Consider the following 115343-nt stretch of genomic DNA (forward strand, 5'->3'; position numbering starts at 1 on the left):
CAACCGGCCCGGCTGTTTGTGTGAAGTGATTCACATCTGCCGTGTCGATGGAGGCGCATTATAGGGAGTTCTCTTCAGGCCGCAACCCTTAAATGACAGAAAAATGACTGACTGCTGCATTCCCCAGCAAAACCCCGCCTTATACGCATTTGCCCACAGAGTTATCCACAAACATACTCAGATTCCCTGCGACATACACGCTAAGACGGGGCCAGAATCACTCTGCGACTTGCTCTTTCCTCACCAGAATGGTGGTTAAGGTAAAGGAAAGCACCAAAGAGATCGCCACCCCTGCCAGAGCAAAGACAAAATACGGGCCTATATAAGCAGGCAAACTGAAGATGCTCGACAGAATGTAGCCATAGAGACGCACACCGAAGAAGGCAATAAAGGCTGAAGCCAGGGAGCTGGCCACCGTCGCGGCGATGAACGCTTTCTTGTAACGCGTCAGAACACCAAAGAGTGCCGGCTCGGTAATGCCCAGCAGCGCAGAGATGCCTGCCGATAGCGTAACGGTTCTTTCCTGACGGTCCCGGCTCAGACGCCAGATAGCAAATGTCGCCCCCGCAATCGCCATATTGGCCATAAACATCATCGGCATCAGCATGTCGTAGCCGCGGTCGCTAAAGTTTTGCAGAGCAATCGGCGTCATCGCATGGTGCATCCCGGTCAGGATCGCCACCGGGCGGATGGCACCAACGATAAGCCCGGCAAAGCTGGCCGACACGCTAAACAGCCCCTCTATAAAGAAGGCGAGTCCTTTACCGAGCCAAATTCCAATCGGGCCGATTACCACCAGCGCCGCCAGCGCACCTATAAAGAGGGTAAGCGTGGGCGTGAACACCGTTTTCAGAACATCCGGCATGATGCTGTCTACCCAGCGATGGATATAGCTCAATGCCAGCACTGAGAAGATCACCGGTATGACGCTCGAGGCATAGTTAAAGACGGAGACCGGGATCGCATTCATTAACCAGAGGGCACTAACCGCCCCCTCCTGATGGGTCGCCAGGGCTTTCGCTGCTTCTATTAAAGAAGGGTACATCAGACAGGCGGCCACTGCCGCGGCGAGATACTCGTTGGTCTTAAAGATCTTCGCCGCCGACACAGCAAGAAAGAACGGCAGGAAATAGAAGACGCCGCTGGCAATCAGGTCGATAACCATGACGGTGTCGCTTTTCGCCGAAACCACCTTCAGCGCGATCAGCCCGGCCAGCAATCCTTTGATCATCCCGGCACCGGCAATGGCCGGAACAATCGGGCCAAACACCCCCGAGACGGTATCCATAAAGAGGGACACCAGGCTTTTACGCCCCTTTGTCGCCGTCGGCGCTTTCTCATTCCCCTGCCCGAGCACATTAAGCATTTGCTCGTACCAGCTGTTTACCTTTGGCCCAATAATCACCTGAAACTGATCGCTCTGGAGCTGCGCGCCGAGTACGCCAGGCAGATTTTTGATTGCGGTCTGGTCAACCTTATTATCGTCGATTAAATCAAACCGTAGCCGCGTCATACAGTGCCAGACTTTATTAATATTCCCCTGGCCGCCTACCAGACGAATAATATTATTGATGGCTTCTTGCGTCCCCATAAAGACTCCTGCCGGTATGGTTGTTGTTTTAGTGATGCCACGAGAATAGATAAACCATCCAGACAAAACAAACCAATAAAAGTTGATGTCGCTCACATTTAACCACTACCAGAGCCATAAAACCGCTATCAATCCAAAATTGGTATGGTTTTTAATTAAAATACATTCAAATAACTGACCAAAATAAATATTAAAAAAAACGGTTTACCTGTAAACATTTTTAGGGCGATGATATTCCTGTTCCGTATTTCCACAGCGCAGCAAAGGAGTTTTTCGTGACGCCTGTGATTATCAATAATATCGAGTGTTTTATTACCCGGCCGGACCGACATAACCTGGTGACTGTCCGGGTAACTACCGGGCAAGGGCTGGTAGGACACGGTTGTGCCACCTTTCAGCAGCGCCCGCTGGCGGTTAAAACGCTCGTGGATGAATACCTCAAACCGCTGCTGGTAGGCCGGGATGCCAGTAACATCGAAGATCTGTGGCAAATGATGAACGTTAACGCCTACTGGCGTAACGGCCCGGCGATGAATAATGCCATCTCCGGCGTGGATATGGCCCTGTGGGATATTAAAGGGCAGCTGGCTGGCATGCCGCTGTATCAGTTGCTGGGCGGTAAATCCCGCGATGCGATCCCGGCTTACAGCCACGCTAGCGGCGAAACGCTGGAGGAGCTTTTTACCTCCGTCGATCAACTGGTGGCGCAAGGCTATCGCCACATCCGCTGCCAGCTTGGTTTTTACGGCGGCACGCCATCGGCATTGCATGCCCCCGAGAACCCGACCCCGGGTGCGTGGTTCGATCAGCATGAATATATGCGTAATACCGTGGAAATGTTCCACGCCCTGCGCGAAAAATATGGCTGGAAGCTCCATTTCTTACATGACGTCCACGAACGTTTATTCCCGCAGCAGGCCGTACAGCTGGCAAAACAGCTCGAGCCTTATCAGCCCTACTTTATCGAAGATATTTTGCCGCCACAGCAGAGCGCCTGGCTGGAACAGGTTCGCCAGCAGAGCTGCGTGCCGCTGGCAATGGGTGAGTTATTCAATAACCCAGCTGAATGGCACGATCTTATCGTGAATCGCCGCATCGACTTTATTCGCTGCCACATCTCGCAGATCGGCGGTATCACACCCGCGCTGAAGCTGGCGCATCTGTGTCAGGCCTTCGGCGTACGTCTCGCCTGGCATGGCCCCGGTGATATGACCCCCATCGGCGTGGCGGTGAATACGCATCTGAACATTCACCTGCATAATGCGGCTATTCAGGAATTTATCCCGCGCTCCGCCACTACCGACAGCGTGTTCCCTGGCGCGCCAGAGGTGAAGGACGGGTTTATCTATCCCCCAACAGCGCCCGGCATCGGCACAGGCTTTAATGAAGAGCTGGCTCTCGCGCACCCGGTGGTGTATCGCCCACACGAGTGGACGCAAAGCCGCCTGCCGGACGGCACCCTTCATACGCCCTGATTTTGTCGCCAGGCTAAATTATCGCGGTTATACGGGCTGACCCAGGTGCAGGTGTAGTTGATATCAATAATATCGCTCACTTCGAAGACCCGGCCTCCCTCCAGTATCCCGCGATTATTAATATGCATTGCCGGGCTGCCTTTTTTGCAGCCCAGAATGACTGCCTGTTCACGACTGACGCTGACCGCCCGGTAGGTCGTCAGCATATGTGAAATGATCAACCCTTTGCTAAGTACGTACTGCTGGATGGAACGCTCAATCGCCTGCTGATTAAGGTCCGGGAAATCTGCAACCGGCATGCTGGACACTTCCAGCTGTACAGGCTGGTCATCGACGTAGCGCAACCGGCAAAAGTGCCAGATAAAACTCTCTTCATCGATGCCGAAGATCTGCTGCGCCACGCGATCGGGCCTCTTCTTATGCAGGCTAATCATCCGGTAGCGCATCTGATCGAATCGTTTTTCCGTGATCGAGTTGTAAATCAGCGGATTATTACGCGCATGCTCGTTGATCCAGATCCCCGATCCCTGCACGATCCGCACCACGCCAATACTGACCAATTTTTCCAGCGCCTGGCGGATAGTAAAACGCGAGACACCATACTCTTCAGCCAGCTGTCTTTCAGGGGGAAGCTTACGTGGCCCCGCCGTGGTGTCCTGGTAGATTTTGCTCAGCAGATCCTGGGTGACAAACTCTTTCTTTTTCATTATTTGGTCCTGACGTCATTCACGTTGCTTACACCTCAGCACTCCGGCACCCCCTGTGCCAGTAATTCCGGCCAGACTGCCCCCCAATCCGAACCATGCTCCATTCCGCTGACCACTTCCGTTTGCACGCACTTCCCCCCCACAGCCTGTTGAAAACGTCGGGCGACAGCAGGCGGCACGGTGGTGTCGGCCCCGCCACTGTAATGGATCTGCGGCAGGGCGCGAAGCGCGGGAGCACGATCGATTGCATTCTCAGCCGTGGGCATCGGCGTGACATGGTGAATGGCATTCACATACGCCACATCGAGATTGCCCGCCACCGTGCGCAGAGAACGCACATCGCTCCGGCGTTCCGCCAGCAGCGCAGCAATATTGCCGCCCCCGGAGTAACCCACCAAATCGAGCTGTACCCCAGGATAGCGCAGCACTATCTGGTTGAGCGCCTCGCTCATTGCATCAATCACCACGGGGGAGAAGCGGTCCTGCGTCCAGATATTTACGCGGCAGTTAGCCGGTAAGGGCGGCCCGATGAACTGGCAGGGCCGGGAAAGATAAAACACATTTGCCTGCTTATCTGCCGCAGCCAGTTTCAGGCCCGTGGGATTACGCGGCGTCGGATTATCGGACGGGATTGTGCGGCTCTTCCAGGCAAAGCCATCTCCTTCGATGTAAACCCGCAGGGAGTGAACCGGCGGCGTGATTCGATGCCATGCCACAACCGGGAAAAGCTCTGTGTCAAATCTCTCACTGGTAAGACCACTATCGCTGGCTATTTTTTGCGCAGAGATGTACGGATCGACGGAAATACACCCTGCCAACAATAAAGATAAATTAATCAATACCGTTCCCTGCAAAAAGTGAGGATATATCCTCATACCGCCACCAGCCTTAACGCAAATTACTCACATGACAATTTATTGAGAATAAATTCAAGCGGAAATAATTAAGTACTGCTTATTGTTTTCGGCAATGAATTGTATATTCTGCGCCCGAAGATATCGGATTAATCCGAAGAAATCACCGCTGCATTTTGCAAAAACATCGCAACTTTAATGATGGTACACCATGGAAAAGAAACGTCTTAGCCAGCTTATCTCTCTGCTGGTGGCATCAACGACCGCGCACGCCTACGCGACATCTCCAGAATTAATTATCAGTGCCCCAACCAGCAATGTGCAGATCGCTGACGCCAAAGAGTTAGTGCATATCACTCAGGCGGGAAGTGTCACCGGTGCCCCGGGTTCAGCATTAGCCGTTAATTCGGGCGTGAGTGTCACCACGCTGACCAATGATGGTTCCATCACCGACGTGATTAATACCCCCCTGTTCTTAAGCAGCCATGTGGTGCAGATTGATGGGACAGTAGGTGAGCTTAACAATAACGGAACCATTGCCAGCCTTAATCAGTACCAGAATGGCAGAGTGGTTGCGGTAGGTGAATCAGGTGTAATTAACACCTTCACCAACAGCGGCACCATTAAGGGTGTTCAGAACGTCTATAACTACTACGACTCAAATTCCAATAATAACGGCACGATAGACAATGCCGGGACCATTACTACTTTACTGAATACCACCGAAGGTAAAATCTTTGGTACTCGCGCCATCAGTAACCAGGGAACCATTGATAACCTGACCAATGCCGGTCTGATCGCTTTTACCCCATCCGAAAATAATATTTACTCGGGTCAAAACAGCGCCATTTTCAATAATGGGACGATCGGCACGTTGCACAACACCGGTACGATTGACGGTGGGACTTCTGATGATTACGACCGTTCCGGAATATATAATAAGGGCACCATTAATACCCTCATCAACGATAATAAGATTAATGGCAGCTTCACCGGTATCTATAGTAACGGCGGCATTAGCGAGATCGTTAATAACGGTGAGATATCAGGCAAGTCGAATGGTATGTATCTCTGGAATTATTACAACCAGAGCGCAGCGGTGCACATTGTCAACAATGGCCAGTTAACCGGCAGCAAGTTTGCGCTGCTTGTGGGGAGTAATAACAGCGATGGCGCGACCCTGACCAACACTGGCGATATTGCCGGTAATATTTTCGCCTTAAATGGGACACCATTAATCATTAACGGTGGCACCACTACCACGGGCACGCTGGCCGGTATCGACGGCGCGACAGGCACCCTTATCGGCTCCGATATCGTCTTCGGCTCCGGCTCCCTGCTCCTGAACGATAATATCGTGACCAGCATGCCTGAATACGGCCTGATGTCACTGCAGATGAGCGATGAAAGTCCTGCATCAAACGGCACCGTGGAGAACGAAGCGGCTTCCCTGCAGGTGAACAACAGCATCAATATCGCCGGTGATTACCATCAAAAAGCAGCCGCAACGCTGATTTCCGGTGTCTCCGATCTGACAGATGCCCGCGGCGATCTGCTTGCCGATACTGGCTATGGCCGTCTCAACGTTAGCGGCAATGCCATTGTCGATGCAGGTTCCAGCATTAAACTGCTGCGCACCGGCAGCACTTACCAGTTTGCTGAAGGCCAGCGTTATGTGGTGATCAATGCCATCGGCGCAGAAACCGACTACCACGCCGATCGGCTGAATTATAAAGCCCTCGGCTACCGGGGTACGGTCAATGGATCTGTTTATGACGCTACTGATAGCAAGGCCCTGGTATTAACCCTGGGCGCAGAGCCGGTCGTTATCGCGCCGGTAGAACCTCAGCCTGAGCCAACGCCAGAGGTTACGCCGCCGGTAGTGACAGAACCCGACGTCACCACCCCGATCGTTACGGTGCCAACACCGCCGACGCCGCCAGCGGAACCGACTCCGGCTCAACCGACTAAACGTGGCTATGCCACTATCCCGAGCGCCACGGCAGCACTCGGCGGGCTGGCGCGCTACTCCGGTATCGCCTCCCCGCAGCTGTTAGATCTCTACAACGCCTCTCTGGCGATTGAAGGTAAACAGGAAGCAAACCGCGCAGGCGAGCGTCTGTCCACCAGCCAGAATCTCAACACCAGTTCCGCAGCCACCGTGGCGACGTCTACCGCTCAGGCAGTGGTGGGTGCTCACATTGATGCCGTGCGTAACCCGCAAGCCTCCGGCGTCAGCGGTGTGGCGACCGGTGATGACTACGCCAACAACTGGATCGTCTGGGGTCAGCCGTTCGGTGGTTATGCCCGCCAGGACAGCACCGACAACGTCAGCGGCTACACCGCGAAATTTGGCGGCCTGATCATCGGTGCCGATCGCGCGCTGGGTGATGACTGGCGTCTGGGCGCAGCCCTGAACTACAGCAACACCTCCGTACACGGGAAAGACAACCTGAGCGGCAACAACTCCACCGCCGATAACTACGGGGTGATTGGTTACGCGGGTTACACCGGCAATCCGTGGTACCTGAACCTCTCTGCGGGTCTCAACCGTCAGAACTACAGCTCCGTGCGTCGCGCTGATTTCACCGGCTTCTCCGGCGCCGCCCACGGCAAGTTCAACGGCCAGTCCATCACCCTGCAAAGCGAGCTTGGCTATCCAATCACTCTGCCGACTGACGTGGTGCTGACCCCGCTGGCAGGCCTGACCTATGGCTATCAGCATGTGGATGGTTACAGCGAAACCGGCGGCAACGGCATGGCGCTGGATGTTAGCAGCACCCACTCGCAGTCTGTGATGAGCGACATCGGCGCCCGCATCGAGAAGACCTTCGCCACCGGCATGGGTAACCTGACGCCGTTCGCCCAGGTCTCCTGGATCCACCAGTACGATAACCGTCAGGTCAGCAGCCATGCGACCTACGCCGCCGATGCCATCGGTGAAACCAGCTTTATCACCAAAGGCGCTTCTCCAGTGGAAGATATGGCAGGCGTGGCCGTAGGCACGACCCTGTATAACGCCAACGATCTGAGCCTCGACGCACGTTATGACCTGCAGGCCGGCGACCGCTACCAGGCGCACACCTTCAGTCTGCGTTTACGCAAGTCGTTCTGATTGTTATCAATAATAACGGGGCCGTGAGTGGCCCCGTTTTTTTATGCTTCTTCGCCAAACATTGTGTTTTTCGCCGCGTCGGTCAATAGTGTCTGTTTTTACTCAACAGTTAACGCTCATGACGCAAACTGCACTCTCCTCTGGATTAAAGGTCGGCGCGCTGCTTCTGCTGCTGATCCTGATTTACACCGGTCTGTATACCTCGGACCGCATCACCTGGCTGATGGAGGTGACGCCGGTCATCATCATCGTGCCGCTGCTGCTCGCCACCCAACGGCGCTACCCGCTGACTCCCCTGCTCTACACGCTGATCTTCTGGCACGCCATTATTCTGATGGTGGGCGGAATGTACACCTACGCCAAAGTGCCCATCGGTTTTGATGTTCAGGAGATGTTCCACCTGAGCCGTAACCCGTATGACAAGCTGGGGCACTTTTTCCAGGGGCTGGTGCCTGCGCTGGCAGCCCGGGAGATCCTGGTGCGCGGCGGCTACGTCACTGGCCGCAAGATGACGGCTTTTCTGGTGTGCTGTATTGCGCTGGCGATCAGCGCCACTTACGAGCTGATCGAGTGGTGGGCGGCGCTGGCGATGGGCCAGGGCGCGGATGATTTCCTTGGGACGCAGGGCGATCCCTGGGATACGCAGTCCGATATGTTCTGCGCCCTGCTCGGTGCACTCACCACGGTGCTGGTGCTCGGACGCTGGCATCAGCGCCAGTTAACACACCTCAGAGCAGCCGATAAAAGGGGTACTGGCGATTATTGATGATAATGAACGCGGTATGTCTGCGTCATGCCTGGTGATTCAGGCATGACGTTTACCAATGCAGGTGGCTAGCGTTCTTTCAAATTGGCGATCGGGTCTCCGCTTTTTTTGCCGAACGCATCGAGAGCTGGATAAAAGGTTTCTCGATATATTTGTAAGTTGCTGCGGAGAGCAACAATATCGTGATAAACCCAACTGATGAGAAAATCATATAGATTTTAACATCCACACTCAGGCCAGAACTTTTCAGGGCATAATTCATGCAGTACCAGCCAATACCATGCAGAAGATAGATGCTATAACTGATCTCTCCAAGCCTGACAATAGCCCGGTGAGTTAATAAGCCAAACAAATCCGCGCCATTAACAATAAAAATAAACAATAACGTCAGAGCCGGGAGTGAATAAAGGCTATACGGCGTGTTGTAGAATAAGAAAGCCAACACGACACACACTACTGCGCTGAGATCGTAATGTAATTTCGTCATTGTGAACGAAGGAACGAACGCCCGCGCTAAAAATCCGCATGAAAAACAAGCCAGGAAGACACCGTATCCGGGATTTATTCCATGCACAACATATGCGGAAAGGAATAAACAGATTAACGCGCCGGTTAAGGGCATAGCTTTCTGTCTCAACAGGATCACTAATGGCAAACTGAAATACAATGCCCACTCCCAGAACAATGTCCAGGTCACGCCCGCATTAATCAGCGTCGCATCAGCCATTCCCAGCACGGCAGGCTTCACACCCGTTACGCCGCCATCAAACCAGAACAGGATAGTGTATCTAAAATCAGTAAAATCCAGGTTATGTCGTCTCGTATAAGCTGCGATTGCAACGCAGCATAACGATGAAACAACGAAGATCGGCACAATGCGCAGAACTCTTTTAAAATAAAAGAGATCCCAGCGTTCGGGCTTCATACCATAAAATAAATATCCAGAGAGAATAAAGAACATCATCACGGCTGCAGAGCCTATCCGAAGATTGAGAGGATAATCATTCAGATTTTCCAGAACCCAACCCTTACCCTCGAAATAAAAATAACTGAGGCCGTAATGGTGAAAAACCACAAATACGGAGAGAAAAAAGCGCAGGCCATCAAGGTTCTTTCTGCGGCTATCATTGTTAGCATCAATAAAGCGAAAAAATTTACTACTGAAAATACAGCAAGATACAACAAGAATAGAAATCATCCACAGCAATAACGCACCTTGTTCAGGCATTTATTTTAACCCTCATTAATACTTACCGGAGAAGCATTCTTTTTTGCATCAGGAGCAATCAAGCATTGATGCAGGCTATCATTCAGGCGAGAGCTTACCACATCTGATTCGTTTCGATAGGCGTCGTGAATGCCGCTACCCCACGCAGCATCTGGTATTCAAAGGGTGTCAATATCCGCGCAATTGCCCATCGGATTGTCTCTTAATCCGTAAGTAGAGTCCGGTGCTGACTTATTCCATTATCATTTCGCTGGCAGCATCGAGTGACCGTAATTTTTTGCCATTAAACAGACGTCAGAAGTGCCCTTGCGCATATTCAGTGCCTGTAGGTGCGCCATCTGCTGCTCTTAATGCCCTCACACCTTAAACAACCAGCAGGCCGTGAAATGGCCTGGGGCGATCTCCTGCATCGCGGGCGCTTCGCGTCGGCATACCGGCATGACGTGCGGACAGCGGCTGCAAAACTTACAGCCTGGCAGCACGGAGGTCGGGCCGGGGATCTCCCCGCGCAGGGTAGCCTGCTCCAGATTGCGGATCCGTGGATCGGGCTGCGGCACCGAGGCTAACAAAGCCCGGGTATAGGGGTGCGCCGGATGCTGATACAGGGCGTTGGCAGGCGCTACTTCCACCAGCTTGCCGAGGTACATCACCCCGATACGAGTCGAGATATGGCGCACCATCGACAGATCGTGGGCGATAAACAGATAAGTCAGCCCCAGCTCCTGCTGCAGATCCTGAAGAATATTCACCACCTGCGCCTGCACCGAGACATCCAGCGCCGACAGCGGCTCGTCGCACAGCACAAACTCCGGGCGCACCGACAGCGCGCGGGCAATGCTGATGCGCTGGCGCTGGCCGCCACTGAACTCATGCGGAAAACGCTGAAGATGTTCCTGTTTAAGCCCGACTTTATAGAGCAGGGTTTCAGTACGCTCTCGCTGCTCCTCGCGGCTGTAACCGTGGATCTGCATCGGCTCGGCCACCAGCTGCTGCACGGTCATCCCCGGATTCAGCGAGGAGTAAGGATCCTGGAAAATGGCCTGCATCCGCTTGCGCAGCGGCTTGAGCTGTTTTTCGCTGGCCTGGGCGATTGCCTGTCCGGCGAAATCGATCTCGCCGGAAGTGATATCAAACAGGCGTAAAATGGCGCGCCCGAGGGTCGATTTCCCGCAGCCGGATTCCCCTACCAGGCCAAAGGTCTCCCCCTGCTGAATCTCAAAGCTAACGCCATCCACCGCTTTGACCGCCACTCCTTTGCGCAGCAGACCGCCGTTAAGGGTGAAGTGTTTATGCAGGTCCCGCACGCTTACCAGCGGGGTATGTTGTTCGCTCATGCCTGCACCTCCTTATCGGCCAGAAGCCAGCAAGCTGCACGATGCCCGGGGTCCGTGATGTAAAACGCGGGCTGGCGCTCGCACTGCGGCATTCGGTGTGGGCAGCGTTCAGCAAACGGGCAGCCCGGGGGTGGGTTCAGCAGCCCCGGCGGCGAGCCTTCGATAGGCGACAGGCGATGGCTGGTCTGTTCCGGGTGCGGCAGGGATGCCAGCAGCCCTTGGGTATAGGGGTGCGCCGGGCGATAAAAGATATCCTCCACGCTCCCCTCTTCCATCACCAGCCCGCCGTACATCACCACCACCCGGCTGCACACCTGGGCCACCACGCCCAGATCGTGGGTGATCAGCAGGATGGCGGTATGGGTTTTCAGTTGCAGGCTTTTTAACAGCCGCAGGATCTGCGCCTGGATGGTGACGTCCAGCGCAGTGGTAGGTTCATCGGCGATCAGCAGTTTGGGATCGCAGGAGAGCGCGATAGCAATCATCACCCGCTGGCGCATACCGCCGCTGAACTCGTGCGGATACTGATCGTAACGGCGCTCCGCTTCGGCAATGCCCACCTTCTCCAGCATGGCGATGCTCGTCGCCCGGGCGGCTTTTTTGTTTAAGCCTTTATTGCGCATCAGGATCTCAGACATCTGTCTGCCGATAGTCACCACCGGATTGAGCGCGGTCATCGGATCCTGAAAAATCATCGCGATCTGGTTCCCGCGAATGGCGCGCATCTGCTTCGGGGTTTTCTGCGCCAGATCGTCATTGTCGAAACGGATCTGTCCCCCGGTGATACGCCCGTTGCTCCCCAGCAACTGGATAATTGACTTGCAGGTGACACTCTTCCCGCAGCCGGATTCGCCGACAATGCCAACCAGCTCTCCCGGCTGCACGTGAAAGCTCACCCCGCGCACCGCGTGGACATCGCCATCGCGGGTGCGGAAGGTGGTTTGCAGGTTGTCGAGTTCAAGTAAGTTATTCATCGCGGTTCGCTCCCGGCTCAAAGGCGGTGCGGAACACGTCGCCTAACACGTTAAAACTGAACACCGTCAGCAAAATCAAGATGCCGGGGAACATCGCCAGCCAGGAGGCTTCGCCGATATACGATTGGGCGTTATTAAGCATGCTGCCCCAGGACGCGGCGGGAGCCTGCACCCCGAGTCCAAGGAAACTGAGGGTCGACTCCATCAGAATGGCCGAAGCAATATTCAGCGTGGCGGCGACAATAATGGTCGGCAGTACGCCAGGGATGATATGGCGCAAGATAATCCGCAGCGGATGTTCCCCCGAGGCGCGGGCATAGAGCACATACTCGCGCTCTTTGACGGACAGCGTTTCGGCACGCACCAGTCGGGACATATTCATCCACGTCAGCAGGCTGATGATCATGATGATGTTATCCACGCCGGGCTTCAGGTAAGCATTAAGCACCAGCAGCAGGAAGAAGGCCGGGATCGCCATCAGGATATCCACCGCGCGCATCATCAGGTTATCCAGCCAGCCGCCGAAGTAGCCGCTCAACGTGCCGACCAGGGTGCCGATCAGCGTCGAAAAGAGCATCGCCAGACTGCCGACCATGAGCGAGATCTGGCCGCCGTAAAGCGCGCGGGTAAAGTAGTCGCGTCCGTATTCGTCGGTGCCGAACCAGTGGGCACCATCGGGCGGCAGCGTGCGCGCCCCCAGCGACATCTGATCCGGATCGTAAGGACTCAGCCCCGCGCACAGGGCGGCAACGACAAAAATAAAAAGTACAAACAGAGAGAACTGCGCCGGACGATTGCGGCGCAACTGGTGACGAACCTGTTGCCAGCGTCTGCTCATCCGGGGTTACCTCAGGGTACGTATGCGGGGATCGGCGAAGCGATAGAGCAGATCGGCGATCAGGTTACCGACGATCAGCATCAGCGACGAGAGCATGATGATCGCCATAATCAGCGGGTAGTCGAGGGAGGTGATCGACTGGATCCCCAGTAATCCCATGCCCGGCCACGAGAAGACGCTCTCGGTGACATAGGCCCCTACCACCAGCTCGCCAAACGACAGGCCAAACAGCGTGAACACTGGCAGCAGCACGTTTTTCAGTACATGCCGGAACAGGATACTGGAACGCGTGGCCCCGTAAGCCAGCTGGGTCTGCACGTAGTCCGCAGAAAGCTGCGAGAGGGTATTGGATCGGATGTAGCGCATGTAGCTGGAGAGGTTATAGAAGGTCAGCGCAATGCAGGGCAGCACGCCGTGGCGCACCACATCCAGCCAGTTGTCCTCCATGCCAATGGTGCGCATCCCCATGCTGGGGAACCAGTTGAGCTGCACGGCAAAGACGGTGATCAGCAGAATGCCAAACCAGAAGATCGGCACCGAGATGCCAATATAAGCGAACAGGTTCAGAACATGATCCAGCCAGCGGTGCTTAAACGCGCCGGCCAGCAGCCCCAGCGGGATAGCGAGGATAATCGCCATCAGCAGCGAAGCCCCCATCAGGCCTAACGTGGCGGGAATACGCTCACCAATCATTACTAACACCGGGCGGTGATAGATCAGCGAATACCCCAGATCGCCCTGCACTATGTTTTTCAGCCACAGAAAATATTGCGTCACCAGCGGCTTATCCAGCCCCAGACTCTGGCGGATACGCTCAATATCCTCGGGTGCCATGCGCGGGGTGATGTAGGCCGCCACCGGATCGCCAGGGGCGAGTTTGACCAGCAAAAACGCCACCAGCGAGATAAAGAACAGCATCGGCACCAGTTGCAGCAGGCGACGCATCAGTAATGTGTTCACGACATGCCCTTACGACTTACCCCACACAAAGCCCCGATCGGTTGACCGGGGCGACAGCTTATTTTTGATAGATTTTTGACAGATCCTGGAACAGATAGACCGGCTTCGGTTCCGCCTCTTTGGTGCCGCCAAAGCGTTTATCTACCGCAACGGTGGCATTGGTATAGGCAATCGGGTAGTACGTCATGTCGTTGGCCACGGTTTGCTGAATTTGCTTGTAGATATCAGCGCGTTTTCCGGTGTCGGTTTCTACCGCACCTTTATCCCACAGGGCATCGAACTGCGGGTTCTTATAGTGGGCATAGTTGTAGGCTTCGTTGCTCATGAACAGCGATTTGTAGCCATCCGGCTCGGCACCCATGATGTAGCCGCCGAGGTTCAGCTCCCAGGCGGTGTTATTCATGTCGAGGCTGCGCTGGGACATGGCGTTAGAGTCGAGCGGCATCAGCTCCACGTTCACCCCAATCCCCTTCAGCGCCTGCTGAATGTAGAGCGCCTGGCTCTCCTGGGTTTTGTTGGTGTTGACGTAGGCCAGACGTAACTTGAGGTTTGCCGGTGCGCCGGAGGCCTTCAGCAGGTCTTTGGCTTTTTGCTGATCGAATGCGTACTGCTCGACGTCATTGGTCTGATAGAGCGTATCCGGTGTCAGGAATGAGGCGGCCGGTTTGGCGTAATCCAGGGAGGTGAATGCGGTCTGGGTCAGCTCGTCTTTATTAATGGCGTAGGCAATGGCCTGGCGCAGTTCCTTACTTTTCATCACCGGCACATTCTGGTTGAAGGTCATGTAGGCCAGACGCCCTTCCGGGTAGACCACAAAGTCAAACTTGCCGGTGTTCTTCAGGCGCGACACATCCTGCGGATCGACCATTTTCAGGTTGATCTCGCCGTTTTGCAGCGCAAGGTTGGCGGAGTTGCTGTCTTTGGCGAAACGGTAGGTTACGGCGTCGAGCTTCGCTTTACCGTTCCAGTAGTCGTCAAAGCGGGTCAGAGCATAATACTGCCCGGCGCGGTACTCTTTAAATTTGAACGGCCCGGAACCGACCGGAGCATCGTTTTTGGTGCTCTTTTCCAGATCGGCTTCATTCGCGAAGACGTGCTGCGGGATCGGGTAGATCTGCACCAGGGTACCGGTGAAGGCGGCGCTCACCTGCGGCAGCGTGAACTTCACGGTGCGATCGTCCACCTTGCTCACCGCCACCGGCTTGCCGCCGTAGGTAAACATACTGCGGAAGAAACTGTGCTGTTTCTCCTCCAGCAGTTTATTGAAGGTGAAGACGACGTCGTCGGCGGTCAGCGGCTGGCCGTCCTGCCATTTCAGATTGGGTTTTAGGGTCAGGGTGTAGCTGAGGTTATCGGCAGAAGGCGTCAGGCTTTCGGCCAGACCCCATTCGATTTTGCCATCGTTAAAGCTGTAGAGCGGAGCATACAGCGCCTGCATGATCGTCAGGGTGGTTCGGTCGCTGGCATACAGCGGGTTAACCGCTAACGGATCGCCGGAGGTGATGCCGATAATCAGTGAGCCGCCCTCTTTTGGCGTATCGCTTTTGGCTGCCGGGGCCGACGCAGCGTCGTTATTTTTGGCATCATCACAGCCCGCGGCGACCAGGGCCAGCGCGACCAGAACAGCAGAAACGAATGGCTTACGCATATCTCACTAACTCCTTGCCTTGAAAGTTTTTTTAACTGCTCATTTTTATTTTTTACCGATATCTGTTTGCGCATCATATTCAGCTTTAGGCGCTTTCGCATTAACAATGAAAATGCGATTTTTGATTAAGCTTATAACGAATTTGATATATATAAGCGCAATGCGGAATAGCGCATAACCTTATGCGCTCAGTTCGTTAAACCGTTCACGGATCTCCTGCTAAACTGCCTCAACACATCCCAAAAAGGCAGATCAACATGTCCGACAACAACTACCAGCCAGCGAAAGTCTGGGAATGGAAGCAGAACCCTAACGGTGGCGCATTCGCCAGCATCAACCGTCCGATCTCGGGCGCTACCCATGACAAAGTGCTGCCAGTCGGTTCGCACCCGCTGCAGCTGTATTCTCTGGGCACGCCAAACGGCCAGAAGGTGACGATTCTGCTGGAAGAGTTACTGGCGCTGGGCGTGACCGGTGCGGAATATGACGCATGGCTGATCCGTATTGGTGAGGGGGATCAGTTCTCCAGCGGGTTTGTTGAGGTCAACCCGAACTCCAAAATTCCGGCCCTGCGCGACCACTCCACCACACCGCCAACCCGCGTGTTTGAATCCGGCAATATCCTGCTTTATCTGGCGGAGAAATTCGGTCACTTCCTGCCAAAAGATCCGGCGGGCCGGGTAGAAACCCTGAACTGGCTGTTCTGGCTGCAAGGCGCCGCCCCGTTCCTCGGCGGCGGTTTTGGTCACTTCTATCACTATGCGCCGGTGAAAATTGAGTACGCGATTGACCGCTTCACGATGGAAGCCAAACGCCTGTTCGACGTGCTGGATAAACAGCTGGCGCGCGGTCGCTACGTGGCGGGGGAAGAGTACAGCATCGCGGATATCGCCATCTGGCCATGGTTTGGCAGCGTGGCGCTGGGCCAGGTCTATGGCGCGGCGGAGTTCCTGGATGCCGAAAGCTACAAGAACGTCCAGCGCTGGGCGAAGGATGTCGCCAGCCGTCCGGCGGTGAAGCGTGGGCGTATCGTCAACCGCACCAACGGCGAGTTGAACGAGCAGCTGCATGAGCGTCATGCGGCAAGCGATTTTGATACCAACACCGAAGACAAACGCCAGGGTTAATCTGTAAGGCCTGATGCCCTCTCCCACCGGGAGAGGGTGCAAACACCTCTAACGGCAACCCTGTTGCCGTTTTGCATTTCTCCTGTCGTGCCTGCCGGCAAAAAAACCGCCTGATGCAGGATCGCTTGTGCCGTATTTGACTGTAAAAACGCCATCAGCCGTTGCCCCTGCAGCGTCATTACCGCACAGGCATACTCCGCACGCGGATTAAAGTGCGCCGGGATGTCGATGACCGTCAACCCTGCTATCGCCCGCAATGCTGGCGCGTAGCTGGCGTATCCGATAAACACCTCCGCCTGTCCACCCTGGATAAGCCACTCTGCTGCCAGCCTGCCCGCCGGAACCGGCGCAGATCCCCGGCCTCCCACCAGGGCCATTGCCCGCTTCCTCACGGCCTCGCCAGCGTTACCCATACGGGTAAACAGCGTCTGGGTGTAATCCCCGGACGGATCGGCTCCCGCCGTCGAGGTGGCAATGCGCAAGTCATCCCGGGTAAGTACAGAGAGCCAGTCGTCACTGTCGCGCAGCACATCGCTGCGCACGGTCAGACAGAGTGTATTGCTCGCGAAAGACGCCACGGATTGCGCCCGCCCCATAACGTGCAGCGCCTGCGGGTGGGCAAGATTGGCCGAGGCGAAGAGATCGCAGGCCTCGCCCGATGCAATACGTTCCCGCAGCAGCCCTGCCGGGCCAAACTGCGTCTCAACCGCTTCCGGGAAGTGGGCCATTAATTGCGGCCACACCCGCCGCAGGCTCCCTGCCGCCAGCACGCGCATCAGTCGTTCCCCTGCCAGGTGGTGCGATAGAAACGCTGATACCAGTCGTTGGCCACTTTGCGCATATCTATGTCTTTAAATTTCTCCGGATAGAGCTTTTTTGCCATCCACAGTTCACCGATCCCCATCGCCTCCGGCATCGGGTAACCCCAGGCTTTGGCGTAGTCTGGCATCAGGTAGACACGATGATTTTTCACCGCGTCAATGGTCTGCCACTGCGCGCCGGTTTTGATCTCGTTGACCACGGAAGGGTAGCGATCCTGCACGAAAATCACCTGCGGGTTCCAGGCGATCACCTGCTCCATCGCCACGGTTTTGAAACCCTGAATGGTCGCCGCCGCCACGTTAACCGCCCCCGCATGGGCCATCATCAGCCCGGTATATTTACCGGAGCCGTAGGTAGTGAGTTCCGGGTTAGCCATGTAGGCGCGAACACGTTTTTCCGCCGGGAGAGTATTCAGGCGGTCGCTGACCCTCCTGCGGCCTTGATCGACGGCGTTAATCAGCGCCTTCGCTTCCGGCTGCTTGTTAACAATCTCACCAATTAGCGCGATCCCTTCGCGCAGCCCGCGATCGTAAGCCTGCTCTTCATCGTTCATCGTAGGGTTCATTTTCGCTTTCTCACCCGCGGCATCGTGGCGCAGGGAGATAGCGACTACCGGAATACCCAGGCTACTGATCTTGTCGATCATCTCCTGCGGCGCGTAGTTGGTGACAAACACCACCTGCGGTTTCAGGGCCACCAGCTTTTCCGGGTCAACGTGGGTGAGATCGCCCAGCATCGCTTTGTGGTTCAGTTCGGGAGCCAGACGCGCGTAGCCGTCGCCCAGCTGCTGTTTCCAGTTTGCCATCACCCCCACGATCTTATCGGTGGCGTTCATTTGCACCAGTAAGTTCAGCGTCTGATGCTGGAGTACCACCACGCGGTCAACCTCATCGGGGAGAGTGACCTGACGGCCAATCTGGTCGGTGATCAGGCGGGAGGCCTGAGAAGAGAGGGGCAGTAAAGCCACTACGCCTAAGGTTAAGGCTTGCCAAAATTGCTGTTTCATCATGTCCTCGCATTCGTTATATATTTTATTATACAGCGATGCGGTTATGCCGTCGTGCCTCCTTTAGAGGTAAAAAGCCCTAATGCAAATCCCTCTCTTTTTTCAACGGCATATTTACAACCATCCGGTAAACTGGCATGAATAATTTCTTTCTTCAGATTATTCGCATGTCAGAAAAGGCGCTGAAACAACAGATTCAGAATCTTAAAAAGCATAATGCCCGGCTTGCCAGGCTGGCGCGTGACGCCCGTAGCAAGCTCAGTGCGGCGCTCGACGGGACCGGTCTGTGTTTATGGCAACTCGACGTTCCGACCGGGAAGCTGATTATTTATAACCGCCGCTGGGGTTCCATGCTGGGCTATCAGCCTAAGGAGCTGAACGCGCAGTTTGAGATCTGGCGCGAGCATCTGCACCCTGATGACAAGCAGAACGTGCTCGACGCGTTCTACGATCATCTGCACGGCAAAACCCCCTTCTACGAGGCGCTGCACCGGATGCAGCACAAAAACGGCACCGTCACCTGGGTGCTGGATCGTGGCCGCGTCACCGAATGGGATGAGCAAGGTAATCCCCTGAAGGTGACCGGTACGCACATCGATATGACCAAAGAGAAGCAGTACGAGGAGCAGCTTGCCCAGCTGGCCAATCACGATCCGCTCACCGGCCTTGCCAACCGCCATGCGCTGCTTACCCACTTCGCGCAGCTAAAAGCCCAGGGGCCACTGTGCATTGCCTTTATCGATCTGGATGATTTTAAAACGGTGAACGACACCTTTGGCCACCGCAGCGGCGACGAGTTACTCATCCAGCTCAGCCAGCGTCTGCGCGACGCCTGCCCGCCTGGGGCCGTTGTCGGGCGTCTGGGCGGGGACGAGTTTGTGCTGCTACTGCCCTTCCCGCTCGCCAGCCTGCTGGTGAACAGCACCGCGCACCACTGCCTGAACGCAGCCCTGACGCCGTTCGAATTGGATAATGGCCAGGCGAAGGTCGGAGCCTCGGTGGGGATTGATGAGGTGCAGGAGGAGGATGATTTCGTCAATGCGCTGCGCCGCGCCGATCGGTCGATGTACCAGATTAAACACACCGGCAAGAATGGCGTGGCGATTGGCCAGACGCTGCTCTCGGTCTCCCGCACCGGAACCTACCCATGAAAAGCACCCGTCACCAGGAACTGATCCGCCTGCTGGCCGCGTCGGACTGGCTGACGACGGACGCTCTTGCCGCTGAGCTTCGCGTCAGCAAAGAGACCATTCGCCGCGATCTGAAACAGCTTCAACAGCAGGGAAGGATCGTGCGCCATCACGGGCGGGCGCGGGCGATCCACCCGGATCATCGCGACGGCGGCGAGCCATTTGGCGCGCGGCTGAAAAGCCATTACGCCGATAAAGCCGACATTGCCCGCCACGCCCTCGACTGGGTCAGCGAAGGGATGACCCTGGCCCTTGATGCCAGCTCAACCTGCTTTCACCTGGCGCGTCAGCTACCGGATATCGCCCTGACGGTGTTTACCAACAGCCTGCCCATCTGCCATGAAATGGCGAAGCGCGAACGCATCACCCTGATCTGCTCGGGCGGGACGCTGGAGCGCAAATATCGCTGCTATGTGAACCCGGCCCTGGTGACGCAGCTGAAAGCGCTGGAGATTGACCTGTTTATTTTTTCCTGTGAAGGGGTGGATGAGCAGGGTGTGATGTGGGATCCCACCCCGCACAGTGCCGGCTTTAAGTCGCAGCTGCTGAGTCGTGCCAGCCAGTCCCTGCTGCTGATCGACAAAAGCAAATTCCAGCGTTCCAGCGAAGTGAAAATAGGTCACCTTTCACAGGTGACCCAATTGATCAGCGACGTGCAACTCGGCCGCCGCTAGCTCGCCAGGCGGAACTTCTGCACCGAGCGTTGCAGTTCTTCGGTCTGGCGCTCCAGGGCAGAGGCCGCAGCTGATACCTGCTCTACCAGCGAAGCGTTCTGCTGGGTCACGCCGTCCATCTGGGTGATCGCCACCCCCACCTGCGAAATGCCTTTGCTCTGCTCTTCCGAGGCGGCGGCAATCTGCTTCATGATGGTGGTTACGCCGGTGATGTCGCGCAGCACGGCGTTCATGGTGGTGCCGGTATCGTTCACCAGTCTGGCCCCCTCCTCCACGCGGGACACGGAGTCGGTAATAAGTCCTTCGATCTCTTTTGCCGCACTGGCGCTGCGGCTGGCGAGATTACGTACCTCCCCCGCCACCACCGCAAAGCCGCGCCCCTGCTCACCCGCGCGCGCCGCTTCGACTGCCGCGTTAAGGGCCAGAATATTGGTCTGGAAGGCGATGCTATTAATGACGCTGGTGATCTCCGCGATTTTCTTCGAGCTGACGGAAATGCCGGTCATGGTATTGACCACGTTCTCCACTAATGCCCCGCCGCGGCTGGCGGTAAGAGACGCCACATCCGCCAGCTCGCTTGCCTGCCGGGCATTGTCTGCATTCAGCTTCACCGTGGCGGTGAGTTGCTCCATGCTGGCGGCAGTCTCTTCCAGCGCCGCTGCCTGCTCTTCGGTACGCGACGAGAGATCGTTATTGCCGCTGGAAATTTCCGTAGCGCCACGCCAGATATTCTCGCTCCCGGCGCGAATGGTACTGACCGCTTCACGCAGGCTGTCCTGCATCGCCGTCAGCAGCGGCACCAGTTGGCCCACGCAGTTACGGCCAAAGGGAGCAATCGGCTGGCTGAGATCGCCCTGGGCAATCTGACGAAAGTGTTGGCGGATCTGATCCAGAGGCTTCACCAGCATCGCAACCAGGTAGCGATCGGCGAAGAGCAAGATCAGCAGGCCAATCAGGGTCGCGGTGATGATCACCGTGCGGGTGAAGCCGGTAAGGCCGTCCACCGTCACGCGGGTGCTGTCGAGAATACTGTCGGCAGCTTTATTGAACTGCCCGGCACTCTCACCAAAGGCGCGACTTAACGGCGGGGTGACGTTATTCGCCTGCTGGCGATAGCCGTCGAGATTACCCTGCTGCGCGAACTGCATCTGGGGCTTTACGCCGTTCTCCAGTAGCGCCTGCCAGTTGGCGATCACCTTAGCGGAGATCTGCGCATCCATCGGCCCCGGCGACATGGCTTTCATCTCATCGAGCTTGTTGCTCATCGTCTCCAGCGCCTGCTGTACGGAGGCCAGATCTGCCGTACCGCCTGCCGCCTGCGCATCCATCGCCCGGCTCAGACGGGTGACGAAGCGGAAGTACTGATCGTTACCCTGGCTGAGCACCGTCATCTGTTTGACCAGTTGCCGATCGACGTCATTGCCATCCGCCACGCGCGAGAGCGCCCAGGAGCTGTACAGCCCGACCGCCGCCCACATTAAACAGAAAATGCCCAGAATCGTCAGCATGACGAACCGGATCGTGAAATTACGAAACACTTGCATATTTATTTCCTTGCCATGAGGGAGATATCGCCCGAAGGCGAGTCTTATCCTCGTTATCGGCAATAAAATGCGAAGCAATACCTTTTATCGGGTAATTTTATAAAACTTTTCATTTCTGTTTACCGGGTCGGGAAATGATAATCATGCTAAGGAAAATACCCCTCCAAATAACGTGTTATTAGATTTCATACAATTTACAAATGTAAATCACACTCTCCATTCATTACCCTCATAATCCCAAAGGATTATCATTACCTTTCTTCTTAATGAAGAATTTTCCTGTTCCTCCCGGAAAAGTCTCACTTTTAGTACGTTAATAAAACTGCAACATTCATAGAATGGATGGATTTAAAAAAGTCATTCATTTTACTTTATTAAAATGGTCGCTTAATCGCTTGATATCCCTTCAAATTTCATTACATCCTTTTCGCTTAAGAAAGTTCTTGATTACGCATAACTGGTTTAAAAAGAGCGCACGTTGATCCGGTTATAAGAGATGAAAAATGCGTATTTCAATGAAAAGAACCTTATTATCGCAGTGTGTATTACTGGCACTTGCGTCCTTTGCTGCTCAGGCAGGCGAAACCCCAGCTACGGCTTGCCAGAACGGTGACACTACCCAGACCTGCGGCCTGGCAGAATATAAAGACGGCAGTTTCTATCAGGATCCAGGCACCACTGATGCCGTGATGGCGAATGAAACGGCAACCAATATCTATATGGATGGTCACCGCGAAGCAGGCGATACGCAGACCTTAACCGTTACAGGCACTGACATGTCCGGTCATTATATTCAGGGAAGCAATGGCGGCACCGTGAATATTAACGTCACCGACAATGCTAAAGTGGATATGATCGAAGTCGGTTCTGCATTCAAAACCACCAATACCACGATCAACGTCAATGACGCCACCCTGAACGGCCAGAACAGCGACGGAACCTATCAGCGCAATAAAGATTATATGATGGGCGCCGCCATCTACCTCGATCCGCTGGATGAGGGATACCACAATGTGGATATCAGCAACGGCAGCGCACTGCATGGCAGTATCATCAGCGCCGGCCAGGGCACCCAAACCATCGCCATGAGCGATAGCCTCATGGATAATGGCGGTATCTACGTCGGTAGCGACAAATCAGATACCTCCCTTACCCTGACCAACGCTACCGTGGATGCGACCAACAGCCAGGTGGCGCAAAATCTCGATACCCTTGTAGAAAATCTGAGCCAGTACAAACCTTTCCAGAATATCAACGTCGATGCCTTTAGCGACCTGGCCGTGGCCATGTACGGCACCACTCAGGATACGCTGGCGCTGAATAACAGCACCGTGACCGGCGATATCGGCATCATGAACGAAAAAGGCCAGACCAACCTGTCATTCACCAATAACAGCGTTGTGAACGGCAATGTGACGCTGAGCGGTAACTCCACCAATACCTTTCTGGTGGATAACAGCACCATTAATGGCGATCTGAATGCCAGCCAGAACAGCGGCGATACCACCATCACTTTGCAAAACGGTGCCAACGTTGACGGCAATATTACGACCGGCGCAGGCAATGACACCGTGGTGCTGGTGAATGATTCCCACGTCACCGGCAATGTCACCGGCGGGGACGGCGACGATACCCTGTCGATGGATGCGGGCAGCTCTATTTCCGGGCAAATTAATCAGTTTGAAACCGTGAATACCACCAGCGACAACAGCATCACCCTCGACACCATTAACGATTCAACCACCTGGAGTCTGCAAAACGGCTCCACCCTGACCGCCGCCACTACCGGTAGCAATGCCGAAGTGAGCATGAGCACCGACAGCCGGGTCAACTTCGGCACGATCACGGGCTCCCGTAATGCCGTGGTGGTCAATAACATCACCTCTTCGGCGATCAATCAGCAAAATATCGTGCTGGGGTCCTTTACTACGGCTACGGCAACCACCACACCACAAACGGCCGCCAATGCGACCTTCAGCAACGGTCAGCAGGAGGTGGAAAACCGCAGCGCTGCCTACAACTACAACAATGACCTGAGCATTGTGCCCGCAGATGCTGCGCCGCAGGGCCAGCTCACCGCCGATAGCAGCCAGGACTGGAATATTGTCTTCAGCAGTTCACGCGGCACATTGGCCAGCGATGTCCAGGGATTAGTCGCCGGGCTGGACGCGGCCGAACAGGCGGGCCATCAGGTCACCGATGACATCACCAGCCACATGGATCGCCTGCACTTTGCTGGCATGACGGGCGAGCAGCAGGAAGGGGCGCAGCTGTGGGGCGATTTCCTCTACCAGAACGGTAACTTCAGCAACGATGTGGATTACAAGAGCATCACTCAGGGCGCACAGGGTGGCGTTGACTGGACGGCGTACCTCGCGAACGGGGACAGTGTGACCGGCGGCGTGGCGCTGGCCTGGACCCGCAGCCGCGTTGAAGATACCGCCAGCGGCCCGGACAGCTTCAAGGACACCGTGTATGGTAACTACTACAGCCTGTACGGCGGCTGGCAGCAGGCGCTGAACGGTCGTCAGTGGGGACTGTTCGCCGACGGCAGCTTCAGCTATGGCGATATGCGCTATTCCCTCTCCGCCCATAACGTCACCGGCGACACCAGCGGAATGACCGAAGCGCTGCACGGCTCCACTGACGGTAGCCTGTATATGGCTCAGGCGCGTACCGGGGTGAACGTGCTGCTGCCGGGCGACACCTTACTGCAACCGTACGCCATCCTCGGCTGGGATCAGACCAAAGCGAACGGCTTCTCCGACCGGGAAGTGACCTTTGCTGACAGCCAGGTCTCTTCCTGGAACGGCGGCGCGGGTCTGCGTCTGACCACCACCCTGACCGATCTGAACAAAAACGTGCAGATCATGCCATGGCTGGATGTCCGCATGCAGAAAGAGTTCAGCGATGATACCGATATCCAGGCAGCGGATTATCACAACACCGAAGGTCATAACAACAGCATGGGAATGTTTGGTGCGGGCGTGAATGCCACTATCGCGCACAACTTCTCGGTAAATACCGGCATTTACTATGGCACAGGCGATGTCGATAACGACGCCAGTGTTCAGGCAGGTATGAGCTACAGCTTCTGATGACCACGCCTGTCCGGCAGCCCGAGGCTGCCGGACATTTTTGTTAACTCAAATATTTCTCAAACCATCCCAGGGTTCGTTTCCAGGCCAGCTCCGCAGCGGGCTCATCGTAACGCGGGGTAGAATCGTTGTGGAATCCGTGGTTTACGCCAGGATAGATCCAGGCCTCGTACACCTTGCCGTTAGATTTAAGCGCGGCTTCATAGGCAGGCCATCCCTCGTTAACGTTCTTGTCGAGTTCCGCATAGTGCAGCAGCAGGGGGGCTTTAATTTTGGCCACGTCTGCCGCGGGAGGCTGGCGGCCATAGAAAGGCACGGCGCAGGCCAGCTCCGGCCAGGCGACCGCTGCCGCGTTAGAGACACCCCCGCCGTAGCAGAAGCCGGTGATCCCCACCTTACCCGTGGCGTCCGGGTGTTTTTGCATAAATTCGACGGCGGCAAAGAAGTCGTTCATCAGCTTCGTCGGATCGACCTTCTGCTGCAGGATCTTCCCTTCCTCATCGTTGCCGGGATACCCACCCACCGAGCTTAAGCCGTCCGGTGCCAGTGCGATATAACCCGCCTTCGCCACCCGACGCGCCACATCCTCAATGTAAGGGTTAAGGCCGCGGTTTTCGTGCACCACGACCACCGCCGGCACTTTGCCGGTGGCTTTGGCCGGTTTCACCAGATAGCCGCGTACCTGTCCATGGCCGTCCGGCGAGGGATAGGTGATGTATTCGGGCAGAATGTCGGGATCGGTGAACTTTACCTGCTCAGCGAGGGCGTAATTGGGCTTGAGCATATTAAACAGCGCCAGCGCCGTGACGCCGCCGACCGCATAGCGGGCAGCCAGATTGAGGAACTCACGTTTGTTGATTTTGCCGTGAGCGTAATAATCGTAGTAGTCGAGCAATTCCTGAGGAAAGTCTTTGGCGGTCATACGCGTCATCGCATATCTCCATGAATTGTGAACGAACTAAGGATAGAATAGAAACGCTGTTTCGAAAATCAATCACTAAAAAGGAGACATCATGCCCTGGAACGCCTCACCGGACCGCTACGAGACCATGCAGTACCGTTACTGCGGGAAAAGTGGCCTGCGTCTGCCCGCCCTGTCACTGGGCCTGTGGCACAGCTTCGGCCACGTCCACGCCCTCGATTCCCAGCGCGCCCTGCTGCGAAAAGCCTTTGACTGCGGCATTACCCATTTTGATCTCGCCAATAACTATGGCCCACCGCCAGGCAGCGCGGAGGAAAATTTTGGCCGCCTGCTGCGCGATGATTTCGCGGCGTATCGTGATGAACTGATTATCTCCACCAAAGCGGGCTATGACATGTGGCCGGGGCCGTACGGTGCGGGCGGTTCGCGCAAGTATCTGCTCGCCAGCCTCGACCAGAGCCTGAAGCGGATGGGACTGGAGTACGTGGATATCTTCTACTCGCACCGGGTAGATGAAAACACGCCGATGGAAGAGACCGCCTCGGCGCTTGCGCAGGCGGTGCAGAGCGGGAAGGCGCTGTACGTGGGCATCTCCTCCTATTCGCCGGAACGCACCCAGAAGATGGCGGAACTGCTGCGCGAGTGGAAAATCCCTCTGCTTATCCATCAGCCCTCCTACAACCTGCTCAACCGCTGGGTGGATAAGAGCGGTTTACTGGATACGCTGGAAGCCAATGGCACCGGCTGTATCGCCTTTACCCCGCTGGCGCAGGGGCTGCTGACCGGGAAATACCTGAACGGCATTCCTGACGGCTCCCGCATGCAGCGTGAGGGCAAAAAGGTGCGTGGCCTGACCGAAAATATGCTGACCGAGGCTAACCTCAATAGCCTGCGCTTACTGAACGAAATGGCGCAGGCGCGCGGTCAAACCATGGCGCAGATGGCCCTGAGCTGGCTGCTGAAGGATGAGCGCGTCACCTCGGTACTGATTGGCGCAAGCCGGACGGAACAGCTGGAGGAGAACGTGCAGGCCCTGAATAACTTGCACTTTAGCGAGGATGAGTTGCAGCGGATTGACCAGCACGTGGCTGACGGGCAGTTGAATCTGTGGCAGGCGTCGTCAGATAAGTAGTTTTGCTTTATGGCATTCGAAGCAATGAATTCATCACATGGGATGAACGGGCTGACCCTGACGCCCTGATCCCGGCCCTCTCCCACAAGGGAGAGGGCACCGTCCGTGCCGCTTACTTGCGACTCAGCTTATCCAGATATCCCATCACAAACGCCGACAGCACAAACGTCAGGTGGATAATCACATACCACATCAGTTTGTTATCCGGGATATTTTTGGCGTCCATAAACACCCGTAGCAGGTGAATCGACGAGATTGCCACAATCGAGGCGGCCACTTTGTTTTTCAGCGACGAGGCGTCCATTTTGCCAAGCCAGCTCAGCTTCTCTTTGTCTGAGGCGATATCCAGCTGCGAGACAAAGTTTTCGTAGCCTGAGAACATCACCATCACCAGCAGGCCGCCCACCAGGGTCATATCCACCAGCGACAGCAGGAGCAAAATCAGGTCGGATTCTGCGACGCTGAAAATATGCGGCAGAACGTGAAAAATTTCCTGGAAAAATTTAATACAGAGCGCCACCAGCGCCAGCGAGAGGCCAAAATAGACCGGGGCTAACAGCCAGCGGGAGGCGTACATTGCGTTTTCAAAAAAGCGTTCCATAGAGTCCTGTCTGCAAACGAAACCAGCGTGCAGTATATCGCAACGCGACAAAGTGTTTGCAACAACAAAACAACAAAGACCCTACACTTGCTCAGGCTTAACCACAGGCCGTTGATATTCCGGCCAAACCAGCACCACCAGCGACGGATAAGCCTCAAGGCTGAATTCGCGGAAGCACTGGCGCAGGTTCATCACTTCCAGATCGGAATGAGAAACTTTCTCCCCATTCAGGCAACGCTTCTTGATATTGTCGTAATATTTATACACCGCCGAGTTAAGGTCACTGCAACGACGCTGCGCCTCAAACAGGTCAGGAATACTATTTATTTCCACCATATTCATTCGTTTTATTGTGGCATGGAGGAAATCAATATATTCATGATTAACACGCCAGTACCAGACCGGCGTAATCGCATTCATTAACACAGAAAAATGGTCTTCGCCCTCTTCTTTTGACATCCGTTCTGGCTGGGCAGGGGTGTGCGTGTTCTCTGCGTCGCTGCTTTTATTGAACTCGCGCATCAATAAAAGAACCACGGCAGTAAGCAATAACAAAGTAATGACAGTATAAAAAATGCTGTTCATATAGGCAGGCTCCATTTTTTTTGATTTTAAATTTGCCTCATGTTATTGTCAACGAATCTCACGCGCCAGACAACCCCACCCCGTTGAAATTAAAGGAAATATAAAATGTTGCCCGACAATCTGGTCCCGGCTAAGTTTCACATTTCCACCGTGGAACCGAAACCACCAGAAGCAGAAAGCAATGAAAATTTCACTAAGGGAAAAAGAACACTCGCTGATTACGCGCCTGATATATTAATTGGTGTTACCCGTACCGGTAACTCCCGCAATATGTTGCTCGAAGAGCACGACCGTCATATAAAGGATCGTTTATTCCGCGTCATTAAAATCGAGGTGTTTGCCCGCCTGCTCAATGACCTGCAAGCGGAAGGGGAAATAGACGCGCAAGCACTAAGTCAAATATTGTCGGAAAAAACCGATGAGATAAACGAAGCAGGTAATGACATCTGGCTCAATCTAATTACCTGTGAAAAAAACACGCCCATTTTTTATAAGCTAGAGGATGAATAACGTGAAGGATGTTGATAACAACAACGTTTATTTAGCTTTAGATGATAAAAAGAGCGATGAATTTATCTTAGAGCAAAACCTGGCTGCGCTGAAAGAGATTAAAAATGCTGAAATACAGCGCATTGCGAAACAGCTGCTCTCTATTCCAGCAGGCCTGGTGCGCCTGAAATGGCAGAACCGTCGTGAAATTTATCCTCTTCAGGTTAAAGAAGAGATCTACGGCGCGACAATAAACGTCATTATGCAGCAGCGCCCAGACCTGAAAGATAAAATTCTGGCCCGGCTGGAGACCAACTACCAGTATTTGCTGGCGCGTGAAACCGCCACGCTGCGCGTGACCCGTAAGCTGGCCGATGAAGGCTATCGCACCACCAGCGTGACCACCGTCGCCCTGGATGAAGAGGCGCTGGCCGCGAAATCCACCGTACCTGCACCGCAAAAGCCGTAACCCCCCCTTTCTACCGCCTCGCCTGTTGCTGTTGGTTTAAGGATTATCCTGAATAATCTGCACTTCCCGGTTGATTCTCCTAAGCTTAAAGACCGATCACCCACTCAAGGAGAACCTTAATGGCAAATTCCCAGAGCGAAATCCAGAACCCTACCACCCAGTACTACACCGGCGAATATCCGCAGCAGAAGCAGCCGGTACCCGGGGTGCAGAGCAAGATGGATCCGGTGCCGGATTGCGGTGAAAAGACCTATAAAGGCAGCGGCAGACTACAGGATCGTAAGGCGCTGGTGACAGGAGGCGACTCCGGCATTGGACGCGCTGCCGCCATCGCTTACGCGCGTGAAGGCGCAGACGTCGCTATTAACTATCTGCCCGCCGAAGAAGAGGATGCGCAGCAGGTTAAGCAGCTGATAGAAGAAGCCGGACGCAAAGCGGTGCTGATCCCCGGCGATCTAAGTGATGAAAAGTTTGCCCGTTCTCTGGTGCATAAAGCCCATCAGGAACTGGGTGGGCTGGACGTGCTGGCGCTGGTGGCCGGTAAGCAGGTAGCGGTCGAGAAGATTGCCGACCTGACGACGGAGCAGTTTCAACAGACCTACGCCGTGAACGTGTTCGCGCTGTTCTGGATCACCCAGGAGGCGTTGCCACTGCTGCCTGCCGGGGCGAGCATCATCACCACCTCGTCGATTCAGGCGTATCAGCCCAGCCCGCACCTGCTGGACTACGCGTCCACCAAAGCCGCTATCCTTAACTACAGCCGCGGGCTGGCGAAACAGGTAGCAGAGAGCGGCGTACGCGTTAACGTCGTGGCGCCGGGGCCTATCTGGACGGCGTTGCAAATTTCCGGCGGTCAGCCGCAGGAGAAAATCCCGCAGTTTGGTCAGCAGACACCGATGAAGCGTGCAGGGCAGCCTGCGGAGCTGGCGCCGGTGTATGTCTACCTGGCGAGCCAGGAATCAAGCTATGTGACGGCGGAAGTACACGGTGTGTGCGGCGGGGAACATCTGGGGTAGTTGTTATGCAGGGCCGGGTGACGTCAACTTACCCGGCCTGACTGCCCTGATCCTCTCCTCGTGGGAGAGGGAATAACCATAAAAAAAGGCAACTTACGTTGCCTTTTTGCTTTTATTTCGCTGCCGCTTTCTCTTCGCCTACCAGGCCAATCTTCAGGTAACCCGCCTGATGCAGCGTGTCCATTACCTTCATCATGGTTTCGTAGTCGACGGTCTTGTCGGCCCGGAAGAAGACGGTGGTGTCTTTCTTGCCGTTGGTCAGGGTATTCAGCGCCGGGATCACCGACTCATCCGTCACCGGATCATTCCCGAGGAACATGGATTTATCGGCTTTCACGGACAGATAAATCGGTTTTTCCGGGCGCGGCTGCGGCTGGCTGGAGGAGGCAGGCAGATTCACCTTCACGTCCACCGTCGCCAGGGGCGCTGCAACCATGAAGATAATCAGCAGAACCAGCATGACGTCGATAAACGGCGTCACGTTGATTTCGTGCATTTCGCCGTTATCGTCCAGGTTTTCATTAAGACGCATTGCCATGGCGAATCAACCTAAGTGTAATTTCTGAGCAGAACGGACCGGCTTCACTGAACTGGCGCTGAGGTCCAGATCGCGGCTTTGCAGCAGCAGAACCTGAGCGGCAACGTCGCCGAGGGTCGCTTTGTAGCTGCCGATCATACGGGCGAAGATGTTATAGATAACGACTGCCGGGATAGCGGCAACCAGACCAATCGCCGTCGCCAGCAGGGCTTCTGCGATGCCGGGCGCCACAACTGCGAGGTTGGTGGTTTGGGTCTGGGCGATGCCGATGAAGCTGTTCATGATGCCCCAGACCGTACCAAACAGACCGACGAATGGCGAAATGGCACCGATGGTCGCCAGGTAGCCGTTGCCACGCCCCATATGACGGCCAATGGCCGCAACGCGACGCTCAAGGCGGAAGCCGGTACGCTCTTTAATCCCTTCGTTGTCTTCGCTGCCTGCAGAGAGTTCAAGCTCGTTCTGGGCTTCGTTGATCAACTGGGTGGTCAGGCTTTTGGCCTGGAAGGAAGAGGTCATATCGCTCGCCTGATTCAGGCTGCGGGCCTCGGCCAGTTGCTGCTGCTCGCGCTTAAGACGACGCTTGTGCGAGATAAGCTCCACGCTCTTGCTAAAGAAAATAGCCCAGGTGACGACAGACGCCAGAATCAGACCGATCATCACAATCTTCACCACGATGTCGGCATGATGATACATACCCCAGACGGAGAGATCCGTCTGCATCAAATTATTACCCACTCGGTATCTCCAGGACACAAATCACAAAATCTGAGCATAATAATATCAAAACAGCATCGAATTGATAGTAGTTCTCATTAGTATTTACATAGTGCCGTAAATTCGTTTCATTTTCCTTGCGCTTACGCAGGAAAAATTTCCCGGAAACAAATTTTAAAAAATTTTCCGCTGTTCCCCCTACCCTTCTCGCGACCATTTTGACTTTCATGTTAGTGTGGACGTCCAGACGTATAAAAACAGGTTGCGCAGACATGAAAGAGAAGCATCTTGATACCACCCTTGTTCAGGCGGGACGCAGTAAGAAATACACCCTCGGTTCAGTGAATAGCGTCATTCAGCGCGCCTCGTCGCTGGTGTTTGATACCGTCGAGGCGAAAAAGCACGCCACCCGCAACCGGGCAAAGGGCGAGCTGTTTTACGGGCGTCGCGGCACGCTGACCCACTTCTCCTTACAGGACGCGATGTGCGAGCTGGAAGGCGGCGCAGGCTGTGCGCTTTTCCCGTGCGGCGCGGCGGCAGTGGCCAATACCATTCTGGCGTTTGTCGAACAGGGCGATCACATCCTGATGACCAACACCGCCTACGAGCCAAGCCAGGATTTCTGCACCAAAATCCTCAGCAAGCTGGGCGTCACCACCGGCTGGTTCGATCCGCAGATCGGCGCGAACATCGCCGAGCTCATCCAGCCTAATACCCGGATTGTGTTCCTCGAATCGCCGGGCTCCATCACCATGGAAGTGCATGATGTACCCTCCATTGTGCAGGCGGTACGCAGTAAAGCGCCGGACGCTATTATCATGATCGACAACACCTGGGCGGCGGGCGTGCTGTTTAAGGCGCTCGATTTTGGTATCGACATCTCTATCCAGGCGGCAACCAAATACCTGATTGGCCACTCGGACGGCATGATCGGCACGGCGGTTTCCAACGCCCGCTGCTGGGATCAGCTGCGTGAAAACGCCTATCTGATGGGGCAAATGGTGGATGCCGACACGGCCTACATGACCAGCCGCGGCCTGCGCACCCTGAGTGTCCGCCTGCGTCAGCATCATGAAAGCAGCCTGAAGGTTGCCCAGTGGCTGGCGCAGCATCCGCAGGTGGCGCGCGTTAACCATCCGGCGCTGCCGGGCAGTGTAGGTCATGCCTTCTGGCAACGTGACTTTACGGGCAGCAGCGGCTTGTTCTCGTTTGTGCTCAACAAGCGTCTGAGCAATGACGAGCTGGCAAACTACCTCGATAACTTCTCGCTGTTCAGCATGGCCTATTCATGGGGCGGCTTTGAGTCGCTGATCCTGCCGAACCAGCCAGAGCACATTGCCGAGCTGCGTCCCGGTGGCGAAGTGGACTTTACCGGCACCCTGATCCGTCTGCATATCGGCCTGGAAAACGTGGACGATTTGATTGCCGATTTAGAGGCCGGATTTGCACGCATCGAGTAACACACGGCCATAAATCGTCTCCGCAGACACTTTTCTCCACAATACTTACGGAAAAGTCTGATTTGTTGCGCCTGCGATCAAAGCCCGCAGGCGAAATAGGGAGTACAATAGCCTTATATATGCTGTTCCACAGGAAAGCCCATGGCTGTTATTCAAGATATTATCGCTGCACTCTGGCAACACGATTTTGCAGCACTGGCGGACCCGCACGTGGTTGGGATTGTTTATCTGGTGATGTTCGCCACGCTGTTTCTGGAAAATGGGTTACTGCCTGCCTCATTTTTACCGGGTGACAGTCTGCTGCTGCTGGCGGGAGCGCTAATCGGTAAAGGGGTGATGGACTTTGCCCCGACGATGGTGATCCTGACCTCTGCCGCCAGTCTGGGCTGCTGGCTCAGTTATTTGCAAGGCCGCTGGCTGGGCAATACCCGAGTGGTTAAAAGCTGGCTGGCGCAGTTGCCGCATAAATATCATCAGCGCGCGACCTGCATGTTCGATCGCCACGGCCTGCTGGCGCTGCTGGCGGGGCGTTTCCTGGCCTTTGTGCGCACTCTGCTGCCCACCATGGCGGGCATCTCCGGGCTGTCTAACCGTCGTTTCCAGTTCTTTAACTGGCTGAGCGCACTGCTGTGGGTTGGCGTAGTGACGACCTTCGGTTATGCGTTGAGCATGATCCCGTTCGTTAAACGCCACGAAGATCAGGTCATGACCTTCCTGATGATCCTGCCGCTGTTCCTGCTGGTGGCAGGGCTGGTGGGAACGATCGTGGTGGTGATCCGTAAGAAATACTGTAGCGCCTGACAGCGAACCTCTTCACCTCTGCCCTCTCTGTCAGAGAGGGTCAGGGTGATAACAATACCCCGCACCCTCACTACCCCTGCATCATCCGGATCCGCGCTGCATCTTCCCCTGGCGTGACGCCGAAATAGCGTTTGAACTCACGACTGAACTGCGACGCGCTTTCATAGCCCACCCGCAGCGCGGCTGCGCTGGCTTTCATGCCGTCGTGGATCATCATCATCCGTGCCTTGTGCAGGCGATAGCTCTTAAGATATTGCAGCGGCGAGGTGCTGGTCACCGATTTGAAGTTATGGTGGAAGGCCGACACGCTCATATTGGCCTCTGCCGCCAGCTGATCGACGCTCAGGTTTTCGGTGTACTGGCTCTCGATGCGCTTAAGCACCCGGCTGATCAGGCTGAAGTGGGTCTGACGGCTAACCAGCGCCAGCAACGCCCCGCCCCCCGGCCCGAGCAACACGTGGTAGAGGATCTCACGAATAATCTGTTTACCCAGAATGCGCGCATCCAGCGGACGCTCCATCACATCCAGCAGGCGCTCAATGGCGCAGAGGATCTCATCCGTCAGCGTGGCGGAGTTGATCCCGCTTGCCGCCATCGACGGGCGGAACAGATCGTCTTCGCCAATATCCATGAGCAGCTCCTGGAGTTGCAGGATATCCACATTTAAACGCACCCCTGCCAGCGGCACGGCTTCTGTCGCGAAGGTTTCACATTCAAAGGGTAAAGGTACTGTCAGAAGCAGGTATTCGCTTGGGTCATAGCGGAATACGCGCTCGTTGATATAGCCAATTTTATGCCCGGAAAAGAGAAAAATGATACCTGGCTGGTACATCACTGGCGTGCGGGTGCCGGGTTGGGTGCCGTACAGCAGGCGCACGTCGGGCAGCAGCGTGCTCAGAGTATTTGCATTATCTTTCAGTCTGTTAATTTGCGCCGTTAGTTGCAAGCAGGTTTGATCGCGGTTCATCTTTGCTCATTCCGGGTAGGGTTTCCGACGTTTGCAGTGTGCGCGGTTTTTCGCAGTTTCTCCAGCACCCTGTAGAAATGGGCAAGACAACGGCAGGAATGTGCATTGAGAGGAGCCTGCGCGCTCGCCACAATGGGCACCATCAGGCAGCCCTCCGTGCCGCCGGTTTTTTTCACCCACCTAAGGGAACGAACAATGAACAATTTTAATCTGCATACCCCGACCCGCATTCTGTTTGGTAAAGATGCTATCGCCGATCTGCGCGGACAGATCCCGGCGGATGCCCGCGTGCTGATCACCTATGGCGGCGGCAGCGTGAAGAAGAACGGCGTGCTGGATCAGGTCTACAGCGCCCTGCAAGGTCTGGACGTGCGTGAGTTTGGCGGTATCGAACCGAACCCGTCTTACGAAACCCTGATGAACGCCGTGAAAATCGCCCGCGACGAGAAGATCACCTTCCTGCTGGCAGTGGGTGGCGGCTCAGTGCTGGACGGCACCAAATTTATCGCCGCAGCGGCACATTACGATGAAGGCATCGACCCGTGGCACATCCTGCAGACTGGCGGCAGCGACATCAAAAGCGCCATTCCGATGGGTTCTGTGCTGACCCTGCCCGCCACCGGCTCCGAGTCCAACAAAGGTGCGGTGATTTCCCGTAAAACCACCGGCGACAAGCAGGCCTTTATGAACGAGCACGTGCAGCCGGTCTTTGCGGTGCTGGATCCGGTTTACACCTACACCCTGCCGCCGCGCCAGGTGGCGAACGGCGTGGTGGATGCCTTTGTTCATACCGTTGAGCAGTACGTGACTTACCCGGTGAACGCCAAAATTCAGGACCGCTTCGCCGAAGGCATTCTGCTGACCCTGATCGAAGACGGCCCGGTGGCGCTGAAAGAGCCAGAAAACTACGAGGTGCGTGCCAACGTAATGTGGGCCGCGACTCAGGCACTGAACGGCCTGATTGGTGCTGGCGTGCCGCAGGACTGGGCGACCCACATGCTGGGCCACGAGCTGACGGCGATGCACGGTCTCGATCATGCCCAGACCCTGGCGGTCGTGCTGCCCGCGCTGTGGAATGAAAAACGCGACACCAAACGCGGCAAACTGCTGCAGTACGCTGAGCGCGTCTGGGGTATTACCGCCGGTTCGGAAGAGGAGCGCATCGATGCTGCCATCGCCGCCACCCGTAACTTCTTCGAGCAGATGGGCGTGCCAACACGTCTCTCCGGTTATGGCCTGGATGGCAGCTCTATCCCTGCTCTGCTGGCGAAACTGGAAGAACACGGCATGACCCAAATCGGTGAGCATCACGACATTACCCTCGAGGTGAGCCGCCGTATTTACGAGGCCGCTCGCTAAGTGATTTTTCACCCTTACCTTTCGTTTTTCGGCATTTAGGCCAGGCTTAATGCACATACGCCACCAGGGGAAGTACCTCTGGTGGATGTCCCATGAAGGAGGAAAAATGGCAAACCAAACCGTAATCAAGCTTCAGGACGGCAACGTAATGCCCCAGTTGGGGTTAGGGTTATGGAAAGCCGGTAACGACGAGGTCGTCTCCGCCATTCATAAAGCACTGGAAGTCGGCTATCGCTCTATTGATACCGCAGCCGCCTATAAAAATGAGGACGGCGTGGGCAAAGCGCTGGCCAGCGCCGGTGTGTCACGCGATGAGTTATTTATCACCACCAAACTGTGGAATGATGACCAGAAGCGTCCCGCGGAGGCACTCCAGGAGAGCCTGGACAAGCTGCAACTCGATTTCGTGGATCTGTATCTGATGCACTGGCCGGTGCCGGCGATCGATCACTATGTCGAGGCCTGGAAAGGGATGATTGACCTGCAAAAAGCCGGGCTGGTGAAGAGTATCGGGGTCTGTAATTTCCAGGTCCACCATTTGCAGCGCCTGATTGATGAGACGGGTGTTGCCCCGGTCATCAACCAGATCGAACTGCACCCGTTGCTGCAGCAGCGCCAGCTGCACTCATGGAATGCGACCCACAAAATTCAGACCGAATCCTGGAGCCCATTGGCGCAAGGTGGCGAAGGGGTCTTCGATCAGAAAATTATCCGCGATCTGGCGGATAAGTACGGCAAAACCCCGGCACAGATTGTCATTCGCTGGCATCTGGACTGCGGCCTGGTGGTGATCCCGAAATCCGTGACGCCGGCGCGTATCGCGGAGAACTTCGCGGTGTGGGATTTCCGTCTGGATAAAGACGAGCTGGGTGAGATTGCGAAGCTGGATAAAGGCAAGCGTTTAGGGCCGGATCCCGATCAGTTTGGCGGGTAATGCCTCAAACGAGCCCGGTCTTCCGCCGGGCTCGTTTTAATCTATAAGCCAGACTGACATCTCGCCTTTCCGGGCAGGTCAGGCAATGTGCAAATGACGTTATACGCTTTGCCTTCAAGTTCATGTGGTCCACCGGGACCGCCACCTAATTCTGCTTCATATTCCTTTCCGTTGGCACTCATCTGGAGCGAGGTGTGATACATCCAGTCCATCGGACCTATCGGCAGAAAAAAGATCCACTCATGCTGGCCCTGAAAACCAAAACGACCCTTGTCGTCAGAAAGCGTCTGCTCACTCTCTAACGTTATTTTAGCGCCCGGCACTGGCTTACCTGTGCGGTCGATTAGACGTCCTTCCACCTCTGGCTGTGTCTGGCGGTGCATTATGCAACTGCTTAACGTCAGAGCAATCAACATCGCCCCTGCTATCTTCCCTGGTTTCATTTTGGGTCTCCTTCCCTTGTGCTGCTATCTGAATTCCCCAGTCAGGAAGACAAAAAAAGCCGGGTAGCGGCTTCGCCTTACCCGGCCTTAGTATCGTTATGTAGGCCCGGTAAGCGCAGCGCCACTGGGCATTTTTACCGTTTAACCGATCTTACGTTTTACACCCTTCTTCGCAGTCGCCCCGGCGTTCGAACGTTGATGCACAATCGGCGTATGCTTGGTCAGAGCCGGACGGGTGTTGCGGTTCTGGCGACGCGCTTCGCGCATTTCATCCAGCGTAGGCGCAGGCACCAGGCAGTCGCGACGTGAGCCGATCAGGTGCTTTTTCCCCATCTCTTCCAGCGCCTGGCGGATCAGCGGCCAGTTAGCCGGATCGTGATAACGCAGCAGGGCTTTATGCAGACGACGCTGTTTGTCACCTTTCGGGATCACCACATCTTCACTCTTATAACCAATCTTGCCCAGCGGGTTCTTGCCGGTGTAATACATGGTGGTCGAGTTCGCCAGCGGTGACGGGTAGAAGTTCTGCACCTGATCCAGACGGAAGCGACGCTGCTTCAGCCACAGCGCCAGGTTCACCATATCCTCATCACGCGTACCCGGGTGGGCAGAGATAAAGTATGGGATCAGGTACTGCTCTTTCCCGGCCTGTTTTGAGTAGGTATCGAACAGCTCTTTAAAGCGGTCATAGCTACCCATCCCCGGCTTCATCATCTTCGACAGCGGGCCTTCTTCGGTATGCTCAGGGGCAATCTTCAGATAACCGCCCACGTGGTGGGTGGCCAGCTCTTTGATGTAGCGCGGATCTTCCACGGCGATGTCGTAGCGCACCCCGGAAGCGATCAGGATCTTCTTGATGCCTTTCAGGTCGCGGGCGCGACGGTAGAGGTTGATCGTCGGCTCGTGGTTGGTGTCCATGTGCTCGCAAATGCTCGGATAGACACAGGACAGGCGACGGCAGGTCTGCTCCGCACGCGGTGACTTACAGCGCAGCATATACATGTTGGCCGTCGGGCCACCCAGATCGGAGATCACGCCGGTAAAGCCCGGTACGGTGTCGCGAATGGCTTCGATCTCGTTGACAATCGACTCTTCGGAACGGCTCTGGATAATGCGGCCTTCGTGCTCGGTAATGGAGCAGAAGGAGCAACCGCCGAAGCAGCCGCGCATGATGTTGATCGAGAAGCGGATCATCTCGTAGGCCGGAATGCGGCTGGTACCGTATGCCGGGTGCGGTACACGCTTGTACGGCAGAGCAAAGACGCTGTCCATCTCTTCGGTAGAGAGCGGGATCGCCGGCGGGTTGAGCCAGATATAACGCTCGCCGTGTTTTTGCATCAGCGCACGGGCACAGCCCGGGTTGGTTTCATGGTGCAGAATACGGGAGGCGTGAGCGTAGAGCACTTTGTCCGCTTTAACTTTCTCGAAGGACGGCAGCAGCACGTAGGTCTTTTCCCACGGCTTTGGACGCGGAGGCTGAACGGTGATGGCTTTCGCTTCGGCTTTCTTCGGCTCAACAGGCTTGTTATCCGCACACGGCAGATCTTCGCCGTACGGGTGCGGGATCGGGTCGATTTTGCCTGGCATATCGATGATACGGGAATCTACCCCGCTCCAGCCCGGCAGAGCCTCTTTCACCATGATCGCGGTGTTACGCACGTCGCGGATGTTACCTACCGGCTCGCCCTGCGACAGACGGTGCGCCACTTCTACCAGCGGACGTTCGCCGTTGCCGAAGATCAGCATGTCGGCTTTGGAATCCACCAGCACCGAACGGCGCACGGTATCAGACCAGTAGTCATAATGCGCGGTACGGCGCAGGCTCGCTTCGATACCGCCCAGGATGACCGGCACGTCTTTCCATGCTTCTTTGCATCGTTGGGTGTAGACGAGCGTCGCGCGGTCCGGGCGTTTACCCGCCACGTTATCGGGGGTGTAGGCGTCGTCGTGACGCAGTTTGCGGTCGGCAGTGTAGCGGTTGATCATCGAGTCCATGTTGCCCGCGGTGACGCCAAAGAACAGGTTTGGTTTACCGAGGCGCATAAAGTCCTCTTTGCTGTTCCAGTCCGGCTGGGCAATGATCCCGACGCGGAAGCCCTGGGCTTCAAGCATGCGACCACAGATCGCCATGCCAAAGCTCGGGTGATCGACGTAGGCGTCGCCGGTCACCAGAATAATGTCGCAGCTGTCCCAGCCAAGTTGGTCCATCTCTTCACGAGACATCGGCAGGAAGGGTGCCGGTCCAAAGCAGGCCGCCCAGTACTGGGGCCAGGAGAAGAGGTCACGATCCGGCTGGATCAGGGAAATGGCGCTCATAATGCTTCCGAAGAAAAAATAGACAAAAGGAGCGGGATTATACGCTGGATCATTGGGGGAATTGAAGGAGTATTGTGCGGGGTGTTATCCCCTCACCCCGGCCCTCTCCCCAGAGGAGTGAGGATGAAAGCGTGCACCGGGCTGTTCCCTCTCCCCAGAGGAGCGAGGGTGAAAGCGTGCGCCGATCGGTCCCCTCTCCCCTTTGGGGAGAGGGTTAGGGTGAGGGGAAAAATTTACGGCGCTGGATTGATTAACATTTGCCCAACCGAACCGCGATCCATCATCTCCAGCGTCTGGCTGTGGAACAGGAACGGGAAGTGTGGCCAGGAGGGCTGACCGTAATAGACCAGCAGTTCAACCTGCCCGTCGACCCAAACGGTATCTTTCCAGCCCCTGTCTTCCGGGAACGGCATGGCGCCGTTGACGTTACGCACCAGGAATTTCACCCCTTCGATATGGAACGACTGCGGCATGTCGGCACGGACCGTCCAGCGTTCCCAGGTGCCCTGTTGAGCGGTGATATCAATGCGGTTCACATCCCACAACTGGCCGTTAATGCCCGGATCGTCACCAAGGCTGATATCCCGGCTGCGCACCGGCGTCCCGCTCAGCACGTCTTCCGGCAGCAGGCGCATCGGCAGGGTGTCGGTCACCAGCGGCAGAAGGCCGGTTGGACGCAGGGTCAACACCAGGGTCGAGATCAGAATGCTCGACGGTTCAAAGAAGCCGCGCAGACGGTCAACGATGCTCGCCGCCTCGCCACAGGTGATCGACACTTCGTCGCCGTTGGTCATATCCACCAGGATTTCGCGGCGCTCGCCCGGCGCCAGCGCCAGCTGTTTAACCGGCACCGGGGCCGGTAAGAACCCCTGATCCCCGGCAATCACGTGCAGCGCCCGGCCATCACTCATCTGCAATTGATAGCGCCGCGAGTTGGAAGCATTCAGCAGACGCAGGCGCACCCAGCCGCGGGATACCTCGACATAGGGACTTTGCGCGCCGTTCACCATCAGCGTATCACCGACAAAACCGCCGCTGCCCGGCTCGCTGTACTCCGGCGTACCGAAGTTATCCAGCCGCTTATCCTGAATAATGATTGGGAAGTCATCGACCCCGTAGTGATTCGGGATCGGCAGGGATTTGCTGATCTCATCCTCCACCAGCCACATCCCCGCCAGACCGGTATAGACCTGCTGCGCGGTGCGGTTTGGGGTGTTAGCGTGATACCAGAGGGTCGCCGCGTTCTGGCGAACGGGCAAGACCGGCGCCCAGTCAGCGCTGGGGGACATCATGCGCGGCGCACCGCCCAGCAGCGGGCCTGGCACCTGCAAACCGCTGATGGTCATGGCGACGTTCTCTGCCAGGCGGTTGCTGTAGATCAGTTTGACGTCATCCCCGCTCCAGACGCGAACGGTCGGACCAAGGTAACGCCCGTTAACGCCCCAGACGTTCGCCCGCGTCCCCTGGGTGAACGACCAGTGGGTACGCTGCAACGTCAGGAACAGCGGCTGACCGCGGCGGGATTCGAGTAACGGCGGGATGGGCAGCGGTTGCTGCTGCCCGGCGGCGTTTGCCCTCAGCGGAACCGCACCTGCACAAAGGGCGATACCCGATGCCTGAATAAACTGACGGCGACTGAGTGACATATTAGCTCCATGTATAAACGTACTAACAACGCGGGAAGTCGTTTTCCCTGCAAACCGGCTTAAACCCTGCCAGCGGCTTCGCGTTCTGCGACTTCTTTATCGAGTTCGGCGATTTTATTCAGCATTAATTCGCGGCAATGGGCCGCCAGCTCACGCACCTGGTCTTTGCCATATTTACTGACATCGACCGGCGGCAGCATCTCGACGATAACCAGGCCGTTATGCAGGCGGTTCAGGTTAATCTTATTCGATGTGTTGGAAACACACACCGGAATAATCGGTACACCTGCCGCAATTGCGGCGTGAAACGCGCCAGTTTTAAACGGCAGCAGGCCGCGACCGCGGCTACGGGTCCCTTCCGGGAACATCCAGATGGAGATTCTGCGTTTTTTGAAGTGGTTTACCACCTCAGCAATGGTGCCGTGCGCTTTGGCGCGGTTGTTACGGTCGATCAGCAGGTTGCCGGTCAGCCAGTAGAGCAGGCCAAAGAACGGCACCCACAGCAGGCTTTTTTTGCCCACGGTGACGGTAGGTGGCTGAACGATTTTTGCCGCGGTCACCATATCGTAGTTGTTCTGATGGTTGCCGATATAGATAGCGTTGCCATGTTTCTCTGCCCCTTCCGGCAGACGCGTTTCGACTTTCAGGCCAAACAGCGGCCCCAGACGGGCAAACATGTGGCCAAAAGTGGCAACATGCTTTGGATTACGCGGGCTGAACAGGCAGTAAATACAGCCGAAGATACAGACCAGAATGCAGTAAATAACGGCAAGAATAGAACGAACAATTAATAGCATAGCGACCTCAAAAACCCCTGACAGTTGACGATTATACTGCAACTATAAGCGGTTAACTGCTTTGATTTTATACCCGTCATACTTATGTGCAGGACAAAACGATTAACTGTTTTGTCCTGCATCTCGCATTGTTTAGGGGTGTATAACGGATGTTTTTTTACGGCTCCCCCTCCTGAACGAAGGGGGAAGCGCGGTTACGCTTCGTTGTCGTCCGCGGTCGCCCGCTGCGGAGAGTCGATCTCCACGCGGTCAATGCGTTGCAGGCCGCGCATCAACGACCCTTTACGTCCACGTTCGCCCACCACTTTCTGTAGCTCTTCCGGGCGCAGTTTGATTTTGCGTTTACCCACGTGAATGGTCAGGGTGCTCTGCGGCGGCAGGATAAAGAGGTGCGCCAGGCTATCTGCGCCTGAGGCCGCTTCTGCCGCCGAGATGTTGATGATCTTATTGCCCTTACCTTTCGACAGCTGCGGCAGGTCGCTGAGCGGGAACATTAACATCCGGCCAGCAGCGGAGATCGCCAGCAGCATATCGCTCTCGTTCTCAATCACCAGCGGAGCCATCACCCGGGCGTTATCCGGCAGGCTAATCAACGCCTTGCCCGCACGGTTACGCGAGATCAGATCGTTAAAGGTACAGATAAAGCCGTAGCCCGCATCGGAGGCCAGCAGCAGCTTCTGCTCCTCGCCTTCCATCAGCATATGCTCAATGGTCGCACCCGGCGGCAGCGTCAGCTTGCCGGTCAGCGGCTCGCCCTGCCCGCGCGCCGACGGCAGCGTGATCGGATCGATGGCGTAGCTGCGCCCGGTAGTGTCGATAAAGGCCACCGGCTGGTTGCTCTTACCCTTCACCGCGGCTTTGAAGCTGTCGCCCGCTTTGTAACTCAGGCCCGGCGCGTCGATATCGTGCCCCTTGGCGCTACGAACCCAGCCGCTTTGAGACAGCACGATGGTCACCGGCTCAGACGGCTGCATGTCATGCTCGCTCATCGCTTTCGCTTCTTCGCGCTCGTGCAGCGGAGAGCGACGGTCGTCGCCAAACGCGTCGGCGTCGGCCTGCAGCTCTTTTTTCAGCAGGGTATTCATCTTGCGCTCGGACGCCAGAATCGCCTGCAGCTGATCGCGCTCTTTTTCCAGCTCATTCTGCTCACCGCGGATTTTCATCTCTTCCAGTTTGGCGAGATGACGCAGCTTCAGTTCGAGGATGGCTTCCGCCTGGGTTTCGCTGATACCAAAGCGCGACATCAGCGCCGGCTTCGGCTCATCCTCAGTACGGATGATCTCGATCACTTCGTCGATATTCAGGAACGCCACCAGCAAACCTTCGAGGATATGCAGGCGCTTAAGCACTTTCTCCAGGCGATGGTTCAGACGACGGCGCACGGTATCGCGGCGGAACGTCAGCCATTCAGAGAGGATCTCCAGCAGGTTTTTCACCGCCGGACGACCGTCCAGCCCGATCATGTTCAGGTTGATACGGTAGCTTTTTTCCAGATCGGTGGTGGCGAACAGGTGGTTCATCACCGGCTCCATGTCCACGCGGTTGGAGCGCGGCACGATCACCAGACGGGTCGGGTTTTCGTGGTCGGATTCGTCGCGCAGGTCGTCCACCATTGGCAGCTTTTTATTGCGCATCTGGGCGGCGATCTGTTCCAGCACTTTCGCGCCGGAGACCTGGTGTGGCAGCGCAGTGATCACTACCGCGCCGTCCTCTTTTGTCCACACCGCACGCATGCGCACGGAGCCGCGACCGTTCTGGTAGATTTTGCGGATCTCCGCGCGGGAGGTGATGATCTCCGCTTCGGTCGGATAGTCCGGCCCCTGGACGATATCCAGCAGCTCGTCCAGCGTGGTTTTCGGCTGCTCAATCAGGGTGATCGCCGCTTTCGCCACTTCACGCAGGTTGTGCGGCGGGATATCCGTCGCCATCCCCACGGCAATACCGGTGGTGCCGTTCAGCAGAATGTTCGGCAGACGGGCAGGCAACATCTTCGGCTCCTGCATCGTGCCGTCGAAGTTCGGTACCCACTCCACGGTGCCCTGGCCCAGCTCGCTGAGCAGCAGTTCGGCATATTTAGAGAGACGGGATTCGGTGTAACGCATCGCCGCGAACGACTTCGGATCGTCCGGCGCACCCCAGTTACCCTGGCCGTCCACCAGTGGATAGCGGTACGAGAACGGCTGGGCCATCAGCACCATCGCTTCATAACAGGCGCTGTCGCCGTGCGGATGGTATTTACCCAGCACGTCACCCACGGTACGGGCGGATTTTTTAAACTTGGCGCTGGCATTCAGACCCAGCTCAGACATCGCATAAACGATGCGGCGCTGAACGGGTTTCAGCCCATCACCGATAAACGGCAACGCCCTGTCCATGATGACGTACATGGAGTAGTTCAGGTAGGCGTTTTCCGTGAATTCATGTAGCGCGAGGCGCTCTGCCATATCGCTCATTAAATGGGATTCCTCAACTCAGAAACCAGTTGGTTTCAGGCAATATTGCCGCAGATACTACCTCATCTGGCGAGTCGAGTCACAGAGAAAAAGGGGCCGCACCGGCGGCCCCTTTGTGGGTTATTTATTCAGCTTGATAACCTGTTTCACGTCGATTTCGAAATCGTTCCACTCTTTGTCAACTTTACCCTGCAGCTCAACCTTATCCTGCGGGGTGACGGTCACGCCGTTCCAGCGCTTATTGTCGATCTCGACGTTCACCGTGCCGCTCTCATCGCGGAAGGTGTAGCGGTCGTCGGAGAGGCGCTCGGTGATGTTGCCGCGCAGTTTCACCCAGCTATCGTCCTTCAGATCCTTGACCTTTGCTGCGGTGGTGAGGTTGGCGTCGTTATCGACAAAACCGCCCTGCTGAGTTTGCGTCTGGGTTGCCGTTGCCGACGGGCCGTTAAACCCGCCCTGAGCCGCAAAAACCGGCGCAGTGGTGATCATCATGATGGCAGCAATAGCAGCGTATTTTTTCATCTTAACTCTCCCTTTAATGTCGTTTCGCAATCCATTAAACAGGGTAAACCTTAACAACTTCTTAAGCGGAAAATTTAAATTTTTTTACTGTACAGCGGAGCGTGACAGAGGGTTTACTGGCCTTATCAGGGAGGGAACATGCGCATTTTACTGGTAGAAGACGACAAGCTGATTGGCGACGGCATTAAGGCCGGACTGACGAAACTGGGCTTTAGCCTGGACTGGTTCACCGAAGGTGAAACCGGCAGAGCGGCGCTCTACAGCGCCCCCTATGACGCCGTGGTGCTCGATCTGACCCTGCCCGGCATTGACGGGCTGCAAATCCTGCGCGAATGGCGAGAACAGGGCCGCAGCGAGCCGGTGTTGATCCTGACCGCACGGGATGCGCTCAACCAGCGCGTCGAGGGGTTGCGTCTGGGTGCCGACGATTATCTCTGTAAACCCTTTGCGCTTATCGAAGTGGCCGCCCGCCTTGAGGCGCTGGTACGTCGCAGCCACGGGCAGGCGCGCAGCGAACTGCGCCACGGCGGCGTGACGCTCGATCCCAGCCGACTGGTGGCCAGCCTCAATGGCGAAACCCTGGTGCTCAAGCCCAAAGAGTTCGCCCTGCTGGAGCTGTTAATGCGCAACGCAGGCCGCGTGCTGCCGCGCAAACTGATCGAAGAGAAGCTCTATACCTGGGACGACGAGGTCTCCAGCAACGCCGTGGAGGTCCACGTTCACCATCTGCGCCGCAAGCTCGGCAGCGATTTTATCCGCACCGTACACGGCATCGGTTATACCCTGGGTGATGCATGAAACTGACCCAACGCCTGAGCCTCAAGCTGCGGTTGACGCTGCTGTTCCTCGCCCTGTCGCTAACCGCCTGGTTTGCCGCCAGCCTTGTCGCCTGGCAGCAGACCCGCGATACGCTCGATAAGCTGTTCGACACCCAGCAGATGCTGTTTGCCAAACGGCTGCTGACCATGGATCTGGACGAGATCCGCGCCCCGGAACGGATGCGCGAGGTGCCAAAGAAAGCGAAACATGGGCGCCTGGACGACGATGCGCTGGCCTTCGCCATCTACACTCCCGACGGCAGGATGGTGCTGAATGACGGTGAAAACGGGCGCGACATCCCGTATCACTATCGCCGGGATGGGTTTGATAACGGCCAACTCAACGACGATAACGATGAATGGCGATTCTTATGGCTCACCGCGCCGGACGGCAAATACCGGGTCGTGGTCGGCCAGGAGCATGAGTACCGCCAGGAGATGGCGCTGGATGTGGTCAGATCGCAGTTTACCCCCTGGCTGGTGGCGCTGCCGATCATGCTGCTGGTGTTGATTGTCTTGTTAAGCCGTGAGCTCAGGCCGCTGAAAAAGCTGAGCCAAACCCTGCGCGCCCGTACTCCCGACGCCACCGACCGGCTGGCAACCCAGGGCGTACCCATTGAAGTGCGCCCGGTGGTTGACGCGCTCAATCAGCTTTTTGCCCGCACGCAGGCGATGATGGCCCGCGAACGCCGCTTCACCTCGGATGCCGCCCACGAGCTGCGCAGCCCGCTCACCGCCCTGAAAGTGCAGACCGAAGTGGCGCAACTGTCGCTGGACGATCCGCAGGCGCAGGCGAAAGCCCTGACCCAACTGCACGCTGGCATCGACCGGGCCTCGCGGCTGGTTGAACAGCTCCTGACGTTGTCGCGCCTGGATTCGCTGGAGAGCCTGGACGATGTTGAGCCCCTTAACATGGCCGATTTACTGCAGTCGGTGGTGATGGACAGTTATCATCCGGCGCAGCAGGCCGGGATCGAGATCCGCCTGAACATCCTCGACCCACAGGTCACCCGCACCGGGCAGCAGCTTCTCCTGAGCCTGCTGGTGCGTAACTTGCTGGATAACGCCGTACGCTACAGCCCGCGGGGTAGCCGGGTGGAAGTCACGCTCGACACCCACAGCGTTATCGTGCGTGACAACGGCCCGGGTATTGCCCCTGATGCCCTGACGCGGATCGGGGAGCGTTTTTATCGTCCGCCCGGCCAGGATCAGACCGGCAGCGGCCTGGGTCTGTCGATTGTGAAGCGCATCGCCGCCCTGCACCGGATGACGGTCACGCTGGGCAATGGGCAGGACGGTGGATTTGAAGCCAGAATCAGCTGGTAGGCATTATTGCTTTTTCAGCAAAAGACTTTGCACATTTTGCTAATTTCACCGCACCGCTGTCGCGCGTAGAATGGCCCTCAGACTCGCTACTCTGAGGACAACTTAATGAGCAATATTCTGATTATCAACGGTGCGAAAAAATTCGCCCACTCCAATGGCCAACTGAATGACACCCTGACCGAGGTCGCGGATGGTTTCCTGCGCGACGCCGGGCATGATGTTAAGGTGGTGCGCACCGACGGTGAGTACGATATCCAGGCCGAAGTGCAGAACTTCCTCTGGGCTGACGTCGTTATCTGGCAGATGCCTGGCTGGTGGATGGGCGCACCATGGACCGTGAAAAAGTACATGGACGATGTCTTTACCGAAGGCCACGGCGCGCTCTATGCCAGCGATGGCCGTACCCGCTCTGATGCGTCGAAGAAATACGGCTCCGGCGGCCTGATTCAGGGAAAAAAATACATGCTCTCCCTGACCTGGAATGCCCCGATGGAAGCCTTCACCGAAGAAGATCAGTTCTTCCACGGCGTGGGCGTTGACGGTGTTTATCTGCCGTTCCACAAGGCCAATCAGTTCCTGGGGATGGAAGCGCTGCCGACCTTTATCACCAACGACGTAATCAAAATGCCGGATGTGCCACGCTATATCGCAGAATATCGCAAGCATCTCGCGGAAATTTTTGCTTAACTGGTGGCATGTTATCAGGAGAAATGACCATGCTTACCGTTATTGCTGAAATTCGCACCCGTCCTGGACAACATCACCGTCAGGCGGTGCTGGATCAGTTCGCAAAAATTATCCCGACCGTTTTAGAAGAGGCAGGCTGCCACGGCTACGCGCCGATGGTGGACACCGCCGCAGGCGTCAGCTTCCAGACCACAGCCCCGGACTCGATTGTGATGGTTGAACTGTGGGAAACCGTGGCCCACCTCGAAGCCCACCTGCAGACCCCACACATGAAAGCGTGGAGCGAGGCGGTGAAGGGAGATGTTCTGGAAACTCATATCCGTATTCTGGAAAACGGGGTCTAACCTCCCCGTATCGCCGGGCGGCGCTGCGTTTGCCCGGCCTGGGTTTTGCTGGTCCGGTAAGCGAAGCGCTACCGGGTAAAACGGCACCACATCGAAAGCCTGGTTGCGTAACGCTACCGGGCTTTTTTTATTACCTTGAGACTCACCTGCTATGCTTATTCCTGATTTCATTGTTATCTGGAGGAAGGAATGGGAATTTTTAACTTCGTTAAAGAAGCAGGTGAAAAGCTGTGGGACAACCTGACCGATCACAAAGGTCAAAGCGATAAAGTCTCTGAGCATCTTAAAAAACTCAACATCCCGGGTGCCGATAAGGTGCAGGTCAACGTCAACGACGGTAAGGCCGTAGTGACAGGCGACGGGCTCACCCAGGAGCAGAAAGAAAAAATTCAGGTCGCAGTGGGGAACATTGCGGGCGTCAGCGAGGTAGAAAACACCATCACCGCAACCGACACCCAGCATGAGGCCACCTACTACACGGTAAAATCGGGCGATACCTTAAGCGCCATCTCCAAAACCGTGTATGGCGATGCGTCGAAATACAACAAAATCTTTGAAGCCAACCGACCTATGCTCTCCAGCCCCGATAAAATTTATCCAGGGCAGACGCTGCGTATTCCTGAAGCCTGAAACGTAACGTCAATTTAGCGTCACATCGAGGGAAAAGGATGAAGATAGCCTGTCTGGGCTGGGGTTCATTGATATGGAAAAGCGGCCCACTCCCCGTCGCCGGGGAGTGGCAAACCGACGGTCCGTCGCTGCCCGTGGAATTTTCCCGGGTCAGCGATGGCGGTGAACTGGCGACGGCCATCTGTATGAACGCACCCGCCGTGCCGGTGCTCTGGGCGTGGCTCGACACGGAAACGCTGAGCGTTGCCTGTCAGGCTTTGCGCGAACGCGAGGGGATCCCTGAGGAACGCTGTGACGGCATTGGCTCGTTGTTGATTGCTGGCCGCCCTACCGGTTTGCTCTCAGAATGGGCGGTGGAGAGAGGCATCGAGGCGGTGATCTGGACCGGGCTGCCGCCACGAAGCGCCTCGCTGGAGGGACGCGTCCCCACCGTAGACGAAGCCATTGTCTATCTGGACAGCCTGAGCGGTGAGGCCCGTCAGCACGCGCGGGACTATATTGACCAGGTGCCGGAACAAATCGACACCCCCTACCGGCGGGTCATCAAAGATGTGCTGGGGTGGTGATATCCTCACCCCAGCCGTTTTTTACCAGTACAATTTCCAGCTCTGGGTAAAGCGCACCAGGGCTTCAACGTAGAAGTAATCCCCCCAACTGGCGCACTCATCCACCCCTTTGTTGCTGGCGAGGTGATAGACCGAGTGCTTCAACAGGCCGTTGCCCTTCTCCTCTTTGCCCATCAGATAGTGCTTCGTCAGGGAGGACATAATCCCTTTCGCCCATGCCAGATAGCGCTCGCGGTCCGGGTCGGTCACCGGCAGATGCTTCACCAACTCCAGCAGACCACACACCGCAATCGCCGCCGATGACGAATCGCGCAAAGCATCCGTGCCCACAAGGGCCAGATCCCAGTGACAGACGTAATCCTCCGGCAGGCGATTGAGGAAGTAGTTCGCCAGCCGTTTCGACAGGGCGATCATCGTCGCGTCGCCGGTATAGATGTAGCTCAGCAGGAAGCCGTAGATCCCCCACGCCTGGCCGCGCGACCAGCAGGAGTCATCCGCATAGCCCTGCTGGGTATTGCCGTAGCGCGGCGCGCCAGTAACTACGTCCATATAGTAGGTGTGGAAGGTCGAGGCGTCTTCGCGGATAAGGTAGGTTGCCGCCTGCATGACATGCGCTCTGGCGGCCTCGGCAAAGCGCGGATCGCCGGTCTGCTCGGTCGCCCAGTAGAGCAGCGGCAGGTTCATGTTGCAGTCGATGATCATCCGCCCGGCCTGTTCCGGGTCGGCCAGATCGCCCCAGGCCTGGATAATCTTCGCTTTTTCGTGGAAGCGTTCCAGCAGCGCTTCGGCGGCCAGCAGCGAGAAACCGCGCGCCTCGCGACTGCCGGTCAACCGCCAGTCTGCCACGCAGGAGAGCGTGTAGAGGAAGCCGAGATCGTGGGTGTTGGTGTCGCTGCGCCCGGCGATGCGCAGGCCAAACGAGCGGGTATGTTTCTCGGCCATGGCGCGGAATTTCTCCTCGCCGCTCATCTCCCACGCCAGCCAAAGCTGCCCGGTCCAGAAGCTGGTGGTCCACTCGACGTTCTCCGTCAGCGGGTAGTACCCCTCCTTGCAGGTTTCTGCCGGGAATTTGTCGCCGAACTCCGTTAAATGACGGCTAATCAGGTCGAGGACGTGGCTGCGCGCCGAGCTTAGCTCATCGCTGAACGCGCGTTCATCCACGGGCGCGGGAATATCGGCCAGACGTTCCTCGGTGATATGACTTAACATAATTCGATTCCTTCTTTGACGGCGTAAATTAGTGGTGCTCTGCAACGTTCAGCGTTTTAGCGCCGCGCCATTTGCTCTGGCAGGCGGATAACGTAAACGCAGAAATAAGGGTAAAGGTCAGCGCCGTGGCGCCCATGATGATATAGGTCTGCTCAAAGCCGATGCGGTCATACATATAACCGGCGGGGGACGACACCACGACGTTGCCGACGTAGAGCATCGCCTGATAGCCCAGCAGATACATGGTGGCGTTTACGCGCTTATCGAAATGCTCGGCAATATATTTGAATACCGACACCAGCAGGAGGCAGATTTCCAGGCCGTACAGCGGCTTAAGAACCGAAATTAACAAATGGGAGTCGCACATCCCGGAAATAATCAGCCGCGCCCCGACAATCAGACCGACGATCAATAATCCACGCTTCGCGCCGATAAAGTTCACGAACAGCGGGATCACCATATACATCACGAACTCCATGCCCGACTGCACGGTGCCGAGATAACCAAATACCGCGTTGCCCTGGTGAACATCATCGAAGAAGGTAACGAAATAGCGGGAGAACTGCTGTTCGGCGATAAACATCATCCACGCCACGCCCGCCACATACAGGCAGAACGCCCAGAACTTGCGGCTGCGCAGTAAGGCATAGACATCGGCTGGCGCGATTTTCTCTTTGGTCAGCACCTCACCGGCATGCTCGGAGTTAGTGTTCACCTTCAGGCTCAGCAGGACGATGAGCATAATCACCGACGCCACGCTGCCCATAATAAAGTTGTACGCTGGCGAGAGGTTAAACAGCAGACCGGAAAACGAGGAGGCCACCGCCCAGCCGAGCGATCCCCACATGCGGATCTGCCCAAATTCCATGCCATTCAGACGGCTGAAACGGTCGGAATAGGATTCGCACGCCGCCACGCCCGCATACCAGGCGAAGCTTAAATAGAGCGCGCCGATAATAATCCCCAGCATGGTGTTAGACACTAACAGCGGCTGATAGACGTAAATAAAGAACGGCGCCATCAGGGCAGACATCGCCACCACAAAATAGAGCAGGTATTTGCTCATGCCGATCTTATCCAGAATATAGCCGTAGATCGGTTTGAGAATAACGGAGAAGATGCCGTTCACCGCAAATACGGTGCCGATCACCGACCCGCTGAGATTGGCTTTTTGTCCGAGCCAGATTGCCAGCAGACCAATACTTGCCGACCAGGTAAAGAAATAGAGAAAGATAAAACTGCTGATTTTGTAATATTCAGTTTTGTTATTCATACCATCCTCGCCGATATCCAGGGTAAGGGCTTTATAAAATGAACGACAGCTGACGTTCGCTTCCAGGCACGCGAATGACGACCTGGTTATTGTTAATGTCCAGTTGAGGGGGTTCCGCCCTGTTTTTATTGTTAACGGAGGCGGTCGCCGCACAGCAGAGCCAGCTCTCGCCCTGTGGAACTGTGGTGGCGAGCACCGGAATGGCGGCGCAGTCGGCAAACATGACGCTGCTGTTTGGCGGCGTTACTACGCAGTCCGGCTGGCGGGTAACGGCAGGTGAGAGATCGACAATGGCGCTGCTGCCGTTAGCTGCACTCAGATAACTGCCCCGTTCGCTCAGCTGCGGTTCGGTTTTCATCACCGCAAATCCACCTTCAACCGTTTGCAACGTGCGGGCGCTGTTGATGCGGTGCAGACGCAGATGCCACTCACCAAAGGGCACCAGCCAGCTCTCGATATGGACGTCATGCCACGGCGACCAGCGCGAAAAGATGTAATTCTCATCGATGCGGACCGCTTCGCACTCGCGACGTCCGCGGAAGTAGTTATCGCCGTCGGCCAGCAGCAGCATGGAATCACAGGCGGCATGCTTAAGGCCGAAACGCCCGCGCTCAATGGTGAAACCGAAGCGGCTGGAGTAGGCAAATTTGGTGTACTTCGCCTCGGTGTTGACGTAGTTGTTCAGCTCCAGCTGCCCGGCGGTGAGCAGGGTGACATGATCGGTGTGGATCAGGATCTGCTGGGCATGGGGAATGACGCGCGTTTCAGCAAGCGTGGGCAGCGGCTGCTCGTCGGCCTGCCAGAACGGATGGCTCTCCGGCAGGGCCAGGCTCAGATAGGTTTTCAGCGCCCAGTAGGGCGAACCAGGGGAGTTATAATCTTCGCACATCGCCAGGTTCGGGTAGGCAAAGCCGAGGGTCAGGATCCCATCGCGATCGGTAATCGGCTGCTGCTGCCACCACCGCAAATGACGGAGGATAATCCCCTTCACGATGCCCGGCGTGAACACTTCCAGCCCGGAGAAGGCCACTGCGCTCCAGAAGGCGACCATCGCGAAGCGGTAGGTCAGGCTGCGGCCAAAGGGCACCGAGGCGCCGTCGGGGGCAGACATATAAATAAAGTCTTCGGCAAACAGGGCGGATCGCTGACGCAGCACCTCTGACCGCGCCTCATCGCCGCTCAGAGTGGCGTAGATCAGGCCGTAGAAGTGAAACGCCATTGAGATGTAGTAATCCTTTGGCCGCCCCGGGCCGTCGGAGTACCAGCCATCGCCCAGATAATAGGCATCCATCATCGCAAAGCGGCGATCGATGGCCTGCTGGTCATAAGGCAGTCCGGCACGCTTGAAGCCGAGCTGTACCATGATGGCGAAGTAGTTCCAGTTGCTGTCCGGCATCGTCGCGTCGGTGATTTGGTTCAGCCAGGCGTGCAGGTTCATCAGTTCACGTTCGCTAAACCGTTCGGTAAGGTTCTCCTGCAACAGCGCCAGCCCCAGACCATAGGCCGCCATCTCCACCAGACGCTGATCGTAAGGCCCCGCCTCGCCCCAGTAACCTGCGCTGTGCGGGTCGGTGCCCTGTTTAATGGCGGCGATGTATTTGTCGCTGTACGGTGTGCTGTCGCCAGCGGCCATCAGCGGAAACAGCCCCCACAATACGCGGGACAGCCCCTCCATCTGCGCAACATCCGTGGCGTAGTGCGCGCTGGTGTCGCCCAGCGAAAAGCGAGAACGGCCCGCCGGGAACTGCGTGTCTACCGCCGCAAGCAGGGTGTTCAGTGCCGCCACCAGATCCTGGCGGGATGACAACGGATTTGATTTTTCTTGGTTTGCCGCGCACATAGGTCCATCCTCGTAATCAACTGCGGCAAAGAATAGTTAATCAGCAAGGTGCAGAAATGTTAGCCGGGTCACAGGAGTGAGAGATGAATAAACCCGCAGTTAAGGAAATTTAAAAAGGTGGTTTATAAAGTGACAAGGAAAGGGAAAAGTTGAGTTTTATTGCACTATGCGTGAGACACCCACAGCGGAACATCTGGAGCTTATCGCCCTTAACGACACTATCGTGTCGTTCAGTCGTTTGTTCGCCAACACCGTGCGCTATCATCACTGGCACCAGTGTCTGGAAATTCTCTATGTCGAAGAAGGCTTTGGCGTGGCGATTGTCGATAACCGCCACTACACCATGCGCCCGGGGCGGCTGTTTTTCTTTCCGCCCTTTACCCTGCATAAGGTGATGGTGGATCCGCAGGCCGAAGCCAACTACCGCCGCACCATTATTCATCTCGACCAGCATGCGGTTCTGAAGGCGCTGCGTGATTTTCCGCAGACCCAGCAGCGGCTACAGAAGCTGTCGCAACGCGGGGGAGAAGCCTGGGTGGCGGATATGGCGCACTGCCACAGCCATCTCGATCATCTCTTCAGTTGTTACCCGCCGCCGATGAACAGCGAGCGGATCGCCAGCCTGCTGATCGGCCTGTTTGCCATGCTGCCGCATGACGATGAAGGCCAGCCCGGCAACAGCCGCGGCATCGCCAGCCAGGTGATGTTCTGGCTTGATGAGCATTATCAGCAAAAATTCAGCCTTGATGCGCTGGCAGAAGAGCTGGGGAAATCCCGCAGCTATGTGTCGCGGAAATTCCACGCCGAAACGGGGGAGAAGATCCACGATTACCTGAATACGTTACGCCTGCGTAAGGCCTGCGAGAGTCTGCTGCACTCTGATGCCAGCGTGCGGGATATCGCCGCGCGGGTGGGGTTTTCTGATGTGACCTATTTTATCAGCGCTTTTAAAAAGGGCATCGGAGAGACGCCCCTGCAATACCGGAAGAATCACGGTGTGGCCTGAGCGCCTCGCCCCGGCTCTGCCCTGCGGGCAGAGGATGCAAACATTAAAAAAGGCAACCTGGGTTGCCTTTTTGCTTTTACCTTGCCAGAGAGGATCAGCCTTCGATATCCGCGAGGTCGCCCTTCTCCTGCAGCCAGTTGCGACGATCTTCCGAGCGCTTCTTGGCCAGCAGCATGTCCATCACCGCGTTGGTCTGCTGCTCATCTTCATCGCTGATGGTCAACTGCACCAGACGGCGGGTGTTGGGATCGAGGGTGGTTTCACGCAGCTGTAACGGGTTCATCTCGCCCAGCCCTTTAAAGCGCTGCACGTTCGGTTTGCCCTTCTTACGCTTGAGCTGCTCCAGCACGCCCGCTTTCTCTTCTTCCGTCAGGGCGTAATAGACCTCTTTACCGAGATCGATACGGTACAGCGGCGGCAGCGCGACGTGGACGTGACCGTTTTTCACCAGCGTTCTGAAGTGCTTCACAAACAGCGCACACAGCAGGGTAGCGATGTGCAGACCATCGGAGTCCGCATCCGCAAGGATACAAATCTTGCCGTAACGCAGCTGGCTCAAATCCTCGCTATCAGGATCAATCCCGATTGCCACGGAGATGTCGTGCACCTCCTGCGACGCCAGCACCTCATCGGAAGAGACTTCCCAGGTGTTAAGGATCTTACCCTTCAGCGGCATGATCGCCTGATATTCACGATCGCGCGCCTGTTTGGCTGACCCGCCTGCGGAATCCCCTTCCACCAGGAACAGTTCGGTACGGTTCAGATCCTGCGCGGTGCAGTCCGCCAGCTTGCCCGGCAGCGCTGGGCCGCTGGTGAGCTTTTTACGCACCACTTTCTTCGCCGCACGCAGACGCCGCTGGGCGCTGGAGATGGCCATTTCGGCCAGCATTTCCGCTGCCTGCACGTTCTGGTTCAGCCACAGGCTGAAGGCATCTTTCACCACGCCCGAAACGAACGCCGCGCACTGGCGCGAGGAGAGACGCTCTTTGGTCTGCCCGGCAAACTGCGGATCCTGCATTTTGACCGACAGCACATAGGCGCAGCGCTCCCAGATATCTTCTGCTGACAGCTTCACGCCGCGCGGCAGGATATTGCGGTATTCACAAAACTCACGCATCGCGTCCAGCAGGCCCTGGCGCAGGCCATTAACGTGCGTTCCGCCCTGCATGGTCGGGATCAGGTTCACGTAGCTTTCGGTCAGCAGCTCGCCGCCTTCCGGCAGCCACAGCAGCGCCCAGTCTACCGCTTCCGTATCACCGGAAAAGTTACCGATAAACGGTTTTTCGGGCAGGGTGGGCAAACCGTTTACCGCTTCGGCCAGGTAGTCATTCAGGCCATCCTGATAACACCAGCGCTGCTCGCTGTTGTTAACCTCGTCCTTGAAGGTGATCTCCACCCCAGGACAGAGAACCGCCTTCGCTTTCAGAATGTGCGTTAAGCGCGAGACGGAGAAACGTGGGCTATCAAAAAAGCTTTCGTCCGGCCAGAAGTGGACGCTGGTACCGGTATTGCGCTTGCCGCATGTACCGATCACCTGCAAATCCTGCACTTTATCGCCATTTTCAAAGGCGATGTTGTAGACCTGGCCGTCGCGGCGCACGGTGACTTCAACGCGTTTTGACAGGGCGTTGACCACGGAGATACCTACCCCGTGCAGGCCACCGGAGAACTGGTAATTTTTGTTGGAGAACTTGCCGCCCGCATGCAGGCGACAGAGGATCAGCTCAACCGCCGGAACACCCTCTTCCGGGTGGATATCCACCGGCATGCCGCGACCGTCGTCGATGACTTCCAGCGACTGGTCGGCGTGCAGAATAACGTCGACGCGTTTGGCATGACCCGCCAGCGCTTCGTCGACGCTGTTATCAATTACTTCCTGGCCCAGATGGTTTGGGCGCGTGGTATCGGTGTACATCCCCGGACGGCGGCGAACCGGCTCAAGCCCGGTGAGTACCTCAATGGCATCAGCGTTATAGGTTTGCGTCATGATTTAAACTAGCAATTCGCAGCGATTGTCAGAGGCTGTGCAGACCAAGAAAATCGACAATCTGGGTGAAATGATCCTCAAAGCCCGTGAAGGCATGATTACCGCCCTCTTCTATAGTCTGGCGGCAGGAGGCGTAATACGCCACCGCCTGGCGGTAATCCAGTACTTCATCACCCGTCTGTTGCAGCAGCCAGATAAGATCTGGCGCTTCCAGCGGATCAATCTGCATAACTTTGAGGTCGTAAATATGGCGTGACTCTAGCACATATTGCTGTCCGGTGTAGGGGTTCTCGTTGTGACCTAAATAGCCCACCAGCAGCTCAAAAGGCCGCACCGCCGGGTTGACCACCACCGCTGGCACCATAAAGCACTGGGACAGCCAGGTGGCGTAGTAGCCGCCGAGGGAAGATCCCACCACACCGAAGGGTTCGCCGCCGTGCTCCATGACAATCGCTTCCAGCATTTCGGCAGCCTCGGCCGGGTATGGCGGCAGTTGCGGGACGATCATCTGGATGTGCGGATGATGCACCTCCAGCCACTGTCGAAACAGCGTCGCTTTTGCGGAGCGCGGGGAACTGTTGAACCCGTGCAGATAGAGGAGCGCAGACATCAGTAGCCTTCTGACGCCGTATCCGGGCGGAACTGCGTGCCTTGCAGGCGGCAGACTTCGGTCGTTACCGAGCCGTCGGCATGCAGGTCCAGCCAGCGCCAGCCAGGAGCAATGGTGTCCAGGGTAAAGTTCGCGCAGTGCGGTTTGAACTGTACGCAGGTGGACGGCGTAGCCAGCAGGCGACGGCCGTTCCAGTCGAGATCCAGCTCCTGGTGAATATGGCCGCAGAGTAAATGTTTAACCCGCGGGAATTTTTCCAGCACCTGATCCAGGGCAGCAGAGTTGCGCAGGCTGTGCTGATCGAGCCAGCTGCATCCTGCCGGCAGGGGATGATGGTGCAGTAAAAGCAGGGTATGGCGATCAGGCTCTGCCTCGAGCCGGGCTTCAAGCCACTCCAGCTGAAAGTCGCTCAGCTCGCCGTGCGGCACGCCGAAAACCTGGCTGTCGAGGAGCAGGATTTGCCAGCTGTCACCCGAGTGAACCCGCTTCGCAGGCGAAATTCCCGCATCCTGCAGCGCGCTGTACATTGAAGGCTGAAAATCGTGATTACCGGGTAACCAGACGCAGGGCGCGTTAAAGCTCGCGATACCTTCAGCAAAATGCTGATAAGCCGCGGAGGTTTGATCTTGTGCCAAATCGCCCGTGGCGACAATCAGATCGCATTGGCGATTCTGAGCATGAATGGCTTCCAGAACAGCCTGATAACTCTCCCAGGTATTTACACCTAACAGGGTTTCATGCTTATTGGCAAACAGGTGAGTATCAGTAATTTGCAATACCCTGACTGGCGCCCCACCAGCAACAGTCAGGTTCAACAGGCTTTCCAAATGGTGTCCTTAGGTAGGTTTACGACGCTAACAAACCGGAATCGCCATCGCTCCATGTGCTAAACAGTATCTTAACCAATCGGCCAGAAACTGATTAATTTGATGCTTTTCGTCACGTTGATGCAACTTTTTATTTGGGTAATCATACCGCGCTTTGAAGCGGAAGATCTGCTGACTTGAACACACTTCAGCGACCATCGCGTCATGATAAAGCCGCACCGTCATTGACGGGAGGCTCCAGTAGCTGATGGACGGCGCGGTTTGCTCAATTTCCACCAGTGTGGTGTAACGGGTTGATTCAACAATGGTTAACCGATACTGCGCGTTGCTCACCTGATAGCTCACTGTTTCACCGACCGCATCGTTACGCGGCAGTAGTCGGCGCAATTGTGCGAAATTGGTCTCGCACAGGCGCATCATTTCAGGGAAGTCAGGTGTATAACGCTTCATTTTTTCCACTCGTTTCGTAAGTCCTGATAATGCAGCTGGAGCCATTGCAAAGCGATGACAGAAGCCGCGTTGTCGATTTTCCCCTCCTCTACCCATTGATAAGCCTGCTCCCGACTTACCACATGAACACGAATATCTTCGTTTTCATCAACCAGACCGTGAATCCCTTGTGCGATCGTGGCGTCCACTTCGCCAACCAAAACGGAAAGGCGCTCGCTGGTGCCCCCAGGGCTTGCCAGATAGCTGGTAATCGGTTTTGTGCGACCGACATTAAGCCCGGCCTCTTCCATCGCTTCGCGGCGGGCGACATCGTCCGGCGTCTCGCCCTCTTCCACCATTCCGGCCACCATCTCCAGCAGCCACGGGCTTTCGCTGGTATCCAGCGCGGCAATGCGAATCTGCTCTATCAGTACCACTTCGTCACGCACTGGGTCAAAGGGTAGCAAGACTGCAGCATGCCCGCGCTCAAAAATTTCGCGTCTCACTTCGCCACTCATTTCGCCGTTAAACAGACGATGGCGAAAACGGTATAATTCCAGTGAAAAAAATCCGCTGTAGAGCGTTTCTCGTGCAATAATTTCTACATCGTTTTTTGTGAAAGTCACTGGCAAATTTTCTGGTTTATCCATTTTTGCATCCTGGTATAAATGGTGGCGTTAGGGTGAAATTCAATTCTGCTCAACTGCGGTTTCTACTACAGTATGGTAAATTGGTGCAAGTTACTGCCGCATGGCACGGAACGCCAACCTTTTGCAGTGGCGAAGTCTGCTAGAATCGGTAGATATTTTTAATTAGATCAGCGCTAACTAAGCTTCACAACAAGGAAAGCAAATGAAGAAATTGCTCCCCATCCTCATCGGCCTGAGCCTGACGGGTTTCAGCGCGGTGAGTCAGGCAGAGGACCTGATTCAAGTTTATAAGCAGGCACGTCTGAGCAACCCGGAACTGCGTAAGTCCGCTGCCGATCGTGATGCTGCCTTTGAAAAGATCAATGAAGTACGTAGCCCTTTATTACCACAGCTGGGTTTAGGTGCAGACTATAGCTATAACAACGGTTACCGTGATGCTAACGGCGTTGACTCTAATGTCACCAGCGGTTCACTCCAGTTAACCCAGACGCTGTTCGATATGTCTAAATGGCGTAACCTGAGCCTGCAGGAGAAATCTGCCGGTATCCAGGATGTCACCTTCCAGACCGACCAGCAGACGTTGATCCTCAACACCGCAACGGCCTACTTCCGCGTGCTGAGCGCAATCGATACGCTCTCCTACACAGAAGCACAGAAACAAGCTATCTATCGTCAGCTCGATCAGACCACCCAGCGTTTCAACGTGGGCCTGGTTGCCATCACCGACGTGCAGAACGCCCGTTCACAATATGACAGCGTGCTGGCGAACGAAGTTACCGCGCGTAACGACCTGGATAACGCCGTTGAACAGCTGCGTCAGGTCACCGGTAACTACTACCCGCAACTGGCATCGTTGAACGTGGATCGCTTCAAAGCTGAAAAGCCAAAGGCGGTGAATGCCCTGCTGAAAGAAGCTGAAAACCGTAACCTGAGCCTGTTGCAGGCCCGTCTGAACCAGGATCTGGCTCGCGAGCAGATCCGCCTGGCACAGGATGGTCATCTGCCAACCCTGAGCCTGAACGCCTCAAGCAGCCTCTCTAACACCAGCTACAGCGGTTCCAGAACCAGCGGAGCCGCCGCCGGTCAGTACAGCGATAGCGATGTTGGCCAGAACAAAATCGGCCTGAGCTTCTCTCTGCCGATCTATCAGGGCGGCCAGGTCAATTCACAGGTGAAACAGGCGCAGTACAACTTCGTGGGTGCCAGCGAGCAGCTTGAAAGCGCGCACCGCAGCGTTGTGCAGACCGTACGCTCCTCGTTTAACAACGTGAACGCCTCTGTCAGCAGCATTAACGCTTACAAACAGGCTGTTGTCTCTGCCCAAAGCTCACTGGATGCGTCGGAAGCCGGTTATTCCGTAGGTACCCGTACCATTGTTGACGTGCTGGACGCGACCACCACGCTGTACAACGCCAAACAGCAGCTCTCCAACGCCCGTTACAACTACCTGATTAACCAGCTGAATATCAAATCAGCGCTGGGTACGTTGAACGAGCAGGATCTGGTGGCGCTGAATGCCGCGCTGGGTAAACCGATCTCCACGACGCCAGAAGCCGTGGCACCAGAAAACCCACAGCAGGACGCCTCTGCTGACGGTTATAACGGCAATACCCTGACGCAAGCTTCGGCGCTCACCCCTGCCCGTAACTGATGCGAATACCCGGCCTGGGTTCTCCAGGTCGGGTTTATAAACGAGCAGCCCGACAAAAAAACGTAAGCCAACGTAAATATCCCCCTGTTTCGCCTCCGTCGCTTCAATTTCCACCACTCATCCTCTATTCTGAGCGTTATTTGCTGTGTTTTACCACTGGGTCCTGGAAGACAATTATGAAACGGACAAAATCCATTAATCACGCCTCGTTCCGCAAAAGCTGGAACGCGCGTCATTTCACCCCTGTCGCCCTGGCGCTGAGCGCCGCGTTTATGCTGGCAGGCTGTGAAAAAACCGACGAAACGGTTTCCCTCTATCAGAATGCCGATGACTGTGCGGCTGCTACCGGCAAAAGCGCGGAGTGTACAGCCTCGTACAACAACGCTCTGAAGGAAGCGGAACGTACCGCGCCGAAATACGCCAGCCGTGAAGACTGCGTGGCAGAGTTCGGTGAAGGCCAGTGCCAGCAGGCTCCGGCCCCGGCGCAGGCTGGCACCGCGCCAGCAGAAAACCAGGCGCAGGCACAGTCCAGCGGCAGCTTCTGGATGCCACTGATGGCGGGCTACATGATGGGCCGCCTGATGAGCGGCGGCGCGGGCTATCAACAGCAGCCGCTGTTCAGCTCGAAGAACCCGGCCAGCCCGGCTTACGGCCAGTACACCGATGCCAGCGGTAAAGGTTATGGCGCAGCCCAGCCGGGCCGCACCATGAACGTACCTAAGACCGCGATGGCGCCAAAACCGGCCACCACCAGCACCGTGACCCGCGGCGGCTTTGGTGATTCTGTTGCCAAACAGAACACCATGCAGCGTAGCGCGACCGGCACTTCATCACGCTCTATGGGCGGCTGATAATGGAACGAGTCAGTATTGTTGAGCGCCCGGACTGGCGCGAAAAAGCCACCGAATACGGTTTCAACTTTCACACCATGTACGGCGAGCCGTACTGGTGTGAAGATGCCTATTACAAACTGACCCTCGCCCAGGTTGAAAAGCTGGAAGCGGTGACGGCAGAACTGCATCAGATGTGCCTTAAGGTGGTGGAGAAAGTCATTGCCAGCGATGAGCTGCTGACCAAATTCCGCATTCCGAAGCACACCTGGAGCTTTGTACGTCAGTCATGGCAGACGCATCAGCCGTCGCTCTATTCGCGCCTCGATCTGGCGTGGGATGGCACCGGCGAGCCGAAGATGCTCGAGAACAACGCCGATACGCCAACCTCGCTGTACGAAGCGGCCTTCTTCCAGTGGATCTGGCTTGAAGATCAGCTGAACGCCGGCCATCTGCCAGAAGGCAGCGATCAGTTCAACAGCCTGCAGGAAAAGCTGATTGAACGTTTCGCTGAACTGCGCGAGCAGCACGGTTTTAGCCTGCTGCATTTTGCCTGCTGTCGTGACACGGTCGAAGATCGCGGCACGGTGCAGTATTTGCAGGATTGCGCAGCCGAAGCCGAGGTTGCCAGCGAGTTCCTCTATATCGAAAATATCGGGCTGGGCGAAAAAGGTCAGTTCACCGACACCCAGGATCAGGTTATCAGTAATCTGTTTAAGCTCTACCCCTGGGAATACATGCTGCGCGAAGTGTTCTCCACCAAGCTGGAAGATGCGGGTGTGCGTTGGCTGGAACCGGCATGGAAAAGCATCATCTCCAACAAGGCCCTGCTGCCGATGCTATGGGAGATGTTCCCTGACCATCCGAACCTGCTGCCAGCGTACTTCGCGGAAGATGACTATCCGCCGATGGATAAGTATGTCAAAAAGCCGATTTTCTCCCGCGAAGGTGCCAACGTGTCGATTATCGAAAACGGTAACACCGTGGAAGCGGTAGAAGGCCCGTATGGCGAAGAAGGAATGATCGTCCAGAAGTTCTATCAACTGCCGAAGTATGGCGACAGCTATATGCTGATTGGCAGCTGGCTGATCAACGATCAACCAGCCGGGATCGGTATTCGCGAAGATCGGGCGCTGATCACCCAGGATCTGTCACGCTTCTATCCGCATATTTTTGTGGAATAAGCCATGGTGCCGGGTAGCGACTTCGCCTGCCCGGCCTACCAGTCTGGGTTTGTGCGGCCTGATGCCTTTACCTCACCCCTCTCCCACACGGAGAAGGGGCATGTCTTCACCCCACCTGCACCGACAACATACTCAAACTGCCCATCTCGATGCCATCCACCGGCGTGGTAACTGGCTCCTGACCATCCCACGCGCCCAGGATATACAGCAGCGGCAGGAAGTGTTCCGCCGTTGGGTTCGAGAGCGAGCCGCCTTCGTGTGCCAGATAGTTGACCAGAGGATGTTCCTCTGCGGGCCCCTGCCAGGTCAGGTTCATCTTCACGAAATCATTGAACACCGTCGCCCACGGATAGGGCTTGCTTTCCCCGTGCCAGCGCGCTGTACGCAGGTTATGTACCACGTTGCCACTGGCAACCAGCATGATGCCCTCATCGCGCAGAGAGGCGAGCTTACGGCCCATTTCCAGATGCCACGCCGCCGGTTTGGTGCTGTCGATGCTAAGTTGCACCATCGGGATGTCGGCATCCGGGTACATCTTAATCAACACGCCCCAGGAGCCATGGTCAAAGCCCCATGCCTCTTTATCCAGGGTGACAGGGACAGGCGCCAGCAGATCCACCAGCTGCTGCGCCAGTGCTGGCGAGCCGGGTGCCGGGTAGTGCGTATCGTACAGCGCCTGCGGGAAACCGCCGAAATCGTGGATCGTTTTCGGGGTTTCCATTGCGGTAACGCCGGTGCCACGGGTAAACCAGTGTGCGGATACCACCACGATAGCTCTCGGACGCGGCAACGTCTCTCCCAGATGACGCCAGGCGCGAGTATAGACGTTATCTTCCAGCACGTTCATGGGGCTACCATGACCCAAAAACAGCGCTGGCATACGAGGAGAAGTCATGATGATATCCTTACATAAGGTGTCGATTTGATAGCTTTACCTTATCCGTTATCTGGCTAAGATGAACTCAGATAACCATGATGAAGATCATCAGGAAATTTGAATGTAAGGGATCTGTAAAGGCTTCTGTACCCACTCGCATTGTGCGCATTTAGCCTTTAATATGAATGAGAATCATTATCATAAGGAGAGGTGAATGTCAGTTCCCCTGATTCTGACTATTCTTGCAGGCGCCGCTACATTTATCGGTGCGATGCTTGGCGTACTGGGCCAGAAGCCCTCTAACCGGGTGCTGGCCTTTTCCCTCGGCTTTGCGGCCGGCATCATGCTGCTCATCTCCCTGATGGAGATGTTGCCCGCCGCCCTCGGGACGGAAGGGATGTCGCCCGTACTTGGCTACGGAATGTTTGTGTTTGGCCTGCTGGGCTACTTTGCGCTGGACAGAATGTTACCCCATGCGCATCCGCAGGATCTGATGCAAAAAGGGAGTCAGCCGCTACCCGGAAACCTCAGACGCACCGCGCTGCTGTTGACCCTGGGGATCAGCCTGCATAACTTCCCGGAAGGTGTTGCCACCTACGTGACTGCCAGCAACAATCTGGAGTTAGGTTTTGGTATTGCGCTGGCAGTGGCGCTGCACAATATCCCGGAAGGTCTGGCGGTGGCTGGCCCGGTCTATGCGGCCACCGGATCCAAACGTAAGGCGGTATTCTGGGCGGGCATTTCCGGTATGGCGGAGATCCTCGGCGGGGTGCTGGCGTGGTTGATTCTTGGCAGTCTGATTTCACCGGTGGTGATGGCAGCGATTATGGCGGCAGTGGCCGGGATTATGGTGGCGCTGTCGGTTGATGAGCTCATGCCGCTTGCCAAAGAGATCGACCCCAATAACAACCCGAGCTATGGCGTATTATGCGGTATGTCGGTGATGGGGTTGAGCCTGGTCTTATTACAGTCTGCCGGTATCGGTTGATTGATTGCGCTCCGCTTGTCAGGGGAGCGCAATTTTTATTATCTGCACAAAGTCAACCATCACCACTCTCTATATTAGGGTAAGAAATCGGACTTCTTGCCGTCCATAAATTCATATAAAAAATATTAATGGCAATTATTATCTGCGAAATAATTAATGCTTCATTTACTTAAAAAGATTCAAAGTTTAAGTATTAATCACAATTCTCGATACGCATTTCTGGAATAAAAAAATACCCTCGAGCGAAATCATCACCAGATAATATTCATTAATAATTACTACAAATCCCCTATAGCAACGCTGTCGGGATTATTGATATTGCGGCTGATATATTTTGCCCGCTCCAATGTTTAAAAAGTGTTGCAATGTGAATTGCCGCCGTTATTGCATCATCATTTTCATATAAAGGATTATCTCTCTATGTTTAACAAGACTACCCTTGCAGTCGCAATGACCGCATTACTTTCTGGTCTGACATTTACGGCTTCTGCAGCGGATAACCAGGGCTCAGGTAAAATTACCTTCACTGGCGAAGTAATCAGTTCACCCTGCTCTATCAAACCCGGTGACGAAAATCAGACGATTGAATTAGGTGAAGTTGCCGACAGCGTACTGAATAGCGGTAAAAATGCTCTCCCTGTAGATGTTAATATCCACCTTCAGGACTGTGTTCTTTCGCAAACGACCGGGCAAAGCACCACCACCATCAACAAAGTGATGGTCACCTTTACCTCCGCAAGCACTGATAGCGGTGATACCAGCCTGATGAAAAACACCCTGGATGGCAATATCGGTGGCGCAACAGGTGTTGGCGTTCGCTTACTGGATAGCGGCAGTAATAAAGTGACTTTAGGTCAGACAATTGATGTGCCATTCCCAACCGCAAATGCCTATCAGGAGCTGAACTTTAAGGCCCGTATGGAGCCAATTCCTGGCAAAACGGCTACACCAGGTAATGTTCAGGCTCAGGTGAATTATATTCTCGCATACCAGTAATCCCTTTCTTATCGCCTTTAATAATAGCCGATGAAGGATTCATCGGCTATTACGTATTCTTTTACTAAAGCGAAACGGATTATGCTCAGCCATTCAGCACTTCAATTCAATAAACTCCCTGCCCTGATAAGACATTCGCTGAGTGCGACGCTTTATTCAGTAATGCTCGTGCTGCCCGTTTCAGCGGTTGAATTCAACACTGATATGATTGATGTTGAAGATCGTAGCAATATTGATATTTCCCAGTTTGGAAAGAAGGGGTATATCACCCCTGGTCACTATCTTGTTCGCATCCAGGTGAATAAGAATATCCTGCCTCAACCCGCGACGATGGAATGGATTGCAACAGATAATGAAAGCGGTTCGTTGGTGTGCGTAAATGCAAAACAATTAACCCTTTTTGGACTGAATACGGACTTTATTTCTCAGCTCCCGTATTTACCGGGGGGCAAGTGCCTTGACCTCTCTACCCGGCCAGAACTGGTATTTACCTTAAACAAGGGAACGATGGTGCTTTCTGTGACCGTTCCTCAGGCATGGATGAAATATCAGGCTCAAAACTGGACGCCCCCCGAATTCTGGGACGACGGCATTGCTGGCGTTTTGCTCAATTACAATCTCTATGCCAGCCAGTATGATCCGAAAGAGGGCGACGCAAGCCAGAATATCAGTGCCTATGGCACGCTCGGGTTCAACCTGGGCGCATGGCGTTTACGTTCAGATTATCAATACAATCAAAACTTCCGTAACGGTGAGTCGATGGGTAGCGACAGCAGTCTGGCGCGAACCTATCTCTATCGCCCTGTGCCTTCCCTGTCGTCAAAAATAACGATGGGGCAATATGATTTACGTTCCGATCTCTTCGATACTTTCCACTTTACCGGTGCATCGCTGGAAAGTGACGAGAGTATGCTACCGCCAGATTTGCAGGGTTACGCTCCGCAGATTACCGGCATCGCGCAAACCAATGCGAAAGTGACCATCTCTCAGTCTGGCCGGGTGCTTTATCAAACAACCGTCGCGCCGGGTCCTTTTACCATTTCAGATCTGGGTGAAACGTACCAGGGGCAGTTAGATGTGGTGGTGGAAGAAGAAGATGGCCGCAAAACGACCTTTCAGGTCGGTTCAGCCTCAATTCCCTTCCTGACCCGAAAAGGCCAGGTACGCTATAAAACGTCCATCGGTAAGCCCACCGCAACGGATCATAACGATATCAATAATCCACTTTTCTGGACTGGCGAACTCTCCTGGGGTTGGTTAAGTAATGTGTCACTGTATGGCGGTGCCATGCTGACGGCAGATGACTATCAGGCCATGACCACCGGGTTAGGTTTCAATCTGCATTCCTTCGGTTCGTTATCCTTTGATGTGACAGGGGCCGAGGCGACACTGCGTCAGAAAAAAAATGACCCACAGCGCGGTCTCAGCTATCGCGCAAACTACGCGAAGCGCTTTGAGGAAACCGGCAGCCAAATCACGTTTGCGGGCTATCGTTTCTCGGATAAGGAGTACGTCTCGATGAGCGAATACCTCGCCTCACGGGATGGCAACACCTCCATGACAAACGAAAAAGAGAGCTATGTCATCTCGTTCAACCAGTATCTTGATTCTGCTGCGCTGAACACCTATCTCAACGTTACGCGCAACACCTACTGGGATAACAGCAGCAACACCAACTACTCCTTCTCGCTGAGCCGTAATTTCGATATCGGAACGCTCAGAGGTTTATCTGCTTCCCTGGCGTTGAGCCGCGTGCACTGGGATGACAGCGACGAAAATCAGATCTATTTCTCGTTCACCCTCCCGCTGGAGCAGAGTCGTAACATCATGTACAGCTACCAGCGTTCAGGCGGTGACAGTGCGTCTCATATGGCCTCTTACTATGACTCCTCCGATCGTAACAATACCTGGAATATGTCGGCATCGACCACGGAAGAGGACTTACGCCAGGGTGAACCTTCCCTGCGCGGCGGCTACCAGCATTATTCGCCTTATGGGCGTCTGAACCTGTCCGGCAGCGCTCAGCCCAATCAGTATCGTTCTCTCAGCGCAGGCTGGAACGGCTCACTCACCGCCACGCGTCACGGTATGGCGCTGCATGACTACAGCCCGGCAGATAACGCACGCATGATGATCGACGCCAATGGCGTCGCAGGGGTTGAAGTCAACAGTTCGCGAACCCGCACTAACGCATTTGGTATTGCGGTGGCACCGTCGCTGAATAACTACATCACCTCCACCCTTCGCGTGAACAGCAACAACCTGCCTGATGGGGTAGATATCGAAAACTCCGTCATTCGCACCACGCTGACGGAAGGGGCCATCGGTTACAGCAAACTCAACGCCACCACCGGATACCAAATCGTCGGCATTGTTCGACAGGATAACGGGCAGTATCCACCGCTGGGCGTCAGCATCGTCGATAAAGCCTCCGGCAAAGAGGTCGGGCTGGTTGCCGAAGAGGGGTTCGTGTACCTCAGTGGGATTCAGGAAAACAGTACGTTACGCCTGAACTGGTCAGATAAAACCTGCGAAATCACGCCGCCGAACCAAAGTAACCTCAGCGGTAAAGCCATCTTATTACCCTGTAATACAGTGCATTAATTCAGGAAGAACGCCATGAATCTCTCTTTCATTTCAAAGGGAATTGTCTGTCTGTTGAGCCTCGGCAGTGTCGCGCATGCTACCGTTTCACCCGACAGGACCCGTATCATTTTCAACGCCTCTGCAAAGAGTGTATCGGTCAAACTGACGAACCAGAGTAAAACCGATCCCTATCTGGCTCAGTCATGGATAGAAGATAAAACCGGTAAGAAAACGCGCGAGTTTATTTCCCCTCTTCCCCCTTTGTTGCGTCTCGAGCCTGACGAACAGGCGCAGGTACGCCTGATGGCACAGCAAAGTCTTTTACAGCTTCCCACCGATCGGGAGACCTTGTTCTATTACAACATGCGTGAGATCCCGCCCCGGGCTGAACAGAAGAATGTCATGCAAATTGCCATGCAAAGTCGCCTGAAGCTGTTCTGGCGACCAAAAGCCATTGAGCTAAAAGAGGGCCAGTACGTTCCACTGGATAAAGTGGTCATATCCCGCACCGCCAGCGATCTGGTTTTAAAAAATAACAGCCCTTACTACATTACCGTGGGGTATATCGGCATCAATGGCAAAACCTTATTGCCGGGTGCGGAGAGCCTGATGGTTGAACCTTTCGGCCAGGCCAACCAGAAACTGGCGAATCTGCCGGCAGAATTTCACATCGGTTATATCAGCGACTATGGCGGGCTGGAAATGTTCAAAGTGAGCTGTAACGCGGTGCAGACCACATGCCAGAGCAAACCGGTGAAAAAAGGATGATGATGAAGAGGATCTTTTTCGCAGCGATCGCCATTTTTTGTCTGTTTTCAACGCCCGCCTGGGCTTTGGAGTGCTACAAAAGTACACACGGGGGAGCAAGCATGGTCACTACCACGCTTCCTTCATTTAGCGTTCCTGCAAACGCCCCTGCCGGACAAAAAATCTGGGAAAGCGGTGATTTACTGGTGACGGTTTACTGCGACAATGCCACTCGTTCCCATGACTTATCCGTTGAACAGGATCCCTGGAGCGAACATGTGTACGCCTATATCCTGGACAGTTTTCACAACACGGATAGCCTGGTGGTGAGTAATCCTTATCTGGCCTTTGGTGTTACCTATAATGGCGTCGATTACGATACACCTGATTTCAAAATTGATACTGGCGCCTGCCTCGATAGAAAAGACGATTATGATGGGAGTTACGGCCAACCCGAGTGCAACGGTACAGTCCTTCAGGAAAATGTCACCTTCACGGTACGCTTTCGTCTCTACGTCAAACTGAAAGCGGTGCCAGCAGAGCGATTTGAATATACTCTTCCTGCCGTGACCGTACTCACCTTTGATGGTGATGGCGGGATAAATGTCATAGCGGGTGCTCACAATTTACACTACAACATTGACGGGTTTTCTAATATCCATTTTCTGAACTGTGGTGTGAATATTCGAATCTTTCCCGATAACCAGATTGTGAACTTTGGTCGATTTACGGAAAGTGCGATAGACGAAAAAGCCATTTCATCACCGTTCAGCATATCGACTATCAAAGATGCGACAGCGGGTTGCACGGAACAATTTGATGTAACGACCAGCTTTTACACCACCGATACCCTGTATGACGACACGCATCTGGATATGGGAAATGGCCTGCTCATGCGCCTCATTGATAAAACGCAGGGCGACGTGACTTATAACCAGTATCTGCCGTTTGCCACGTATTCCCCTGATGGCCAGGAAACGACGCTGACTCACGATTACACGGCTGAATTAAGCCGGAAGCCAGGCACCCCTCTTACGATGGGGCCATTCAGCAAAGATATTATCGTCAAAATTAATTATCAGTGATTGCGTGACGTAAAAAAGCCGGGCATTGCCCGGCTTTTTTCATTTCAGCGCCAATCAGCTGGCTTTACGCTCATGCGCCTGACGGTATGCCACCAGATCTTCGATAGTGACCACAGCCATGTTGTGCTTACCGGCGAATTCGATGCACTCTGGCGCGCGCGCCATAGAGCCATCATCGTTGGTCAGTTCACACAGGACACCCGCAGGCTTGAAGCCTGCCAGCGTCACCAGATCGATGGTCGCTTCAGTGTGGCCACCGCGGGTCAGTACGCCGCCCGGCTGCGCGCGCAGCGGGAAAACGTGGCCCGGACGGTTCAGATCGGAAGGTTTTGCGCCATCTGCAATAGCGGCACGCACGGTGGTCACGCGGTCAGCGGCAGACACGCCGGTGGTCACGCCGCTGGCGGCTTCGATGGTGACGGTAAAACCGGTTCCGTAGGCGCTGGTGTTGTTTTCTACCATCATCGGCAGTTCCAGCTGTTTACGGCGATCTTCGGTGATGCACAGGCAAACGATGCCACTGCCGTGACGGATGGTCAGCGCCATCTGCTCAACGGTCATGGTTTCGGCGGCGAAAATCATATCGCCTTCGTTTTCACGATCTTCATCGTCAAGCACCATCACGCCGCGGCCTTCACGAAGCGCAGCAATAGCATGTTCTACACGTTCAGCAGAGGTGCCAAAAGAGGAAAGGAGCGTCTGATTCATGGTAAAAAAACCTCATTAAAATTATGGTTACCAGAATCAGGGCAGTCTTAGGAGCGCCGGTATACGGCAAAAAAATAACGTGAGCGGGCCTTACCCGACTGGTTCGTTACTCTCTCCCATCCGGACTTTAACCGTCGGCCCCGGAATTACACCGGATCTGCTGACCTTTAGGTTTGCACCCAAAGCGCTCGCGGGCTTTCAACGTACGTTGATTTACCGCCGGTGGGGAATTTCGCCCCGCCCTGAGAATAAGCGGAATAACTATAACGCTAATGATTATGTTCGGCAACGCATAAGCATCACACAATTCTGGTTAAAGGATCGCGGTTACGCGCTACAATGGTCATTAACACCTTTTCTTTAAGGGAACTACGATGATCGACCCAAAAAAAATTGAACAACTTGCCCGTCAGGTCCATGAATCAATGCCGAAAGGCGTGCGTGAATTTGGTGACGACGTTGAAAAGAAAATCCGCCAGGTGTTGCAGTCGCAGCTGATGCGTCTGGATCTGGTAAGCCGTGAAGAGTTTGACGTGCAGACGCAAGTGCTGCTGCGTACTCGCGAGAAAATCGCCCTGCTGGAGCAGCGTCTGACCGAACTGGAAAACCGCGGCACTGCTGAAGAAGTGCGACCCGCCCCGGCCATTCCACCCGTCAACGACGTGGAATAATATTTCGCGGCGCCACGCTTGCGCGGGCCTGTGAAGTGAATGCAAAACGGCAACCTGGGTTGCCGTTTTTACTGTTTGCGCCCTCTCCCGTGGAAGAGGGTTGTGGTGAGGGCATCCGCCCGCACGAACTATTGACTGTCTTTCTGGATCTTCTTGATGATGTTGGTGGTTGAACACCCGTCCTCAAAGTTGAGCACCATCACTTCTCCACCGTTGGCCCAGACCTCTTCGCTACCGGCGATTTGCTCAGGCTTATAGTCCCCGCCCTTCACCAGCAGATCCGGCAGGATCCCGGCAATCAGGCGCTGCGGCGTGTCTTCCTCGAACGAAACTACCCAGTCCACCGCTTCCAGCGCGCCGAGCACAATCATTCGTTGCTCCAGCGGGTTCACCGGGCGGGTTTCGCCTTTCAGGCGTTTGGTGGAGGCATCACTGTTAACCGCCACAATCAGGCGATCGCCCAGCTTGCGCGCGTTCGCCAGATAGGAGACATGGCCCGCGTGCAGAATGTCGAACACGCCGTTGGTCATCACCACTTTCTCGCCACGCTTACGCGCGGCAGCGACCGCTACTTTCAGCTCATCTTCACTCATCACGCCAAAACCGGTTTCGGCCCGGCCACGCACCGCGTTTTCCAGCTCGATCGGTGAAACGGTAGACGTACCGAGTTTACCCACTACCACACCTGCGGCGGCATTGGCAAAGTAGCACGCCTCTTCCAGCGTATTCCCCGCGGCAAGGGTAGCCGCCAACACGCCGATGACCGTATCGCCGGCACCGGTGACGTCATACACTTCCTGCGCCTGGGTTGGCATATGCAGCGGTGCTTTGCCCGGCTGCAGCAGGGTCATCCCCTGCTCGGAGCGGGTAACCAGCAGCGCGGAGAAGTCAAAGTCGGCAATGATCTTCATGCCGCGTTCAACGATCTCATCTTCGGTTTTGCATTTTCCGGCCACCGCTTCGAACTCGGACAGGTTCGGCGTAAGCAGCGTCGCCCCGCGATAGCGTTCGAAATCGGTGCCTTTCGGGTCGATCAGCACCGGCACACCAGCGTTGCGAGCCAGCTTAATCATCTGCTGAACGCTGGCCAGCGCCCCTTTGGCGTAGTCCGAGAGCACCAGCGCGCCGATGTTGCCCAGCGCCTGGTTGATGCGCTCGTGCAGCGGCTCAGGATCCACGCCTTCAAAGCCCTCTTCAAAGTCGAGGCGGATCAGCTGCTGGTTACGCGACAGCACGCGCAGCTTGGTGATGGTCGGGTGCGTCGGAACAGAAACAAAGTCACATTTGACGTTCACATCCGCCAGGGTCTTGCTCAGCGCACGCGCCGCGTCGTCGATGCCGGTCAGCCCCACCAGACGCGAATGCGCGCCGAGGGAAGCAATGTTCATCGCCACGTTTGCCGCGCCGCCAGGACGCTCTTCAATGGTATCCACCTTCACCACCGGGACCGGGGCTTCAGGGGAAATGCGGCTGGTTGGCCCATACCAGTAGCGATCCAACATCACATCGCCAACCACCATAACTCCAGCACGTTCAAACTCTGGCAGTGTTACTTTCATTCCTGACTCCAGAAAGATTCACAATTTGCGCGCGATAATATCACACTTGTTTTGTTACGCACGGTTCCACCAGCCACTTCTGCCAGCAGGCACGCACCAGCTCTCGCTCGGCGTTAAAACAGTCGAGCGGCAGATGGCCGGGCTGCTCCTGCAGGGCCAGATGGTGCAACTCATCGCGCAGCGTGGTGTAAGCACGGGTCAATGCCAGCGCCTCGTGTTCGTCCATAATGTCGTTTTGCGCCAGCAGCTCCAGAATGCGCACGTTATCCGACCAGCGGGTTAGCTTCGGCTTGCTGTGCGCATCACGCAGCACCAGATATTGCGTAATAAATTCAATGTCGGTGATGCCGCCCTCGTCGGCCTTGATATCAAAGCGATCGCGGTGTTTATTCCCCAGATGGGCGCGCATCTTCTCGCGCATCTCCCGAACTTCGGTTTGCAGCGTCGCGCCCTCGCGCGTGGCGGTGAGCACGTCGCGACGAATGGAATCGAACTGCGCTTTCAGCTGCGGATCGCCATACACCACGCGGGCGCGCACCAGCGCCTGATGCTCCCAGGTCCACGCCTCGTTCTGCTGATAATCCGCGAAAGCGTCGGTGGAGGTGACTAACATGCCCGCCGCCCCGGACGGACGCAGGCGGGCATCCACTTCATACAAAATGCCGGACGACGTGCGCGTGCTGAACAGGTGCATAATGCGCTGGGCGAGGCGCAGGTAGAACTGACGGCCATCTATTTCACGCTCGCCGTCGGTCATTACGTCTACCGGGCAGTCGTGAAGGAAAATCAGATCCAGATCGGAGCTGTAGCCCAGCTCCCAGCCCCCTAGTTTGCCGTAACCTACGACCGCAAAACCGCGTCCTTCGCGATCGGCCAGGTGCTTCGGCTGGCCGTAACGCGCCACCATCTGCACCCACGCCTGATGGACAACGGCATCGATGATCGCTTCTGCCAGCCAGGTTAAGTGATCGCTCACTTTCATCACCGGCAGCGTTCCGGCAATGTCTGCCGCCGCTACGCGCAGCATCTGCGCCTGCTTAAACTGGCGCAGCGCCTCCAGCTGTTGCTCTTCGTCCTCTTCCGGTACGCGCAGCAGATACTGACGCAGCTCATCCCGGTAGGCATCGGTCGCCGTCGGCTGGTAAAGGGTGTTGGGATCGAGCAGCTCGTCCAGCAGCAACGGATAACGCGCCAGCTTGCTGGCAATCATCGGCGAGGCGGCGCAGAGGGAAATCAGATGTTTGAGCGCGCCGGGGAACTCACTGAGCAACTCAAGATAGGTGGTACGGGTGATGATCCCGCTCAGCAGCGGGGTCAGACGCGACAGGGGTACCGGGGCATCGGCGCGGGAGCAGACGTTGCTGAGCAGATGCGGCATCAGGTGATCCAGCACCTGGCGGCCGCGCGGGCCAATGGCGCGCTTGTTCAGCTCAAGGCGGAAATCGGCAATCAGCGCCACTACCCGATGGCGATCGTCATCGCTGAGGTGGGTCAGCACCGGGGTGGTGTCGTCTTCCTGTAACGCATCCTGCCACAGCTCGCGCCAGTGCTCGGACAGCTCATCGTCCGGCGATTCGCTCTCATCGTCGCCAATCAGATCGTTAAAAATGCGGCGCACCGCCGCCATGTGGGCATCCAGCGCGTCGGTCAGCGTCTGCCAGTTTTCCACACGCATCCCCCAGGCGAGACGGGCGCGATTAAGCTCATCCCCCGGCAGGGTCTGGGTTTGTTCGTCATTAATGCTCTGCAGCAGGTTTTCCAGCCGCCGCAAGAAGAGATAGGCCTCGCGCAGGATCCGGTCATCGCCTGCCGGCAGCAGGTTCAGTTGGGCGATGGCGGCCAGGGTTGGCAGCAGGGAGCGGGACTGCAGCGAGGGTTCGCGTCCGCCGCGAATCAGCTGGAACACCTGGACGATAAACTCGATCTCGCGAATACCGCCTGCCCCCAGCTTGATATTGTCTTTCAGGCCGCGACGACGCACTTCCCGGGCAATCATCCCTTTCATGTTACGTAGCGACTGGATGACGCTGAAATCAATATAGCGACGGAACACGAACGGCCGCAGCATGGCGCGCAGCTCGTTGGCATACACATCGTCGTTATCGCCCATGATCCGCGCCTTGACCATCGCGTAGCGTTCCCAGTCGCGCCCCTGCTCCTGGTAGTAATCTTCCAGCGCGGCAAAGCTCAGAACCAATGGGCCGCTGTCACCGAACGGGCGCAGGCGCATATCCACGCGATAGACGAAACCATCCTGGGTGGGTTGATCCAGCGCTTTAATCAGCCGCTGTCCCAGCCGGGTGAAGAACTGGGCATTATCCAGCTCGCGGCGTCCCCCGCGGGTGGCCCCTTTCTCCGGCCAGGCGAAGATCAGGTCGATGTCCGAGGAAAAATTGAGTTCGCCGCCGCCCAGTTTGCCCATGCCTAAAATCATCAGCGGCTGCGGGGTGCCATCTTCACTGCACGGGGTGCCCCACTCGCGACAGCAGGCGTCGTACAGCCAGTCGCGGGCGGCGACAATCAGCGTCTCCGCAAGGTGACTTAATTGCTGCAAGGTGCTCTCTTCACTCACCAGCATCAGCGCCTGCGCCCAGGCGATGCGTACCATCACCCGGCGGCGGAACTGGCGCAGCGTGCGCATCAGTGCCGCTTCATCGCTGATATCCACCAGCGCGTCCTGGAGCCACTGCGCATAGTGCTGCCACTCGTCGGCCTGGGGTGGCGAAGCCTCAAGCTCTGCCAGCCAGTCAGGGTGCGCGGTGACGCTCTCCTGCACAAAGTCGCTGAAGGTCAGCACCTGCCGGGCCTGCTCGCTTAATGACGAGGCGGGTAATGCTTCCGGCAGACGCTCACATACCGTCTGCCACTGCTGCTGTAAGGGTGAAGAAAGCGGCATCATGGGGGTTCCTTGCCTGCGTTAACGTTTTCCGCTGTGCAGCCAGAATGGCTCCTGCGAAATGGCTTCGTTGCGGAAATGCTCAATTTCAATGTGCTGACGGGTCTTAATGGCATACAGCAACCCTTGCCAGTTCTCCAGCCATGCGCGGGCCTGCGGGCCGTCATAGGCTCCTGACAGCAGAAGAATGCTGTCGATGTTACGCGCCAGACGAATCAGCTGATCGCCATACTGATCCCCCAGCGGATGGCCGAAGATGGTTTTCAGTTCAGCGGCGTGGCGGGACAAGTGGACATCCGCAAAACGCTTAAAGGAGTCGTCAATTTTGCCCTGTGCCTTCGCATCAAGGAAGGTGCGCCAGCCGCGGGTAACCAGAAACTCGGTCAGGGTCAGTTTTGCTGTCGCGGTTTGCGGGCTGTAGATCGCCGTCTCGGCAGACACCTCAGAGGCCATCAGGGCTTCGACCTGGGTCAGCAGATCGCGTAAGTGGGCGCTTGCTTTACGCGGCACGATGCCGCCAAACAGGGTGAGGCTGTGACGCACCAGCGCCATCGCTGCCAGCACCTCGGCTTTCGCCCCCTTCACGCCGCGGGCCCATAGCTCCTCGTGGTATTGCCACTGGCTCAGCGCCAGCTCCAGCGAGGCTTCAAAGCCCTGCTCGACCGAAGATTTCGGCGCGATGCGCATAATCTCGGTCGGTCTCAGCAGACGCGGCTCGTTGCCCTGGGCCAGATGATAGCCGCGGGCGGCTTTACTCAGGCTGCCCTGACGCAGGCCGCTCTGGGTAACCAGCTTACGGGCCAGCTTCAGCACGTCTTCGGCGTGGCCTTCCAGCAGCTCCAGTTCCAGCTCGCAGATCGGCTCCTGAAACTCACCGGCTTTCACCTCGCCCAGGTCGAGGGCGATTTCGATTCGGCTTTTACCTTCATTTACCAGCCACTTTTCACGCGCGAAATCGGTACTGAACAGCGGCTTAACGCGCTCTGCCAGCCCGTCAGGCAAGGTGCCTTCTGGCCAAACTTCCGTCGGGAACCGCTCCAGCTCCAGCTCAGGCTGGTTGATATCAATATTGTATTCCGGGCGCTGATGCAGGCCGCCTACCACGCGCCCACCGATTTTCATGGTCATCTCGTAACGCCCGTCAACGCCACGGATGCGCAGGCCACGGTCATGACGGCGCAGCCACAGGTCCTGCGTTTCGTAATAGATGTTTTGCAGTTGCACCGGCGCATGATGCTCACCGGTCAGCTGATGCAGATGAGTTCGCAGCGCATCAACACTGCCGCTTTCAACGATAAACTTTAATTCGATTTCCTGAGCCATGGCCTTGTTCTTTTGATTGCAACATTGCGGGGTAAATTACGGCGAACTTACTCGCCACATTTTTGTCAGTAGATAGTATTTTGCGCCAGATTGCCACGCAATGGGCAATTTGACGGGCGTAAAGTTTGCTACAGTGGCCGTCAAAGCCCAGAGGAATCCGAATGCTGACGAATCCTTTGCGCCTGAAGACTGTAACCACTAATATCGTTCCACTTTTTATGAAAATAACGACTGACTGATGCTTAAATTACGCCTGATCGGACTGACATTACTTGCCTTTAGCGCCGCGACAGTAGTCCACGCTGAAGAGAAACGCTACGTTTCTGACGAACTGAATACCTGGGTACGCAGCGGTCCGGGTGACAATTATCGCCTCGTGGGCACGATTAATGCCGGCGAGGAAGTGGTGCTGTTACAGAGCAACGCGGAATCCAACTATGGCCAGGTCCGCGACAGCAGCGGCCGTACCGCCTGGATCCCCCTGAAAGAGCTTAGCACCGACCCGAGCCTGCGCACCCGCGTGCCGGATCTGGAAAACCAGGTCAAAACCCTGACCGATAAGCTGACCAATATCGACGCCACCTGGAACCAGCGCACCGCTGAAATGCAGCAGAAAGTGGCGCAGAGCGACGGAGTGATCAACGGTCTCAAAGATGAGAACCAGAAGCTGAAAAACGAGCTGATCGTCGCCCAGAAGAAGGTAAGCGCGGCCAATCTGCAGCTGGATGACAAACAACGCACCATCATCATGCAGTGGTTTATGTATGGCGGCGGCGTGCTGGGGATGGGTCTGCTGCTGGGTCTGGTGCTGCCGCATCTGGTGCCGAGCCGTAAACGTAAAGACCGTTGGATGAACTAAGTCGCCATCTCTGCCACACTTACGTATTATTTTGCCAATATTTGATACGGGAGAGTGTGGCGTGAAGATTTATCTGGTCGGTGGTGCGGTTCGTGATGCGTTGTTAGGTCTGCCGGTCAAAGATAAAGACTGGGTGGTGGTGGGCGCCACCCCCCAGGCAATGCTTGACGCGGGTTACCAGCAGGTAGGCCGCGATTTTCCTGTGTTCCTGCACCCGCAAAGCCGCCAGGAGTATGCTCTGGCGCGTACCGAACGCAAATCCGGCGTCGGCTATACCGGTTTTATCTGCCATGCCGATCCTGACGTTACCCTCGAAGACGATTTGCAGCGCCGCGATCTGACCATTAACGCTCTCGCGCAAGATGAACAAGGCCATATCGTCGATGCTTACGGCGGTAAACAGGATCTGCAAAACCGCATCCTGCGCCATGTGTCCCCGGCTTTTTCTGAAGATCCGCTACGCGTGCTGCGCGTGGCGCGCTTTGCTGCCCGCTATGCCCATCTGAACTTCCGCATCGCTGACGAAACCATGGCGCTGATGACGTCCATGACCGACGCGGGCGAGCTGGAGCACCTCACGCCGGAGCGCGTGTGGAAAGAGACCGAGAATGCACTCACCACCCGCAATCCACAGGTTTACTTCCAGGTGCTACGCGACTGCGGGGCGCTGAAGGTGCTGTTCCCGGAAGTGGACGCGCTGTTTGGCGTGCCCGCCCCGGCGAAGTGGCACCCGGAAATCGATACTGGCATCCATACCCTGATGACCTTAAGCATGGCGGCGATGCTTAGCCCGGAAGTGGACGTGCGCTTCGCCACCCTCTGTCACGACCTCGGCAAAGGCTTAACGCCCCCTGAACTGTGGCCGCGCCATCACGGCCACGGACCGGCGGGCGTCAGACTGGTTGAAAAGGTCTGTCAGCGCATGCGGGTGCCGAACGAGATCCGCGATCTGGCGAAGCTGGTCGCCGAGTTTCATGACCTGATCCACACGTTCCCGATCCTTAAACCGGCCACCATCGTCAAGCTGTTCGACAACATCGACGCCTGGCGCAAGCCGCAGCGCGTGGAACAGATCGCCCTGACCAGCGAAGCCGACGTGCGCGGGCGCACCGGGTTTGAAGCCAGCGATTACCCGCAGGGGCGACTGCTGCGTGAAGCCTGGGAGGTGGCAAAAGCGGTGCCGACAAAGGCGGTGGTCGAGGCCGGATTTAAAGGAGCAGAGATTCGGGAAGAGTTAACCAAACGACGGATTCAGGCGGTAGCCGACTGGAAAGAACAGCGTTGCCCCCAGCCAAAAGACTGAGGGCAACCCGTCAGAAGAAGACCACGTAGACCGCGGCCGCCACGATAAAGCGATAGATGGCGAACGGGATAAACGAGATGCGCTTGATCAGCTGCAGGAAGGTTTTGATAGCCACCAGCGCCACGATAAAGGCGGTGATAAAGCCCACGGCAAACATCGGGATGTCGCCCGCGGTCAGGAAGTGGTAGCTCTTGTAGAGATCGAGCGCGGTCGCACCCATCATCATCGGCACTGCCAGCAGGAACGAGAACTCAGAGGCCGCATAGCGGCTTACGCCCATCAGCATCCCACCTGAAATGGTCGCCCCGGAGCGGGAGAAGCCCGGCCACAGCGCCAGACACTGGAAGCAGCCAATCATAAACGCCTGACGGTAGGTCATATCGTCCAGACCTGGCGCGCGCGGCTCTTTCGGCTTTAGCAGTTCGGCGGCAATCAGCAGAACGCCACCAACCACCAGCGCGTACATGACGTTTATCGGGTTAAACAGTGATTTGATGGTGTCGTGCAACACCAGCCCCAGCACCACCGCCGGGATCATCCCGAGCAGAATGTGCAGCAGGGTCAACCGCCCTTTGCCGGATCCTTCATGCGGCGGGTGGCCAAAGTGAATGCCAATCAGCCCGAACAGACGGCGCCAGAACATCACCACCACCGCCAGAATGGATCCTAACTGGATCACCACCTCAAAGGTTTTCGCCGTTTCGCCCTCAAACCCCAGCAGATGGCCCACAATAATCATGTGGCCCGTACTGGAAACCGGCAAAAACTCTGTCAATCCTTCGACCACACCCAGTATTGCTGCCACCAGCAGGGAGTGCATATCGCTCATCAATAAACCCCTAAAAAGACAGAAAAAAACGGGTTACCCAAGGGGTAACCACAGAAGGAACAGCTGTAAGACTGATTTAACAGGAAATGGTTTAACTATTATACCGTTAAATGTTTTCTTTCAGATTTTTGCTACGCTCAATGATGACGCCCACATTCGCCGCCCGCGCCACCGCGCCCGGCTTGTTGACCTTGATGCGCACCCAGGGGGAATTAAAGCGGCTGAGCAGCAGTTCTGCCACCTCTTCCGCCACGCGCTCCACCAACGCAAAACGCTGGCCTTCCACGTGGCTGATGACCGCTTCACTGACGTCGGCATAGCTCAGACAGTCGTTCACATCATCGCTTTTCGCTGCGGCGACATTATCCCAGCCCATTTCGATATCGAACACTAACTTCTGTTCGATGGTCTGTTCCCAGTCATACACCCCGATAGTGGTGATTACCGAAAGTTGCTCTATAAATACTATATCCATCACGACCTGCCTGGTTTTTGGCTAAACCGGATACCACTCCCGGCGAATTATGCGTATTATCCACAGATGCTAAGTACAAAACGATATTTTCAAAACGGAACAGCGTTATGAGTGCAATCGCGCCTGGAATGATCCTCCTTGCTTACCTTTGCGGCTCAATTTCCAGCGCCATTCTGGTCTGCCGTATCGCTGGCTTACCCGATCCACGTGAGAACGGATCCGGGAATCCGGGGGCGACCAATGTACTACGAATTGGCGGCAAAGGAGCAGCCGTAGCGGTTCTGATTTTTGACGTCCTGAAAGGCATGCTTCCCGTCTGGGGTGCGTATGCACTGGGCGTTACGCCGTTCTGGCTGGGGCTGATTGCTATCGCTGCCTGTCTGGGCCACATCTGGCCGGTATTCTTTGGTTTCAAAGGCGGTAAAGGCGTGGCCACCGCATTTGGTGCCATCGCCCCCATTGGCTGGGATTTGACCGGCGTAATGGCCGGCACCTGGCTGCTCAGCGTGTTGCTCAGCGGCTACTCCTCTCTTGGCGCTATCGTCAGCGCGCTGGTTGCCCCGTTTTATGTCTGGTGGTTCAAACCGCAGTTCACCTTCCCGGTGTCGATGCTCTCCTGCCTGATTCTGCTGCGTCATCATGACAACATCCAGCGCCTGTGGCGTCGTCAGGAGACCAAGATCTGGGCCAGGCTGAAGAGAAAAAAGAAAGAGCCGCAGTAAAGCCCCTTGCGCCTCAACCCCTTAGTTATGCCTTATAACCAAATGTGATTTAGATCGTTTTCTTGCTGTGAGTACTCTTTTTGTTCGTACAGCCAACACAACATAAGAAAATGACAGAGATCACTGATTCAACTTCGCTTGCAACGGCAGGAAAAGCTCCCGACGGGGAGATCAAATGGGTCCGTAACGCAGCGGATGTCACCCAAATGGTCAATGAAGGTTCACAGGGCCGGGCCAATGCCCGCATCGTCATCGGCATTGCGCTGGGCGGTATCTTTCTGGATGCCTACGACCTGGGGGCGCTGGCGTTCGGCATCAAAGACATTACCCGCGAATTTAACCTTACGCCTGCCGGTACCGGCATGGTGGCCTCGGCGATCACGTTCGGCGCCATTGTCGGGGCGCTGATTGGCGGCTACCTGACGGATAAAATCGGTCGTTACCGGGTCTTTATGGCCGACATGGTCTTCTTTGTGGTCGCGGCTATCGCCTGTGCGTTTGCCCCAAACGAGTACGTGCTGGCTGGGGCGCGCTTTGTCATGGGGCTGGGGGTGGGGATCGATCTTCCTGTGGCGATGGCCTTCTTAAGCGAGTTCGCCAGGCTGAAAGGCCCCGGCAACAAAGCCGCCAGCGTCGCGATGTGGTGTCCCACCTGGTATGCCGCCATCAGCATCTCTTATCTGCTGGTGCTCTTCTTTTATGCCGTGCTGCCAGAAACGCACAGCGACTGGCTGTGGCGGATTATCCTCGGCTTCGGGGCGATCCCCGCGCTGGTGATTATCGCGATCCGCAGCAAGTATATGAGCGAGTCACCGGTATGGGCGGCGAATCAGGGTAACCTGAAAGAGGCTGCATCCATTCTGCGCAAGGCTTACAACATTAATGCCCACGTGCCGCAGGAGGCGCTCAACCAGCCCGCGCCGGTGGTGAATAAAGCCAGCTGGAGTAACTACCTGAATCTGTTCCGCGGGGTCTATCTGCGCCGCACTATGCTGGCCACGCTACTGTCGATCGTGTCGTCCTTCGCCTATAACGCGGTGGCCTTTGGCCTGCCGGTGATTATTTCCAGCTTCTTTGTGCAGTCGATGCTGACCACCATTCTGATCTCGCTGGCCCTGAACTTGCTGTTCGCGTTTGTCGGTGGTCTGCTGGCGGTGCGGCTGGTTCCGCGCTTTGGCGCATGGCGGATGTCGCTGGCGGGTTATGCCTGTCAGCTGACCGCCCTGCTGGGGCTGGCGATTATTGGTCGCCCGGAAGGCGTTGCGGAAGGGGTTACGGCAGTGGCAATGCTGGCGCTGTTCCTGTTCGGCCAGGGCTTTGGGCCGGGGGCACATACCATGGCGTTTGCTTCGCTCAGCTACCCGACCTCGCTGCGCGGTGTCGGCGTGGGGCTGAACCAGACGCTGATGCGCAGCAGCTCGACGCTGTCGCTGTTTATGTTCCCGCTGCTGGTGGCCTCAATGGATACCGCTGTTTTCTGGGTCATCGCCCTTGCGCCGCTGATTGGGTTGGTTTCGCTGCTGGCGATCCGCTGGGAGCCATCCGGGTATGATATTGATGCTGAGGATTATCGGTAGGTTACCCTTTTAAATCGGGAAGTATTTTATTTTAAATTAACTGTTTGTTTTAAGGTAATTTGTCTTTTAAAGGAGTGGAATCGTTCCGTTCACTTTCACTCCTCTGCTTTATGTGTAATCCGCTGCGGTGAACGTGTTAAGGGGGCTGCCGCCGCCCCCTTAACAATCCCGGCTCCCGGCAAAGAAAATCGTCGCTTCGCGATGCCTTCGGCTTATTCCCTTCGGCTATCGGGTCGGGCGTGATCCTACATCCCTGTAGGTCACGCCCTCTTGGCGCATCCCTGCGCCTCGCCCCGGCCTGCGGTCAACGCCTCAGCGATTTTCAGCCGGACTTTCGCTCCCTCAACCTTCTCTGCGGTTTGAATGTGGCACGGGTGTTGAGTCCCCGCTGAAACCGGCGAACCGGAGACCGGATGACAAGGGCTGGACGCCAGGGATGGCGGCCAGAGGCGAATCGAGACAGGATGTCGAGTTGAGCCGACCGCAGGCAGCCGGTCGGGAGGTGAGCGTAGTGCGAAGCACCGATTTCGTCGCGGGGCCGCGGGGATTGCAAAGGGGGCGGCGGCAAGCCCCCTTTGCACGTTCACCGCAGCGGGGTGTACATAAACCAGAAGAGTCATAGTGAACGGAACCCTTCCACCATTCTCCCAAAATTATTCAACACAGTTAGCAAACAGCCCCCCATCCATAAGTGACTCATATGACAGCCTTCATTTCCGCCAGGGCATACTAAAAAACACCCCGATGGCGAGCAGATGGATGAAGCATGTCAGCAACTCAGATGGTGGATAAAACAGTCAAAGGCTGGCAGGCATCGCTTGCTTTGCAGTTTTGTCACACCCCTGAAAAAACCCTCCTTCACTCTGCCCGTCATGTTGGGCCGCTCACCGTACAACGCCCGTTTTATCCCGAAGAGGAAACCTGCCACCTCTACCTGCTCCACCCGCCGGGTGGCATTGTCGGCGGGGATGAACTGACGATCGACGTCCATCTTGCAGCCGGCAGCCACGCGCTCATCACCATGCCCGGCGCCAGCAAGTTCTATCGCAGCAACGGCGCGCTGGCGCGGCTCGATCAGCACTTCACCCTGGACGAGCACACGATTCTGGAGTGGCTACCGCAGGACACCATTTTCTTTCCGGGTGCCAATGCCGCGCTGCGCTCGGTGTTCCATTTGCAGCGCAGCAGTACCCTGCTGGCCTGGGAGCTGTTTTGCCTCGGCCGCCCGGTGATCAACGAAACCTTTAGCCATGGGCACATTGAGAGTCGCCTGGAGGTCTGGATCGAGGGCGAGCCGCTGCTGATCGAGCGCCAGCACCTGGCCGATGGCGATCTCACGCCCGTGGCGGAACACCCGTGGATCGGCACCCTGCTGTTTTACCCGGCAACCGAACCGCTGCTGGATGCAGCCCGCGAGGCACTGGCCCCGCTGGAGCACTTCGCGGGGGCCACCCTCACCGACGGCTTGCTGTCGATCCGTTTTCTGGCCCATGACAACCTGATTTGCCAGCAGGCAATGCGCGAGATCTGGCAGCGCCTGCGCCCGCAACTCACCGCCAAAGCTCCCTGCTCGCCCCGAATCTGGCACACCTGAGAGACGCACGATGGAACTGACCCCCAGAGAAAAAGACAAGCTATTGCTGTTTACCGCCGCGCTGGTGGCCGAGCGCCGTCTCGCCCGCGGTGTGAAGCTCAATTACCCGGAATCGGTGGCCCTGATCAGCGCCTTCATTATGGAAGGCGCACGTGACGGGCAGACAGTGGCGGAGCTGATGGAAGCCGGTCGCCACGTCCTGAACCGCAGCCAGGTGATGGAGGGCGTGCCGGAGATGATCCCGGATATTCAGGTGGAGGCCACCTTCCCGGACGGCTCCAAGCTGGTCACCGTTCACAATCCGATCCTGTAAGGGGGCACAATATGATCCCAGGCGAATATCAAATCCAACCCGGACAGATCGTGATTAATGCCGGGCGCAACACCCTGACCACGATCGTCGAGAATCATGGGGATCGTCCGATCCAGGTCGGATCCCATTACCATTTTTACGAAGTAAACCCGGCGCTGAAGTTCGATCGTGAACCCACCAAAGGCTACCGGCTGAACATTGCCGCCGGTACCGCCGTGCGCTTTGAACCCGGACAGAAACGCGCCGTGACGCTGGTACAGGTAGCGGGCGCCCAACGGATTGTCGGTTTTCGCGGCGAGGTGATGGGCGAGGTGAACAATGTCTGAGATCTCGCGTCAGGCCTATGCCGACATGTTTGGCCCCACCACTGGCGATAAAGTGCGGCTGGCCGATACCGACCTGTGGATCGAGGTGGAACAGGATCTGACGATCTACGGCGAAGAGGTCAAATTCGGCGGCGGCAAAGTGATCCGCGACGGCATGGGCCAGGGGCAGATGACCGCCCGGGACTGCGTGGATCTGGTTCTGACCAACGCCCTGATCGTCGATCACTGGGGGATCGTCAAAGCCGATATCGGCGTGAAGGACGGCAGGATCGTCGCCGTCGGTAAAGCCGGTAACCCGGATATTCAGCCCGGCGTGACCATCTCCATTGGCGCGGCCACCGAGGTGATTGCCGCCGAAGGCAAGATCGTCACCGCAGGCGGAGTGGATACCCACATTCACTGGATCTGCCCGCAGCAGGCCGAAGAGGCGCTGGTCTCCGGCGTGACCACCATGATTGGTGGCGGTACCGGTCCCGCCGCAGGCACCCACGCCACCACCTGCACGCCGGGGCCATGGTACATCGCACGCATGTTACAAGCCGCCGACACGCTGCCGGTCAATGTTGGTCTGCTGGGCAAAGGCAACGGTTCAAATCCCGATGCCCTGCGCGAACAGGTGGCCGCCGGGGCGATCGGGCTGAAGATTCATGAGGACTGGGGATCAACCCCTGCGACAATCGACTGCTCTCTGACGGTGGCGGATGAGATGGATATCCAAGTGGCGCTGCACAGCGACACCCTTAACGAGGCAGGGTTTGTCGAAGACACCCTGGCGGCCATTGCCGGGCGCACTATTCATACCTTCCACACCGAGGGGGCGGGCGGCGGCCATGCGCCGGATATTATCACCGCCTGTGCGCACCCCAACATTTTGCCCTCCTCCACTAACCCGACGCTGCCGTACACCATCAACACCATCGACGAGCATCTGGACATGCTGATGGTTTGCCACCATCTCGACCCGGATATTGCTGAGGACGTGGCCTTCGCCGAATCACGCATTCGCCGCGAGACCATCGCCGCCGAGGACGTGCTGCACGACATCGGTGCCTTCTCGCTCACCTCGTCGGATTCGCAGGCGATGGGCCGGGTAGGCGAAGTGATTATCCGCACCTGGCAAGTGGCGCATCGCATGAAGGTGCAGCGTGGCGCGCTGCCTGAAGAGCGTGGCGATAACGATAACCTTCGGGTGAAGCGCTATATCGCCAAGTACACCATTAACCCGGCATTGACCCACGGCATCGCCCACGAGGTCGGATCGATTGAGGCCGGGAAGCTGGCGGATCTGGTGGTCTGGTCCCCCGCCTTCTTTGGCGTCAAGCCCGCCACCATCGTTAAAGGCGGGATGATCGCCTGCGCGCCGATGGGCGACATTAATGCCTCGATCCCCACCCCGCAGCCGGTGCACTATCGGCCCATGTTTGGTGCGCTGGGCGCAGCCCGCCATGCCACCCGCCTGACGTTTCTCTCGCAGGCCGCCGCCGATAACGGCATCGCGCAGCAGTTGAACCTGCAGAGCGCCACCGCGGCGGTCAAAGGCTGCCGGACGGTGAAAAAGGCCGACATGATCCACAACGGCCTGCAGCCCAACATTACCGTCGATGCGCAAACCTATGAGGTGCGCATCGACGGGGAACTGATCACCAGCGCACCGGCAGAGATCCTGCCGATGGCGCAACGCTATTTCCTGTTCTGAGGAGGATTCATGATCACCTTAACCCAACGCCTCGACCATCCCCATCCCGTTACCGCGAGCGTGACGCTGCCGATTGATGTGCGGGTAAAAAGCCGCGCCCGCGTGGTTCTGGACGACGGGCGCGATGCGGGGCTGATATTGCCGCGCGGCTTGCTGCTGCGCGGCGGCGACCTGCTCACCAGTGAAGACGGGCGTGAGGTGGTGGAGGTAATTGCCGCCGCCGAGCCGCTGTCGGTGGTGCGCTGCGCCGATCCGTTCCTGCTGGCGCGCGCCTGCTATCACCTGGGCAACCGCCACGTGCCGCTGCAAATTCTGCCCGGCGAGCTGCGCTATCACCACGATCATGTGCTGGATGAGATGCTGCACCTGTTCGACCTGGAGGTGACCTTCGCCAGGCTGCCCTTTGAACCCGAAGCGGGCGCGTACGCCAGCGAAGGGCATTCGCATTCACATTCGCACTCTCACGCTCATTCACATTAAGGATCCCTCATGCGTAAGTTCTTACCCCTGCTGCTGCTGGCATTTTCGCTGCCCGCGCTGGCCCATCCCGGTCACGGTGCTGACAGTTTTCAGGCAGGCTTTTTCCATCCCCTGACCGGTCTTGACCATCTGCTGATGCTCACCGGGGCGGGCGTTCTTGCCGCGTTGAGTGGCCGCCAGCTGCTGATGCCCTTTGCCACCCTCGGCATGATGTTAACCGGTGCTATCGCGGGTAGCCTGCTGGGCGGTTTTGGCGGGATGGAGATGCTGATCATCGCCTCGCTGGCGGTATGCGGCGTGATGATGTTCAAAACTGAAAACCGCCTGCTGCTGGCCGTTCCGGCGCTGGCGATGTTCCACGGCTGGGCACACGGCGTTGAGATGGCAGGCCACAGCTTCTGGCTGTTCACCAGCGGCTTTATGCTCGCCAGCGCTGCCGTGCTGTGCGTCAGCTTTGCTGCGGGTAGGCTGCTGCGCCGTCATGATGGGCTGCGTAAAATCTTTGGCGGTGGGCTGATCGCCTCTGCCCTGCTGGCGCTGATGAGCTGATGGAACCCTCCCGCCAGCTGCGTCTGATGCAGCTTGCCAGCAGCAGCCTGCCGGTGGGGTCGTTTACCTGGTCGCAGGGGCTGGAGTGGGCAACGGAAGCAGGCTGGGTCACCACCCCGGAGGCGTTCAAAGCCTGGCAGTGTCAGCAGATGGAGCAGAGCTTTTTCTGCGTCGATCTGCCGCTGTTTTCACGTCTGTATCACGCCTGCGAGCAGCAGGATATCGCTGCGGCCTCACGCTGGACGGCGTACCTGCTCGCCTGCCGTGAAACCCGCGAGCTGCGCGAAGAGGAGCGCAACCGCGGCGCGGCGTTTACCCGTCTGATTAAAAGCTGGGAGACGGACTGCCCGCCCGACTGGCTGCCGCTGTTTTCGCAAAGCCAGCTGTGCGGCATGGCCTGGCTCGGCGTGCGCTGGGGCATTCACCTGCGCGAGATGGCGTTAAGCCTCGGCTACAGCTGGATTGAGAGCGCGGTAATGGCGGGCGTTAAGCTCGTGCCCTTTGGCCAGCAGGCGGCCCAGCTGTTGATCATCGACCTCTGCGATTATTTTGCCGGCGGGCTGGAGCAGGCGCTTTTGCGCCGCGATGACCAGTTGGGGGCGGCCACGCCGCTCTCTGCCATCGCCTCGGCGCGTCACGAAACCCAATATTCACGGTTATTCCGTTCCTGAGGAGTCTCTATGTCTGAGTACAAACATCCCCTGCGCGTGGGCGTCGGCGGCCCGGTGGGTTCGGGTAAAACCGCGCTGCTGGAAGCGTTATGTAAAGCGATGCGCGACCAGTATCAGCTGGCCGTGGTGACCAACGATATCTACACCAAAGAAGATCAGCGCATCCTCACCGAAGCGGGCGCCCTGGAGCCGGAGCGCATTGTCGGCGTGGAAACGGGCGGCTGCCCGCATACCGCGATCCGCGAAGATGCCTCAATGAACCTGGCGGCGGTGGAAGCGCTGAGTGAAAAATTTGGCAATCTGGATCTGATCTTTGTCGAGAGTGGCGGGGATAACCTGAGCGCCACCTTCAGCCCGGAGCTGGCGGATCTGACGATCTATGTGATCGACGTGGCGGAAGGGGAAAAGATCCCGCGTAAGGGCGGGCCGGGGATCACCAAATCTGATTTTCTGGTGATCAACAAAACCGATCTGGCCCCCTATGTCGGCGCTTCGCTGGCGGTGATGGAGAGCGACACCAACCGTATGCGTGGCGAACGGCCATGGACGTTTACCAACCTGAAAGCGGGCAACGGTCTGGCGACGATTATTGCCTTCCTGGAAGAGAAGGGAATGCTGAAGATGTAAACAAGCCTGGCGCAATGCCAGGCGGTTGCGCTGAGTTACCGCGGCGCCCTGCTCATCAGGTGCCGCCGGAGATCGCCCCGGTATGACGGATGTAAAGATCCAATGTATAGCCCGGTAATGTGCCGTCCAAATAATTCGACTGCCAGGTCTTCTCCCCGGGATCAACGTCATTGGCGGCACGTTAATATGAAATATGTCAAATCCCTGTGGCGGATAAAAATATTGCTTCCCGTGCAATCCAGCCGAAGTCGCGCCATATAAAATCGCCTTCTGCGCAAATAATTAATACCGCTTAAGGAAAATCCAATGACAATGAAAATGGTGATCGCGGATGAGTACACCGTGATTCGCCGGGGTGTCCGCGCCATGATCAGCAACAACGCCTCTCTGACGCTCTCTTTTTGTGGGGAAGCGGACTCGGTCGGCGAGCTTCTGGCGTTGCTGGCACGCGACCCCCCCGACATTTTGTTGCTGGGCTATACGCTGCGGGATCCGCAAAACGGCATGGAGGGGCTGGCGCTGGTTAAGTGGTTAACCCGCCATTATCCGGCGCTGCAGGTGATGATGCTCTCGCCCGACACCAATCCGCTGATGATCCGCCTCGCACTGGAAGCAGGGGCGAAAGCCTGGCTCAGCCGCCACAGCGATGAAAAAATCCTCAGTCAGGCGCTACAGTCGGTGATCGATGGCGAAGTGTACGTCGAGCGCACCCTGATGAATGCCCTCTTTAAAGGCGGGAAAATGATGAACGAGACGCTGTCCGTCCGGGAGACCGATGTGCTGCGCTTGATTTGTCGGGGGCTGAGCCTGACGGATATCTCGCGGCGTATGCATTTGAGCATTAAAACCGTGAGCGCCCATAAAATGCGGGCCATGGAAAAGTTGGGGGTGAAGAACAGCTGCCAGCTCTATTGTCTGTTAGCGAAAACCCGGATGTTTGATATGGCGCTTTAACATCCGGGTTTCTTCCATCAGGCGGCCGGCAGTTCAGCCAGTGGCCAGCGTGGACGTACAGAGACGCTCAGATCCGCCATGGCATCGGGCTTCAGGCGCACCATCCCGGCATAGGCGATCATCGCCCCGTTATCGGTACAAAATTCCGGGCGGGCATAGAACACTTCACCGCGACGCTTTTGCATCATCTCTGCCAGCTTCGCGCGCAGGGTACGGTTGGCGCTAACGCCACCCGCCATCACCAGACGCTTAAAGCCCGTCTGATCCAGCGCGCGCTTGCACTTGATCATCAGGGTATCCACCACCGCATCTTCAAAAGCACGGGCGATATCCGCGCGAGTCTGGTCGTCGTCGGCATTATTACGGATGGTATTCGCCGCAAAGGTTTTCAGCCCGGAGAAGCTGAAATCCAGACCCGGACGATCGGTCATCGGACGCGGGAAAACGAAGCGCCCTTCCGTCCCCTGCGACGCCATTTTCGACAGCATTGGGCCGCCCGGGTAATCAAGCCCCAGCAGCTTGGCGGTTTTATCGAAAGCTTCGCCCGCCGCATCGTCAATGGATTCGCCCAGCAGTTCATATTGACCAATGCCGGTGACGCTGATCAGCTGGGTATGGCCGCCGGAAACCAGCAGCGCCACGAACGGAAATTCCGGTGGATTCTCTTCCAGCATCGGTGCCAGCAGATGCCCTTCCATATGGTGAACCGGGATTGCCGGTACATCCCATGCGAATGCCAGCGAACGGCCAATAGTGGCACCGACCAGCAGCGCGCCGACCAGCCCGGGACCGGCCGTATAGGCCACGGCATCGATATCCTTAGCCGTTAAGCCCGCCTCTTTCAGCGCCGCCTGAATCAATGGCACCGTTTTACGCACATGGTCGCGGGAGGCCAGCTCCGGCACCACGCCGCCGTAGTCAGCGTGTAATTTCACCTGACTATACAGTTGGTTGGCGACCAGCCCTTTTTCATCGTCGTAAATCGCGATGCCGGTTTCATCGCAGGACGTTTCAATACCCAGTACACGCATGACTTGTTTTACCTCACTCAGATATCGCGCAGTGTAGAGCCTGGGCGGGTTGATGTAAAACTTTCCTCACCCCTGGAGTTCTCTTCGTGTATACTCCTCACCCTTATAAAAGTCCCTTTCAAAAACGGCCGCGGTGCTTTACAAAGCAGCAGCAATTGCAGTAAAATTCCGCACCATTTTGAAATAAGCTGGCGTTGATGCCAGCGGCAAACCGAATTTATAAAGGTGAGAGTTACATGCCGGTAATTAAAGTACGTGAAAACGAGCCGTTCGACGTAGCACTGCGTCGCTTCAAGCGTTCATGCGAGAAAGCAGGTGTTCTGGCTGAAGTTCGTCGTCGTGAGTTCTATGAAAAACCAACGACTGAACGTAAGCGCGCTAAAGCTTCTGCTGTGAAACGTCACGCGAAGAAACTGGCTCGCGAAAACGCACGCCGTACTCGTCTGTACTAATCTTTTGAGGACGCACGTCCTCAATTGTCAGACAGAGTAGTAGTCGTAAGGCCGTGCTTCCGGAAGGAATGCGCGGCTTGTTTTCGTTTATGAATCAGAATTTACACAAAATCATTCACACTGTATCAGTTGAAGGATGAAGTGTAATCACGGGGCCTATGGCTGGACGAATCCCACGCGTTTTCATCAATGATCTGCTTGCCAGAACCGACATCGTCGATCTCATCGACGCGCGGGTAAAGCTGAAGAAGCAGGGCAAGAACTACCATGCGTGCTGTCCATTCCATAACGAAAAAACCCCCTCTTTCACCGTAAACGGTGAAAAACAGTTCTACCACTGCTTCGGCTGTGGCGCGCACGGCAACGCCGTCGACTTTTTGATGAACTACGACAAGCTCGAGTTCGTTGAAACCGTCGAAGAGCTGGCAGCCATGCACAACCTTGAAGTGCCGTATGAAGCAGGCAGTGGGCCAAGTCAGATAGAGCGTCATCAACGACAAACGCTGTATCAGCTGATGGACGGCCTGAACGCATTTTACCAACAGTCTCTCAAGCAACCTGCCGCTGAGCCTGCGCGTCAATATCTGAACAAGCGCGGACTGAGCGACGATGTTATTGCGCGTTTCGCTATTGGTTACGCCCCTCCCGGCTGGGATAACGTGTTAAAGCGTTTTGGCGGCAATAGCGAAGATCGTAAATCCCTCATCGACGCGGGCATGCTGGTCACTAATGACAAGGGACGTAGCTATGACCGCTTCCGCGAACGGGTGATGTTCCCCATTCGCGACAAGCGTGGCCGGGTTATTGGTTTTGGTGGCCGCGTGCTGGGCGATGCCCTGCCGAAATACCTCAACTCCCCGGAAACCGATATTTTCCATAAGGGCCGCCAGCTGTATGGCCTGTATGAAGCCCAGCAGGATAACGCTGAACCGCAGCGCCTGTTGGTGGTCGAAGGCTATATGGATGTGGTGGCGCTGGCGCAGTTCGACATTAACTATGCCGTTGCGTCTTTGGGTACCTCTACCACCGCCGACCATATTCAGCTGCTGTTCCGGGTGACCAACACCGTGGTCTGCTGCTACGACGGCGACCGGGCCGGACGCGAAGCCGCCTGGCGCGCGCTCGAGACAGCGCTGCCTTATATGACCGACGGACGCCAGTTACGCTTTATGTTTCTGCCCGACGGCGAAGACCCCGATACGCTGGTGCGTAAAGAGGGCAAAGCGGCATTTGAAGCGCGGATGGAGCAGGCTCAGCCGCTCTCCACGTTTCTGTTTAACAGCCTGATGCCGCAGGTGGATTTGAGTACCCCGGATGGTCGCGCTCAGCTGAGCACCCTGGCCTTACCGCTGATTACTCAAGTGCCCGGCGAAACGTTGCGCATCTATCTGCGTCAGGAACTGGGTAAGAAACTCGGCATCCTGGATGACAGTCAGCTTGAACGTTTAATGCCAAAGCAGGCGGATGGCGGAGCAGCTCGCCCCGCGCCTCAGCTAAAACGCACAACCATGCGTATACTGATAGGACTGCTGGTACAGAACCCGGAACTGGCGCCAAAAGTGCCATCCCTGGCGGGTCTGGATCAGGAAAAGCTGCCTGGACTTGGCTTATTTGCAGAACTGGTCAACACTTGTCTTTCTCAGCCAGGTCTGACCACCGGGCAACTTTTAGAGCACTATCGCGGAACAAAAGCGTCCGCAACCCTTGAAAAACTGTCGATGTGGGACGATATAGCAGATAAAGATATCGCTGAAGAGACCTTCACCGACTCGCTCAACCATATGTTTGATTCGATGCTTGAGCTACGTCTTTCCGAATTGATCGCGCGCTCGCGAACCCACGGGTTAACGCCAGCCGAACGCGAAGAGGTGCGTGTGATTACTGAAGCACGTGCCCGAAAATGAATTTAACGGCTTAAGTGCCGAATACCGTTCGGGTAGATCCCGACAGCCGCACTGAGAGGCAGCGGCAAAAATACAAGTACGCCCTCGCTTTAAAGGTTGGCAGCCGTATCGCCGACACCAATCAAACGAATAAGTGTGGATACCGTCTTATGGAGCAAAACCCGCAGTCACAGCTGAAACTTCTTGTCCAACGTGGTAAGGAGCAAGGCTATCTGACCTATGCCGAGGTCAATGACCATCTGCCGGAAGATATCGTCGACTCCGATCAGATCGAAGACATCATCCAAATGATCAATGACATGGGTATTCAGGTGATGGAAGAAGCCCCTGATGCCGATGATCTGTTGCTTGCTGAAAACTCAAACAACACCGACGAAGATGCAGAAGAAGCTGCTGCACAGGTTCTGTCGAGCGTTGAGTCTGAAATCGGCCGCACGACAGACCCGGTGCGCATGTACATGCGTGAAATGGGTACCGTTGAACTGTTGACCCGCGAAGGCGAAATTGACATCGCTAAACGTATCGAAGACGGGATCAACCAGGTTCAGTGCTCTGTTGCCGAGTACCCTGAAGCCATCACCTATCTGCTCGAGCAGTACGATCGTGTGGAAGCAGAAGAAGCACGTCTGTCCGATCTGATCACCGGCTTTGTCGATCCGAACGCGGAAGAAGACATGGCGCCTACGGCGACGCACGTCGGCTCTGAACTGTCTCAGGAAGAGATGGACGATGACGAAGACGAAGACGAAGAAGAGAGCGACGACGACAGCAGCGACGATGATAACAGCATCGACCCTGAACTGGCGCGCGAGAAGTTCGCTGAACTGCGTACGCAGTATGAAGTGACCCGCGACACCATTAAAGCCAAAGGCCGTAGCCATGCTGCCGCTCAGGAAGAGATCCTGAAGCTTTCTGAAGTGTTCAAACAGTTCCGCCTGGTGCCAAAACAGTTCGATTACCTGGTTAACAGCATGCGCGTCATGATGGACCGCGTCCGTACCCAGGAACGCATCATCATGAAGATGTGCGTTGAACAGTGCAAAATGCCGAAGAAGAACTTCATCACCCTGTTCACCGGCAACGAAACCAGCGAAACCTGGTTCAACGCGGCTATCGCGATGAACAAACCGTGGTCTGAAAAACTGCGTGATGTGGCTGAAGACGTACACCGTGGTCTGCAGAAGCTGCAACAGATTGAAGAAGAGACCGGCCTGACTATCGAGCAGGTAAAAGACATTAACCGTCGTATGTCCATCGGTGAAGCGAAAGCCCGCCGTGCGAAAAAAGAGATGGTTGAAGCGAACTTGCGTCTGGTTATCTCTATCGCCAAGAAATACACCAACCGCGGCCTGCAGTTCCTGGATCTGATTCAGGAAGGTAACATCGGTCTGATGAAAGCGGTTGATAAGTTCGAATACCGTCGTGGTTACAAGTTCTCCACCTACGCAACCTGGTGGATCCGTCAGGCTATCACCCGTTCTATCGCGGATCAGGCGCGCACCATCCGTATTCCGGTGCATATGATTGAGACCATTAACAAGCTCAACCGTATTTCTCGCCAGATGCTGCAGGAGATGGGCCGCGAGCCGACGCCAGAAGAGCTGGCCGAGCGCATGCTGATGCCGGAAGACAAGATCCGCAAAGTGCTGAAGATCGCCAAAGAGCCAATCTCCATGGAAACGCCAATCGGCGACGATGAAGATTCGCATCTGGGTGATTTCATCGAGGATACCACCCTCGAGCTGCCGCTGGACTCTGCGACCACCGAAAGCCTGCGTGCCGCCACGCACGACGTACTGGCTGGCCTGACCGCCCGTGAAGCGAAAGTCCTGCGTATGCGTTTCGGTATCGATATGAACACCGACCACACGCTGGAAGAAGTGGGTAAACAGTTCGACGTGACCCGCGAACGTATCCGTCAGATCGAAGCGAAGGCGCTGCGTAAACTGCGCCACCCGAGCCGCTCTGAAGTGCTGCGTAGCTTCCTGGACGACTAATCGTCCTGAACGTAAAAAAGCTCCCTTCGGGGAGCTTTTTTGTTTCTTCTTCCCATGGAAATGGAAGAGATTCGTTCTTTCCCTATGAGAGAGGACTCGTCTTTCCCCCTCCCGCCCGTGGAAGAGGATTCGTCTTTCCCCCTCTCCCCATAGAAGAGAACTCGTCTTTCCGCCGCTTCCCGTGGAAGGGGGCTCGTTTTTCTCCCTCGACCTGTGGGAGAGGGTCGGGGTGAGGGTATCAGGCCGCAGAAGGCTTCACAGCCCCCGTGTCACCAGCGCCTGATCCAGCTCCCGATACGCCTCTACCAGCTTATCCAGCGTCGCCCTGTTCAGCCCGCTCGGATTGGGCAGCACCCATACCTGCGTCACGCCGATGGTAATCTTCTGCTTTCCCCACTGCACCCCACGCTGGCTGAACGCCTGCTCGTAAGCCTGCTTGCCCAGAATCGCCAGCGCCGCAGGCTGGTAGTCCTCAATCTTCTTAATCAACTCGCGCCCGCCGCTGCGCAGCTCATGCAGATTCACCTCGCTCGCCTGCACCGTGGGCCGTTCCACCAGCATGGTGATGCCACAGCGCGTATCCAGCAGCTGTTGCTCCTCTTCCGGCTTCAGCAGCTTGTCGGTAAACCCCGCCTGATAGATCACCTTCCAGAAGCGATTTCCCGGATGGGCAAAGTGAAAACCGGTGTGGGCAGAGGACTTGCCCGGGTTAATACCGCAGAACACCACCCGCAGTCCTGGTGCAAGTATGTCGTTGATCATGATTACTCCTGTTTAATGGTTCATGCTCTAAGTATAAAAGATTGAAAATGCATTGTTTATAAAAACAGCAGGCAGGTGGGTATGGCTGGATTGCAGCGAGGAGTTACTTTATAATCCTCCGCCACGGCCCCTTAGCTCAGTGGTTAGAGCAGGCGACTCATAATCGCTTGGTCGCTGGTTCAAGTCCAGCAGGGGCCACCAAATTTCAAGGGCTTAGACAGGTAACTGGCTAAGCCCTTTTCGTTTGAGTTGATGTGTGAACATGCCGTTCTATCTCCTCATCAGCAAACCATAAACATTCTTTTTCTCTCGCCGACTCACCACTGTTCCTGGCTTTTTAAACGCTTATCGCCTCTTTAAGACATTATAAATACATATAAAAATCAAATTACCTGGCTGTAATTATTATAGAAATCTATCAAGGTAACTGCTGAGATAAAAAAATTACATTCCGTAAAAATATATCATCGTATTGCCTGGTTAACTCCCTGATTAAATAGAAGCCAAAGCACCGAGAATGTGCATAGGAATGGCATGCCCTACTGCTTATTTCTGGTTTGATAATAAAGCCAGAAATGGTGGTCCGTGAGATTACAAACACAAAAACCAGAGCCCAAAAATGGATAAAGCAAGGTATTGATTATGCGATACAGCACGGTTCTTAAAACCCTACACCGTACTCTGACTCTTGTTCTGCTTCTGCTGGTGGTATGTTTCGCCATCTACCAGTATATGCTCGGCAAGCCTTACGACGATCGCTTGTACGCATCAAAACAACTGAATGAAAACACCTGGCTTTATGTCACGCAATATCAGGGAGGAAACGCGACCGTATCTGATGTCTTTCGTTATTACTTATCGGGAGAGCTTTCAGGCGATCCCCTTAAAGCCGTGAGTGAAATGAAACCCTTTTTAACGGCAGATACAGGTACAGCCCTCGTGACAAAAATTGGGCGGCTGGTTACGGTTCACGTGAAAGGTAAGATCTACAACTTTACTAACTCAGTAATGTATACATCAAAGGATACAGCTGTATTTCCGGTCATAGAACTGTATGCCAGCGGGGAGTGGCAGCGCTGACAGGGTCAGGAACCGGAACTCAACGGCAACCGGCCAGCCTTTCGGCTGCTCCGCCAGCGCCACCATAATCTTATCGGGGCGCTGGCAGGACACCAGAAAGTGAATCTGGGTCACCTTGTACTGGATCGGGTTCCTGCGCCCGGCTGCAGTTTCTTCTGCAACGCGCTGACTCTACGCCCTGCTCTCCCCCACAGAAAGCAAAAAGCGCCACCGCAATTCAGTCTTGCGAGGCGCTTTCCAGAATCCCGACTACGGCAGGATAAAAACTATTTTGCCAGCGACACCAGCATCTTCAGACTCGCAGAATAATAATCCTCCTGCGCCGTAATCTGCGGCTCGCCTGCCGGGAGTTGCCCCATCGCCAAATCACGCACCGCCAGCAGGCCGCCTTCCATCATATAAGGCGCCGGATCGTTGGTGGTGATGTTCACCCACGCAGGTGTCTGGTTACGGGCAAAACGTCCCCAGTAGGCGGTATAAGGTGCCATTAACGGGCTGGTCGGCTGATACCACTTCACATACAGCGGCACGCGGATCGCATCGTAGCTAAAGCGTGCAGGCCACTCTTTCGCCGGGGTCACGTGCCCGTCGGCATACAAAGAAACCCAGTCCGCCGGCAGTTGGGTATTGCCAAAGCGCATTTTCACCAGCAGCTTCTGCCCGTCATTAATCAGGTCACGCCATACCGTCAGATGACTGCGCTTCGCGAAATCTTCCCATGCCGGAAAGATAAAATAGGACGGGTTAAGGTTCACGTAGCTGTTGAGGTTAAAGCCTTTCGCCCCCGGCAGCATCACGCGGTAACCGGCAAAGCTGATGACGTTGCGGGCCAGCAGCGATTTGGTGATTGCGTCCGAGGCGGTCAGATAATTGTTGTCATTCCACTGGGTTCCCGCCTTTAACAGCGCCCAGGCGATAAAGGTATCGCCGTCGGTGGCATTGTTTTTATCCATAATCGGATCGGCGGCCACCGGGTTGAAGCGCCAGTAAAACAGCCCCGTCTGTGGGTTTTGCAGGTTCTTTTTCGTCCAGTTCCAGATTTTGTCAAAACCGGCGCGATCGTTATTGCGCACCGCCATCATCATGGCGAAGCCCTGCCCCTCAGTGTGGCTCACACTGTTGTTGCCGGTATCAATGATGCGACCATCCGCCATCAAAAATCGCGCTTTGTAGCTGTCCCAGGCGCTGCCTGCCAGAGCCTGATAACTCATCAACAGCCCCAGCACCAGAATCAGGGTTTTACTTCGCTGCCACATGGCCGATCCTTATTGATTATTTTGATATCTGAAATGGATAACCGTAGCCGAGGGGGATGCCTCCCGCCACAGTGATACGTGTGATTTTCCGCCCTGCTCGCGCAGCCAGCGGGCGTACAGCCCCTCCAGCACCGCACTGAAAGCGTGGTTCCACGCCATCTGCTTTGACTCTTCTGGCGGAATCGGTAACGCGGTATGCGCGATGCGGATCGCCGTCTCGCTGGCATCAATATCAATATAGCCCCAGTTAAAGGCTGCGAGCCGGGCATTGATCTGCGCTTCAAGCTCCCCTACCGTGTGGGCCAGCGCCAGCGGGAAACGCTCGCCCAGCGAGTCGCCCATCTGCACGAGGAACGAGCGGCTCTGCGCTTCGCCGACGTTCGCTACCATACTCTCAATCATCACGTGGATCAGCGAAAACCAACCGGACTGCGTCTGTTGATGCTGGTAATACTGCAAAAGCTGTTGGTCATTCATCACTTATTCCCCAGAAGATAACGGAAGTAGAGGCTCGCGGTACTTTCGTTGTAATCACCAAAGGTGTCATACCCCACCTGCCCGCCGATGGTCATGTCTTTATTCAGTTTGTAATCCGTTGACGCGCGCAGGGTATATCCCAGGCCGTTCTCGCTGCTGCCTTTGTAATGGTCCTCTTTGGCGAACCCACGGGCCACGTAATCTTCCAGCTGGTTCTGCATGGCCTTATCCGTCGGGAAGTACGGGCTCTCATCCTGCGAATAGGACTGATACCCCACCGACGCCCCTAAGCCCAGCTTCCAGTTGTCGAACTTCTGGGTGTAATCCACCGGGAAGGAGACGCTGATATAGTCTTGCGGGCTGAAATAGCCCCCCTGACCGTAGCTGAAGTAGCTCAGGTTTTTGTCGAAGTTCATGTAGTTCATGTTGATGCCGGCTTTTAACTCGCGATCGGCAGCATAGAACGGACGGAAATAGACCCCCGCCGAGCCGTTGACGCTGGTGTTGCTCGGCACGTTTTCCCCGATGTAGTCATACACGCCAAATCCGGCGTAGAAGCCCGCATCGGTATTGTCGTAGCTCAGCTGAGCGCTACCGCCGTTTTTGGTGACCTGGCCCCACTTCTTGCCGCTGTATTTGTCTTCCACCCCGACATACGACAGCAGGCTGTCCACCACCGCGCGACGCTCGCCGGTCAGTATCAGCTTGAGGTAATCCGTCAGCTGCGGCGACCACTGTACGCCGCCCACCAGGGTGTTCAGATCCTGGCCCAGCGGCGTGGAGCCGACATCAATTTTGTACTGCTCGCCAGTGAGCGCCATCGCCACTTCAACGCCCTGCGCACTTTGCGAGCCTTGTGACGGCACCTTGATTTTGTCGATGTTCGGCAGCTCAGGCGGCGTGGTGGTGGAGGCGTTATACAGCTCCTCGGCCACGACGCCCTGAATCAGCGCCCCGGTACCAAACCGACGGCTGGATTCATCGGACGAGGTTCCGGCATCGAGGCTGATCGGCGTCACGTTAACATCCAGACGCGAATCGCCAAACGGCACGGTGGACCACTGCAGCGGCGCCTTGATCTCGGTGAGCTTGCTCAGCCCCTCTTCGCCGTCACGCGCGCGAAGGGAGGTGGATCCCCGCGCCCAGGTGGCGGTTTTATCGACCAGCATCTCCATCATGTTATCCACCTGACGCAGCGTGCCCGCCTGAGCGGTCTCTACCGGCAGATCGGTACGCATAGTGCCCGGTGGGGCGGTCTCTGGATTACGCGCCAGCTGCGCCACCTGCCACGGCATGGCCTGGCCGTAGAGCGACGGCGACGCCTCGCCCGTACTGGAGGTGCCGACAAACGGGTTGTCGGCCAGGGCCAGACCACCCAGCATCGGTGCCGTTTCGCCGTTGTTGTTTTGCAGGCCAAGCAGCTTGCCGCGCGCGGTGCGCAGATAGCTCATCGCCTGCTGGTGGTTGCCTTCGGCCTCGGAGACACGGGCCAGCAGCAGCAACCGTTCCGGGGTGCTGTCGTTGGTCAGCCCGGCGGTCAGCTGCTTCGCTTTATCCACGTTGTTGCTGGCCAGCGCCACATCGATTGCCCCGGCGCGCGCATCCTGCTGCGGCGTGTCGCGGGTCATCAGGTAGTCATAGACCACCCCGGCCTCTTTGTTCATCTTGCCGGACTGATAAACGCGGGCCATGGCAAACATCAGATCGGTATTCTGCGGATCGTTTTGCATGGCGCGGATCAGCTTGTCATAGGCCGCCGCGTAGTTGCCCTGCACGCGCAGACGGTCGGCTTCGTTGATCACGTAGCCATTGCGAATGCTCGCCAGTTGGGTCGGGGTGCTGCGCGACTGCAGTTCCGGGTTGGCAAGCCAGGCCTGGGCTTCGCTGCCCAGTCCGGCCTGGTTCAGGACCGCAACCTGATCGGCATAATCCCCGGCGTTACCCTGCACGCCGTGGCGCATGTTGTCGTGCACCACGCTCACCGCGGTGGTGACATCGCCGCTCTGGGCCAGCATTCGCGCCAGCTTGCCGGCATCCGCCGGGCTTTGTGGAGGACGCGCCGCCAGGGCTTTCAGGGTGTTAGCCGCCGCGGTCCGGTCGCCCTGCGCCAGATAGCGCTCCGCAACGTCCATCTGCAGGTTGTAATTCACCCGCTGCGACAGCTCACGCATATCGCCGTTCTGGCTGGAGGCCGGAATGCGCGACAGCAGCGTTTGCGACTGCTGCCAGGCGTTATTTTCGCTGGCGAACAGAGCAGCAGCATAGAGTTCACTGTTGCTGGCGTTCGGGCGGAACGCTGGCATCATCACGTTGGCCGCCTCTGCGCTGCGCCCCTGCTTCTGCAGCAGACGGGCTAAATCCAGGCGCAGCCAGGGATCGGACGGATAGCGGGCCGTACCCTGCTGTAACAGGGCGATGGCACGCTGCGGATCGCCGTTGGCCGCCGCCTGCTGCGCCTGACGACGCAGCGGATCGGTCGGGTTACCGCCAGAGACACGCGGCTGCAGCCTCGCCTGCAGGCTGGCGGGCAGGGTCTGCAACATCGCCTGGGCTTCGGCGGTTTTGTTCTGCTCGCGCAGGACGTAATAGAGGTTTTCCCGCGCCGAGCCGTTATTCGGTTGCTCGTTCAGCAGGCCGCGCAGCGTCTGTTCTGCCGCGGTGTAGTCTTTGTTATGTCGCTGGACGTCGGCCCGGAACAGCTTCGCCGCTGCCCCTTGCTCGCCGCTGCGCTGGGTCAGGGGTGCGCTCAGAGCCAACGCCTGGCTGACGTTGCCTTGCTTGTAGGCCGCCTGCGCCTGCGCCAGCTGGCCGTAGAATTCGGCGTCCTGCGCCTGCTGCTTGCGCTCCTCAGAGGCCGTTCCTCCCAGGCTGGCCGCGCGGTTCAGGTACTGTGCGCCCGCGGCGTAGTCGCCCTTGCGTAAGGCCACATAACCCATCCCGGCCAGGGCATCGGCATCTTCCGGGTTAGCCTTCAGCACCTGCTCAAACTGGCTGCGGGCGGTATCGGTATTGCCGCTGTTCAGCGCCACATAGCCTTCACCTTTAGCCGCGCCGCCGATGCTCTTGCGGTAGTAATCCTGCACCGCGGTATCGTTCGGATGGCGCTGGAGGTAGGTCTGGTAATAGGCTTCGTCGCCCGCCTGCGGCCCCAGCCACAGCAGGGCCTGACGCAGGGATTTATCCGCGTCCTGACTGCCGCTCGCCAGATCCTGCAGGATGTTCATCCCCTCGCGACGGGTGCTTTCCTGATAGGTCAGCACTTTGCCCAGCGCGATTTTGACGTTGTTATCCTGCGGATACTGAACGCGCAGCTGGCGCAGCTCGCTCACCGCCTGCGGATAGAGGGATTTATCCCCCGCCATGGTGAGATAGTATTCCGGGGCCAGGCTCGGCGGCGGCTGGTTGCCGGTAAACAGGCTCTGCCAGGTGGCCAGCGCGGCGGGAACATTGCCGCTGCGCGCCTGCTGACGGGCCAGCTCCAGCTGACCGCGCGGCACCTGCTGCATCTGTTTGGCGTTATCCAGCGCCTGTAAATTCGCATCCTGCGGCGAGACCGCCGTTAAGCGCTCGCGCCACTGGGCCGCCCCTTTGATGTCGCCAGCCTGCTGCGACCAGAGCGCCATCAGGTACAACGCCTGGGTGTTGTTGGCATCCACCATCAGCACTTTTTTCAGCGATTCCATCGCCAGATTGTCGTGAGACTTTTCGTGCCAGTAGTTGGCCTGATCAAATAACGCTTTCAGCGCCGGGTTATTGGCCGACTGCGCGGCATCCGCCGCCTGGGCACCCTGGATGCCCCCGATCGCCAGCCCGCTGAACAGGCAAATTACAGGCAGATGTCCGGCGGTTTTGTTTTTATTTTGCATAGTGTTACCACCCTTACTCACGATCTGAATCCTGTGGGTTAAGACGTTTGTACGCGCGTTTTTTCAGTAACGAGTAGAGGCTCAGGCCAATAATCGTCGCGAACAGCAGTCCAAAAATCGCCAGCATGGCGGAGTGCTGCGTGGCATACCACACCACCATCATGTACCAGGGCATCTGGCCGCTCGGGAACTGCGGGCCAACGCGGAAGCTGCGCACGCCGTTCTCATCGGTGATGATCGCGGTATCGCCGCGGATCCCGGCGTTGATGCGGGCGGAGTTAAGATCGGTATGCAGACGCGAAAGCTGAGCGTCGTCGCTGCCGATCGCCATCACCACCAGGCGTTCCGGGTTCCACTGGGAGCGGAAGCTGACAAAACCGCGCCAGGATTCGTTCGACGAGAAGTAGCGGTCGGCATCGACGCCTGACGCATTCCAGTCGCCCTCCAGCAGACGCTGCGCTTTTTCCCACAGTTTGGGTTCGCGCACGCCAAAGGTGTGCTCGTTGCTGACGAACGGCGACTGGGCCAGCAGGGCGCGGTTAAAGGCGGTTTGATCCAGCGAGGAGACCGCCAGCACGTCGCTTTGGCTCAGGCGCAGCAGGTTCGCCCCACCGGACGGCAGGCCAAACATCACGCGGTTGTTGTTCAGCGCGGTGCCGGTGGCGTTCCCGGAACGGGCAGAGAGATCCAGCAGCGTGCTGATCTCGCTTTCGCTCGGGTTCTCCGGCAGCAGCAGCACCGTCTGCGAGAAGTCTGCCAGACGGGTGAACGGGAACGAGGCGCCGACGAAATAAGAGAGATTCGGCAGCAACGTAAAGTGGCGCGTTTTGCTCAGGTCGATGCTTGAGTCTTCGTCGATACGGCTCTTGATGTTGTTATTGAGCAGCACGCTGCACGGCGCGGCCTCTTTGGTCTGGATGTTGAAATAGAGCTGCAGCTGGTTGTCGCCGTAAATCAGGTACGGCTCCAGCGGCACCTCGACATTCTCCTGACGCGCATCACCGCCGAGCTTATGCCACAGGGATTCGAGCAGCCCCTGTTTGTTGACCGGCAGGTTGCGCAGGAACGCGCCGTTGAAGGTCATCGACAGGTACGAACGCTGCTCGTCAATCCAGCTTTCAGTCGGGAAGCGATAGCCCACTTTCAGCGGAATGGTGTCGCCATCCCACATAAACAGATCGGGCGCGGCACGGAATGCCAGGGTCAGCGGTTCGTGCCAGATGCCGGTTACCGTCAGGCTTTGATCCTTACGCATCAGCTCGCTCAGCAGCACCGGACGATCGGTCGAGATCCAGCGCGGGGCATCATAAGGTTTGCTGACCGGGATATTCTGCGCTTCAACCGGCAGGCTGGTGGTCTGGGCGGTGAACTGCCCGCGGGTCAGACGCCACGCGGCGCTTTTCAGTTGCTGTTCGTTATTGCCCACCACCAGCAGCAGCTTGTAGATCGGGTTGGCCGGGTTATCGACGACCTGCAGCGTAGCCCCGTTCGAGGCTGGCAGGGTTAACCCGCCGATGGACTCGCCCGGTTTACCAAACAGGATGCCGTTTTTCTCGGGAAGCTGGTCATGTAACGCATCGAAGGCGATGCCGCGATAATCCGCTTCGATACCCAGCCAGGAGGCGATCAGCGCCGCGGCGCCTACCTGCTCCGGCAGAGTTTTGGCCGGGAACGCGAAGGTCAGCGTGGTCGGCGTCATCTGCATTTCATCAAGGAACGGGCGCGGGAAATGGCTCAGATCCGCAGCAATGTTCAACTGCTGCGCCTCCAGATCCAGCCGCGTGTTCGGCATGATGGTGACCTGATAGCTGTCGGACAGATCGCGCTGGCACAGCAGCGCATCGCCGTCGTTGATTTTAAAGCTGATGTTGTTGCGTGATACCACCATCGCCGCCGGAACATCCAGCTGATAGCTTGAGACATTGCTGTCGGCGGAGCCGAGCGGCACCGTCCCCAGCGGCTGGCCGTTGAGCATCAGCTGCAGGGTGGTGTTGCGGGCCGCCATCGCCGGGGAGACCTTCAGGTTCAACTCCAGCTGCGCGTTGGTGATCACCTGGTCTGCCGAGAGGGTAAAATCGATCCCGCCCTGCAACTGGCCGCCGCTCAACACCACGCCGTTCGGCTGCCCCATCTGGGCAACGGTGATGCTGCTGGTGGTGCCGGGGGTGATACCCGTCGGGGCCGCTGGCGCGGCCTCGGGTACTGGCGCGGCCTCAGGTGCTGGCGTCGTTTCCGCGACCGGCGGAGTCTGGAACGCGGGCAGCGTGTCGGGAGCCGGCAACGTGGCCGGGGCCGCGTCGGCCGCAGCAGGCGCTGCATCAGCAGCAGGCACCGTATCCGCAGCGGGCTGCGATGCGTCCGTCACCGGCGGCGGGAGATCCACCGGCAGCAACGATTCCACGGTGGTCTGTTCTTCCGCCGTCACTGGCTGCACCAGCACGCCAAACATCAGCAGCATCTGCAGTGCTTTACGGGTCATCCCTTTCATACAGCAGTATCCTCGTTGGCTTTATTCGCGCGGCGTGCGTTCTCATGGCGATGACGACGCTTTTCACGACGGTCTTTCCAGGTCAGCCAGAACAGATCGAATACGCTGCGAACAATGATAAACAACGAGCGGAACGGGTTGTCCTGCGGTTTTGGCGGGTTGATCCATGCATCGGCACGGGCCAGTACCACGCGCACCAGTTCGCGACGGCGGTCCAGCGGGATTTCGTCAAACATCAGGCGAATGTATTGCTCATCGTACGCAATCACGCTTACCGGAATACTGATGGCCCCGGACTGTAGCTGCAGCTCAATCTCTTCGATTTCATCGGTCTTGTGACGCTCGTCCACCACCGCAATACGGCAGCCGCCCATGGATAAATCCAGGGTATGGCTGCGCGAGGAGATCCCGCTGGCGTAGTGGATCACCACCGGCACGTTGGCATCAATACGGATGGTTTTACGCGTCTGGCGCGTCTCCCGCGCCACGGCAATGGCGGCCAGCAGGAAGATCAGGCTGTAGACACCCCAGCCGACGTTAAGGGCGATAACCATCGGGTCCACCCCGAAGTAGTCATGACCCACGGCACGCACAATACCGGCAATCACACCTGCTGCCAGCAACACGGCAATGATCAGATGCGGACGAACGATACTGAAATCGAAATAGCCCACGTCCAGCAGCGCGCCTTTATCGGTTACGTTGAACTTGCCGCGTTTCGGGAAGATCAAGGTAATTACCGTCGGCAACACCAGGTGGAAGGCCAGCACCAGGTCGTAGATCTCCCCCCAGAAGCTGTAGCGGAAACGCCCGTTGACCCGCGAGTTCACATAAATACAGAGGAACAGGTGCGGCAACATATAGGCGAAAATCAGGCTCGCCGAGGAGTGAATAATGTTCAGGTTGAACAGCAGATAAGCCAGCGGCGCAGTCAGGAACGCCACGCGCGGCAGCGCAAACTGGAACGAGAGCATGGCGTTCAGATAGCAAAGACGCTGCTGCCACTTCAGGCCACGGCCAAACAGAGGGTTATCGACACGCAAAATCTGCGTCATGCCGCGCGCCCAGCGGGTACGCTGAATGACGTGTACCACCAGACGCTCGGTGGCCAGCCCTGCCGCCAGCGGGATATTGAGATAGGCCGACTTCCAACCCAGACGCTGCATCTTCAGCGCGGTGTGGGCATCTTCGGTTACGGTTTCTACCGCAAAGCCGCCAATCTCTTCTAACGCGCTGCGACGGATTACCGCACAAGAGCCGCAGAAGAAGGTGGCATTCCAGTTATCATTTCCGCGCTGGATCTGCCCGTAGAACAGCTGGCCTTCGTTAGGAATATCGCGGCCCGCAGAGAGGTTACGTTCGAACGGATCGGGCGAGTAGAAGTAGTGCGGGGTCTGCATCAGCGCCAGTTTCGGATCTTGCAGGAAGGCCCCCACCGTCGCCTGCAGGAAGATACGTGTCGCCACGTGGTCGCAGTCAAAGACGCAGATCAGCTCGCCTTTGGTAAGCTTCATGGCGTGGTTGAGGTTACCCGCTTTGGCGTGGGAGTTGTCGTTACGCGTGATGTACCCTACCCCGACGTTGGCAGCAAACACCGCGAACTCGTTGCGCTTACCGTCATCGAGCAGGTAAATCTTGAGCTTGTCTGCCGGGTAGTCCAGGCACTGCGCGGCCAGCACGGTATCGCGCACCACGTCCAGACTTTCGTTGTAGGACGGGATATAGATATCCACCGTCGGCCACAGCGACATATCCTCGGGCAGCGGCACAATCTTGCGCTCAAGAGGAAACAGGTTTTGCAGATAACTCAGAATAATGACTATCCAGATGTAGAGTTCGGCAAGAAATAACCCGATCCCTAGTATGGCCTCTATTTCGGAATTAAAGTGCAGCGTCTGCGTGGCACGGAACCAGATATATCGGGTGGACATTAATACCGCCACCACCATCATTATTACTGATACCCGATGATGTTTGCTAAAGCTCAAAAGCAGCAGCGCCCCAATGCTGATTAAGCCGAAGATATACTGCTTCTGGCTATCCATTGGGGTGATAATAATTAATACGGCGATGGGTGCTAAGACCAATAGCAGTAGATAAAACAGCGCCTTTTTCATAGGACGTCCTGAAATTGTCGTCAGAAACCGGAGGTTCTCAGATTGGCGTGCACGGCACCGTCCCCTACCTGGATACCCAAAATACCTGCGATACGCTTACTCACCAGCTCGATATCAAACGCCGCCGCTGAGGTGGCACTGAAATCCAGTATCGATTGCTGTGAGGCATTGGCCTCAGGCACGCTTTCATCCCGGTTGATCACACCAAGCAGGCGGTCACCGAGGCGTTGCTGTAAGAAGGCAGTGACGTCACGGCTGATATGCCGCCGGTTGTCACTCTGGTTCACCAGGAAATAGTATCCGGCCTTGTTATTTGGCGGTTCGCCGCCGGTCAGCCGGTGGTTTTCAATGTGGGGCAGCAGGGACAGTGAAGCCGTGTCGGCAAGCAGGGTCACCAGATGCATATCGGCCAGCGGGGAGATCGCCTTCAGCGCCGGGTTCGGCCCTGGAGGGAAATCGGCCAGGATGATAAGCCCCGGATAGTTCAGCAGGGAGCTTAAGCCTCGCGCCAGGAAATTGCTGTCACTGGTGAGGTTATGCTCAAAGATCAGGCGCTGCTCTTCCGTCACTTCGCCATAGGGCAGGACGAACATATTGCTGCCCGCCGTCAACACCGACTGGCTCCAGTCTGCCGACTCATTGGCACGCGCAACGTAGCCGCGCCCGTCAGACAATGGCACGCCAAAATGCAGACGCAGTGCGTTCTGCACATCGAAGTCAATGGCCAGCACTTTATTGCCGGAACGTGCCAGAGCATAAGCGAGGTTGGCCGTGACCGTGGTTTTCCCTACTCCGCCTTTTGGCGAGCAAATACACACTAACGGCATGAAGCGATTTTCTCCAGGAGCGGTTGTAACGGAAGATCTTTCACCGGATGGCTGGCGCGCCCGGATGTTTTGGTCGCGAACAGCTGATCAAAGCGCACCGGCTCCGCCGGTTTCGGCGGGATCACTGCTTCAGCAGGCGCTTGCGCTGGTGCTGACGCATGCAGCGGGGCCACTGCTTGAGCAGGTGCTGGTGCTGACGCATGCAGCGGGGCCACTGCTTGAGCAGGTGCTGGTGCTGGCGCGAGCGCAGGTGCGGGATGGAATGCGGAAGGTGCCGCCGCAACAGGCGTCTCTTTCACGCTCGCGTGGGGCGTCGCCTCCGGGTGCAGCTGTTCAAACAGAGAAGGGGCCGCCGGATGACGCTGCGTCTGCGCCGCGTTCTCTGCCTTGTCATGACTCAGGCTCTGCAGGATAGACGGGGCTGAACCGACAGGCTCTGCCGCAGGCGTCTTCGTCAGGCTGGCAAAAGCAGCATCCAGTTCGCCGGGTTTCACAGCCTGCGGCACGGGCACCGCAACGCTGCCAGCCTTAGCCAGCGCCGCATCACTGTCCACACCTGCGAGCTGGTTGATAATCGCCCAGCCGCTGTTCGACGCCTGTTTGTTTTGCGCCGACAGGTCCTTGAAGTTAATGTCACCCGTGCGCGTTTTATCCTTAAAACGCTGCAAATCATCATAATTTTTCATGGTATTACTCGTGATTCACAAGTCAGTATTTTTGTTTCCTGCATGACTTTGCCAGGGACAACAGTGTTGTGGGAGTAAGAACACGCAAAAGGAGTGAGTGGTTACTAACCATCATCCCCCTTTCCCCCTCTCGCCTTAGCTGACGCTAATATTTGTTTACTGAATATTCTAATGCATATTACGTAGAGCTAATACTATCTACAAGCTTATCGACAGATAACGCAATTTCTCCACTTTTCGCCATTAGCCACCTACAACTTAGACATAAAATTTCATTTTATGTTACTTAAGCGAAATATTTGACCACAAAAGATAATTCAGAATCGTTAAAATACCGTTGAGTAACTATAAGCAGGGTTTATGAAAAACTGCGAAAAGTAGTAGTTCAGGGGGGCGGAGGCGTGACGCTACTGCAACAGGTTCAGAAGCGTTTTCGTCAGATGAGCAGCATCGTGTTTATAGTCGGAGTCCCACTGCGCTTTCCAGTTAACAGGGCACCCGTCCTCTTCCCACTGGGATAAAGCCAGAGCATTAAGGATTTCCAGCTCGAACCAGACCTGCTGATATTCTGCTTTGTGGTTATCACCTTCAAATAACGTGTCTGACTGAGTAAGAACTTCCGCATAACTCACGAACCGGGCAAAGGCCGTTATGTTTTCCAGGGCATGAGCGGCGTATTCACGAACAGTTGTTGTTTTAGATGAGATCATATTTAACTCTTCGGGGACGTTATTAAGCTCCGCCGGACCCGACGCCCGAGACGCGGTTGCTCCCCAGTTTCCATTTTCTCCAGAGTGGTTATTCAAATATATGAGGTCATCGCCTCCTCAGATACATAATTAACGCATTCCCCCGTCGCGCCATTCATCAGACATGTGTATTATTCCCTGTTGTTTTCCTGACAACTATCCTTAACTCAAATACTTAAGCGCAAAAGCGAAAAGCATCATGAGCACACCGATCAAACGGCTGGAAATCATTAAAAATGCCATTGAACTGGAAGATGACGACATCATCGAGAGTCAGCTGGCACGGTTAAAAAGCGAAGCCTTTGACGATGAGCTGCTGGCGATCGTCGTGGCGCTTGAGCAAAAAAACTACACCCGGGCGATGGCGGCCATTACTGCATGGCTGCAAAGCCAGCGTGCCGTCACCCCCTGGCGCGATCCACAGCTGGCCGCCAGCAAGCTGGAGCTGAAAGCGCTGGAAGAGCGCCTGCGCGATCTCATCGATCGCCGTAACGCCCGCGTTCAGCAGCTGGATGAATTCAACGACCTTTATCTCACCCGTCTTGGCCCGCTGATGAGCCAGATCCTCGCCCTGCGCAAAACCCTGGCGGAGCTGAATCTGCGCCGCCAGCAGGCAGAGGCGCGCCGTCGGGAAGCGGACTATCGCCGCTGTCAGCAGTATGTCGCCCAGGCGGTGGAGGTGCTGACCACCCTGACCCGACACTGGCGCGATCTGCCCGCCGACTCGGTGCAGGCCGCCACGGCGCGCAAGCACCTGCAGCAGCAAAGCAACCTGATTGCCAACCTGCTGGCCGAAGCCCAGGAGCTGGAAACGGGCCTGACCCGCGAAGAGGAGCCTGCCCGCCAGGCGCGGGACGAGGCCAACGACGAGTACGAAAAATACCGCGAGCAGCAGCATGAAGCAGAGATCCGCCTGCGCAAGGGCAAAGACCTCTCCGAAGAAGATCAGAACGAGTTAAAACGGCTCTGGCGCCAGGCGAGCAAGCTCTGTCACCCGGATCTGGTGGCTGACGATCTGAAGGAAGAGGCGAACGCCATGATGGTGCAGTTGAACCAGGCGAAGCAGCGTGGCGACGTGAAAGCGATTCGCTCGCTGGTGGCCCGTCTGCATCAGGGGCTGGAGCCGATGATGGCCAGCGACAGGCTAAACGATCTGACGCGAATTCGCAAAAAGATGGCCCAGGTTCGGGAACAGATCGACACCCTGGTGAGCGAGCTGGCGGAGCTGGAAAAAGAGGAGTCCTGGCTGCTGGTCTCCTCGCTGAGCAATATGGAAGCCTACTTTGCCCAGCAGGAGAAGGCCCTGCACGAGGTGCGCGCCTCGCTCGAACATCAGGTCAGCGAAGCGCAGCTCGACGACGTGGCCTGATTATTTGGCGTGCCAGTAAGCGCTGGCACGCACCAGCTTCTGATCGATGGCGTCGGTTTCAAACAGGCGACTCAGGTTTTTCACCGCCTTCCCTTCCCCGGTCAGCCAGATGAAGTAATCCTCCGCCGGCACGCTGAGCGTTGCCAGATGATCTGCCACCGCCTGCTCGTTATGTCCCACCACCCAGGTGATGTTGAACTCGCTTAAATGCGCCAGGTAGTCCTGACAGGCGGCATCGCCCACGGTGACCACGGCATGCACCTCCGGGCGCACCGGCAGCGCGCGCAGGGCCTCCAGACGGCGGCGCAGCGCGGGCATACCCGACTCATCGCAGACGTACAGCTGCCAGGCGTAATCTTCCGGCACCACCAGCGAACCGCGCGGGCCGCCGATGGAGAGCGTATCGCCCGGCTTTGCGTCCACAGCCCAGTTGCTGGCTACCCCACCGTCGTGAATAAAGAAATCGAGTACCAGCTCATGGCGGGCCGCGTCATACAGCGGGGTGTAATCCCGCGCCTGCGGACGCACGCCGTCACCCCAGTCCACGCCCTCATCCGTGACCACCGGTGGAACAAAGGTTGATCCCTTTTCCGGGAAAAAGACTTTGGTATGGTCGTCGAAGCCGCGGGAGCTGAAGCCCTCCAGCGCCTCGCCGCCTAACACGATACGCTGAAAACCGGCACTCACGCGCTCAACGCGAAGCACGTTTAGCTCGCGAAAGCGCAGGTCGTTACGGACACGTTGGGGGTAGCGGGGAGTTGTCATAATTTGCCTTCGTGAAAGTGAAAACGATATATCTAAAATGAAAGTCAAATGATAATGATTGCTATTAAACCGGATTGCAAGAATTTTTTTGATATAGTCTGCGATTGCGCACTCCGGGGATAAAAACAAAATTTAAAGCGTTAAATATCAATAAATTAAATAAACAACCCCTGTCAGCATTGCTACTTAACGAATTTTAGATATAAATTAGATATATCAAAATTACGGAGAAAGACGATGCGACACTCTCATGGCAGCGACAACCACCCTCACGCGCACCGCGGACGGGGCGGCGAACACCATCACGGCGGCGGACGCCGTCAGCGGTTCTTTGGTCACGGCGAATTACGGCTGGTGATCCTCGATATCCTGACCCGCAACGCCAGCCACGGTTATGAGCTGATAAAGGCGATTGAGACCCTGACTCAGGGCAACTACACCCCCAGCCCGGGCGTGATCTATCCGACGCTCGATTTTTTGCAGGATCAGCAATTCATCACCCTCACGGAAGAGGAGAACGGGCGTAAAAAGATTGAGATAACCCTTGCCGGGCAGCAGTGGCTGGATGAAAACCTGGAGCATCTGGAGCACATTCAGGAGCGCGTTAAAGCGCGCTGCGTGGGGTTCCAGCTGCGTAAAAACCCGCAGATGAAGCGGGCGCTGGATAACTTCAAGGCCGTGCTGGATTTGAAGGTGAATCAGGAAGAGACCAGCGACGCGCAGATCAAACAGATTATCGGCGTGATCGACCGCGCGGCGCTGGAAATTTCCCAGATGGATTAAGCGGTGGCTTCTGCGCGAACGCGGAACACTTTCACCAGATCTTTCAGGTTCAGCGCCTGCTCGTTCAGGGATGAGGCCGCCGCAACAGACTCTTCCACCAGGGCGGAGTTCTGTTGGGTGGTGGCGTCAATCAGGCCAATCGCACTGTTGATCTGCGAGATCCCTTCCGTCTGTTCATGGCTTGCCTGGCGGATCTCGCGCAGGATGACATCCATCTCCTCGACGTTACCCACCATGCCATTAATCAGTCCGCTGGCTTTTTCCACCAGCGCCATCCCGTCCTGGGTCTGGCTGGTGGAGCTTTCAATCAGCTGGCGGATTTCACTGGCAGAGGTGGCGCTCTTCTGGGCCAGCTGGCGAACTTCACCGGCCACGACCGCAAAACCACGACCATGTTCACCCGCACGAGCCGCCTCTACCGCCGCATTCAGCGCCAGAATATTGGTCTGGAAGGCAATGGAGTCGATCAGGTTGATGATGTCGGACATCCGGTTGGAGGTTTCGTTAATCAGGCGCATTTTGCTGGTCACCTGCTTCATCATCTCGCCGTTATTTTTAACCACTTTGGCCGCATCCGCAGAGAGGCTGGTGGCTTCACCGGTGTGCGAGGCGGTATTTTTCACCGTCGCGGTGATCTGCTCCATCGACGCTGCTGTCTGTTCCACGGAGCTGGCCTGCTCTTCCGTTCGTGCAGCCAGATCCTGGTTACCCGCCACAATCTGCGCCGCCGCGGTTGAGATATTTTCCGAGCCGAACTGCACCTGCTGCACAATCTCCAGCAGACGGTTTTTCATCTCCATCAGCGCAGTGAGCAGCTGACCGGTTTCGTCTTTACCGTGTGACGCGATGCTGCCGGTGAGATCGCCATCAGCAATGGACTGGGCAATATTGACCGCCTGGCCCAGCGGACGGGTAATCGAGCGCACGATAAACCACCCCATCAGGCTGCCTACCGCCACGCTGAACAGGGTGATCAGGATCAGCAGCAGGCGGTTGCTTCTGAAATCGCCGTTCACCTCCACGCCTGCGCGCTGCATCTCTTTGTCCTGAATGGCAATCAGCTCCTGCACTTTTGCCTTGTAGGCCTGCTGCAGGCTGAGGGTGTTGGTCATCATCTCCTGAATCGCCCCCGCCCGATCGTTGTTCTGCACCGCCTGCAGGATGCGATAGCGGGAATCGAGATATTGCTGGCGTACCCCGCTGATATCGGACAATACCTGCTGGGACGCTTTATCCTGCAAGGCCTTGTTTAGATCGCCGAGGATCAGGGTGATACGCTCGCTGATCGTCTTCAGCTTCTGTTCTGACTGCTCCCGGTACTTGCCCTGGTCATCCAGCAACATGAGCTGTTGGGTGCCAATAAATTCCTGGAAGTTTTCAATTAACTGGTTCGCTTTTACCGTTGTTGGATAATCGCTGGTGATAATGGATTGCATCCCGTTATTCGCCCGGTTAAGGCTCAACAGAGATAAACTCGCGCTTATCCCCATCAGGACAATAAAGAACCCAAACGCCAGAAATAATTTCGTGCCGATCTTTACGTCATGCAAGAACATATTTACTCCATCGATGTGATTATTTCTCAGACGATCAGCGTTATCGGTAACTTTAGGGCTAACTTTATGAGTTTGATCGCTTTTTTCTTTCGTGAAAGAAACTATGGATAGGCGCAGACTATTAATTTCTGCTCATCGATCGTTATATAACCCTCTGAAGCGGTATTTTTGACGTCTCATTGGGGAAAACTAACGCAGGCGGGGATAATTACCAGATCTGTTTTTTTAATTATTTAATATTAAATTAACACTCAGCCATATAAATAATTACAAATTAACAAATAAAAAAGCCGCTCACTCCGGCGGGAGCAAACGGCTTTTCTGGAACGTTACTGACTCAGTGAAGCACGGTAACGGCATCTTCCAGACGTTTCGCCCGGTGTTTCACCATCGCAGAGACCTGGGCGCTCGTTTCAACCAGCGCTGCGTTTTTCTGGGTAATAGAGTCCAGCTCGGCCACGGCGCGGGTCAGCTCCGACAGCCCGGAGGCCTGCTCCGACGTCGAGTGGCTGATCTCGGCGATCAGCCGGGTGACGTTCTGTACCTTCTCCACGATATCGTCCATCGTGCGTCCGGCGGCATGTACCTGCTCGGAACCCGACATCACTTTGCTGGCGCTGGCGTCGATGAGCTTGCGGATATCGTTGGCGGCACTGGCGCTGCGGCTGGCCAGATGGCGCACTTCCCCGGCGACCACGGCAAAGCCTTTCCCCTGCTCGCCCGCTCTGGCCGCTTCCACGGCCGCATTCAGCGCCAGGATGTTAGTCTGGAAAGCGATGTCG

The 115343-nt window shown here is 56.4% G+C and carries 102 protein-coding genes, 1 tRNA gene, 1 pseudogene and 1 riboswitch (1 of these 105 running past the window's edge); of the genes and pseudogenes, 51 read left to right on the forward strand and 53 right to left on the reverse strand.

Annotated features, from left to right (window positions below; translation table 11 throughout):
• Positions 1-217: 217 nt before the first annotated feature.
• Positions 218-1591: a PTS transporter subunit EIIC gene (locus ACF8PE_RS04495; RefSeq protein ID WP_032614082.1), complete on the reverse strand. Its 1374-nt coding sequence runs from the start codon at positions 1589-1591 to the stop codon at positions 218-220.
• 275 nt (positions 1592-1866) lie between these two features.
• Between ACF8PE_RS04495 and ACF8PE_RS04500 the strand changes: the two genes are divergently transcribed.
• Positions 1867-3066 (forward strand): enolase C-terminal domain-like protein, encoded by a 1200-nt coding sequence (locus ACF8PE_RS04500; protein WP_059307220.1) that lies wholly within the window; start codon positions 1867-1869, stop codon positions 3064-3066.
• Here the strand turns inward: ACF8PE_RS04500 and ACF8PE_RS04505 are convergent.
• Both ACF8PE_RS04505 and ACF8PE_RS04510 read right to left on the reverse strand, forming a co-directional pair.
• Positions 3054-3773 (reverse strand): GntR family transcriptional regulator, encoded by a 720-nt coding sequence (locus ACF8PE_RS04505; RefSeq protein WP_032614086.1) that lies wholly within the window; start codon positions 3771-3773, stop codon positions 3054-3056. The two genes, ACF8PE_RS04500 and ACF8PE_RS04505, sit on opposite strands and share 13 nt — an antisense overlap.
• A gap of 35 nt (positions 3774-3808) precedes the next feature.
• Entirely contained in the window at positions 3809-4648 is an 840-nt protein-coding gene (locus ACF8PE_RS04510; protein WP_077226764.1) for an alpha/beta hydrolase, read from the reverse strand.
• A gap of 190 nt (positions 4649-4838) precedes the next feature.
• Between ACF8PE_RS04510 and ACF8PE_RS04515 the strand changes: the two genes are divergently transcribed.
• Together ACF8PE_RS04515 and ACF8PE_RS04520 are read left to right on the forward strand one after the other, a co-directional pair.
• The gene (locus ACF8PE_RS04515) at positions 4839-7742 is read left to right on the forward strand and encodes an autotransporter domain-containing protein (RefSeq protein WP_392494637.1); all 2904 of its coding nucleotides are present in this window, start codon (positions 4839-4841) and stop codon (positions 7740-7742) included.
• Positions 7743-7860: 118 nt separating this feature from the next.
• A complete protein-coding gene (locus tag ACF8PE_RS04520; RefSeq protein WP_077226762.1) occupies positions 7861-8508 on the forward strand; it encodes a DUF2238 domain-containing protein in 648 nt (215 codons plus the stop codon).
• 79 nt (positions 8509-8587) lie between these two features.
• Here the strand turns inward: ACF8PE_RS04520 and ACF8PE_RS04525 are convergent, their stop codons facing one another.
• The 6 genes from ACF8PE_RS04525 to ACF8PE_RS04550 all read right to left on the reverse strand — a co-directional run bounded on the left by ACF8PE_RS04525 (position 8588) and on the right by ACF8PE_RS04550 (position 15490).
• A complete protein-coding gene (locus ACF8PE_RS04525; RefSeq protein ID WP_077226761.1) occupies positions 8588-9736 on the reverse strand; it encodes an acyltransferase in 1149 nt (382 codons plus the stop codon).
• A 356-nt stretch (positions 9737-10092) separates the two neighbouring features.
• Positions 10093-11070 (reverse strand): ABC transporter ATP-binding protein, encoded by a 978-nt coding sequence (locus ACF8PE_RS04530; RefSeq protein ID WP_230430994.1) that lies wholly within the window; start codon positions 11068-11070, stop codon positions 10093-10095.
• Positions 11067-12044, reverse strand: coding sequence for an ABC transporter ATP-binding protein (locus tag ACF8PE_RS04535; RefSeq protein ID WP_077226759.1), 978 nt, complete (start codon positions 12042-12044; stop codon positions 11067-11069). Before ACF8PE_RS04535 ends, ACF8PE_RS04530 begins: the two co-directional genes overlap by 4 nt.
• Positions 12037-12882 carry an ABC transporter permease gene (locus ACF8PE_RS04540; protein ID WP_032614097.1) on the reverse strand — a complete coding sequence of 282 codons (846 nt, stop codon included), beginning with the start codon at positions 12880-12882 and terminating at the stop codon, positions 12037-12039. The genes ACF8PE_RS04535 and ACF8PE_RS04540 overlap by 8 nt, the downstream gene beginning before the upstream one ends.
• Before the next feature lie 6 nt (positions 12883-12888).
• A complete protein-coding gene (locus ACF8PE_RS04545; RefSeq protein WP_336994990.1) occupies positions 12889-13842 on the reverse strand; it encodes an ABC transporter permease in 954 nt (317 codons plus the stop codon).
• A 58-nt stretch (positions 13843-13900) separates the two neighbouring features.
• The gene (locus ACF8PE_RS04550) at positions 13901-15490 is read right to left on the reverse strand and encodes an ABC transporter substrate-binding protein (protein WP_059307216.1); all 1590 of its coding nucleotides are present in this window, start codon (positions 15488-15490) and stop codon (positions 13901-13903) included.
• Positions 15491-15747: 257 nt separating this feature from the next.
• Between ACF8PE_RS04550 and yghU the strand changes: the two genes are divergently transcribed.
• Positions 15748-16617, forward strand: a complete 870-nt coding sequence (yghU, locus tag ACF8PE_RS04555; protein WP_032614099.1) for a glutathione-dependent disulfide-bond oxidoreductase — start codon at positions 15748-15750, stop codon at positions 16615-16617.
• Here yghU and ACF8PE_RS04560 read toward each other — a convergent pair.
• Positions 16614-17393, reverse strand: a complete 780-nt coding sequence (locus ACF8PE_RS04560) for a molybdate ABC transporter substrate-binding protein (RefSeq protein ID WP_392494638.1) — start codon at positions 17391-17393, stop codon at positions 16614-16616. The genes yghU and ACF8PE_RS04560 overlap by 4 nt on opposite strands.
• Entirely contained in the window at positions 17393-18445 is a 1053-nt protein-coding gene (locus ACF8PE_RS04565) for an ABC transporter substrate-binding protein (RefSeq protein ID WP_117386449.1), read from the reverse strand. Before ACF8PE_RS04565 ends, ACF8PE_RS04560 begins: the two co-directional genes overlap by 1 nt.
• A 167-nt stretch (positions 18446-18612) precedes the next feature.
• Between ACF8PE_RS04565 and ACF8PE_RS04570 the strand changes: the two genes are divergently transcribed.
• Positions 18613-19596: a sensor domain-containing diguanylate cyclase gene (locus ACF8PE_RS04570; RefSeq protein WP_032614143.1), complete on the forward strand. Its 984-nt coding sequence runs from the start codon at positions 18613-18615 to the stop codon at positions 19594-19596.
• Positions 19593-20309 (forward strand): L-fucose operon activator, encoded by a 717-nt coding sequence (fucR, locus tag ACF8PE_RS04575; RefSeq protein ID WP_032614101.1) that lies wholly within the window; start codon positions 19593-19595, stop codon positions 20307-20309. Before ACF8PE_RS04570 ends, fucR begins: the two co-directional genes overlap by 4 nt.
• Here fucR and ACF8PE_RS04580 read toward each other — a convergent pair.
• On the reverse strand, positions 20306-21853 hold the full coding sequence (locus tag ACF8PE_RS04580) for a methyl-accepting chemotaxis protein (protein ID WP_059307215.1): 1548 nt from the start codon (positions 21851-21853) through the stop codon (positions 20306-20308). The genes fucR and ACF8PE_RS04580 overlap by 4 nt on opposite strands.
• Before the next feature lie 515 nt (positions 21854-22368).
• On the opposite strand from ACF8PE_RS04580, the gene ACF8PE_RS04585 reads away from it, so the two are divergent.
• A complete protein-coding gene (locus ACF8PE_RS04585; protein WP_392494639.1) occupies positions 22369-24951 on the forward strand; it encodes an autotransporter domain-containing protein in 2583 nt (860 codons plus the stop codon).
• Positions 24952-24994: 43 nt separating this feature from the next.
• Here ACF8PE_RS04585 and yghX read toward each other — a convergent pair whose 3' ends face one another.
• Entirely contained in the window at positions 24995-25882 is an 888-nt protein-coding gene (gene yghX, locus ACF8PE_RS04590) for a YghX family hydrolase (RefSeq protein WP_059307213.1), read from the reverse strand.
• A gap of 82 nt (positions 25883-25964) precedes the next feature.
• Between yghX and ACF8PE_RS04595 the strand changes: the two genes are divergently transcribed.
• The gene (locus ACF8PE_RS04595; RefSeq protein WP_032614104.1) at positions 25965-27005 is read left to right on the forward strand and encodes an aldo/keto reductase; all 1041 of its coding nucleotides are present in this window, start codon (positions 25965-25967) and stop codon (positions 27003-27005) included.
• Positions 27006-27117: 112 nt separating this feature from the next.
• Here ACF8PE_RS04595 and ACF8PE_RS04600 read toward each other — a convergent pair whose 3' ends face one another.
• Positions 27118-27606 (reverse strand): TIGR00645 family protein, encoded by a 489-nt coding sequence (locus tag ACF8PE_RS04600; protein WP_032614105.1) that lies wholly within the window; start codon positions 27604-27606, stop codon positions 27118-27120.
• An 81-nt stretch (positions 27607-27687) separates the two neighbouring features.
• Positions 27688-28191, reverse strand: coding sequence for an ESA_00282 family adhesion-associated protein (locus ACF8PE_RS04605; protein WP_032614107.1), 504 nt, complete (start codon positions 28189-28191; stop codon positions 27688-27690).
• Positions 28192-28296: 105 nt separating this feature from the next.
• Between ACF8PE_RS04605 and ACF8PE_RS04610 the strand changes: the two genes are divergently transcribed.
• The 3 genes from ACF8PE_RS04610 to ACF8PE_RS04620 all read left to right on the forward strand — a co-directional run bounded on the left by ACF8PE_RS04610 (position 28297) and on the right by ACF8PE_RS04620 (position 30165).
• Positions 28297-28701, forward strand: a complete 405-nt coding sequence (locus ACF8PE_RS04610; RefSeq protein ID WP_144838410.1) for a hypothetical protein — start codon at positions 28297-28299, stop codon at positions 28699-28701.
• Positions 28694-29149: a cytoplasmic protein gene (locus tag ACF8PE_RS04615; protein ID WP_117386433.1), complete on the forward strand. Its 456-nt coding sequence runs from the start codon at positions 28694-28696 to the stop codon at positions 29147-29149. The genes ACF8PE_RS04610 and ACF8PE_RS04615 overlap by 8 nt, the downstream gene beginning before the upstream one ends.
• A gap of 119 nt (positions 29150-29268) precedes the next feature.
• Positions 29269-30165 (forward strand): SDR family oxidoreductase, encoded by an 897-nt coding sequence (locus ACF8PE_RS04620; RefSeq protein WP_032614114.1) that lies wholly within the window; start codon positions 29269-29271, stop codon positions 30163-30165.
• Positions 30166-30277: 112 nt separating this feature from the next.
• Here ACF8PE_RS04620 and exbD read toward each other — a convergent pair whose 3' ends face one another.
• Both exbD and exbB read right to left on the reverse strand, forming a co-directional pair.
• Positions 30278-30703 (reverse strand): TonB system transport protein ExbD, encoded by a 426-nt coding sequence (exbD, locus tag ACF8PE_RS04625; RefSeq protein ID WP_032614116.1) that lies wholly within the window; start codon positions 30701-30703, stop codon positions 30278-30280.
• Positions 30704-30709: 6 nt separating this feature from the next.
• Positions 30710-31441, reverse strand: coding sequence for a tol-pal system-associated acyl-CoA thioesterase (gene exbB, locus ACF8PE_RS04630; protein WP_032614119.1), 732 nt, complete (start codon positions 31439-31441; stop codon positions 30710-30712).
• A 251-nt stretch (positions 31442-31692) separates the two neighbouring features.
• Between exbB and metC the strand changes: the two genes are divergently transcribed.
• Both metC and yghB read left to right on the forward strand, forming a co-directional pair.
• Complete coding sequence (gene metC, locus ACF8PE_RS04635; protein WP_392494640.1) at positions 31693-32880, forward strand: cystathionine beta-lyase; 1188 nt, start codon at positions 31693-31695, stop codon at positions 32878-32880.
• Between the two features lie 141 nt (positions 32881-33021).
• Positions 33022-33681: a DedA family general envelope maintenance protein YghB gene (yghB, locus tag ACF8PE_RS04640; RefSeq protein ID WP_032614124.1), complete on the forward strand. Its 660-nt coding sequence runs from the start codon at positions 33022-33024 to the stop codon at positions 33679-33681.
• 70 nt (positions 33682-33751) lie between these two features.
• Here yghB and ACF8PE_RS04645 read toward each other — a convergent pair whose 3' ends face one another.
• Positions 33752-34648 (reverse strand): AraC family transcriptional regulator, encoded by an 897-nt coding sequence (locus ACF8PE_RS04645; protein ID WP_032614127.1) that lies wholly within the window; start codon positions 34646-34648, stop codon positions 33752-33754.
• 195 nt (positions 34649-34843) lie between these two features.
• Between ACF8PE_RS04645 and yqhD the strand changes: the two genes are divergently transcribed.
• Entirely contained in the window at positions 34844-36007 is a 1164-nt protein-coding gene (gene yqhD, locus ACF8PE_RS04650; RefSeq protein WP_032614129.1) for an alcohol dehydrogenase, read from the forward strand.
• A gap of 106 nt (positions 36008-36113) precedes the next feature.
• Positions 36114-36941, forward strand: a complete 828-nt coding sequence (gene dkgA, locus ACF8PE_RS04655; RefSeq protein WP_392494641.1) for a 2,5-didehydrogluconate reductase DkgA — start codon at positions 36114-36116, stop codon at positions 36939-36941.
• Between the two features lie 41 nt (positions 36942-36982).
• Here dkgA and ACF8PE_RS04660 read toward each other — a convergent pair whose 3' ends face one another.
• From ACF8PE_RS04660 to ACF8PE_RS04685, 6 genes are all read right to left on the reverse strand, one after another.
• The gene (locus tag ACF8PE_RS04660) at positions 36983-37384 is read right to left on the reverse strand and encodes a carboxypeptidase regulatory-like domain-containing protein (protein ID WP_392494642.1); all 402 of its coding nucleotides are present in this window, start codon (positions 37382-37384) and stop codon (positions 36983-36985) included.
• 141 nt (positions 37385-37525) lie between these two features.
• Positions 37526-39700 (reverse strand): YgiQ family radical SAM protein, encoded by a 2175-nt coding sequence (locus ACF8PE_RS04665; protein ID WP_032614136.1) that lies wholly within the window; start codon positions 39698-39700, stop codon positions 37526-37528.
• A 233-nt stretch (positions 39701-39933) separates the two neighbouring features.
• Positions 39934-41346, reverse strand: coding sequence for a cell division protein FtsP (gene ftsP / locus ACF8PE_RS04670; RefSeq protein WP_032614145.1), 1413 nt, complete (start codon positions 41344-41346; stop codon positions 39934-39936).
• A gap of 59 nt (positions 41347-41405) precedes the next feature.
• On the reverse strand, positions 41406-42143 hold the full coding sequence (gene plsC / locus ACF8PE_RS04675) for a 1-acylglycerol-3-phosphate O-acyltransferase (protein ID WP_032614146.1): 738 nt from the start codon (positions 42141-42143) through the stop codon (positions 41406-41408).
• Between the two features lie 194 nt (positions 42144-42337).
• Complete coding sequence (parC, locus tag ACF8PE_RS04680) at positions 42338-44596, reverse strand: DNA topoisomerase IV subunit A (RefSeq protein ID WP_032614147.1); 2259 nt, start codon at positions 44594-44596, stop codon at positions 42338-42340.
• Positions 44597-44716: 120 nt separating this feature from the next.
• Positions 44717-45118 carry a YgiW/YdeI family stress tolerance OB fold protein gene (locus tag ACF8PE_RS04685; RefSeq protein ID WP_032614149.1) on the reverse strand — a complete coding sequence of 134 codons (402 nt, stop codon included), beginning with the start codon at positions 45116-45118 and terminating at the stop codon, positions 44717-44719.
• A gap of 138 nt (positions 45119-45256) precedes the next feature.
• On the opposite strand from ACF8PE_RS04685, the gene qseB reads away from it, so the two are divergent.
• The 6 genes from qseB to ACF8PE_RS04715 all read left to right on the forward strand — a co-directional run bounded on the left by qseB (position 45257) and on the right by ACF8PE_RS04715 (position 49489).
• A complete protein-coding gene (qseB, locus tag ACF8PE_RS04690) occupies positions 45257-45916 on the forward strand; it encodes a quorum sensing response regulator transcription factor QseB (protein WP_032614151.1) in 660 nt (219 codons plus the stop codon).
• A complete protein-coding gene (qseC, locus tag ACF8PE_RS04695; protein WP_130588210.1) occupies positions 45913-47262 on the forward strand; it encodes a quorum sensing histidine kinase QseC in 1350 nt (449 codons plus the stop codon). Before qseB ends, qseC begins: the two co-directional genes overlap by 4 nt.
• A 105-nt stretch (positions 47263-47367) precedes the next feature.
• A complete protein-coding gene (locus ACF8PE_RS04700; protein WP_032614156.1) occupies positions 47368-47949 on the forward strand; it encodes an NAD(P)H-dependent oxidoreductase in 582 nt (193 codons plus the stop codon).
• A gap of 29 nt (positions 47950-47978) precedes the next feature.
• Positions 47979-48293 (forward strand): putative quinol monooxygenase, encoded by a 315-nt coding sequence (locus tag ACF8PE_RS04705; protein WP_032614615.1) that lies wholly within the window; start codon positions 47979-47981, stop codon positions 48291-48293.
• 189 nt (positions 48294-48482) lie between these two features.
• Positions 48483-48923 carry a peptidoglycan-binding protein LysM gene (gene lysM / locus ACF8PE_RS04710; protein WP_032614158.1) on the forward strand — a complete coding sequence of 147 codons (441 nt, stop codon included), beginning with the start codon at positions 48483-48485 and terminating at the stop codon, positions 48921-48923.
• A 38-nt stretch (positions 48924-48961) separates the two neighbouring features.
• Positions 48962-49489 (forward strand): hypothetical protein, encoded by a 528-nt coding sequence (locus ACF8PE_RS04715; RefSeq protein WP_155167317.1) that lies wholly within the window; start codon positions 48962-48964, stop codon positions 49487-49489.
• Positions 49490-49510: 21 nt separating this feature from the next.
• On the opposite strand, the gene ACF8PE_RS04720 is transcribed toward ACF8PE_RS04715, so the two are convergent.
• Genes ACF8PE_RS04720 through ACF8PE_RS04730 form a run of 3 tightly spaced genes read right to left on the reverse strand, consistent with a single transcriptional unit; the run spans position 49511 to position 53811 of the window.
• The gene (locus tag ACF8PE_RS04720; protein WP_032614167.1) at positions 49511-50698 is read right to left on the reverse strand and encodes a glycoside hydrolase family 88 protein; all 1188 of its coding nucleotides are present in this window, start codon (positions 50696-50698) and stop codon (positions 49511-49513) included.
• 28 nt (positions 50699-50726) lie between these two features.
• Positions 50727-51971, reverse strand: coding sequence for an oligosaccharide MFS transporter (locus ACF8PE_RS04725; RefSeq protein WP_392494643.1), 1245 nt, complete (start codon positions 51969-51971; stop codon positions 50727-50729).
• 31 nt (positions 51972-52002) lie between these two features.
• On the reverse strand, positions 52003-53811 hold the full coding sequence (locus ACF8PE_RS04730; RefSeq protein ID WP_392494644.1) for a DUF2264 domain-containing protein: 1809 nt from the start codon (positions 53809-53811) through the stop codon (positions 52003-52005).
• Between the two features lie 166 nt (positions 53812-53977).
• On the opposite strand from ACF8PE_RS04730, the gene ACF8PE_RS04735 reads away from it, so the two are divergent.
• Positions 53978-54817: an AraC family transcriptional regulator gene (locus ACF8PE_RS04735; protein ID WP_150872491.1), complete on the forward strand. Its 840-nt coding sequence runs from the start codon at positions 53978-53980 to the stop codon at positions 54815-54817.
• 94 nt (positions 54818-54911) lie between these two features.
• On the opposite strand, the gene parE is transcribed toward ACF8PE_RS04735, so the two are convergent.
• Genes parE through nudF form a run of 5 tightly spaced genes read right to left on the reverse strand, consistent with a single transcriptional unit; the run spans position 54912 to position 59320 of the window.
• Positions 54912-56804 (reverse strand): DNA topoisomerase IV subunit B, encoded by a 1893-nt coding sequence (parE, locus tag ACF8PE_RS04740; RefSeq protein ID WP_032614175.1) that lies wholly within the window; start codon positions 56802-56804, stop codon positions 54912-54914.
• 28 nt (positions 56805-56832) lie between these two features.
• Positions 56833-57414: an esterase YqiA gene (gene yqiA / locus ACF8PE_RS04745; RefSeq protein WP_032614177.1), complete on the reverse strand. Its 582-nt coding sequence runs from the start codon at positions 57412-57414 to the stop codon at positions 56833-56835.
• On the reverse strand, positions 57414-58241 hold the full coding sequence (gene cpdA / locus ACF8PE_RS04750) for a 3',5'-cyclic-AMP phosphodiesterase (RefSeq protein WP_032614179.1): 828 nt from the start codon (positions 58239-58241) through the stop codon (positions 57414-57416). Before cpdA ends, yqiA begins: the two co-directional genes overlap by 1 nt.
• A 27-nt stretch (positions 58242-58268) precedes the next feature.
• Positions 58269-58691: a DUF1249 family protein gene (locus ACF8PE_RS04755; protein WP_032614182.1), complete on the reverse strand. Its 423-nt coding sequence runs from the start codon at positions 58689-58691 to the stop codon at positions 58269-58271.
• Positions 58688-59320, reverse strand: coding sequence for an ADP-ribose diphosphatase (gene nudF, locus ACF8PE_RS04760; protein ID WP_130588207.1), 633 nt, complete (start codon positions 59318-59320; stop codon positions 58688-58690). The genes ACF8PE_RS04755 and nudF overlap by 4 nt, the downstream gene beginning before the upstream one ends.
• A gap of 202 nt (positions 59321-59522) precedes the next feature.
• Between nudF and tolC the strand changes: the two genes are divergently transcribed.
• The 3 genes from tolC to ACF8PE_RS04775 all read left to right on the forward strand — a co-directional run bounded on the left by tolC (position 59523) and on the right by ACF8PE_RS04775 (position 62985).
• Positions 59523-60971 carry an outer membrane channel protein TolC gene (gene tolC / locus ACF8PE_RS04765; protein WP_392494645.1) on the forward strand — a complete coding sequence of 483 codons (1449 nt, stop codon included), beginning with the start codon at positions 59523-59525 and terminating at the stop codon, positions 60969-60971.
• A 176-nt stretch (positions 60972-61147) separates the two neighbouring features.
• Positions 61148-61822, forward strand: coding sequence for a DUF1190 family protein (locus tag ACF8PE_RS04770; protein WP_032614188.1), 675 nt, complete (start codon positions 61148-61150; stop codon positions 61820-61822).
• 2 nt (positions 61823-61824) lie between these two features.
• On the forward strand, positions 61825-62985 hold the full coding sequence (locus ACF8PE_RS04775; protein WP_392494646.1) for a glutathionylspermidine synthase family protein: 1161 nt from the start codon (positions 61825-61827) through the stop codon (positions 62983-62985).
• 106 nt (positions 62986-63091) lie between these two features.
• Here ACF8PE_RS04775 and ygiD read toward each other — a convergent pair whose 3' ends face one another.
• Positions 63092-63880, reverse strand: coding sequence for a 4,5-DOPA dioxygenase extradiol (ygiD, locus tag ACF8PE_RS04780; protein ID WP_200142897.1), 789 nt, complete (start codon positions 63878-63880; stop codon positions 63092-63094).
• A 196-nt stretch (positions 63881-64076) separates the two neighbouring features.
• Here ygiD and zupT point away from each other — a divergent pair, with 196 nt between their 5' ends.
• The 5 genes from zupT to ACF8PE_RS04805 all read left to right on the forward strand — a co-directional run bounded on the left by zupT (position 64077) and on the right by ACF8PE_RS04805 (position 70264).
• Positions 64077-64850, forward strand: coding sequence for a zinc transporter ZupT (gene zupT / locus ACF8PE_RS04785; RefSeq protein WP_032614195.1), 774 nt, complete (start codon positions 64077-64079; stop codon positions 64848-64850).
• 420 nt (positions 64851-65270) lie between these two features.
• Positions 65271-65846, forward strand: coding sequence for a fimbrial-like protein (locus tag ACF8PE_RS04790; protein ID WP_032614197.1), 576 nt, complete (start codon positions 65271-65273; stop codon positions 65844-65846).
• Positions 65847-66008: 162 nt separating this feature from the next.
• Positions 66009-68450 carry a fimbria/pilus outer membrane usher protein gene (locus ACF8PE_RS04795; RefSeq protein WP_392494647.1) on the forward strand — a complete coding sequence of 814 codons (2442 nt, stop codon included), beginning with the start codon at positions 66009-66011 and terminating at the stop codon, positions 68448-68450.
• Between the two features lie 15 nt (positions 68451-68465).
• Positions 68466-69200, forward strand: coding sequence for a fimbria/pilus periplasmic chaperone (locus tag ACF8PE_RS04800; protein WP_032614201.1), 735 nt, complete (start codon positions 68466-68468; stop codon positions 69198-69200).
• A complete protein-coding gene (locus ACF8PE_RS04805) occupies positions 69170-70264 on the forward strand; it encodes a pilus assembly protein (protein WP_373880296.1) in 1095 nt (364 codons plus the stop codon). The genes ACF8PE_RS04800 and ACF8PE_RS04805 overlap by 31 nt, the downstream gene beginning before the upstream one ends.
• Before the next feature lie 54 nt (positions 70265-70318).
• On the opposite strand, the gene ribB is transcribed toward ACF8PE_RS04805, so the two are convergent.
• Positions 70319-70972, reverse strand: coding sequence for a 3,4-dihydroxy-2-butanone-4-phosphate synthase (ribB, locus tag ACF8PE_RS04810; protein WP_032614205.1), 654 nt, complete (start codon positions 70970-70972; stop codon positions 70319-70321).
• 104 nt (positions 70973-71076) lie between these two features.
• A riboswitch (FMN riboswitch) is annotated at positions 71077-71226 on the reverse strand.
• A 120-nt stretch (positions 71227-71346) separates the two neighbouring features.
• Between ribB and ACF8PE_RS04815 the strand changes: the two genes are divergently transcribed.
• Positions 71347-71643: an accessory factor UbiK family protein gene (locus ACF8PE_RS04815; protein ID WP_032614207.1), complete on the forward strand. Its 297-nt coding sequence runs from the start codon at positions 71347-71349 to the stop codon at positions 71641-71643.
• Between the two features lie 128 nt (positions 71644-71771).
• On the opposite strand, the gene hldE is transcribed toward ACF8PE_RS04815, so the two are convergent.
• From hldE to ACF8PE_RS04830, 3 genes are read right to left on the reverse strand one after another with little or no spacing between them, the layout of a single operon-like run.
• Positions 71772-73202, reverse strand: coding sequence for a bifunctional D-glycero-beta-D-manno-heptose-7-phosphate kinase/D-glycero-beta-D-manno-heptose 1-phosphate adenylyltransferase HldE (gene hldE, locus ACF8PE_RS04820; protein ID WP_032614209.1), 1431 nt, complete (start codon positions 73200-73202; stop codon positions 71772-71774).
• Positions 73203-73242: 40 nt separating this feature from the next.
• Positions 73243-76101, reverse strand: coding sequence for a bifunctional [glutamate--ammonia ligase]-adenylyl-L-tyrosine phosphorylase/[glutamate--ammonia-ligase] adenylyltransferase (glnE, locus tag ACF8PE_RS04825; protein ID WP_150872495.1), 2859 nt, complete (start codon positions 76099-76101; stop codon positions 73243-73245).
• An 18-nt stretch (positions 76102-76119) separates the two neighbouring features.
• Positions 76120-77421, reverse strand: a complete 1302-nt coding sequence (locus tag ACF8PE_RS04830) for an inorganic triphosphatase (protein WP_150872497.1) — start codon at positions 77419-77421, stop codon at positions 76120-76122.
• A gap of 238 nt (positions 77422-77659) precedes the next feature.
• Here ACF8PE_RS04830 and ACF8PE_RS04835 point away from each other — a divergent pair, with 238 nt between their 5' ends.
• Positions 77660-78280, forward strand: a complete 621-nt coding sequence (locus ACF8PE_RS04835; protein WP_032614215.1) for a TIGR04211 family SH3 domain-containing protein — start codon at positions 77660-77662, stop codon at positions 78278-78280.
• A gap of 61 nt (positions 78281-78341) precedes the next feature.
• Complete coding sequence (locus ACF8PE_RS04840) at positions 78342-79583, forward strand: multifunctional CCA addition/repair protein (protein ID WP_392494648.1); 1242 nt, start codon at positions 78342-78344, stop codon at positions 79581-79583.
• A gap of 10 nt (positions 79584-79593) precedes the next feature.
• Here ACF8PE_RS04840 and bacA read toward each other — a convergent pair whose 3' ends face one another.
• Positions 79594-80412 (reverse strand): undecaprenyl-diphosphate phosphatase, encoded by an 819-nt coding sequence (bacA, locus tag ACF8PE_RS04845; protein ID WP_032614219.1) that lies wholly within the window; start codon positions 80410-80412, stop codon positions 79594-79596.
• A 106-nt stretch (positions 80413-80518) separates the two neighbouring features.
• Positions 80519-80887, reverse strand: a complete 369-nt coding sequence (gene folB, locus ACF8PE_RS04850; RefSeq protein WP_392494649.1) for a bifunctional dihydroneopterin aldolase/7,8-dihydroneopterin epimerase — start codon at positions 80885-80887, stop codon at positions 80519-80521.
• A gap of 107 nt (positions 80888-80994) precedes the next feature.
• Here folB and plsY point away from each other — a divergent pair, with 107 nt between their 5' ends.
• The 11 genes from plsY to ACF8PE_RS04905 all read left to right on the forward strand — a co-directional run bounded on the left by plsY (position 80995) and on the right by ACF8PE_RS04905 (position 90396).
• The gene (gene plsY, locus ACF8PE_RS04855; protein ID WP_032614221.1) at positions 80995-81609 is read left to right on the forward strand and encodes a glycerol-3-phosphate 1-O-acyltransferase PlsY; all 615 of its coding nucleotides are present in this window, start codon (positions 80995-80997) and stop codon (positions 81607-81609) included.
• A 110-nt stretch (positions 81610-81719) separates the two neighbouring features.
• The gene (locus tag ACF8PE_RS04860; protein ID WP_392494650.1) at positions 81720-83186 is read left to right on the forward strand and encodes an MFS transporter; all 1467 of its coding nucleotides are present in this window, start codon (positions 81720-81722) and stop codon (positions 83184-83186) included.
• A 766-nt stretch (positions 83187-83952) separates the two neighbouring features.
• The gene (locus ACF8PE_RS04865; protein WP_103792827.1) at positions 83953-84780 is read left to right on the forward strand and encodes an urease accessory protein UreD; all 828 of its coding nucleotides are present in this window, start codon (positions 83953-83955) and stop codon (positions 84778-84780) included.
• A gap of 10 nt (positions 84781-84790) precedes the next feature.
• Positions 84791-85093 carry an urease subunit gamma gene (locus ACF8PE_RS04870; protein ID WP_032614226.1) on the forward strand — a complete coding sequence of 101 codons (303 nt, stop codon included), beginning with the start codon at positions 84791-84793 and terminating at the stop codon, positions 85091-85093.
• Between the two features lie 11 nt (positions 85094-85104).
• Entirely contained in the window at positions 85105-85419 is a 315-nt protein-coding gene (locus ACF8PE_RS04875) for an urease subunit beta (protein WP_117386415.1), read from the forward strand.
• Entirely contained in the window at positions 85412-87115 is a 1704-nt protein-coding gene (ureC, locus tag ACF8PE_RS04880) for an urease subunit alpha (RefSeq protein ID WP_392494651.1), read from the forward strand. The genes ACF8PE_RS04875 and ureC overlap by 8 nt, the downstream gene beginning before the upstream one ends.
• A 9-nt stretch (positions 87116-87124) precedes the next feature.
• Positions 87125-87595, forward strand: coding sequence for an urease accessory protein UreE (gene ureE, locus ACF8PE_RS04885; protein WP_032614233.1), 471 nt, complete (start codon positions 87125-87127; stop codon positions 87593-87595).
• A gap of 9 nt (positions 87596-87604) precedes the next feature.
• A complete protein-coding gene (locus tag ACF8PE_RS04890) occupies positions 87605-88144 on the forward strand; it encodes a HupE/UreJ family protein (protein ID WP_103792824.1) in 540 nt (179 codons plus the stop codon).
• Positions 88144-88815, forward strand: coding sequence for an urease accessory protein UreF (locus ACF8PE_RS04895; protein WP_392494652.1), 672 nt, complete (start codon positions 88144-88146; stop codon positions 88813-88815). The genes ACF8PE_RS04890 and ACF8PE_RS04895 overlap by 1 nt, the downstream gene beginning before the upstream one ends.
• 9 nt (positions 88816-88824) lie before the next feature.
• Positions 88825-89442, forward strand: a complete 618-nt coding sequence (gene ureG / locus ACF8PE_RS04900) for an urease accessory protein UreG (RefSeq protein WP_059307189.1) — start codon at positions 88825-88827, stop codon at positions 89440-89442.
• 306 nt (positions 89443-89748) lie between these two features.
• On the forward strand, positions 89749-90396 hold the full coding sequence (locus ACF8PE_RS04905; protein WP_392494653.1) for a LuxR C-terminal-related transcriptional regulator: 648 nt from the start codon (positions 89749-89751) through the stop codon (positions 90394-90396).
• 17 nt (positions 90397-90413) lie between these two features.
• Here the strand turns inward: ACF8PE_RS04905 and tsaD are convergent, their stop codons facing one another.
• Entirely contained in the window at positions 90414-91427 is a 1014-nt protein-coding gene (gene tsaD / locus ACF8PE_RS04910; protein ID WP_392494654.1) for a tRNA (adenosine(37)-N6)-threonylcarbamoyltransferase complex transferase subunit TsaD, read from the reverse strand.
• A gap of 236 nt (positions 91428-91663) precedes the next feature.
• Here tsaD and rpsU point away from each other — a divergent pair, with 236 nt between their 5' ends.
• The 3 genes from rpsU to rpoD all read left to right on the forward strand — a co-directional run bounded on the left by rpsU (position 91664) and on the right by rpoD (position 95780).
• A complete protein-coding gene (rpsU, locus tag ACF8PE_RS04915) occupies positions 91664-91879 on the forward strand; it encodes a 30S ribosomal protein S21 (protein ID WP_001144069.1) in 216 nt (71 codons plus the stop codon).
• Between the two features lie 158 nt (positions 91880-92037).
• Positions 92038-93783, forward strand: a complete 1746-nt coding sequence (dnaG, locus tag ACF8PE_RS04920; protein WP_032614246.1) for a DNA primase — start codon at positions 92038-92040, stop codon at positions 93781-93783.
• Between the two features lie 107 nt (positions 93784-93890).
• Complete coding sequence (gene rpoD / locus ACF8PE_RS04925) at positions 93891-95780, forward strand: RNA polymerase sigma factor RpoD (protein WP_223263946.1); 1890 nt, start codon at positions 93891-93893, stop codon at positions 95778-95780.
• Between the two features lie 255 nt (positions 95781-96035).
• Here rpoD and mug read toward each other — a convergent pair whose 3' ends face one another.
• Positions 96036-96542: a G/U mismatch-specific DNA glycosylase gene (gene mug, locus ACF8PE_RS04930; RefSeq protein WP_032614250.1), complete on the reverse strand. Its 507-nt coding sequence runs from the start codon at positions 96540-96542 to the stop codon at positions 96036-96038.
• A 125-nt stretch (positions 96543-96667) separates the two neighbouring features.
• Between mug and ACF8PE_RS04935 the strand changes: the two genes are divergently transcribed.
• Together ACF8PE_RS04935 and ACF8PE_RS04940 are read left to right on the forward strand one after the other, a co-directional pair.
• Positions 96668-96743: transfer RNA gene (locus tag ACF8PE_RS04935), tRNA-Ile, on the forward strand.
• Between the two features lie 441 nt (positions 96744-97184).
• Entirely contained in the window at positions 97185-97622 is a 438-nt protein-coding gene (locus ACF8PE_RS04940; protein WP_392494655.1) for a hypothetical protein, read from the forward strand.
• Here the strand turns inward: ACF8PE_RS04940 and ACF8PE_RS04945 are convergent.
• The 9 genes and pseudogenes from ACF8PE_RS04945 to ACF8PE_RS04985 all read right to left on the reverse strand — a co-directional run.
• Positions 97560-97778 (reverse strand): annotated as a pseudogene (locus tag ACF8PE_RS04945) (ash family protein); the annotation flags it as partial. The gene ACF8PE_RS04940 and the pseudogene ACF8PE_RS04945 sit on opposite strands and share 63 nt — an antisense overlap.
• 110 nt (positions 97779-97888) lie before the next feature.
• Positions 97889-98878 (reverse strand): glycosyl hydrolase family 8, encoded by a 990-nt coding sequence (locus ACF8PE_RS04950; protein ID WP_148569619.1) that lies wholly within the window; start codon positions 98876-98878, stop codon positions 97889-97891.
• 9 nt (positions 98879-98887) lie between these two features.
• Positions 98888-99355: a cellulose biosynthesis protein BcsD gene (gene bcsD, locus ACF8PE_RS04955; protein WP_032614257.1), complete on the reverse strand. Its 468-nt coding sequence runs from the start codon at positions 99353-99355 to the stop codon at positions 98888-98890.
• Complete coding sequence (locus ACF8PE_RS04960; protein WP_392494656.1) at positions 99355-103221, reverse strand: cellulose synthase subunit BcsC-related outer membrane protein; 3867 nt, start codon at positions 103219-103221, stop codon at positions 99355-99357. The genes bcsD and ACF8PE_RS04960 overlap by 1 nt, the downstream gene beginning before the upstream one ends.
• A gap of 13 nt (positions 103222-103234) precedes the next feature.
• The gene (gene bcsB / locus ACF8PE_RS04965) at positions 103235-105709 is read right to left on the reverse strand and encodes a cellulose biosynthesis cyclic di-GMP-binding regulatory protein BcsB (RefSeq protein WP_186279167.1); all 2475 of its coding nucleotides are present in this window, start codon (positions 105707-105709) and stop codon (positions 103235-103237) included.
• A complete protein-coding gene (gene bcsA / locus ACF8PE_RS04970) occupies positions 105706-107826 on the reverse strand; it encodes a UDP-forming cellulose synthase catalytic subunit (protein ID WP_117386367.1) in 2121 nt (706 codons plus the stop codon). The genes bcsB and bcsA overlap by 4 nt, the downstream gene beginning before the upstream one ends.
• A 20-nt stretch (positions 107827-107846) precedes the next feature.
• On the reverse strand, positions 107847-108653 hold the full coding sequence (gene bcsQ, locus ACF8PE_RS04975; RefSeq protein WP_032614263.1) for a cellulose biosynthesis protein BcsQ: 807 nt from the start codon (positions 108651-108653) through the stop codon (positions 107847-107849).
• Complete coding sequence (gene bcsO / locus ACF8PE_RS04980; protein ID WP_032614265.1) at positions 108644-109339, reverse strand: cellulose biosynthesis protein BcsO; 696 nt, start codon at positions 109337-109339, stop codon at positions 108644-108646. The genes bcsQ and bcsO overlap by 10 nt, the downstream gene beginning before the upstream one ends.
• 407 nt (positions 109340-109746) lie before the next feature.
• Entirely contained in the window at positions 109747-110049 is a 303-nt protein-coding gene (locus ACF8PE_RS04985) for a hypothetical protein (protein WP_032614266.1), read from the reverse strand.
• A gap of 238 nt (positions 110050-110287) precedes the next feature.
• Here ACF8PE_RS04985 and ACF8PE_RS04990 point away from each other — a divergent pair, with 238 nt between their 5' ends.
• Positions 110288-111457, forward strand: coding sequence for a DNA repair protein (locus ACF8PE_RS04990; RefSeq protein ID WP_148569610.1), 1170 nt, complete (start codon positions 110288-110290; stop codon positions 111455-111457).
• Here the strand turns inward: ACF8PE_RS04990 and ACF8PE_RS04995 are convergent, their stop codons facing one another.
• Positions 111458-112222: a siderophore-interacting protein gene (locus tag ACF8PE_RS04995; protein WP_032614270.1), complete on the reverse strand. Its 765-nt coding sequence runs from the start codon at positions 112220-112222 to the stop codon at positions 111458-111460. It lies immediately after the preceding gene.
• A 237-nt stretch (positions 112223-112459) separates the two neighbouring features.
• Between ACF8PE_RS04995 and ACF8PE_RS05000 the strand changes: the two genes are divergently transcribed.
• The gene (locus ACF8PE_RS05000) at positions 112460-113005 is read left to right on the forward strand and encodes a PadR family transcriptional regulator (RefSeq protein WP_032614273.1); all 546 of its coding nucleotides are present in this window, start codon (positions 112460-112462) and stop codon (positions 113003-113005) included.
• Here the strand turns inward: ACF8PE_RS05000 and ACF8PE_RS05005 are convergent.
• Both ACF8PE_RS05005 and ACF8PE_RS05010 read right to left on the reverse strand, forming a co-directional pair.
• Complete coding sequence (locus ACF8PE_RS05005) at positions 113002-114561, reverse strand: methyl-accepting chemotaxis protein (protein ID WP_032614275.1); 1560 nt, start codon at positions 114559-114561, stop codon at positions 113002-113004. The genes ACF8PE_RS05000 and ACF8PE_RS05005 overlap by 4 nt on opposite strands.
• A 337-nt stretch (positions 114562-114898) precedes the next feature.
• Positions 114899-115343: the end of a PAS domain-containing methyl-accepting chemotaxis protein gene (locus ACF8PE_RS05010; RefSeq protein ID WP_144883269.1), read on the reverse strand. It continues 1076 nt past the right edge of the window; the window shows 445 of its 1521 coding nt (coding positions 1077-1521); the start codon falls outside the window, past its right edge; it ends in the stop codon at positions 114899-114901.

Origin of the sequence: Leclercia sp. GLN_9, assembly GCF_043105735.1 — a bacterium.
GTDB lineage: Bacteria > Pseudomonadota > Gammaproteobacteria > Enterobacterales > Enterobacteriaceae > Enterobacter > Enterobacter adecarboxylatus.

Bases quoted from the DNA above. Each gene is read 5' to 3' on its own strand.
- glnE (WP_150872495.1), bottom strand. From the start codon at position 76,101: ATGATGCCGCTTTCTTCACCCTTACAGCAGCAGTGGCAGACGGTATGT.
- ACF8PE_RS04865 (WP_103792827.1), top strand. From the start codon at position 83,953: ATGTCAGCAACTCAGATGGTGGATAAAACAGTCAAAGGCTGGCAGGCA.
- ACF8PE_RS04790 (WP_032614197.1), top strand. From the start codon at position 65,271: ATGTTTAACAAGACTACCCTTGCAGTCGCAATGACCGCATTACTTTCT.
- ACF8PE_RS04905 (WP_392494653.1), top strand. From the start codon at position 89,749: ATGACAATGAAAATGGTGATCGCGGATGAGTACACCGTGATTCGCCGG.
- yqiA (WP_032614177.1), bottom strand. From the start codon at position 57,414: ATGTCTGCGCTCCTCTATCTGCACGGGTTCAACAGTTCCCCGCGCTCC.
- yghU (WP_032614099.1), top strand. From the start codon at position 15,748: ATGTCCGACAACAACTACCAGCCAGCGAAAGTCTGGGAATGGAAGCAG.
- ACF8PE_RS04570 (WP_032614143.1), top strand. From the start codon at position 18,613: ATGTCAGAAAAGGCGCTGAAACAACAGATTCAGAATCTTAAAAAGCAT.
- ACF8PE_RS04660 (WP_392494642.1), bottom strand. From the start codon at position 37,384: ATGAAACCAGGGAAGATAGCAGGGGCGATGTTGATTGCTCTGACGTTA.
- plsY (WP_032614221.1), top strand. From the start codon at position 80,995: ATGAGTGCAATCGCGCCTGGAATGATCCTCCTTGCTTACCTTTGCGGC.
- bcsA (WP_117386367.1), bottom strand. From the start codon at position 107,826: ATGAAAAAGGCGCTGTTTTATCTACTGCTATTGGTCTTAGCACCCATC.
- ACF8PE_RS04705 (WP_032614615.1), top strand. From the start codon at position 47,979: ATGCTTACCGTTATTGCTGAAATTCGCACCCGTCCTGGACAACATCAC.
- ACF8PE_RS04510 (WP_077226764.1), bottom strand. From the start codon at position 4,648: ATGAGGATATATCCTCACTTTTTGCAGGGAACGGTATTGATTAATTTA.
- ACF8PE_RS04995 (WP_032614270.1), bottom strand. From the start codon at position 112,222: ATGACAACTCCCCGCTACCCCCAACGTGTCCGTAACGACCTGCGCTTT.
- ACF8PE_RS04735 (WP_150872491.1), top strand. From the start codon at position 53,978: ATGCGTGAGACACCCACAGCGGAACATCTGGAGCTTATCGCCCTTAAC.
- fucR (WP_032614101.1), top strand. From the start codon at position 19,593: ATGAAAAGCACCCGTCACCAGGAACTGATCCGCCTGCTGGCCGCGTCG.
- ACF8PE_RS04610 (WP_144838410.1), top strand. From the start codon at position 28,297: ATGTTGCCCGACAATCTGGTCCCGGCTAAGTTTCACATTTCCACCGTG.
- yghX (WP_059307213.1), bottom strand. From the start codon at position 25,882: ATGACGCGTATGACCGCCAAAGACTTTCCTCAGGAATTGCTCGACTAC.
- ACF8PE_RS04565 (WP_117386449.1), bottom strand. From the start codon at position 18,445: ATGAAACAGCAATTTTGGCAAGCCTTAACCTTAGGCGTAGTGGCTTTA.
- ACF8PE_RS04580 (WP_059307215.1), bottom strand. From the start codon at position 21,853: ATGCAAGTGTTTCGTAATTTCACGATCCGGTTCGTCATGCTGACGATT.
- qseC (WP_130588210.1), top strand. From the start codon at position 45,913: ATGAAACTGACCCAACGCCTGAGCCTCAAGCTGCGGTTGACGCTGCTG.
- ACF8PE_RS04530 (WP_230430994.1), bottom strand. From the start codon at position 11,070: ATGAGCGAACAACATACCCCGCTGGTAAGCGTGCGGGACCTGCATAAA.
- ACF8PE_RS04505 (WP_032614086.1), bottom strand. From the start codon at position 3,773: ATGAAAAAGAAAGAGTTTGTCACCCAGGATCTGCTGAGCAAAATCTAC.
- ftsP (WP_032614145.1), bottom strand. From the start codon at position 41,346: ATGTCACTCAGTCGCCGTCAGTTTATTCAGGCATCGGGTATCGCCCTT.
- ACF8PE_RS04815 (WP_032614207.1), top strand. From the start codon at position 71,347: ATGATCGACCCAAAAAAAATTGAACAACTTGCCCGTCAGGTCCATGAA.
- tsaD (WP_392494654.1), bottom strand. From the start codon at position 91,427: ATGCGTGTACTGGGTATTGAAACGTCCTGCGATGAAACCGGCATCGCG.
- ACF8PE_RS04835 (WP_032614215.1), top strand. From the start codon at position 77,660: ATGCTTAAATTACGCCTGATCGGACTGACATTACTTGCCTTTAGCGCC.
- ACF8PE_RS04520 (WP_077226762.1), top strand. From the start codon at position 7,861: ATGACGCAAACTGCACTCTCCTCTGGATTAAAGGTCGGCGCGCTGCTT.
- ACF8PE_RS04495 (WP_032614082.1), bottom strand. From the start codon at position 1,591: ATGGGGACGCAAGAAGCCATCAATAATATTATTCGTCTGGTAGGCGGC.
- ureG (WP_059307189.1), top strand. From the start codon at position 88,825: ATGTCTGAGTACAAACATCCCCTGCGCGTGGGCGTCGGCGGCCCGGTG.
- ACF8PE_RS04985 (WP_032614266.1), bottom strand. From the start codon at position 110,049: ATGATCTCATCTAAAACAACAACTGTTCGTGAATACGCCGCTCATGCC.
- exbD (WP_032614116.1), bottom strand. From the start codon at position 30,703: ATGGCAATGCGTCTTAATGAAAACCTGGACGATAACGGCGAAATGCAC.
- ACF8PE_RS04645 (WP_032614127.1), bottom strand. From the start codon at position 34,648: ATGAACCGCGATCAAACCTGCTTGCAACTAACGGCGCAAATTAACAGA.
- ACF8PE_RS04950 (WP_148569619.1), bottom strand. From the start codon at position 98,878: ATGTGGCAGCGAAGTAAAACCCTGATTCTGGTGCTGGGGCTGTTGATG.
- ACF8PE_RS05000 (WP_032614273.1), top strand. From the start codon at position 112,460: ATGCGACACTCTCATGGCAGCGACAACCACCCTCACGCGCACCGCGGA.
- plsC (WP_032614146.1), bottom strand. From the start codon at position 42,143: ATGCTATTAATTGTTCGTTCTATTCTTGCCGTTATTTACTGCATTCTG.
- ACF8PE_RS04960 (WP_392494656.1), bottom strand. From the start codon at position 103,221: ATGCAAAATAAAAACAAAACCGCCGGACATCTGCCTGTAATTTGCCTG.
- ACF8PE_RS04665 (WP_032614136.1), bottom strand. From the start codon at position 39,700: ATGAGCGCCATTTCCCTGATCCAGCCGGATCGTGACCTCTTCTCCTGG.
- ACF8PE_RS04540 (WP_032614097.1), bottom strand. From the start codon at position 12,882: ATGAGCAGACGCTGGCAACAGGTTCGTCACCAGTTGCGCCGCAATCGT.
- ACF8PE_RS04805 (WP_373880296.1), top strand. From the start codon at position 69,170: ATGCCAGAGCAAACCGGTGAAAAAAGGATGATGATGAAGAGGATCTTT.
- yqhD (WP_032614129.1), top strand. From the start codon at position 34,844: ATGAACAATTTTAATCTGCATACCCCGACCCGCATTCTGTTTGGTAAA.
- ACF8PE_RS05005 (WP_032614275.1), bottom strand. From the start codon at position 114,561: ATGTTCTTGCATGACGTAAAGATCGGCACGAAATTATTTCTGGCGTTT.
- qseB (WP_032614151.1), top strand. From the start codon at position 45,257: ATGCGCATTTTACTGGTAGAAGACGACAAGCTGATTGGCGACGGCATT.
- bcsB (WP_186279167.1), bottom strand. From the start codon at position 105,709: ATGAAAGGGATGACCCGTAAAGCACTGCAGATGCTGCTGATGTTTGGC.
- ACF8PE_RS04685 (WP_032614149.1), bottom strand. From the start codon at position 45,118: ATGAAAAAATACGCTGCTATTGCTGCCATCATGATGATCACCACTGCG.
- ACF8PE_RS04795 (WP_392494647.1), top strand. From the start codon at position 66,009: ATGCTCGTGCTGCCCGTTTCAGCGGTTGAATTCAACACTGATATGATT.
- ygiD (WP_200142897.1), bottom strand. From the start codon at position 63,880: ATGACTTCTCCTCGTATGCCAGCGCTGTTTTTGGGTCATGGTAGCCCC.
- zupT (WP_032614195.1), top strand. From the start codon at position 64,077: ATGTCAGTTCCCCTGATTCTGACTATTCTTGCAGGCGCCGCTACATTT.
- rpsU (WP_001144069.1), top strand. From the start codon at position 91,664: ATGCCGGTAATTAAAGTACGTGAAAACGAGCCGTTCGACGTAGCACTG.
- ACF8PE_RS04585 (WP_392494639.1), top strand. From the start codon at position 22,369: ATGAAAAGAACCTTATTATCGCAGTGTGTATTACTGGCACTTGCGTCC.
- ACF8PE_RS04605 (WP_032614107.1), bottom strand. From the start codon at position 28,191: ATGAACAGCATTTTTTATACTGTCATTACTTTGTTATTGCTTACTGCC.
- bcsO (WP_032614265.1), bottom strand. From the start codon at position 109,339: ATGAAAAATTATGATGATTTGCAGCGTTTTAAGGATAAAACGCGCACG.
- nudF (WP_130588207.1), bottom strand. From the start codon at position 59,320: ATGGATAAACCAGAAAATTTGCCAGTGACTTTCACAAAAAACGATGTA.
- ACF8PE_RS04990 (WP_148569610.1), top strand. From the start codon at position 110,288: ATGAGCACACCGATCAAACGGCTGGAAATCATTAAAAATGCCATTGAA.
- ACF8PE_RS04830 (WP_150872497.1), bottom strand. From the start codon at position 77,421: ATGGCTCAGGAAATCGAATTAAAGTTTATCGTTGAAAGCGGCAGTGTT.
- ACF8PE_RS04800 (WP_032614201.1), top strand. From the start codon at position 68,466: ATGAATCTCTCTTTCATTTCAAAGGGAATTGTCTGTCTGTTGAGCCTC.
- tolC (WP_392494645.1), top strand. From the start codon at position 59,523: ATGAAGAAATTGCTCCCCATCCTCATCGGCCTGAGCCTGACGGGTTTC.
- ACF8PE_RS04620 (WP_032614114.1), top strand. From the start codon at position 29,269: ATGGCAAATTCCCAGAGCGAAATCCAGAACCCTACCACCCAGTACTAC.
- ACF8PE_RS04615 (WP_117386433.1), top strand. From the start codon at position 28,694: ATGAATAACGTGAAGGATGTTGATAACAACAACGTTTATTTAGCTTTA.
- ureC (WP_392494651.1), top strand. From the start codon at position 85,412: ATGTCTGAGATCTCGCGTCAGGCCTATGCCGACATGTTTGGCCCCACC.
- ACF8PE_RS04940 (WP_392494655.1), top strand. From the start codon at position 97,185: ATGCGATACAGCACGGTTCTTAAAACCCTACACCGTACTCTGACTCTT.
- hldE (WP_032614209.1), bottom strand. From the start codon at position 73,202: ATGAAAGTAACACTGCCAGAGTTTGAACGTGCTGGAGTTATGGTGGTT.
- ACF8PE_RS04700 (WP_032614156.1), top strand. From the start codon at position 47,368: ATGAGCAATATTCTGATTATCAACGGTGCGAAAAAATTCGCCCACTCC.
- ACF8PE_RS04895 (WP_392494652.1), top strand. From the start codon at position 88,144: ATGGAACCCTCCCGCCAGCTGCGTCTGATGCAGCTTGCCAGCAGCAGC.
- ACF8PE_RS04715 (WP_155167317.1), top strand. From the start codon at position 48,962: ATGAAGATAGCCTGTCTGGGCTGGGGTTCATTGATATGGAAAAGCGGC.
- bcsD (WP_032614257.1), bottom strand. From the start codon at position 99,355: ATGAATGACCAACAGCTTTTGCAGTATTACCAGCATCAACAGACGCAG.
- ACF8PE_RS04775 (WP_392494646.1), top strand. From the start codon at position 61,825: ATGGAACGAGTCAGTATTGTTGAGCGCCCGGACTGGCGCGAAAAAGCC.
- ACF8PE_RS04755 (WP_032614182.1), bottom strand. From the start codon at position 58,691: ATGAAGCGTTATACACCTGACTTCCCTGAAATGATGCGCCTGTGCGAG.
- ACF8PE_RS04600 (WP_032614105.1), bottom strand. From the start codon at position 27,606: ATGGAACGCTTTTTTGAAAACGCAATGTACGCCTCCCGCTGGCTGTTA.
- ribB (WP_032614205.1), bottom strand. From the start codon at position 70,972: ATGAATCAGACGCTCCTTTCCTCTTTTGGCACCTCTGCTGAACGTGTA.
- ACF8PE_RS04870 (WP_032614226.1), top strand. From the start codon at position 84,791: ATGGAACTGACCCCCAGAGAAAAAGACAAGCTATTGCTGTTTACCGCC.
- bcsQ (WP_032614263.1), bottom strand. From the start codon at position 108,653: ATGCCGTTAGTGTGTATTTGCTCGCCAAAAGGCGGAGTAGGGAAAACC.
- parC (WP_032614147.1), bottom strand. From the start codon at position 44,596: ATGAGCGATATGGCAGAGCGCCTCGCGCTACATGAATTCACGGAAAAC.
- dnaG (WP_032614246.1), top strand. From the start codon at position 92,038: ATGGCTGGACGAATCCCACGCGTTTTCATCAATGATCTGCTTGCCAGA.
- ACF8PE_RS04720 (WP_032614167.1), bottom strand. From the start codon at position 50,698: ATGTTAAGTCATATCACCGAGGAACGTCTGGCCGATATTCCCGCGCCC.
- ACF8PE_RS04770 (WP_032614188.1), top strand. From the start codon at position 61,148: ATGAAACGGACAAAATCCATTAATCACGCCTCGTTCCGCAAAAGCTGG.
- ACF8PE_RS04560 (WP_392494638.1), bottom strand. From the start codon at position 17,393: ATGCGCGTGCTGGCGGCAGGGAGCCTGCGGCGGGTGTGGCCGCAATTA.
- yghB (WP_032614124.1), top strand. From the start codon at position 33,022: ATGGCTGTTATTCAAGATATTATCGCTGCACTCTGGCAACACGATTTT.
- ACF8PE_RS04535 (WP_077226759.1), bottom strand. From the start codon at position 12,044: ATGAATAACTTACTTGAACTCGACAACCTGCAAACCACCTTCCGCACC.
- ACF8PE_RS04595 (WP_032614104.1), top strand. From the start codon at position 25,965: ATGCCCTGGAACGCCTCACCGGACCGCTACGAGACCATGCAGTACCGT.
- ACF8PE_RS04550 (WP_059307216.1), bottom strand. From the start codon at position 15,490: ATGCGTAAGCCATTCGTTTCTGCTGTTCTGGTCGCGCTGGCCCTGGTC.
- metC (WP_392494640.1), top strand. From the start codon at position 31,693: ATGAAAGAGAAGCATCTTGATACCACCCTTGTTCAGGCGGGACGCAGT.
- ACF8PE_RS04860 (WP_392494650.1), top strand. From the start codon at position 81,720: ATGACAGAGATCACTGATTCAACTTCGCTTGCAACGGCAGGAAAAGCT.
- bacA (WP_032614219.1), bottom strand. From the start codon at position 80,412: ATGAGCGATATGCACTCCCTGCTGGTGGCAGCAATACTGGGTGTGGTC.
- ACF8PE_RS04890 (WP_103792824.1), top strand. From the start codon at position 87,605: ATGCGTAAGTTCTTACCCCTGCTGCTGCTGGCATTTTCGCTGCCCGCG.
- mug (WP_032614250.1), bottom strand. From the start codon at position 96,542: ATGATCAACGACATACTTGCACCAGGACTGCGGGTGGTGTTCTGCGGT.
- ACF8PE_RS04730 (WP_392494644.1), bottom strand. From the start codon at position 53,811: ATGTGCGCGGCAAACCAAGAAAAATCAAATCCGTTGTCATCCCGCCAG.
- ACF8PE_RS04875 (WP_117386415.1), top strand. From the start codon at position 85,105: ATGATCCCAGGCGAATATCAAATCCAACCCGGACAGATCGTGATTAAT.
- parE (WP_032614175.1), bottom strand. From the start codon at position 56,804: ATGACGCAAACCTATAACGCTGATGCCATTGAGGTACTCACCGGGCTT.
- ACF8PE_RS04525 (WP_077226761.1), bottom strand. From the start codon at position 9,736: ATGCCTGAACAAGGTGCGTTATTGCTGTGGATGATTTCTATTCTTGTT.
- lysM (WP_032614158.1), top strand. From the start codon at position 48,483: ATGGGAATTTTTAACTTCGTTAAAGAAGCAGGTGAAAAGCTGTGGGAC.
- ACF8PE_RS04515 (WP_392494637.1), top strand. From the start codon at position 4,839: ATGGAAAAGAAACGTCTTAGCCAGCTTATCTCTCTGCTGGTGGCATCA.
- ACF8PE_RS04725 (WP_392494643.1), bottom strand. From the start codon at position 51,971: ATGAATAACAAAACTGAATATTACAAAATCAGCAGTTTTATCTTTCTC.
- dkgA (WP_392494641.1), top strand. From the start codon at position 36,114: ATGGCAAACCAAACCGTAATCAAGCTTCAGGACGGCAACGTAATGCCC.
- folB (WP_392494649.1), bottom strand. From the start codon at position 80,887: ATGGATATAGTATTTATAGAGCAACTTTCGGTAATCACCACTATCGGG.
- ureE (WP_032614233.1), top strand. From the start codon at position 87,125: ATGATCACCTTAACCCAACGCCTCGACCATCCCCATCCCGTTACCGCG.